116 protein-coding genes (1 of these 116 only partly in view) are annotated in these 114,237 nt (G+C 45.8%); 61 read left to right on the top strand and 55 right to left on the bottom strand.

All coding sequences use genetic code 11. The annotated features are described in order from the left end of the window. The 4 genes from L3C95_RS28760 to L3C95_RS28745 form a co-directional block, all read left to right on the top strand. Positions 1–240 carry the 3' end of a Crp/Fnr family transcriptional regulator gene (locus L3C95_RS28760; RefSeq protein WP_317207722.1) on the top strand. Its footprint begins 345 nt before the window's first position, so only the last 240 of its 585 coding nucleotides appear in the window; its start codon lies off the left edge, out of view; it ends in the stop codon at positions 238–240. A 413-nt stretch (positions 241–653) separates the two neighbouring features. Further along, positions 654–3,170: a YfhO family protein gene (locus tag L3C95_RS28755; protein WP_236393665.1), complete on the top strand. Its 2,517-nt coding sequence runs from the start codon at positions 654–656 to the stop codon at positions 3,168–3,170. Between the two features lie 98 nt (positions 3,171–3,268). Further along, complete coding sequence (locus tag L3C95_RS28750) at positions 3,269–3,865, top strand: GNAT family N-acetyltransferase (protein ID WP_236393664.1); 597 nt, start codon at positions 3,269–3,271, stop codon at positions 3,863–3,865. Between the two features lie 127 nt (positions 3,866–3,992). Then, positions 3,993–5,570, top strand: a complete 1,578-nt coding sequence (locus tag L3C95_RS28745; RefSeq protein ID WP_236393663.1) for a gliding motility-associated C-terminal domain-containing protein — start codon at positions 3,993–3,995, stop codon at positions 5,568–5,570. Between the two features lie 34 nt (positions 5,571–5,604). Here the strand turns inward: L3C95_RS28745 and L3C95_RS28740 are convergent, their stop codons facing one another. Beyond that, entirely contained in the window at positions 5,605–7,653 is a 2,049-nt protein-coding gene (locus tag L3C95_RS28740; RefSeq protein ID WP_236393662.1) for a M3 family metallopeptidase, read from the bottom strand. Between the two features lie 120 nt (positions 7,654–7,773). Here L3C95_RS28740 and L3C95_RS28735 point away from each other — a divergent pair, with 120 nt between their 5' ends. Next, positions 7,774–9,375, top strand: coding sequence for a Na+/H+ antiporter (locus L3C95_RS28735; protein ID WP_236393661.1), 1,602 nt, complete (start codon positions 7,774–7,776; stop codon positions 9,373–9,375). 107 nt (positions 9,376–9,482) lie between these two features. On the opposite strand, the gene L3C95_RS28730 is transcribed toward L3C95_RS28735, so the two are convergent. Then, positions 9,483–10,205 carry a protein phosphatase 2C domain-containing protein gene (locus tag L3C95_RS28730; RefSeq protein WP_236393660.1) on the bottom strand — a complete coding sequence of 241 codons (723 nt, stop codon included), beginning with the start codon at positions 10,203–10,205 and terminating at the stop codon, positions 9,483–9,485. 63 nt (positions 10,206–10,268) lie between these two features. Here L3C95_RS28730 and L3C95_RS28725 point away from each other — a divergent pair, with 63 nt between their 5' ends. The 4 genes from L3C95_RS28725 to L3C95_RS28710 all read left to right on the top strand — a co-directional run bounded on the left by L3C95_RS28725 (position 10,269) and on the right by L3C95_RS28710 (position 12,815). Continuing rightward, positions 10,269–11,174, top strand: coding sequence for an AraC family transcriptional regulator (locus L3C95_RS28725; protein ID WP_236393659.1), 906 nt, complete (start codon positions 10,269–10,271; stop codon positions 11,172–11,174). 66 nt (positions 11,175–11,240) lie between these two features. Next, positions 11,241–11,705 carry a hypothetical protein gene (locus tag L3C95_RS28720; RefSeq protein WP_236393658.1) on the top strand — a complete coding sequence of 155 codons (465 nt, stop codon included), beginning with the start codon at positions 11,241–11,243 and terminating at the stop codon, positions 11,703–11,705. Between the two features lie 2 nt (positions 11,706–11,707). Continuing rightward, a complete protein-coding gene (locus tag L3C95_RS28715) occupies positions 11,708–12,013 on the top strand; it encodes a DUF3817 domain-containing protein (RefSeq protein WP_236393657.1) in 306 nt (101 codons plus the stop codon). Between the two features lie 40 nt (positions 12,014–12,053). Continuing rightward, a complete protein-coding gene (locus L3C95_RS28710) occupies positions 12,054–12,815 on the top strand; it encodes a helix-turn-helix transcriptional regulator (protein ID WP_236393656.1) in 762 nt (253 codons plus the stop codon). Between the two features lies 1 nt (position 12,816). Here the strand turns inward: L3C95_RS28710 and L3C95_RS28705 are convergent, their stop codons facing one another. Together L3C95_RS28705 and L3C95_RS28700 are read right to left on the bottom strand one after the other, a co-directional pair. Then, positions 12,817–13,266, bottom strand: a complete 450-nt coding sequence (locus L3C95_RS28705) for a DinB family protein (protein WP_236393655.1) — start codon at positions 13,264–13,266, stop codon at positions 12,817–12,819. 52 nt (positions 13,267–13,318) lie between these two features. Continuing rightward, positions 13,319–13,624: a hypothetical protein gene (locus L3C95_RS28700; RefSeq protein WP_236393654.1), complete on the bottom strand. Its 306-nt coding sequence runs from the start codon at positions 13,622–13,624 to the stop codon at positions 13,319–13,321. 115 nt (positions 13,625–13,739) lie between these two features. Here L3C95_RS28700 and L3C95_RS28695 point away from each other — a divergent pair, with 115 nt between their 5' ends. Beyond that, positions 13,740–14,231, top strand: coding sequence for a GNAT family N-acetyltransferase (locus tag L3C95_RS28695; RefSeq protein ID WP_236393653.1), 492 nt, complete (start codon positions 13,740–13,742; stop codon positions 14,229–14,231). Positions 14,232–14,429: 198 nt separating this feature from the next. Here the strand turns inward: L3C95_RS28695 and rsgA are convergent, their stop codons facing one another. Both rsgA and L3C95_RS28685 read right to left on the bottom strand, forming a co-directional pair. Next, entirely contained in the window at positions 14,430–15,494 is a 1,065-nt protein-coding gene (rsgA, locus tag L3C95_RS28690; protein WP_236393652.1) for a ribosome small subunit-dependent GTPase A, read from the bottom strand. Positions 15,495–15,718: 224 nt separating this feature from the next. Beyond that, positions 15,719–16,153, bottom strand: coding sequence for an RrF2 family transcriptional regulator (locus L3C95_RS28685; RefSeq protein WP_236393651.1), 435 nt, complete (start codon positions 16,151–16,153; stop codon positions 15,719–15,721). Between the two features lie 155 nt (positions 16,154–16,308). Here L3C95_RS28685 and L3C95_RS28680 point away from each other — a divergent pair, with 155 nt between their 5' ends. Continuing rightward, positions 16,309–16,707 carry a group III truncated hemoglobin gene (locus tag L3C95_RS28680; protein ID WP_236393650.1) on the top strand — a complete coding sequence of 133 codons (399 nt, stop codon included), beginning with the start codon at positions 16,309–16,311 and terminating at the stop codon, positions 16,705–16,707. Between the two features lie 100 nt (positions 16,708–16,807). Here L3C95_RS28680 and L3C95_RS28675 read toward each other — a convergent pair whose 3' ends face one another. Then, positions 16,808–17,221 carry a VOC family protein gene (locus L3C95_RS28675; protein ID WP_236393649.1) on the bottom strand — a complete coding sequence of 138 codons (414 nt, stop codon included), beginning with the start codon at positions 17,219–17,221 and terminating at the stop codon, positions 16,808–16,810. A gap of 29 nt (positions 17,222–17,250) precedes the next feature. Then, on the bottom strand, positions 17,251–17,490 hold the full coding sequence (locus L3C95_RS28670) for a hypothetical protein (protein WP_236393648.1): 240 nt from the start codon (positions 17,488–17,490) through the stop codon (positions 17,251–17,253). Between the two features lie 477 nt (positions 17,491–17,967). On the opposite strand from L3C95_RS28670, the gene L3C95_RS28665 reads away from it, so the two are divergent. Further along, positions 17,968–18,537, top strand: a complete 570-nt coding sequence (locus tag L3C95_RS28665; RefSeq protein ID WP_236393647.1) for a hypothetical protein — start codon at positions 17,968–17,970, stop codon at positions 18,535–18,537. Positions 18,538–18,552: 15 nt separating this feature from the next. Here L3C95_RS28665 and L3C95_RS28660 read toward each other — a convergent pair whose 3' ends face one another. Continuing rightward, positions 18,553–19,146: a phosphatase PAP2 family protein gene (locus L3C95_RS28660; RefSeq protein WP_236393646.1), complete on the bottom strand. Its 594-nt coding sequence runs from the start codon at positions 19,144–19,146 to the stop codon at positions 18,553–18,555. A gap of 122 nt (positions 19,147–19,268) precedes the next feature. On the opposite strand from L3C95_RS28660, the gene L3C95_RS28655 reads away from it, so the two are divergent. The 3 genes from L3C95_RS28655 (at position 19,269) to L3C95_RS28645 (ending at position 20,902) form a co-directional block, all read left to right on the top strand. After that, positions 19,269–19,742 carry a response regulator transcription factor gene (locus L3C95_RS28655; protein WP_236393645.1) on the top strand — a complete coding sequence of 158 codons (474 nt, stop codon included), beginning with the start codon at positions 19,269–19,271 and terminating at the stop codon, positions 19,740–19,742. A 112-nt stretch (positions 19,743–19,854) separates the two neighbouring features. After that, complete coding sequence (locus L3C95_RS28650) at positions 19,855–20,400, top strand: DUF4199 domain-containing protein (RefSeq protein WP_236393644.1); 546 nt, start codon at positions 19,855–19,857, stop codon at positions 20,398–20,400. Positions 20,401–20,503: 103 nt separating this feature from the next. Beyond that, positions 20,504–20,902, top strand: a complete 399-nt coding sequence (locus tag L3C95_RS28645) for a DoxX family protein (RefSeq protein ID WP_236393643.1) — start codon at positions 20,504–20,506, stop codon at positions 20,900–20,902. A 158-nt stretch (positions 20,903–21,060) separates the two neighbouring features. Here the strand turns inward: L3C95_RS28645 and L3C95_RS28640 are convergent, their stop codons facing one another. Beyond that, positions 21,061–21,900 (bottom strand): universal stress protein, encoded by an 840-nt coding sequence (locus tag L3C95_RS28640; RefSeq protein ID WP_236393642.1) that lies wholly within the window; start codon positions 21,898–21,900, stop codon positions 21,061–21,063. Between the two features lie 201 nt (positions 21,901–22,101). Between L3C95_RS28640 and L3C95_RS28635 the strand changes: the two genes are divergently transcribed. From L3C95_RS28635 to L3C95_RS28620, 4 genes are all read left to right on the top strand, one after another. Continuing rightward, on the top strand, positions 22,102–23,025 hold the full coding sequence (locus L3C95_RS28635; RefSeq protein ID WP_236393641.1) for a zeta toxin family protein: 924 nt from the start codon (positions 22,102–22,104) through the stop codon (positions 23,023–23,025). 32 nt (positions 23,026–23,057) lie between these two features. Further along, positions 23,058–23,312, top strand: a complete 255-nt coding sequence (locus L3C95_RS28630; protein WP_236393640.1) for a hypothetical protein — start codon at positions 23,058–23,060, stop codon at positions 23,310–23,312. Between the two features lie 10 nt (positions 23,313–23,322). Continuing rightward, positions 23,323–23,571 carry a hypothetical protein gene (locus L3C95_RS28625; RefSeq protein WP_236393639.1) on the top strand — a complete coding sequence of 83 codons (249 nt, stop codon included), beginning with the start codon at positions 23,323–23,325 and terminating at the stop codon, positions 23,569–23,571. 148 nt (positions 23,572–23,719) lie between these two features. Beyond that, positions 23,720–24,118 (top strand): GNAT family N-acetyltransferase, encoded by a 399-nt coding sequence (locus L3C95_RS28620; protein WP_236393638.1) that lies wholly within the window; start codon positions 23,720–23,722, stop codon positions 24,116–24,118. Between the two features lies 1 nt (position 24,119). On the opposite strand, the gene L3C95_RS28615 is transcribed toward L3C95_RS28620, so the two are convergent. Continuing rightward, positions 24,120–24,545 (bottom strand): hypothetical protein, encoded by a 426-nt coding sequence (locus tag L3C95_RS28615; RefSeq protein WP_236393637.1) that lies wholly within the window; start codon positions 24,543–24,545, stop codon positions 24,120–24,122. 328 nt (positions 24,546–24,873) lie between these two features. Next, the gene (locus tag L3C95_RS28610; RefSeq protein ID WP_236393636.1) at positions 24,874–26,484 is read right to left on the bottom strand and encodes an alpha-amylase family glycosyl hydrolase; all 1,611 of its coding nucleotides are present in this window, start codon (positions 26,482–26,484) and stop codon (positions 24,874–24,876) included. Between the two features lie 364 nt (positions 26,485–26,848). Here L3C95_RS28610 and L3C95_RS28605 point away from each other — a divergent pair, with 364 nt between their 5' ends. The 4 genes from L3C95_RS28605 to L3C95_RS28590 all read left to right on the top strand — a co-directional run bounded on the left by L3C95_RS28605 (position 26,849) and on the right by L3C95_RS28590 (position 31,152). After that, positions 26,849–28,984 carry a glycoside hydrolase family 97 protein gene (locus L3C95_RS28605; protein WP_236393635.1) on the top strand — a complete coding sequence of 712 codons (2,136 nt, stop codon included), beginning with the start codon at positions 26,849–26,851 and terminating at the stop codon, positions 28,982–28,984. 308 nt (positions 28,985–29,292) lie between these two features. Further along, positions 29,293–29,739, top strand: a complete 447-nt coding sequence (locus L3C95_RS28600) for a MauE/DoxX family redox-associated membrane protein (protein WP_236393634.1) — start codon at positions 29,293–29,295, stop codon at positions 29,737–29,739. An 11-nt stretch (positions 29,740–29,750) separates the two neighbouring features. Beyond that, entirely contained in the window at positions 29,751–30,803 is a 1,053-nt protein-coding gene (locus L3C95_RS28595) for a hypothetical protein (RefSeq protein WP_236393633.1), read from the top strand. A gap of 85 nt (positions 30,804–30,888) precedes the next feature. Further along, positions 30,889–31,152 carry a hypothetical protein gene (locus tag L3C95_RS28590; protein WP_236393632.1) on the top strand — a complete coding sequence of 88 codons (264 nt, stop codon included), beginning with the start codon at positions 30,889–30,891 and terminating at the stop codon, positions 31,150–31,152. Between the two features lie 105 nt (positions 31,153–31,257). Here L3C95_RS28590 and L3C95_RS28585 read toward each other — a convergent pair whose 3' ends face one another. From L3C95_RS28585 to L3C95_RS28535, 11 genes are all read right to left on the bottom strand, one after another. Then, positions 31,258–32,328: a saccharopine dehydrogenase family protein gene (locus L3C95_RS28585; RefSeq protein ID WP_236393631.1), complete on the bottom strand. Its 1,071-nt coding sequence runs from the start codon at positions 32,326–32,328 to the stop codon at positions 31,258–31,260. Between the two features lie 161 nt (positions 32,329–32,489). Continuing rightward, a complete protein-coding gene (locus L3C95_RS28580) occupies positions 32,490–33,440 on the bottom strand; it encodes a bifunctional helix-turn-helix transcriptional regulator/GNAT family N-acetyltransferase (RefSeq protein WP_236393630.1) in 951 nt (316 codons plus the stop codon). 276 nt (positions 33,441–33,716) lie between these two features. Further along, positions 33,717–34,151: a DoxX family protein gene (locus L3C95_RS28575; RefSeq protein ID WP_236393629.1), complete on the bottom strand. Its 435-nt coding sequence runs from the start codon at positions 34,149–34,151 to the stop codon at positions 33,717–33,719. A 95-nt stretch (positions 34,152–34,246) separates the two neighbouring features. Then, a complete protein-coding gene (locus L3C95_RS28570) occupies positions 34,247–35,845 on the bottom strand; it encodes an MFS transporter (protein WP_236393628.1) in 1,599 nt (532 codons plus the stop codon). 4 nt (positions 35,846–35,849) lie between these two features. Next, positions 35,850–36,893 (bottom strand): HlyD family secretion protein, encoded by a 1,044-nt coding sequence (locus tag L3C95_RS28565; RefSeq protein WP_236393627.1) that lies wholly within the window; start codon positions 36,891–36,893, stop codon positions 35,850–35,852. A gap of 37 nt (positions 36,894–36,930) precedes the next feature. Then, positions 36,931–38,256, bottom strand: a complete 1,326-nt coding sequence (locus L3C95_RS28560; protein WP_236393626.1) for a TolC family protein — start codon at positions 38,254–38,256, stop codon at positions 36,931–36,933. A 17-nt stretch (positions 38,257–38,273) separates the two neighbouring features. Beyond that, positions 38,274–38,903 carry a TetR/AcrR family transcriptional regulator gene (locus L3C95_RS28555; protein WP_236393625.1) on the bottom strand — a complete coding sequence of 210 codons (630 nt, stop codon included), beginning with the start codon at positions 38,901–38,903 and terminating at the stop codon, positions 38,274–38,276. Positions 38,904–39,044: 141 nt separating this feature from the next. After that, positions 39,045–39,923 carry a helix-turn-helix domain-containing protein gene (locus tag L3C95_RS28550; protein WP_236393624.1) on the bottom strand — a complete coding sequence of 293 codons (879 nt, stop codon included), beginning with the start codon at positions 39,921–39,923 and terminating at the stop codon, positions 39,045–39,047. A 55-nt stretch (positions 39,924–39,978) separates the two neighbouring features. Further along, positions 39,979–40,551 (bottom strand): hypothetical protein, encoded by a 573-nt coding sequence (locus L3C95_RS28545; RefSeq protein ID WP_236393623.1) that lies wholly within the window; start codon positions 40,549–40,551, stop codon positions 39,979–39,981. Positions 40,552–40,565: 14 nt separating this feature from the next. Next, positions 40,566–40,955, bottom strand: coding sequence for a hypothetical protein (locus tag L3C95_RS28540; RefSeq protein WP_236393622.1), 390 nt, complete (start codon positions 40,953–40,955; stop codon positions 40,566–40,568). A 146-nt stretch (positions 40,956–41,101) separates the two neighbouring features. Then, positions 41,102–41,710: a response regulator gene (locus tag L3C95_RS28535; protein ID WP_236393621.1), complete on the bottom strand. Its 609-nt coding sequence runs from the start codon at positions 41,708–41,710 to the stop codon at positions 41,102–41,104. A 483-nt stretch (positions 41,711–42,193) separates the two neighbouring features. Between L3C95_RS28535 and L3C95_RS28530 the strand changes: the two genes are divergently transcribed. Further along, a complete protein-coding gene (locus tag L3C95_RS28530) occupies positions 42,194–42,613 on the top strand; it encodes a DUF1801 domain-containing protein (RefSeq protein WP_236393620.1) in 420 nt (139 codons plus the stop codon). A gap of 160 nt (positions 42,614–42,773) precedes the next feature. Beyond that, positions 42,774–43,913 carry a TlpA disulfide reductase family protein gene (locus tag L3C95_RS28525; RefSeq protein ID WP_236393619.1) on the top strand — a complete coding sequence of 380 codons (1,140 nt, stop codon included), beginning with the start codon at positions 42,774–42,776 and terminating at the stop codon, positions 43,911–43,913. Positions 43,914–44,162: 249 nt separating this feature from the next. Here L3C95_RS28525 and L3C95_RS28520 read toward each other — a convergent pair whose 3' ends face one another. Both L3C95_RS28520 and L3C95_RS28515 read right to left on the bottom strand, forming a co-directional pair. Further along, complete coding sequence (locus L3C95_RS28520; protein WP_236393618.1) at positions 44,163–45,995, bottom strand: glycoside hydrolase family 9 protein; 1,833 nt, start codon at positions 45,993–45,995, stop codon at positions 44,163–44,165. A gap of 199 nt (positions 45,996–46,194) precedes the next feature. Then, complete coding sequence (locus L3C95_RS28515; protein ID WP_236393617.1) at positions 46,195–46,827, bottom strand: tetratricopeptide repeat protein; 633 nt, start codon at positions 46,825–46,827, stop codon at positions 46,195–46,197. Between the two features lie 186 nt (positions 46,828–47,013). On the opposite strand from L3C95_RS28515, the gene L3C95_RS28510 reads away from it, so the two are divergent. The 3 genes from L3C95_RS28510 to L3C95_RS28500 are packed head-to-tail and all read left to right on the top strand — an operon-like array spanning position 47,014 to position 50,670. Then, positions 47,014–49,023 (top strand): TonB-dependent receptor, encoded by a 2,010-nt coding sequence (locus tag L3C95_RS28510; RefSeq protein WP_236393616.1) that lies wholly within the window; start codon positions 47,014–47,016, stop codon positions 49,021–49,023. Then, the gene (pnuC, locus tag L3C95_RS28505; protein WP_236393615.1) at positions 49,023–49,652 is read left to right on the top strand and encodes a nicotinamide riboside transporter PnuC; all 630 of its coding nucleotides are present in this window, start codon (positions 49,023–49,025) and stop codon (positions 49,650–49,652) included. The genes L3C95_RS28510 and pnuC overlap by 1 nt, the downstream gene beginning before the upstream one ends. Next, the gene (locus L3C95_RS28500) at positions 49,645–50,670 is read left to right on the top strand and encodes an AAA family ATPase (RefSeq protein WP_236393614.1); all 1,026 of its coding nucleotides are present in this window, start codon (positions 49,645–49,647) and stop codon (positions 50,668–50,670) included. Before pnuC ends, L3C95_RS28500 begins: the two co-directional genes overlap by 8 nt. 64 nt (positions 50,671–50,734) lie before the next feature. Here L3C95_RS28500 and L3C95_RS28495 read toward each other — a convergent pair whose 3' ends face one another. Next, positions 50,735–51,997: a hypothetical protein gene (locus L3C95_RS28495; protein ID WP_236393613.1), complete on the bottom strand. Its 1,263-nt coding sequence runs from the start codon at positions 51,995–51,997 to the stop codon at positions 50,735–50,737. A gap of 303 nt (positions 51,998–52,300) precedes the next feature. Here L3C95_RS28495 and L3C95_RS28490 point away from each other — a divergent pair, with 303 nt between their 5' ends. Beyond that, complete coding sequence (locus L3C95_RS28490; protein ID WP_236393612.1) at positions 52,301–53,119, top strand: SDR family NAD(P)-dependent oxidoreductase; 819 nt, start codon at positions 52,301–52,303, stop codon at positions 53,117–53,119. Positions 53,120–53,186: 67 nt separating this feature from the next. Beyond that, entirely contained in the window at positions 53,187–54,080 is an 894-nt protein-coding gene (locus L3C95_RS28485) for a helix-turn-helix domain-containing protein (protein ID WP_236393611.1), read from the top strand. Position 54,081: 1 nt separating this feature from the next. On the opposite strand, the gene L3C95_RS28480 is transcribed toward L3C95_RS28485, so the two are convergent. From L3C95_RS28480 to L3C95_RS28465, 4 genes are all read right to left on the bottom strand, one after another. Continuing rightward, positions 54,082–55,425, bottom strand: coding sequence for a glycoside hydrolase family 27 protein (locus L3C95_RS28480; RefSeq protein WP_236393610.1), 1,344 nt, complete (start codon positions 55,423–55,425; stop codon positions 54,082–54,084). 76 nt (positions 55,426–55,501) lie between these two features. Further along, positions 55,502–56,644: a hypothetical protein gene (locus tag L3C95_RS28475; protein WP_236393609.1), complete on the bottom strand. Its 1,143-nt coding sequence runs from the start codon at positions 56,642–56,644 to the stop codon at positions 55,502–55,504. Continuing rightward, the gene (locus L3C95_RS28470) at positions 56,629–57,264 is read right to left on the bottom strand and encodes an ABC transporter ATP-binding protein (RefSeq protein WP_236393608.1); all 636 of its coding nucleotides are present in this window, start codon (positions 57,262–57,264) and stop codon (positions 56,629–56,631) included. Before L3C95_RS28470 ends, L3C95_RS28475 begins: the two co-directional genes overlap by 16 nt. Positions 57,265–57,559: 295 nt before the next feature. Continuing rightward, positions 57,560–58,606, bottom strand: coding sequence for a hypothetical protein (locus tag L3C95_RS28465; RefSeq protein WP_236393607.1), 1,047 nt, complete (start codon positions 58,604–58,606; stop codon positions 57,560–57,562). A gap of 122 nt (positions 58,607–58,728) precedes the next feature. Between L3C95_RS28465 and L3C95_RS28460 the strand changes: the two genes are divergently transcribed. Then, positions 58,729–58,998 carry a hypothetical protein gene (locus L3C95_RS28460; protein ID WP_236393606.1) on the top strand — a complete coding sequence of 90 codons (270 nt, stop codon included), beginning with the start codon at positions 58,729–58,731 and terminating at the stop codon, positions 58,996–58,998. A 49-nt stretch (positions 58,999–59,047) separates the two neighbouring features. Here the strand turns inward: L3C95_RS28460 and L3C95_RS28455 are convergent, their stop codons facing one another. Beyond that, positions 59,048–59,620, bottom strand: coding sequence for a hypothetical protein (locus tag L3C95_RS28455; RefSeq protein ID WP_236393605.1), 573 nt, complete (start codon positions 59,618–59,620; stop codon positions 59,048–59,050). Between the two features lie 181 nt (positions 59,621–59,801). Here L3C95_RS28455 and L3C95_RS28450 point away from each other — a divergent pair, with 181 nt between their 5' ends. After that, complete coding sequence (locus L3C95_RS28450) at positions 59,802–60,350, top strand: DinB family protein (RefSeq protein WP_236393604.1); 549 nt, start codon at positions 59,802–59,804, stop codon at positions 60,348–60,350. 56 nt (positions 60,351–60,406) lie between these two features. Here L3C95_RS28450 and L3C95_RS28445 read toward each other — a convergent pair whose 3' ends face one another. After that, the gene (locus L3C95_RS28445) at positions 60,407–61,237 is read right to left on the bottom strand and encodes an alpha/beta fold hydrolase (RefSeq protein ID WP_236393603.1); all 831 of its coding nucleotides are present in this window, start codon (positions 61,235–61,237) and stop codon (positions 60,407–60,409) included. Between the two features lie 193 nt (positions 61,238–61,430). On the opposite strand from L3C95_RS28445, the gene L3C95_RS28440 reads away from it, so the two are divergent. Continuing rightward, positions 61,431–62,006 (top strand): hypothetical protein, encoded by a 576-nt coding sequence (locus L3C95_RS28440; RefSeq protein WP_236393602.1) that lies wholly within the window; start codon positions 61,431–61,433, stop codon positions 62,004–62,006. Positions 62,007–62,146: 140 nt separating this feature from the next. On the opposite strand, the gene L3C95_RS28435 is transcribed toward L3C95_RS28440, so the two are convergent. From L3C95_RS28435 to L3C95_RS28425, 3 genes are all read right to left on the bottom strand, one after another. After that, entirely contained in the window at positions 62,147–64,297 is a 2,151-nt protein-coding gene (locus L3C95_RS28435) for a GH92 family glycosyl hydrolase (RefSeq protein WP_236393601.1), read from the bottom strand. Positions 64,298–64,446: 149 nt separating this feature from the next. After that, a complete protein-coding gene (locus tag L3C95_RS28430) occupies positions 64,447–64,779 on the bottom strand; it encodes a hypothetical protein (protein ID WP_236393600.1) in 333 nt (110 codons plus the stop codon). A gap of 95 nt (positions 64,780–64,874) precedes the next feature. Continuing rightward, entirely contained in the window at positions 64,875–65,582 is a 708-nt protein-coding gene (locus L3C95_RS28425) for a Crp/Fnr family transcriptional regulator (RefSeq protein ID WP_236393599.1), read from the bottom strand. Positions 65,583–66,134: 552 nt separating this feature from the next. On the opposite strand from L3C95_RS28425, the gene L3C95_RS28420 reads away from it, so the two are divergent. Continuing rightward, on the top strand, positions 66,135–66,716 hold the full coding sequence (locus L3C95_RS28420) for a PhnA domain-containing protein (protein ID WP_236393598.1): 582 nt from the start codon (positions 66,135–66,137) through the stop codon (positions 66,714–66,716). A gap of 184 nt (positions 66,717–66,900) precedes the next feature. On the opposite strand, the gene L3C95_RS28415 is transcribed toward L3C95_RS28420, so the two are convergent. Continuing rightward, positions 66,901–67,323 (bottom strand): DoxX family protein, encoded by a 423-nt coding sequence (locus tag L3C95_RS28415; RefSeq protein WP_236393597.1) that lies wholly within the window; start codon positions 67,321–67,323, stop codon positions 66,901–66,903. A 132-nt stretch (positions 67,324–67,455) separates the two neighbouring features. On the opposite strand from L3C95_RS28415, the gene L3C95_RS28410 reads away from it, so the two are divergent. Beyond that, positions 67,456–67,794, top strand: a complete 339-nt coding sequence (locus L3C95_RS28410) for a winged helix-turn-helix transcriptional regulator (protein WP_236393596.1) — start codon at positions 67,456–67,458, stop codon at positions 67,792–67,794. A 29-nt stretch (positions 67,795–67,823) separates the two neighbouring features. On the opposite strand, the gene L3C95_RS28405 is transcribed toward L3C95_RS28410, so the two are convergent. From L3C95_RS28405 to L3C95_RS28395, 3 genes are all read right to left on the bottom strand, one after another. Continuing rightward, on the bottom strand, positions 67,824–68,438 hold the full coding sequence (locus L3C95_RS28405; RefSeq protein WP_236393595.1) for a class I SAM-dependent methyltransferase: 615 nt from the start codon (positions 68,436–68,438) through the stop codon (positions 67,824–67,826). 206 nt (positions 68,439–68,644) lie between these two features. Beyond that, positions 68,645–69,505 carry an AraC family transcriptional regulator gene (locus L3C95_RS28400; RefSeq protein ID WP_236393594.1) on the bottom strand — a complete coding sequence of 287 codons (861 nt, stop codon included), beginning with the start codon at positions 69,503–69,505 and terminating at the stop codon, positions 68,645–68,647. A gap of 257 nt (positions 69,506–69,762) precedes the next feature. Further along, the gene (locus L3C95_RS28395; protein WP_236393593.1) at positions 69,763–70,674 is read right to left on the bottom strand and encodes an SDR family oxidoreductase; all 912 of its coding nucleotides are present in this window, start codon (positions 70,672–70,674) and stop codon (positions 69,763–69,765) included. A gap of 214 nt (positions 70,675–70,888) precedes the next feature. Between L3C95_RS28395 and L3C95_RS28390 the strand changes: the two genes are divergently transcribed. Beyond that, positions 70,889–71,335 (top strand): Crp/Fnr family transcriptional regulator, encoded by a 447-nt coding sequence (locus L3C95_RS28390; RefSeq protein WP_236393592.1) that lies wholly within the window; start codon positions 70,889–70,891, stop codon positions 71,333–71,335. Beyond that, a complete protein-coding gene (locus L3C95_RS28385) occupies positions 71,310–71,489 on the top strand; it encodes a hypothetical protein (protein ID WP_236393591.1) in 180 nt (59 codons plus the stop codon). The genes L3C95_RS28390 and L3C95_RS28385 overlap by 26 nt, the downstream gene beginning before the upstream one ends. Before the next feature lie 236 nt (positions 71,490–71,725). On the opposite strand, the gene L3C95_RS28380 is transcribed toward L3C95_RS28385, so the two are convergent. Next, entirely contained in the window at positions 71,726–73,729 is a 2,004-nt protein-coding gene (locus tag L3C95_RS28380; protein ID WP_236393590.1) for a GxGYxYP domain-containing protein, read from the bottom strand. A gap of 315 nt (positions 73,730–74,044) precedes the next feature. Here L3C95_RS28380 and L3C95_RS28375 point away from each other — a divergent pair, with 315 nt between their 5' ends. Continuing rightward, on the top strand, positions 74,045–74,335 hold the full coding sequence (locus tag L3C95_RS28375; RefSeq protein WP_236393589.1) for a hypothetical protein: 291 nt from the start codon (positions 74,045–74,047) through the stop codon (positions 74,333–74,335). A gap of 143 nt (positions 74,336–74,478) precedes the next feature. On the opposite strand, the gene L3C95_RS28370 is transcribed toward L3C95_RS28375, so the two are convergent. Beyond that, on the bottom strand, positions 74,479–75,963 hold the full coding sequence (locus L3C95_RS28370; RefSeq protein ID WP_236393588.1) for a PLP-dependent aminotransferase family protein: 1,485 nt from the start codon (positions 75,961–75,963) through the stop codon (positions 74,479–74,481). Positions 75,964–76,034: 71 nt separating this feature from the next. Between L3C95_RS28370 and L3C95_RS28365 the strand changes: the two genes are divergently transcribed. The 3 genes from L3C95_RS28365 (at position 76,035) to msrA (ending at position 77,821) form a co-directional block, all read left to right on the top strand. Then, positions 76,035–76,640 (top strand): FMN-binding negative transcriptional regulator, encoded by a 606-nt coding sequence (locus tag L3C95_RS28365; RefSeq protein ID WP_236393586.1) that lies wholly within the window; start codon positions 76,035–76,037, stop codon positions 76,638–76,640. 34 nt (positions 76,641–76,674) lie between these two features. Beyond that, on the top strand, positions 76,675–77,199 hold the full coding sequence (locus tag L3C95_RS28360) for a GNAT family N-acetyltransferase (protein WP_236393584.1): 525 nt from the start codon (positions 76,675–76,677) through the stop codon (positions 77,197–77,199). 115 nt (positions 77,200–77,314) lie between these two features. Further along, positions 77,315–77,821, top strand: a complete 507-nt coding sequence (msrA, locus tag L3C95_RS28355) for a peptide-methionine (S)-S-oxide reductase MsrA (protein ID WP_236393582.1) — start codon at positions 77,315–77,317, stop codon at positions 77,819–77,821. A 137-nt stretch (positions 77,822–77,958) separates the two neighbouring features. On the opposite strand, the gene L3C95_RS28350 is transcribed toward msrA, so the two are convergent. Next, a complete protein-coding gene (locus L3C95_RS28350) occupies positions 77,959–78,771 on the bottom strand; it encodes a hypothetical protein (RefSeq protein WP_236393575.1) in 813 nt (270 codons plus the stop codon). 318 nt (positions 78,772–79,089) lie between these two features. On the opposite strand from L3C95_RS28350, the gene L3C95_RS28345 reads away from it, so the two are divergent. Next, the gene (locus L3C95_RS28345) at positions 79,090–79,644 is read left to right on the top strand and encodes a hypothetical protein (RefSeq protein WP_236393573.1); all 555 of its coding nucleotides are present in this window, start codon (positions 79,090–79,092) and stop codon (positions 79,642–79,644) included. Between the two features lie 74 nt (positions 79,645–79,718). Here the strand turns inward: L3C95_RS28345 and L3C95_RS28340 are convergent, their stop codons facing one another. Next, the gene (locus tag L3C95_RS28340) at positions 79,719–80,693 is read right to left on the bottom strand and encodes an alpha/beta hydrolase family protein (protein WP_236393572.1); all 975 of its coding nucleotides are present in this window, start codon (positions 80,691–80,693) and stop codon (positions 79,719–79,721) included. 128 nt (positions 80,694–80,821) lie between these two features. After that, positions 80,822–81,706: a helix-turn-helix domain-containing protein gene (locus tag L3C95_RS28335; protein ID WP_236393566.1), complete on the bottom strand. Its 885-nt coding sequence runs from the start codon at positions 81,704–81,706 to the stop codon at positions 80,822–80,824. A 657-nt stretch (positions 81,707–82,363) separates the two neighbouring features. Between L3C95_RS28335 and L3C95_RS28330 the strand changes: the two genes are divergently transcribed. Beyond that, positions 82,364–83,914: a sulfatase-like hydrolase/transferase gene (locus L3C95_RS28330; RefSeq protein WP_236393560.1), complete on the top strand. Its 1,551-nt coding sequence runs from the start codon at positions 82,364–82,366 to the stop codon at positions 83,912–83,914. Positions 83,915–84,019: 105 nt separating this feature from the next. Here L3C95_RS28330 and L3C95_RS28325 read toward each other — a convergent pair whose 3' ends face one another. The 3 genes from L3C95_RS28325 to L3C95_RS28315 form a co-directional block, all read right to left on the bottom strand. Beyond that, positions 84,020–84,781, bottom strand: coding sequence for a nuclear transport factor 2 family protein (locus tag L3C95_RS28325; RefSeq protein ID WP_236393558.1), 762 nt, complete (start codon positions 84,779–84,781; stop codon positions 84,020–84,022). A gap of 178 nt (positions 84,782–84,959) precedes the next feature. Next, positions 84,960–85,823 carry a helix-turn-helix domain-containing protein gene (locus tag L3C95_RS28320; protein WP_236393552.1) on the bottom strand — a complete coding sequence of 288 codons (864 nt, stop codon included), beginning with the start codon at positions 85,821–85,823 and terminating at the stop codon, positions 84,960–84,962. A 29-nt stretch (positions 85,824–85,852) separates the two neighbouring features. Continuing rightward, positions 85,853–86,830 (bottom strand): helix-turn-helix transcriptional regulator, encoded by a 978-nt coding sequence (locus L3C95_RS28315; protein ID WP_236393550.1) that lies wholly within the window; start codon positions 86,828–86,830, stop codon positions 85,853–85,855. 85 nt (positions 86,831–86,915) lie between these two features. On the opposite strand from L3C95_RS28315, the gene L3C95_RS28310 reads away from it, so the two are divergent. The 7 genes from L3C95_RS28310 to L3C95_RS28280 all read left to right on the top strand — a co-directional run bounded on the left by L3C95_RS28310 (position 86,916) and on the right by L3C95_RS28280 (position 96,506). Further along, positions 86,916–87,371, top strand: a complete 456-nt coding sequence (locus tag L3C95_RS28310) for a hypothetical protein (RefSeq protein WP_236393549.1) — start codon at positions 86,916–86,918, stop codon at positions 87,369–87,371. Positions 87,372–87,549: 178 nt separating this feature from the next. Further along, the gene (locus tag L3C95_RS28305; RefSeq protein WP_236393548.1) at positions 87,550–88,128 is read left to right on the top strand and encodes an RNA polymerase sigma-70 factor; all 579 of its coding nucleotides are present in this window, start codon (positions 87,550–87,552) and stop codon (positions 88,126–88,128) included. 51 nt (positions 88,129–88,179) lie between these two features. Continuing rightward, positions 88,180–89,310, top strand: a complete 1,131-nt coding sequence (locus L3C95_RS28300; RefSeq protein ID WP_236393547.1) for a FecR family protein — start codon at positions 88,180–88,182, stop codon at positions 89,308–89,310. Between the two features lie 326 nt (positions 89,311–89,636). Further along, a complete protein-coding gene (locus L3C95_RS28295; protein WP_236393546.1) occupies positions 89,637–92,897 on the top strand; it encodes a SusC/RagA family TonB-linked outer membrane protein in 3,261 nt (1,086 codons plus the stop codon). 20 nt (positions 92,898–92,917) lie between these two features. Continuing rightward, positions 92,918–94,321, top strand: coding sequence for a RagB/SusD family nutrient uptake outer membrane protein (locus tag L3C95_RS28290; protein ID WP_236393545.1), 1,404 nt, complete (start codon positions 92,918–92,920; stop codon positions 94,319–94,321). Positions 94,322–94,323: 2 nt separating this feature from the next. After that, the gene (locus tag L3C95_RS28285) at positions 94,324–95,433 is read left to right on the top strand and encodes a TlpA disulfide reductase family protein (protein ID WP_236393544.1); all 1,110 of its coding nucleotides are present in this window, start codon (positions 94,324–94,326) and stop codon (positions 95,431–95,433) included. Positions 95,434–95,564: 131 nt separating this feature from the next. Then, positions 95,565–96,506, top strand: coding sequence for a hypothetical protein (locus tag L3C95_RS28280; RefSeq protein WP_236393543.1), 942 nt, complete (start codon positions 95,565–95,567; stop codon positions 96,504–96,506). A gap of 183 nt (positions 96,507–96,689) precedes the next feature. On the opposite strand, the gene L3C95_RS28275 is transcribed toward L3C95_RS28280, so the two are convergent. From L3C95_RS28275 to L3C95_RS28265, 3 genes are all read right to left on the bottom strand, one after another. After that, entirely contained in the window at positions 96,690–97,127 is a 438-nt protein-coding gene (locus L3C95_RS28275) for a nuclear transport factor 2 family protein (protein ID WP_236393542.1), read from the bottom strand. Between the two features lie 70 nt (positions 97,128–97,197). Beyond that, positions 97,198–98,238: an NADP-dependent oxidoreductase gene (locus tag L3C95_RS28270; protein WP_236393541.1), complete on the bottom strand. Its 1,041-nt coding sequence runs from the start codon at positions 98,236–98,238 to the stop codon at positions 97,198–97,200. 233 nt (positions 98,239–98,471) lie between these two features. Continuing rightward, complete coding sequence (locus L3C95_RS28265) at positions 98,472–99,377, bottom strand: helix-turn-helix domain-containing protein (protein WP_236393540.1); 906 nt, start codon at positions 99,375–99,377, stop codon at positions 98,472–98,474. A gap of 327 nt (positions 99,378–99,704) precedes the next feature. Between L3C95_RS28265 and L3C95_RS28260 the strand changes: the two genes are divergently transcribed. Further along, positions 99,705–102,371, top strand: a complete 2,667-nt coding sequence (locus L3C95_RS28260) for a WGR domain-containing protein (RefSeq protein WP_236393539.1) — start codon at positions 99,705–99,707, stop codon at positions 102,369–102,371. A 111-nt stretch (positions 102,372–102,482) separates the two neighbouring features. Here L3C95_RS28260 and L3C95_RS28255 read toward each other — a convergent pair whose 3' ends face one another. Next, positions 102,483–103,280, bottom strand: a complete 798-nt coding sequence (locus tag L3C95_RS28255; protein WP_236393538.1) for an SDR family NAD(P)-dependent oxidoreductase — start codon at positions 103,278–103,280, stop codon at positions 102,483–102,485. A 27-nt stretch (positions 103,281–103,307) separates the two neighbouring features. Beyond that, positions 103,308–104,126 (bottom strand): helix-turn-helix domain-containing protein, encoded by an 819-nt coding sequence (locus L3C95_RS28250; protein ID WP_236393537.1) that lies wholly within the window; start codon positions 104,124–104,126, stop codon positions 103,308–103,310. Between the two features lie 228 nt (positions 104,127–104,354). Between L3C95_RS28250 and L3C95_RS28245 the strand changes: the two genes are divergently transcribed. Together L3C95_RS28245 and L3C95_RS28240 are read left to right on the top strand one after the other, a co-directional pair. Continuing rightward, entirely contained in the window at positions 104,355–104,909 is a 555-nt protein-coding gene (locus L3C95_RS28245) for an NIF family HAD-type phosphatase (RefSeq protein ID WP_236393536.1), read from the top strand. A 73-nt stretch (positions 104,910–104,982) separates the two neighbouring features. After that, the gene (locus tag L3C95_RS28240) at positions 104,983–106,032 is read left to right on the top strand and encodes an ankyrin repeat domain-containing protein (protein WP_236393535.1); all 1,050 of its coding nucleotides are present in this window, start codon (positions 104,983–104,985) and stop codon (positions 106,030–106,032) included. Between the two features lie 272 nt (positions 106,033–106,304). On the opposite strand, the gene L3C95_RS28235 is transcribed toward L3C95_RS28240, so the two are convergent. After that, positions 106,305–106,763 (bottom strand): DUF6934 family protein, encoded by a 459-nt coding sequence (locus L3C95_RS28235; protein ID WP_236393534.1) that lies wholly within the window; start codon positions 106,761–106,763, stop codon positions 106,305–106,307. A 185-nt stretch (positions 106,764–106,948) separates the two neighbouring features. On the opposite strand from L3C95_RS28235, the gene L3C95_RS28230 reads away from it, so the two are divergent. Both L3C95_RS28230 and L3C95_RS28225 read left to right on the top strand, forming a co-directional pair. Then, the gene (locus L3C95_RS28230) at positions 106,949–107,158 is read left to right on the top strand and encodes a hypothetical protein (protein ID WP_236393533.1); all 210 of its coding nucleotides are present in this window, start codon (positions 106,949–106,951) and stop codon (positions 107,156–107,158) included. Positions 107,159–107,191: 33 nt separating this feature from the next. Further along, entirely contained in the window at positions 107,192–107,605 is a 414-nt protein-coding gene (locus L3C95_RS28225; RefSeq protein WP_236393532.1) for a hypothetical protein, read from the top strand. An 18-nt stretch (positions 107,606–107,623) separates the two neighbouring features. Here L3C95_RS28225 and L3C95_RS28220 read toward each other — a convergent pair whose 3' ends face one another. Beyond that, positions 107,624–108,025 carry a hypothetical protein gene (locus L3C95_RS28220; RefSeq protein WP_236393531.1) on the bottom strand — a complete coding sequence of 134 codons (402 nt, stop codon included), beginning with the start codon at positions 108,023–108,025 and terminating at the stop codon, positions 107,624–107,626. Positions 108,026–108,092: 67 nt separating this feature from the next. On the opposite strand from L3C95_RS28220, the gene L3C95_RS28215 reads away from it, so the two are divergent. Further along, positions 108,093–108,575, top strand: a complete 483-nt coding sequence (locus tag L3C95_RS28215) for a GNAT family N-acetyltransferase (protein WP_236393530.1) — start codon at positions 108,093–108,095, stop codon at positions 108,573–108,575. Positions 108,576–108,730: 155 nt separating this feature from the next. Here the strand turns inward: L3C95_RS28215 and L3C95_RS28210 are convergent, their stop codons facing one another. After that, positions 108,731–110,284: an alpha-L-arabinofuranosidase C-terminal domain-containing protein gene (locus tag L3C95_RS28210; RefSeq protein WP_236393529.1), complete on the bottom strand. Its 1,554-nt coding sequence runs from the start codon at positions 110,282–110,284 to the stop codon at positions 108,731–108,733. Between the two features lie 446 nt (positions 110,285–110,730). Here L3C95_RS28210 and L3C95_RS28205 point away from each other — a divergent pair, with 446 nt between their 5' ends. The 5 genes from L3C95_RS28205 to tnpC form a co-directional block, all read left to right on the top strand. Next, the gene (locus L3C95_RS28205) at positions 110,731–111,597 is read left to right on the top strand and encodes a hypothetical protein (RefSeq protein ID WP_236393528.1); all 867 of its coding nucleotides are present in this window, start codon (positions 110,731–110,733) and stop codon (positions 111,595–111,597) included. Continuing rightward, positions 111,572–112,189 carry a DNA/RNA non-specific endonuclease gene (locus L3C95_RS28200; RefSeq protein WP_236393527.1) on the top strand — a complete coding sequence of 206 codons (618 nt, stop codon included), beginning with the start codon at positions 111,572–111,574 and terminating at the stop codon, positions 112,187–112,189. The genes L3C95_RS28205 and L3C95_RS28200 overlap by 26 nt, the downstream gene beginning before the upstream one ends. 29 nt (positions 112,190–112,218) lie before the next feature. Then, the gene (gene tnpA / locus L3C95_RS28195) at positions 112,219–112,563 is read left to right on the top strand and encodes an IS66 family insertion sequence element accessory protein TnpA (protein ID WP_236393526.1); all 345 of its coding nucleotides are present in this window, start codon (positions 112,219–112,221) and stop codon (positions 112,561–112,563) included. A gap of 2 nt (positions 112,564–112,565) precedes the next feature. Further along, complete coding sequence (gene tnpB / locus L3C95_RS28190; RefSeq protein WP_236393525.1) at positions 112,566–112,928, top strand: IS66 family insertion sequence element accessory protein TnpB; 363 nt, start codon at positions 112,566–112,568, stop codon at positions 112,926–112,928. 50 nt (positions 112,929–112,978) lie between these two features. Next, positions 112,979–114,237, top strand: a 1,259-nt coding sequence (gene tnpC, locus L3C95_RS28185) for an IS66 family transposase (RefSeq protein ID WP_236393524.1), incomplete at its 3' end; no start/stop codon positions are given.

The raw sequence follows: 114,237 nt of genomic DNA, 5'->3' as shown, positions 1-114,237 counted from the left end.
TTATTAGATACCGTACCTGCCGTTGTAACAATGGTGCGGATCATTGACCAGCGTTATCATATAGCCGCACAACGCCGCCTGCACAGCAGTATCGCCTATACAGCCAGAGAGCGGTATGAAGAGCTGGTAAATACGGAACCTGCGCTCATACAGCGCTTCCCGCAACAAATGATTGCTTCTTACCTGGGTATTTCACCTGAGACATTAAGCCGTATCCGCAGGCAAAGCATTGAGAGATGATGCAGCTGTCTAAAGGAAAAATTGCAGCACTGACAATAATGGAGCGCAGTTAAAATGCGGCAGTAATGACCCACTCAAAATAACGATTGCTCTGTTAAATTTCTCGTTTTTAGTTAATGGGAGGTTAACAAAAAAAGAATACGTAAATCCCCACATATTACACCTGTCCGGCAACCATCCCCGATCTTCGGCACCTACCCGCATACGACTCCCCTTCCGCTGCCAAACCATTTTTCCCCTACATTTTAATTATATCTTATTTTATAACACTTTGAAAGATTAACATTTAAGCATAAATTGCCTCCCATTATTATTTTAAATAATAGTATAAAGAACAGAATTGGATGCCAGTCCGCTGATTTAGAGGCGGTTAGTGTTCATCAGTAACAGTATAGTAAATAACAACAAGATCTATGAACAGTTTTTCCTGGAAGAAGATCATCCCGCACGTGATTGCAATTGCCGTCTTTTTGATAGTTGCGCTGGTATATTGCAGCCCGGCACTGGAGGGCAAAGTCTTACAACAGACCGATATTGTACACTGGAAAGGGATGGCGCAGGATGCTTTTAACTATAAGGCGGCGCACGGCCATTTCCCGTTGTGGAATACCCACTTGTTCAGCGGTATGCCCAACTACCAGGTAGCGATGGAATCAAAGTCTATTCTGCCTGATTTTGGCCGTCTCCTGCAGTTTTACCTGCCTAAACCGGCCAGCTACTTTTTTGTGGCCTGTTTATGTTTCTACATTCTGGGAATGGCCTATGGCATAAACGTTTTGGCCGCCGTACTGGGTAGCCTGGGTTTTGCCTATGCAACTTATGACCCCATCATTATATCTGTGGGGCACGAGACTAAAATGCTGGCTATCGCTTATATGCCGGGATTACTCGCCGGACTGGTACTGATCTACAGGAGGAAATATATACTGGGAGTGGCTGTCGCGGCATTGTTTGCCACATTGGAAATAGGTGCAGGCCACCCACAGGTAACCTATTACCTGCTGATCACCCTGGGTATTATGACCATTGGTTATATCATCATGTGGGTGAGGCAGAAAGAGTTCAAACATATGGCCTTCGCCCTGGGACTTGCACTTATCGCCGGACTGATTGGCGTTGCCAACGTGTCTCAGAGCCTGCTCACCACCTATGAGTATTCAAAATACACCATGCGTGGTGGTAAGACAGTTGATCTTTCCGAAGATGGTAAGCTGACACAAACCAAAACCGAAGGTCTGGACGAAAGTTATGCATTCTCGTATAGCCTGGGTATAAGCGAAACATTTGTGCTGATGATGCCCAGCGCCTTTGGCGGTGGTTCCGGTGAACATCTGGGGCCTGAATCCAATGTAGTCTCAGCACTTGTTCAGCAGAATATTCCGGAAGCACAGGCAAGTCAGGTAGCGGCTTCCTTACCTAAATACTGGGGTGGTATTGCACCATTCACTGCGGGTCCTCCATATAGTGGGGCATTAGTCTGCTTTCTGGCTATTATCGGCCTGGTGGTGCTTGCCGGAAATGGCGGCAACAAGGCAGGTCCGATAACCCGCTGGTGGATACTGGCCGCTGCAGTTTTAATGATCTTCATCTCCTGGGGTAGTTATTTCGCCGGATTTAACAGAATACTGTTTGATCATCTGCCACTGTACAATAAGTTCAGGGCTCCTTCCATGGCACTGATCATCCCTCAGTTATTACTGCCCCTGCTGGCTGTATTAACACTGGATAGGATATTCTTTGCCCCTGATGCGAAGGAATACCTGCAGAAGAACTTCAAACAGATCCTGTATGTCAGCGGGGGAGTGATCGTATTTGCTGGTCTGGTATACGTATTCAACGATTATAAGGGTAGTTATGATAGCCAGATCCTGGATGGCTTCACACAACAGGCTAACTCCACTGTGGCCAACAGCATCCTGCAAGGCATGATCGCTGACAGAAAAGCTATGTTTGCCGGTGGTATCGGGCATATATTATGGATCGGCATGCTGGTTATCCTCGGATTATATTGCTATATGAAGAATATTGCAAAACCGATGGTGATCATCTCCGTATTCATACTGGTAAATACAGTAGACCTGCTGGTAGTAGCCAAAAAATATCTCAACAGTGAGAACTACCAGGATGAATCCAGCTATCAGGCCGGCAACTTCGCACCAACGTCTGCCGATCAGCAGATCCTGCAGGATACTGATCCGCATTACAGGGTATTAAACCTGTCTACCGGCGATCCTTTCAATGACGCTGTTACCTCTTATTATCACCGTTCAGTAGGTGGTTACCACGCTGCCAAGCTGCGTACCTACCAGGATATCATCGAAAACCAGTTCGCAAAACCTGGCGGAGGTCTGAACATGGGTGTACTGAATATGCTGGATACCCGTTATGTGATCACCCGTTCACAGGACCAGCAGCAGCCAGTGCCTGTTGTACAGCGTAATCCGGACGCACTGGGAGCGGCCTGGTTTATCAAACATGTCCAATATGTAAATGGTCCGATCGAAGCTATCAAAGCCCTGGATCACCTGAATCCGAAGGATACGGTGATCGTCGATAATGCGTTCAGAGCAAACGCCAGCCAGCCTGTTTTTGACTCTGCTGCCACTATCAAACTGGTAAGCTATGATAACGATGTTATCAAATATGCAACAAGCGCAAATAGTAATCAGTTCGCAGTACTAAGTGAAGTTTATTATCCGGAAGGCTGGAACGCTTATATAGATGGTAAGGAAACCGCTTACGCGAACGTTAACTACATCCTGCGTGGTATTGCAGTACCGGCCGGTCAGCATACCATCGAGTTCAAATTTGAGCCTGCTTCTTATTATACCGGTCAGAAACTGGTATACATCGCAAATATCCTGCTGTGGTTGACAATCGCAGGCAGCATCTTTGTATTGTGGAAACAGAACAGGGCAACAAAGGCATAAACGGAAGAATTTCAATATGCAGGAGGGCGTCTCATATAACGAGACGCCCTCTTCGTTTATAACTATATTTGTAACTACACATTTGAAAAACACCCACCATGGCATCACTCAATTTTTCTGATAATATCACTTTGCAAGACGAAAGAGTATTACTCCGCCCCCTCACATTAGCTGATGATGAATATCTTATCCCCTTTACACAAACGGAACCTGATATCTGGAAATATGCTGCTATACCCCCCAATACCCCCGGTATTATGCGGGAGTACATTCGTGCAGCAGTAGAAGGCCGCAATGATGGAAAGGAGTATCCTTTCATTGTATATGATAAACAACTGCAAAAGTATGCAGGCAGCACACGCTTTTATGATATCCAGCTTGCAAACAGCATGTTGCAGCTGGGATATACCTGGTATGGTAAAGAATTCCAGGGCACGGGACTGAACAAACATTGTAAGTACCTGCTGCTGCAGTATGCCTTCGAGCGTATGGGAATGGAACGTGTGGAATTCAGGGCTACCCAGACAAATGAAAGGAGTCTGGCGGCCATGAAGAGCATCGGATGTACCGTAGAAGGAACCATGCGGAGCTGTGCCGCTAATCCGGATGGCAGCCGGAGAAGCACCGTCATCTTAAGCATTTTAAAAGATGAATGGTTCACCAGTGTAAAAGAGAATCTGCACAAGCGCCTATAATCATGATAAGTTATTATGAAAAAATATCAATTAAAAGTAACTTTGCAAATTATAAACCTGTGAGAGAATATAAGGGCCCGCCCGACCTTTTATATCTGACTGTATAGCAATTGAAACACAACATCCTATGAAATTAAAGGCTGGGTATAACCGGGCGGTAACGCTGTGTACGTTACTTTTTATATCCTTCATTACTGGTATTTTGGTGCCTGCAACCCTCGCAGCCCAGGACATTGGCCTCCGAAATCCTTCGCTGGAAGGAATACCTTCTCAATACAGAGCACCCGGTCAATGGCTGGTTGTTTCATCTACACCAGACATTCAGCCGGGAGTAACAGGCGTGTATAAACCAGCTTCTCATGGCAAAACCTATTCGGCTTTCAGAGGTGGACCACACTGGCTGGAAGCGATTGCCCAGAAACTGAACACTGACCTGCTGCCAGACAAAACTTACAGGGTTTCTTTTGACCTCTATTTTGCCAGGGGATATGATTCCGCCACCTGTTATGGCGCACTGGCTATCTATGGTGCAACAACCCTTACGGATACACTGGAATTGCTATGGCAGTCAGGCGCTTTCTATAACACAGATTGGCAGCGGTTCACCGCCGAATTTACCCCTCATGGTCAATACAGTTACATTGTATTCGGCGGAGACGTACGTGTTGCCTGCGACAATGCCTATGGCATAGCACTGGCGCTGGATAATCTTTCAGATACGCTTCGCGAGGTGCCTCACATAGCATACGATATTGTACCCAGTTGCAAGGGGGTGAGCACAGGTTCCATTAAGATATCAGTAGAAGGAAACTATCCACCGTTTACCTGCGAATGGGAAGAGAATAATATGATCGCCGATGAAAGGGACAAACTAGCTGCAGGGAATTATATTGTAACTATACATGCCCGCAACGGAGTGACCGTACGGGATACAATTACAGTACCCGAAACGGAGTTTGACGGTCATGCAGCCGTTACGCTTGCTGGTTGTACCGGAGAGAACAGAAACAAGATCCATCTCAATACTACCGGCGGAACAGGCCCCTATGAATATTATCTGAACGGGGATAGACAGGCCAAATTATCACCGGAATTTGATAACCTGTATGCAGGCCAATATGATATTATCATCAAAGATGCGAAAGGATGTCTGGATACCGTTTATGACATCACGGTTGAAGACCCGCCATTGTTTACTTTTTTAAGCAGTTCGCTGCAGCAAATGAGTTGTGCCGTGACGAACGATGCCGTACTGACGCTGAGCGCCACGGGAGGGGTAATTCCTTATACCTACAGTATTCCGGGGTTTGTTTCACAACAGGATAGTGTCATCAGGAATCTGAGCGGTGGTAATTATACTTACCATATAACGGATGCGCAGGACTGCGATATTTCCGGTGATGTTGCTGTTGCAGTGGCCTCCAATAAATGTGCAGTGTTTGTGCCGAATGCATTCAGCCCTGACGGCGATGGTGTGAATGATGTGTTCCGGGTAAAAGTGTTTGACAGGATCAGCGATTTCAGGATGTCTGTTTATAATCGCTGGGGACAATTGCTATATGTAAATACAGACGTGAACAACGGTTGGACGGGGGATCTGAAAGGGCAGCCCTTACCTGCAGGCACTTATCTATGGACCATCACTTACCTTGACAATACGCACCAGGCCATACAACAGCAGGGAAGTGTTATCCTGATAAAATAACCGGCAGCCATAAGACTACCGGTTATTGTTAATATTATTCGAGTCCTCTGTGTTGCAGCAGGTACTTTACATCAGGCTCTCTCTTACGGAAAGCGGTATACAATTGCATAGGTTCTTCCGTACCTCCCTTTTCCAGGATATTCTTTCTGAAAGAAGTAGCTGTTGCAGGATCGAAGATATTGCCCGCTTCCTTGAAAGCAGCAAAGGCATCGCTGTCCAGCACCTCTGACCAGATATAGCTGTAATATCCGGCTGAATAGCCGCCTGCAAAAATGTGCTGGAAGTAGGTGCTGCGGTACCTGGGAGCGATCTGCGGGATCAGCCCTATATTTTCCATTTCCTCTTTTTCAAATACCAGCGGCACGATGGTCCTGCCGGGAGCAAGCGTATGATAACTCATATCCAGCAGTGCTGCTGCCAGGTATTCCACTGTAGCAAACCCCTGGTTGAATTTGAGCGCTGCTTTCATCTTTTCCACCATAGCAGCAGGAATGATCTCTCCTGTTTCATAATGCTTTGCATACTGTTCCAGTACTTCCGGCTCAAAAGCCCAGTGTTCCATTACCTGTGATGGCAGTTCAACGAAATCGCGGGGAACAGAAGTGCCGGAAAGCGTTTCATATGTTACATTGGATAACAGCCCATGCAATGCATGTCCCGCTTCATGGAAGAAGGTCTCCGCTTCATCCGGCGTAAGCAGGGCCGGTTGTGTGCTGGTAGGTCTGGAAAAGTTACAGACGATAGAGATGACAGGCGCTACACGTCCGTTCTCATTCAGCGACTGTTTGCGGTAAGAAGTCATCCATGCACCACCGCGTTTGGAGCTGCGGGGATGGAAGTCAAGGTATAACAAACCCACCAACTGGCTGTTCTCATCTTTTACTTCATAAGCAGATACTTCTTCGTGATATACAGGAATATCTTTCAGCGGATGAAAGGTCAGCCCATACAGCTTCTTCGCTACAAAGAAAAGTCCTTCGCGCACATTGTCCAGTTTGAAATAGGGACGTAAGGCTTCAGCATCGTAGTTATATTTTTCTTTTCTTACTTTGTCTGCATAATAGAACCAGTCCCAGGCTTCCAGTTGTTCGCCCTTGCCTTCCCTGTCCATCAGCGCCTGCATTTCTTTTGCCTCCTGTTTCGCTACGGGCAATGCTGCCGTCCACAGCTGTTGCAGCAGCGCATTGGCTTTTGCAGGCGTTTTAGCCATGTTTTCTTCCAGGATCAGGTCTGCATGAGAGGCATATCCCAGCAGGACTGCTTTTTCTGCTCTTAAAGCCGCCAGCTGTGTTACGATCTCTTTATTGTCCCGTTCATCATCATGATTGCAACGGTTGACATAGGCATTGTAGATCTCTTTCCGCAGATGTCGCTGGTCTGCATACTGCAGGAACGGCATTACACTGGCATTATGTAATGTAAAGCGCCAGCCTTCCTTACCCGCTTCCTTTGCCGACAGCGCTGCTGCTTCAACAAGAGAGGCTGGAAGTCCTGCGAGGTCTTTCTGATCGGTAATAAGCAGTTCATAATGATTGGTCTCTGCCAGCAGGTTCTGTCCAAAGCGAACAGTGAGCAGGGAGAGCTGCTTATTGATCTCCCGGAGCCTTTCCTGTTTGGCGGCATCCAGGTTAGCGCCATTACGTACAAAATCTTTATAGACCTTCTCCAGCAGTTTGCTTTGTTCGCCTGTCAGTTCAAGCGCATCCTGTCTTTCGTATAATGCTTTTATCCTGGCAAACAGTGTTGCATTGAGGTAAATATCGTCCGCATGTCTGGCCAGCACCGGCGCTATCTGCCGGGAGATCTCTTCCAGTTCCGGAGAGGTGTTGGCAGAAGTGAGATTGAAAAACACCGTGCTGATATTGCGGAGCAGTTTACCGCTTTTTTCAAGCGCTTCCATTGTATTTGCAAAAGAAGGCGGTGTCTGCAGGTTGGTGATCAGATCAATATTTTTACTGTGTTCCTTCATGCCCGCCTCAAACGCCGGCAGGTAATGTTCATGCGCGATGCTACCAAAGGGAGGAACATCAAAAGGAGTATTGTATGCCTGAAGTAGTGGATTAAGGGTGGTTGTCTGCTCCATGTCTTCGTTGATTAAAAAGTACTCCGGCAAAAATAACTATTCTTATAAATGTCATCGTATTTATTGTATTAATCCATCCGGTTATGTATAAATAGGCTGGATTGTATTATTTTAGTATCTATGCATGCTACTTTTGTATTGTACATTGGCCTCATACTGGTTATCCTCTTACTGGTAATGCTGGCGCAACGGCTGAAGATCTCTTATCCCATCGTGCTGGTACTGGGTGGGCTGGGCATCAGTTTTATTCCCGGCCTGCCGGTTATCTCCATTGATCCGCAGCTTATCTTCCTCATCTTTCTGCCACCTTTGCTATACGAAGCTGCCTGGTATACTTCCTGGAAGGAGTTCTGGAAATGGCGCAGAGTGATCGGTTCCTTCGCTTTTGGCATTGTGTTGCTTACGTCTTGCGTGATAGCAGTCGTGTCTGACCTGCTCATCCCTGGTTTTACACTGGCGCTGGGCTTTCTGCTGGGCGGTATTATCTCTCCGCCCGACGCCGTTTCTGCCACTACGGTGTTGAAAGGTGTGGACGCGCCAAAACGGCTTTCATCGATCATAGAAGGGGAGAGCCTGATGAACGATGCATCGAGCCTGATCGTGTACCGGTTTGCACTGGCAGCAGTCATTACCGGCTCTTTCTCATTCCATGAAGCTGCCCTGAGTTTTGTAATAGTGATTGTAATGGGTATTGCTACCGGTATTGCTGTAGGGTTTGTCTTTTATGCCCTCCACCGCTGGTTGCCTACAACAGCCAGTATGGATACCGTACTGACATTGATCGCCCCATATGTAATGTATATGACGGCAGAGGCTTTCCATTTTTCCGGCGTACTGGCAGTGGTGAGCGGAGGACTTTTTATGACCAACAGGCGTAATTCCATTCTGAGTCACTTAAGCCGTATACAAGGTATCAATGTGTGGGCTACGGTCGGATTTGTACTGAATGGTATCGTATTTATGCTGATAGGTCTTGAATTACCCGTTGTAGTACATCAGCTGGGAGAAAGCTCGCTGAAGGACGCCATCTGGTATGGACTCATCATTTCAGTAGTAGTGATCGTGACCCGCATTCTCAGTACAATGGGCGCTTCCGTATTTACAGTGTTTATCAGCAGGTTCATTAAGACAGCGGATAGTCGCCCGGGATGGCGTATGCCCTTTGTCTTTGGCTGGGCAGGTATGCGTGGTGTGGTATCCCTGGCGGCAGCTTTGTCTATCCCTATGATGGCGGGCGACAAGCCATTCCCTCAACGTAATATGATCCTTTTTATCACCTTCGTAGTGATATTGGTAACGTTGGTCGTCCAGGGACTTACGTTGCCCTGGCTGATCCGCAAAATGAAACTGGAAGAGCCGGATTACCACATGTCAGAGCTTGAACAGGAGATCCTTGTCAGGAAGAAACTGGCGTATGTAGCCCTGGATACGCTCGATAACAGGTTTAAAACTGATGTGGAGGAGAATGGGTTGTTGCGGCAATTAAGATCCAGCCTGGAGAACGAACATACCTTTTTGCAAAGTTATGCAGAGTCACATGGCACAGATGTAAACCGCCGATATGCCGTCAAACGCTACCGGAACGTTTATTTTGAACTGTTGAAGGAGCAACGGAAGATGCTGAAGCAGATCAATAAGAAAGAGGAATTTAATGAGGAGATCATCCGGAAACATTTCTCACAGCTGGACCTTGCAGAAGAGAAGATAAGGTTACAGTTCTGATAAAAGGTAAGAGGGCTGTCGGATTGCAGCAGCTCCCTCTTGCTTAATGATTGCTTCCATGGTATGGGTGTTCGGGTGCAAAATAAAATAATAAAGGGAAACCGCAATTACCATATCAACCGCACCACGGCCAGATCATCTCCCGGCTTCATGCCATATTGGTGTTCCAGGCTTTTTAATTTCATATTCAACATTTCGTCAGTTTCAGAACGCCCCTGATCAATCAGCAGAAAGTGAAGTGGGTCTATTGTATCTGGCGATGGCTGAAGTGTGATAAATGACGTGACACCATCAGTTGCAAGACTTATGTCCTGTAACGCATCGACCGGAATGCACTGCTGCTTTTCATACCATGTATCAAAGTCCTCAGAGAGATGATAACCAAGATAATCCGGCTTGTTTTCCTGATCAAATACTGTTGTGATGCCGTTTACGTTTATCAAGCCATCGCCTACAACAAGTATGGCGCCCTGACCTTGTTTCATGTCGGCAACCAACAGCAGGAGAGTGGTCAGTAATTCATTCCGTTCCAGTTGGAGCTGATTCCGGAGTATATTCAGTTCGTTAAAAAGCTGGCGCATAATATCTTTTAACTGCGCAGCGGGTGACGCCGATGAAGGTGTATAAAAGTCAGCATAACTTTTTGCCTTGACGATCTTCCGTAATATTTTTCCTGTCAGCGTAGAGATGAAGTAGCTATCTGTTCCCATGGTACAGCCATCCATGACTGCACAAACAATTGTATTTGGGTTAATGTTATCAAGAAACAGGTAGTCTTCACAATGATGTAAATGGTATTCCCCTTTTTGGAGTGTGGTATAGCTCTTCATGTTATTGCTCAAAAATAACAAATAGCTGACAATATTCCCCCGCCTCATTCGTCCACCTCTTATATGAACGAAATCAAGGTATACGACGTCCAGGCATTCACCTCCCGGTTTATGCCTTCACGGGAACTGGAGGCCCTGCTGAAGGGCGACCTGACTAAGTTCCTGATATGCAGGGTAGAAGACATGTACCGGCATGTAAAACAAGCAGTCCCCGCTTCCAGGTCGCTGATGCATGCCTGCCTGTACCTCACGGAAGGACTGGCAAGCATGAAGATAGGTAGTGAGATTTATCGTATCCGGAAAGGGGAAATGTTGTTCGTGCCTGCCGGACAGGTCTTCTCTTTTGATGGACAGGACAAGAACAAAGGGTTTTTCTGCAAGTTCCATGACGATATGTTGCTGGGCAAATACGGTAACAGTGAATTACTGAAAGAGTTTGAGTTCCTGAAAGTGTGGGGTAAACCTCATATTGTACTGGATGAAGGAACTTCCACGTTTGTGTTGCACCTCTTTGAGCGGATATTGTGTGAGTATATGGAATTTGGACTGCAGCATATGAACATCTTACAGCCTTACCTGATAGCTTTATTTTGTGAAGTGAGCAGCGTCTACCAGCCAGTATTACCTAACTCGCAGACAAATGCCGTGAGTATCACCAACAAATTCAGAGAGCTGGTTGTCCAGAATATCCGTAACCGGCATATGGTGAGCGACTACGCCGCTATGCTGAATATATCTCCCAGCCATCTTAATAAATCGGTGAAGACGATCACGCAGAAAGCACCTACGAAATGGATTGATGAAGCGATTGTGCAGGAAGCAAAAGTACTACTGAGCCAGTCCGACTTTCCCATCAGTGAAGTGGCTATACAGGTGGGATTTGAAGACCAGTCCTATTTCACCCGGTTGTTTAAACGTTATGAAGGAATGACACCTACAGAGTTCCGGAGAATGATTAAAATGTCCTAAAGTAGACTTTTTATGTCCTAACAGATTTGTTCATTTCGACAGACCTTTGCGGAACAAAAACCAGAGATGTATTTTTCATTGTTACTATTACATTCCTTCTTCAGATGGATGGTCGTATTAAGCCTGTTATATGCCATATACCGCGGTATCAGAGGGTGGATAGGAAAACGTTCCTTTACTATTGCCGACGATAAGGTGAGGCATATAACAGCCACTATCACTCATATACAGCTGGGCCTCGGATATGTGCTGTACTTCAATAGTCCCCTGGTAACATGGTTCAGGGGCCATTACCACGAAGCCATCAAACAGTTTGATTTCCTTTTCTTCGGATTGCTGCATGTCATCCTGATGACGATCGCCGTGATCGTTGTTACTATCGGCTCTTCTTCCGCCAAAAGATCAGTCACTAACCAGGGCAAGTTCCGGATCATGACCATACTGTTTGCCCTGGGCCTGTTAATAATTTTCATTGCCATACCATGGCCCTTTTCGCCACTGGCGCATAGGCCATACATTAGAACATTTTAGAAATGATGCGTTTACTCAGTACAAAAGTGGGCCGTTTAAGGCTGGTCGGTTTTTTAGAAGGAATCTCCTTATTGGTATTAGTAGGAATAGCAGTGCCTATGAAATATGCTTCCAATGATCCGTCCCTCGTAAAGCTGATGGGACCTATCCACGGTTTTTTCTTTGTGATCTTTGTGATCAATGCATTAAGCGTTGGTATTGAATACAAATGGAAGTTCAGCGAGATCACCTGGAAAGTGCTGCTGGCATGTATGATCCCGTTCGGTACTTTTTATATTGACTACCGGATCTTACGGCGGATGGAATAAGCCGGAATAAGGATTATCTTTGTTCCATACCGTTGCCCTGATGCGTATCGAAAAATACATACCGGTAGCCACTTTACAGCCCTTTATTAAATCTTTCATGATCATTGAAAGCGATTATGCCGTGCAGAACCAGATACTGCCGGATACTGCTGTTGTCATGGCTTTCCGGCTGAGGGGAACGGTGATGGAAAAAGATCAGGGTATATTGCCGGCTACTGTATTAGGAGGCTTGAGAAAGAGCTATAGGTCGCTGGCCTATGCCGCTAACACGGCCAACCTGCTGATCGTTTTCCGGGAGGACGGTGCTGCTGCCTTCTTTAAGGAGCCCTTGCATGAATTGTTCGGGGCCTCTGCTTCATTGGATAATTTCATCCGCAGACAACAGCTGGATGATATTACAGAACAACTGGCTTCCGCTCCTGACAATCAGGCTTGCATAGACATTATACAACGATTTTTACTGACTGCCTGGAAACAGGCAAAACCCGACCTGCTGGTGCAGGAAGCGTTACGCAGTATCAGGCAGGCGAACGGTAACCTGCGGATAAAAGAACTCCTGCAGGAACTGCACATCAGCCAGGATGCTTTTGAGAAACGCTTCAGAAAGATAACAGGCGCCTCTCCCAAACAGTTTGCATCCATTGTTCGCTTAAGAAGCCTGATAGGCCGGGCCGATGGCAGTACGTTCACAGAACTGGCCTATGAGGCAGGCTATTTTGATCAGGCGCATTTCATAAAAGACTTCAAGTCATTCACTGGCAAAACACCCGGTGAATTCTACAGATCAGCCCTTTATTGGTAACTTATTTATCAAGTAGTCTTCTGTGATAATTGATCTGTCCGAGATGATATCCGAGATGGGTAGCAAGATGGATCAGCATAAAAGCTGTTGTTGTTTTACCATCAAAAACAGCAACAGGATATTCCTCCGCTAATTTTTCTTCGGAAAGATTGTTCAGCGTCTTTTCAACCACATTAATGGTATCATCTATCTTTTGCAGTAATTCTGCGCGGGGAACATCTTTCAGTGAAAATTCAAGTTCCCTGTGGCGGACATAACCGGAATTACCCAGGTGTGTACCAATGAAAGTATTCAGATTCCCGACAAGATGTAAACAAAGATTACCGGCCGTGTTCGCAATATTGGCTTCGATCATCCATAAAGCAGGCTCATGCTGATATAAGGATACTTCTGTCTTTAGCTTATTCAGATCCCGGTTGAATAATTCCTTTAACGCTGTAAGTGTCGACATATATGCAAGGTTTCCTTTATGCAAGATACGTCTTTTTCTACGGGGTGTAGCATTAAATGGACAGGCCACGGTAGAAATATGCCCTCACTACGTCATCACTACCTTCCAGTATAGGTTTTTTGGTGGAAAACAGTGCGCCCTCTACGGTCTTTTGCAGATACTTCTGGTTCCAGTGCATGATAGCCTCATCAGCAGTGTCGCCACAGCCATAAATACCGTACTCAGGTCTTTCGCCCAGGAAACAGCAGTATTCATGCCCATCATTCAGCACAATAGGTTTGTAGTTCCTGACAGCATCCGGCATTTCGTTTGAGTTGTAATCAACAGGAATAATTTTAATCTCATGTGTCGTTTCCATAGCACTTCTTTTTGGTAGAAATAACCCAATAAATATGCCATGCCAAGCGCGAAAATGTGTACTTTTATTCCATCCAATTATATTGAGAATTTTATTAAGATAAACTAAGCAGTAAATGAACGGTGCGATTTATGTCCGGCATGTCTCAGTGAAAGATGCGGCCCAGGTAGCCGCTTTATCAGCCGAATTGGGATACCCCTCAACAGTTAAAGACACGATCACTTACATCCAGGCAATCGATAAAAGTATTTGTGACGTAGCCTACGTTGCCGTGAACGGTGAAACTGTTCTCGGGTGGATCCATGTGCTTTATACTATTCGCCTGGAATCAGGGCCGTTCTGCGAGATCGGCGGACTGGTAGTAGCACGCAATGCTCATGGCAAAGGTATTGGGAGATTACTCGTTGACAAAGCAAAGAAGTGGGCTGCGGAGCGAAACATCAGTACACTGCGTGTACGCAGTAACGTGATCAGGGAAGGTGCACATGCCTTCTATATCAAGAATGGTTTTAAAGAGTTTAAACAACAGAAGGTATTTGATTATACAATCGGAGAGGAGAACCTGTCTGAAAAGAGAACTGTTGAAAACACCAAAGTAGGTGAATAAAAGAATGTACACATTCCATTCCTGTCAATCCGCTTTGAGAAAGCGTTTTTTGTAGTTCGTGCGATATAAAAATTATTCCTGAACTATTTTGTATTCAGATCATCTTATCACTATATTAAACTGCTGGCAGTTACCGCAATTAACAACTGAATAGTTACTTACCAGGGATTTTATTACCCCTGGTAAGCAACCTTATTTTTAATACTTCCGTTTTTTACGGAGCGCATTCACTTGTTTAGATAATTTGCCGAACTGTTGTTCCATTCGTTTTTTCTCCATAGCACTTGCCTGGTAGTGATATTGTTCTCTGATCAGTTTCAGATAATTGCGATACACTGCCATAGGTAATGTACCTGCTTCAACCGCATCAGTTACAGCGCAACCGGGTTCCTGCTGATGTGTGCAATCACGGAAACGGCACTTCGCAGAAAGCTCTTCTATCTGCGGATGATGGAAGTTTACACCTTCGTCTGCATCTATGGTAAGACCAAACTCACGCATGCCGGGCGAGTCAATGAGCATACTGCCATTAGGCAATACAGTCAGGTGACGCGCAGTAGTGGTATGCTGACCTTTGTTATTGAATGTGCTGAGGCTCCCTTCTTTTTGTATGGCCTGCCCTGATAAGGCGTTGAACAAAGTACTTTTTCCCACGCCGGAAGAACCCAGTAAAGCAAAGGTCTTCCCTGCCTGAAGATACTGCGAGGTCCAGCTATTCAGTTGCTGATGATCTAAAGCGCTGGTGAGTAGCACCGGGCAATTATATCCCAGATCCACTACCTGTTGACGGTAGGCCTCCGGATCATCGACAAGGTCCTGTTTGTTCAGTACAACAACGGGCTGTATGCCGCACTGATACACCTGCTGCAAGTAGCGTTGCAGTCGTTGCAGGTTAAAGTCGCGGTCGAGGCCCTGGATGATCAGTGCTGCGTCGATATTAGCAGCAATTACCTGTTGCTGGCTGCTTTTGCCGGGCAGTTTCCGGCTGATAGCATTTTGCCTGGGTAGTACGTCTAAGATGATGCATTGATCATCGTAGGGCTTAAACACCACCCAGTCGCCCACCTTCGGTAGCTCCCAGGTCTCTTTGCTGTTCATAAGGGCGCCGGCCAGTATGGCCGCGGAAGATCCGTTATTGCTGATGATTGTATGATTGAAGCCGTTGATGGCAGTTACACGGCCTGCTTCCAGGCCCTGGTTGAAAAAGGATGTATAGTGTTGTTCGAAATGGCTGTTCCAGCCATATTGTGATAATGATGACATTGTTGAATAGATTGCAGCGCTGTGCATGCGGACAATATGCAGTGTCCGGGCAACAGGGCATTGATTCATAAAAAAATATGAAATACGGAGTGGGGAAACGCAGTGGTATCAGGTATTGTTAATTACCAGCTGCGTTACGCTACAATCATTCCGGCGGAAGATAGGCGGTATGTAGAATTGTTAAATGTCATACTTGGGCAAAGGTAGGAATTTTCAGCAAATTTTTAGTCTCTTCGGAGGAATGTCAGTTTCTTGTCCAGCTGTTCCTGGAGGTCGCCGACCTTGGTTTTATTCAGCATGTTGGTAATGTCTTTCCTGATATTGACGAACTCATGATGCAGAGGGCAGGGATGTTTATCTGAACATTGTTTCAGTCCGAGGCCGCAACCGGAAAAGATATCATCTCCGTCTACAGCCTTAACGATGGTAGCGAGGGTTGTTTTCCTTCCGCTGTTGTCAAGATAGAAACCACCGGTAGGGCCTTTTAGCGACTGTACAACACCTTTTCTGCCAAGTTCCTGTAAGATCTTTGCAATGAAGTGTTCAGGGGAATCTATGCCCTTTGCAATATCCTTGATACCCACCCTGCTTCCATCTTTCGTTTGCTGCGCAATAAATATCATTGCCCGGATGGCATATTCACAAGTTTTAGAAAACATCCTTTCAAATTGTGAAGCAAATATAGTATAGATTTTTATTAAAGGACAAAAAAGTCTTTTAATAAGTAAAAAGCTATAACTTTGACATGGGAAAACGGTTGATGAAGAAGTTCATTACATCAACATTCGAATTGTAAAACAGGTAAGATAAAGTTATGACTGACATTGAGTTAAGGCCACCACTGGCGGACATTCAGACAGAAGAGGACGTGGCGAAGCTGGTATATACTTTTTACGATAAGGTAAGGGCAGATGAACTACTGCGGCCTGTATTTGAGCAGGCAATTGCCGACTGGGGGCCGCACCTGGAAATCATGTGTAATTTCTGGAGCACGATGCTTTTGTACTCGGGTAGGTACAAAGGTGATCCTATGAGTAAACATTTATCCCTGCCGATAGCACCCAATCATTTTAGTCGGTGGTTGTCACTTTTCCACGGTACAGTGGATGCATTGTTCCAGGGAGAGATAGCAGATAATGCCAAAGCGCGTGCAAAGAATATCGCCAGGATTATGCAGTCAATGATGGGATTTCCACCGAATAATAATAACTAACCGGAGCAAAGGACAGACCATCTGCAGAAACAGACAGTATCCCGCCTGCTCCGGTGTAGTTTCACATGGCGAAAGGAGAAAAGAGTTGAGGTGCTGCCTGTTAGCCTTCCATTGCTGGCATAGCACTGATATCGGCATGCAACACTTCCCACAGGTGACCATCCAGGTCCTGGAAAGCGCGGGAGTACATCCACCCATAGTCCTGTGGCTCGCTATACGCTGATGCACCGGCTGCGAGTGCTTTGTCGGCCAGCTCGTTCACTTTATCCCTGCTATCCACAGAAAAGGCATTGATCACTTCCGCAAATTTTGAGGAATCAGCAATATCTTTTTTAATGAATGATTTGAAGAAATCTTCTACCAGCAGCATAGCATAGATGTTTTCGCTGATAATGAGACAGGCGCCTTTCTCATTGGTGAACTGCTGATTGAATTCGAACCCGAGTGCACTGAAGAATGCTTTGGATTTTTCCAGGTCTTTAACGGGTAAATTCACGAAAATTTGTGTTGCCATACTTTTATAGGTTTATAGAATTTTTACGGTCACGCATGCGGAATGATCACTTCATCTGTCAGCACTTCTCCTTCAAATCCACATTTTTTCAGCAGGTTGATCACTACTGATGGATTAACGATGCCGGACATACACTCCACACGTAATATCCTGTCGCAGTCTTCCAGATCAAAATTTGCCTTGTAATCGGCGTATATTCTGTGCATCCGTGTAAGGAATGAATGAGCGTGCTGCCGGTTATTAACATTCGTTTTGAATACTTCCACCATATACATAAGAGTTTCAGGTTGCAGGTTTTAATCAGGCTCGGCCGGTACATGATTTCTTTCATGGAACCTTATGGTTGCAAAAATATGTGAAACCTTTCGGTTGCCCGGGTCGTGAAAGCGACATAATAGGGGGGAGAATGGGACATTTTCGGGCGTCAGGTAAGGGTAAGGATTCGGTAGGAATATAGTGGGACGTATAGCTTATAGGCTCTGTACTCCTGCGTTACAACCGCTATTATATAGCCATCGCTATAGAATAGTGGCTGTAACGCAGGAGTAGAAAGCCTGTAAGTTATACCTCCCACTATATTGGTAGTATAGATCAACCCTATATGTATGGGACGAAGAAGCTCTTATGAGCCGAAAAAGGCCTCTTATTTGTTAATTTGGGGCTCTCGTATAGTTTTTTTTGAACGACGTTGATGCTGTGCTTAATATTGCTAATGTAATTTCATTCATCACCAAAACAATCTTATTATGGCAAAAGTAATTGGCAACGTTTTGACGAGTAAGCTGTCAGGAACTATCGGGAATCTGAACTTTTACAACCGTCAGGGAGTACCTCTTGTTAGACGGGCAAGGGGAAAAACTAAACGCAATTCGAAATTTACGGACGAACAGATCGCATTACAGGATAAGTTCTACCGTGCATCCTGTTTTGCGACAGAGGCCGTCGCAGATCCGGATCTGAAAGTTTATTACCACTCGCTCGCGACAGGAGCGCAGAATGCCCACAACATGGCATTAAAAGACGCCATGAGTGCCCCGAAGATCTCCGAAATTGATTTTGAAGCTTACAACGGGCGTCCGGGGCAGAAAATCATTGTACGCGCCAGAAACTTTTTCAGGGTGTATCAGGTCTACGTGAAGATCTTCAATGAAAACGACGTATTGAAAGAAGAAGGTTATGCAACGGAGGACAGAATACCTACGGTCTGGATCTATCAGGCAACGGGGACGCTGGATACCCACCAGGCGAAAGTCGAGATATCTGCCGAGAACATTCCTGGCAATGTGACGACCGTAGCGAAGATGATCAAGGTATGATGCCCCAATTGACGATTATGGCCTCATGAAACCAAGCCCAAACGCAGTTCCTGCTCCCAACAGCGCCCCTGCAGTGACATCAGAAGGATAGTGTACTCCCAGGTACATCCGCGAATAACCTATAGCGCCCGACCACAAGAAAGCCGGCGCAATCACATACCACTTCGGATAGGCCCGTACCAGTGCAGTTGCAGAACTGAAGGCAGAAGACGTATGTCCGGAAGGGAAAGAAGTGGAAGAGGGCTGGTAAACGGCGGTAAGATGAACATTGGATATAAAGGGCCGGGGACGTCTCACCAGTTTCTTGATAAGTGTATTCAGCAGGAAAGTGGTGGCCGTGCTGGTGGCAACATACAGGGCATTCTGGCGCATATCAGGATTGTGATCAATGATCCCGGCTACGAGCAGACCGGCAGGAATCGCCACATTCACATAGTCGTTGGTGTTGGAAATGAACAGCCAGGCTTTGGTCTGTCCTGGTGTGCGGTGGGCTGCCAGGTATTCCAGTGTCCTGTCGTCAAAACGTTGCAGCCCGGATTGGGCAATGGTAAGGGGAGTAGCAGTAGTCAGCAGTACTAATGTCAGATATAGCCGGGTAATACTTTTCATATCCTGTCTTTAAATGAACGCCTGGGCAGAGAGTCCTTGCAGATCAATTTACTAAATAAAGGCGGAAAAGGTGCAGTCAGGAAATGTCTTATTTTTGACAACAGGACCTAAAAGAAGTATCGATGGTGTCAAAGTTCATCACCCGGAACAGGCATACTATTCTGTACGGCATCTGCCTCGCACTGTTACTGTTTTTACTGAAGTGGCTGGAACTGCGTTTCATCATTATCGATCATGCCCACGAAATATATGTCGGATTTATTGCCCTGATCTTTACCGGGCTGGGCATATGGCTGGCCTTGAAGTTATCCCGCCCCAAAGTGGAAACCATCGTCATTGAAAAAGAGGTTATTGTCGAAAAAGGAGCCGATTTCATGCCGGACGCCAAAGCCCTGGAAAAGCTGAACCTGAGCAAACGGGAACTGGAAGTATTGCAATTAATGGCCGATGGACTGAGTAACCAGGAGATCGCGGATAAACTATTCCTGTCGCTGAATACAATCAAGACCCATTCATTGAGGCTGTTCTCCAAAATGGATGTGGAAAGGCGGACGCAGGCGGTCGATAGAGCTAAGAAGTTGAATATCATCAGATAATAAGATCAACCTTTTGGGTGAAAATTTCGTTTTTACTTAAAATCACCCTTAAGTATGAATGGGGACCGGGAGGTTTCCGGCATTTTTGTCCCATTACTAAAACATACGTCAGATGAAAAAGAACGTTCTTATTTTCGGATTGATCTCGGGATTGATCATTACTACCATGATGGTAGCCACCTCTCTTTCCTGTTATAATAATCCCGAGGGTTTTAAGGGAAATGAAGTGGTCGGTTATGCGGGGATGCTGATCGCCTTCGCGTTTATTTTTGTGGGAATAAAAAATTACCGGGACAGGTACAACCAGGGAACGATCACTTTTGGAAAAGCCTTTAAGGTCGGTTTCTATATCGCGCTTGTTGCCTCCACTTTTTACGTGTTGACATGGCTGGTGGAGTACTACCTTTTCGTTCCGGATTTTATGGATAAATACACAGCGCATGTGATGAATGAGGCCAGGACCAGTGGCGCTACCGAGGCCGAACTGGCAGCCAAGGCAAAAAATATGGAGTGGTATCAGTCGATGTATAAGTCGCCCATCTTCGTTATACTGCTCACGTTTGCGGAAGTATTACCGCTCGGTATAGTAGTCGCCCTTATCAGCGCCCTGATATTGAAACGGCGTTCACGCAGGTTGTCCGGGGTACTAAGCAATTAACCGCCTATATCCGGCATGTCCTGAATTCCCCCTTATACTGTCCGAATCGCACATCACATAACTTGAAAAATGCTGATATGTTTGCATCATAAAACACACAATTATGAAAACAAATAAGATCAGAATTTTCTACTGGGTATCAACGGGCATTTTTGTATTACTGATGCTGATGGATAGTATAGGAGGGATCATGCATGAGGCAACCGGTGTGGCTATTATGAAACATCTGGGATATCCGGAGTATGTACTGACCATTTTTGGGGTGGCTAAGTTATTGGGCGCTCTTGCTATTCTGCAGCCTAAATTCAGGACACTTAAAGAATGGGCATTCGCTGGGTTTGCGATCAACTTCATCGGCGCTTTTTGTTCCCGCGCAGCAGTAGGTGACCCTATTGGAGAACTGATCCCGCCAGTAGTGGCCCTGTTGATCATGTTTGTGCCTTATTATGCCTGGAAGCGCTTTGAGGCAGCAAAAGGAACCGCGTCACTGGCTGTAGCCTGAGTAAACGCAATTGTATGAATGTTACATAGACCGGGATATACGTTGGCCATCTGCGCTAAGTATTAAAGATGATGACAGGTATCATGTTTCTGCAGAGAAGGTATATCCCGGAAACTTTGTAACCTTATACAGCTGGCGGCAATCTGAGACCTGTCTTCTCAGGCCGGAAGGATCAGCAGTGGCACATTACTGTTCCAGGCCAGTTGTTTCGAGACGCTTTTCTGAAATATAGTAGCCAGCAGGCTTTTCTTTTCATGAATAGCAATGATCAGTGAAATGTCATGTTGCGCGGCAAATTCATTGATGCTGTTCACCACATTACTATCTTCTATATAGTTGAATGAAGGATGATATCTGTCCAGTAACTGATGAAGGTGTTTAATATCTTCTCTTGTCTCGGAGGAGTAACTTTCATCGCTGGCAACATTGACTACAAACAGTTCGGTGTGTAAAGTGTTGAGCATTCCAACCAGTTCGGGCAAGGCTTTCCCACGGCGGAGTGTATCAAAATCCACAGCCAGCAGTACCTTTTCAAGTGGTGTTATCCGGGCATCTTCAGGCACGATCACCAGCGGATAATGGCAGCTTTCCATTACCCGTATACTATGACTACCTACCAGAAATTTCTCCAGGTTAGATTTATCGGCCAGACCGGCAACTACGAGGTCCACATTTTCTTTACTGATCAACTTTTTGACAGCCTCTTCGAGTATATCATCTTCTGACAGCGTATCAATGGTGATACCGGCAGCAGAAGGCTCCAGCATGCTGCGGAGATTGTCCAGCTGCATGATACTCTCTTTGTACAATTCATTAGGATCGGCCTGTATAACTGGTATTTCCGGTGTGACCGGTACATTGGCGACAGGTTCAAGGCTTTGGAATGCATTGAACAAAATGATGCGTTTGCTATGCAGCTGGCCGGCCAGGTGAATAGCGTATTGAGCAGCCCGTAGCGCTACATCGGAGAAATCTGTAAGTACGAGGATGGTTTGCATGAGAAAGGTGTTTTAATAACAGGCGAAAAAATCAGGCCAGTGTTTTATGATTAGATATTCATTATTATAGGTGAATAATACTTTTGATAAATGTTGAATAAAGTGGGGATGAAAAATTTTTTATATTCAAATTTGTATGTAATTTAATGTTGTCTTGTGATTTGAAAATCGTTTGTTAGCAACAACTATACACCAAAATTTATGGAGGTAAATTATTCCCGGCTTCTACGGGATGATGATTCAGTTGAGCATTTTCTTGTAGATGTTCTTCAGGTTGACCAGAGGATTTCTCCGGCAATCATCAGAAAAATTGTAACCAGTGAAAAAATGCTGATGGATTTCAAAGATGAAGAAAATACACTGGTCAGTACAAAATACCGCGATAGAGATTATGTAAATAATGTTGACAGATGGAAATTGCGCAAGCAAATCATCCATGAGTTATTTACATTAAAAAGAAGGGACAACGAAGATGAAATAAAGTTGGGGACAGGTGGGGCTTTGCCTGCTTCGGGCATAAGAAAAGACAGGAAGGCTTATATCCTGATTGGCCCGCCAGCTTCAGGAAAGTCAACTGTCGCTAACAAGATAGCTGAGAAAGAGGGTGCGATTATTCTGGACAGTGATTATGCAAAAAGAAAATTTCCGGAGTTCGAGTATGAATGTGGCGCAACGCTGGTACAAAAAGAGTCCAACAACATAATCTTTGGATTTAAAAATGATAATCCCTTAAAACTGGAAGGGGTATGTAAGCTGGCTGTCAACGAAGCCTATAATGTTGTGATACCTAAAGTAGGACAGGAGCCGGATAAAATAGTCAAATTGGCGGAGTTCCTGGCAGAGACAAATTACGAGGTGCATCTGACCTTACTATATTTGAAACGAAGAGAAGCAACTATCAGGGCATTGCATAGATTTAATGAAACAAACAGGTATGTTCCATTAGGATATGTATTCGATAATGTCGGGAATGATCCATTGTTGTGTTATTATGTACTGAAAGAAAGGGCAGATACATGTTTCCGTAGTTTTGGTATGATCATGACAGACCCGGATATGCAAAAAAATAAACGAAGAATTGATCTGGATGTTGCAAATCCTGCCTGCTGGTACAATGTAGGATGAAGGTTAATTTTTTTAGAACAAAATATAAAAATATGAAAAGTAAAACGGTAGTTGGTCGCTGGTTCAGCGAAGGAATTCAAAAAGCTTTTTTTAGGATGAGAAAAAAGAATCGCGAGAAGATCCAGTTGGAGCGATACTCAAGGACAATGGCATATATCGCTGGTGAGGACGACTATGAGACTGATTTGATGATTGAAACGCTTAAATCGGTCATAAAGGAAAGGAACGAGGCAATGATGGCGGCTGCGGGCGGAAATAAGATGAATGAGAATTGTCTTGTACTTTAAAAGGTTCAATATGAAAAAGAAGACAATAACAAGCCACCGCTGTACAAAAAGAAAACCCAAAGGCACATTCAGAAAAGAGAGTCGTGAAAAACTCCGAATGGAGCGCTATGCAAGGACAATGGCATATATCGCTGGCGAGGATGACTATGCGACCAGACGAATGATTGAGACTACTAAGGAAATTATAAGAGAAAGAAATGAATCCCTGATGATGGCTGCAGGTGGAAATAAGGGCAATGAGGAGTGCCTTGTACTTTAAAATGTGTCCGTTGGTCATAATGGTTTGCAAGATACAGTGAAGAGGAGAATTAATCACATGCTTAGAGAAGTAATGAAGGAATAAGTAGTAAAAAGGGACGTAACAGATCATATTTAAAAGTAAAATTCTACGCGTAAAAAACTGATACATGGAAATCACTTACAAATGTGATGTAATATCTACAACTGAACAAATAATTGAGCTTTACAACAACGCGGGGCTTCCACGACCGACAGAGGACCGGGAGCGAATAAGAAAGATGTATGAACATTCAAATGTGATCATCACCGCATGGGACGAGGAAAAACTGGTAGGTGTTTCCCGCACGATCACAGATTGGGTGTGGTCAAGTTATCTTGCCGACCTGGCCGTTAGCCCGGATCATCAGAAATGGGGCATAGGTAAAAAGCTGATCGCATTAACCCGGGAAAAGATCGGAGAACAATCTATGATACTATTGCTCTCCGTTCCTACGGCCATGAGCTATTATCCTAAAGTCGGCTTCACAAAGGAGGACAGGGGATTTATTATACATCGCACAAAATAGCTCAGTAACCTTTCCTCAGCCGTTTGGTGATGGTAATGGCGGCAAGCAGAAAGTAGAACGCGCCGAAGGCAGAGTAGCCGGCAAGACTGGCAATGCCTAAAGCCGGCGAATTGGCAAGGATGATAAAGGAAAGACCTCCGATCGTGGACTGACCACCACTGATAATGATCGGCCATTGTCCGCCTAAAGCCTTTTGCCTTTGAAGGCCCATAATAAGCTGAATGACACCTGCTATCATCGCCCAGATGCCGAATACGATCAGTGCCTGTGGCACACCCTGCCTGATGGCAATGTTCACTGCAACCGCCGCAATGCCGCTCATACCCAGGTTCACGTACTGAGGTGTGAGAGAACCAGTGCCGCGGTTGATCAGAATATCAGCGATCGTAGCCACGACATCCCATATGGGATAAATGATGAGTAACATAGTTGTAATATCAGGGGAAGACGATGCATAAATAGATATTAATGTTACCCAAATAACATTAAATGCCGCCCGTACATAATATAAAGTACGTAGGGAGCGCGCAATTTGATAGTTAATTGTCTGAGCGACGGCCATGGTGATGATTTTATGATTAATAAACCGTTTCAGCGTCTAAAGGTTCACTACAGCTTACATGTTCAGCTGCCGTATTCAAATAAATGAGTACTGATACTGCAAAGGGTTCATTGCTGTTTACAGATCTATTTGCAGTATTAAGGCAAACTGGTACTCGTACCGCAAAGGGTTACCTCAATTACCGGTGCGCTTTTTACCTGTCCTCAAGCCTTATCACCAATCCTTCATCCCCATCCAGGCTGAGCGTGTCGCTGACTATAGCACCTTCTGTTTCGGGAAAAGTAGCTATTTCTATACGGCCCCGGAAAGAGAAATTGGCAGGCCTGAAATAACAAGGCAGGTGTGTCAGGTTTAACACGATCAGGAAGCTGGAATGACCTTCCTGTTGACGCATAAAAGCCAGGATCTGATTGTCTGCGAATACCGGCGTATAGTCGCCCGTTGTGAGCGCAGGCTCGCTTCTGCGTAACGCAATAAGTTGCCTGTAGAGCGACAGCATGGAATAAGGGTCCTCGCTTTGCGTACCTACATTTACCCGCTGGTATGTTTTTGACAGGCGCAGCCAGGGTTTGCCTGCTGTAAACCCTGCATTTACAGTGTTATCCCATTGCATGGGCGTACGGGAAGGGTCCCTGCTGAGGTTTTTGTCAGGCATGTTAAGACCCTGCGGGTCCTGTACTTCGTCGAAAGGAATGGCCACATTACGCATGCCGATTTCATCGCCATAATAGATGGTAGGGGTACCGCGAAGGGTAAGCAGCAACATCGCCGCTACCCTGGCTTGCAGTAGTCCCACGCGGCTGGCAATACGATGCTGGTCATGGTTACTCAATACCCAGTTAGGCCATCCCTGGGCCGGAAGGGCGCCTTCATACTGGTCGATAGCCACAGATAGGGAGGAGGCTTCCCATGGCAATGACAACAACTGGAAGTTAAAAGGCAGGTGAGCGCCCTTATTGTCAATTCCATAATAGGCCATCAATTGCTGGATAGGCAGGTATATCTCTCCAATCATCACACGGTCGCCTTCAAACTCTTCCATAACATGCCGCATTTCACGTACCACGTCATGTACCTCCGGCTGATCAGTGGAGAAAACAGGCAGCTGCTGTGAATAGGTGGGCATGTGTTGTGCATAGTCCGGATTGACAGGATTGTTACGCAGCTGCTGGTCTTTGATCATATGCCACATCACGTCCACACGGAAGCCGTCCACACCCTTTCTCAGCCAGTAACGCATAACGTTGAGCATCGCTTCTGCTACAGCGGGATTCCGCCAGTTCAGGTCGGGCTGTTCCTTCAGGAAGGCATGGTAGTAATACTGTTGTGTAGTGGCATCCCATTCCCATGCTTCGCCGCCAAAAACGCTCAGCCAGTTGTTGGGGACACCGCCATCCGGTAGCGGGTCGTGCCAGATGTACCAGTCCCTTTTGGGATTGTCACGCGAAGAACGGGACTCCAGGAACCACGGATGCTGATCTGAAGTATGATTAGGGACGAGGTCAAGCAATAGCTTCATGTCCCTTTTATGCACTTCATCCACCAGCGCATCAAAGTCCTCCATGGAGCCGAACAAGGGATGTATATCCGTGTAGTCGGCAATGTCATAACCAAAATCCGCCATGGGAGATGGATAAATAGGAGAGAGCCAGACGGCGTCTATACCCAGCCATTGCAGATAATCCAGCCTGCTGATGATGCCTCTGAGATCGCCGACACCGTCGCCGTTACTATCCTGGAATGAGCGGGGGTATACCTGATATATGACACCTGTCTGCCACCATTTATCGAAAATCGTTACCATGCTGATGAGTTTTTTAATGATATGCTTTGTGTTCACAACATTTTTGCCAGAATTGACTGGCAGGATCAGCAATAGGGGCGGATAGAAGGTTCCCGGAACTTGTAAAACGGGATGCGAAAAAAACGCGGGGCAAGGTTATCCTGATGCTATTTTAACGCAAAAGCGGGTAGAGAACAAGCAGAGAAGAAGGGGAGAATAAGCAGAGAAGAAGCAGAGAACAAGCGATGGTGGTAATTTCGTGTCAGCCGTCTGCCGCTATGGTCGAAAACATAGAGTTATTGCATACAATCATTATATTGCCGCCTAAATTTACATTTCACGTTATATCACCAGCAGTATATATCGCCACATTAAACTACACAGCATGCGCAAAAAGCTCGTTTTCATCTGTTGCCTTTTCCTGTGGAAAATGGCCGGAGCCCAGGAACTGACATCACCTGATAAAAATCTGCACTTACAGTTTTCCATACAGCAAAACGGGATCCCTACCTACACCCTGACCTATAAAGGAAAGGATGTGATCAGGCCCAGTCATTTGGGTGTGGAACTGAAGGCCGACGCCTCTTTTATTGACAGCTTCGAAGTGGCCGGCAGCAAAACGTCTTCTTTTGACGAAACCTGGCAGCCGGTATGGGGTGAGGTAAAAGACATCCGTAACCAGTACAATGAACTGGAAGTGAATTTACACCAGGTCTCTACAGACCGTACCCTCATTATCCGTTTCAGATTGTTCAATGACGGGTTAGGATTCCGGTATGAGTTCCCGCAACAGCGGCACCTGGCCTATTTTGTGATTAAAGAAGAGCGCACCGAGTTTGCATTGGCAGGCGATCATAAAGCCTTCTGGCTGCCGGGCGACTACGATACCCAGGAATATAGTACTGTTACTTCCAATTTATCCGAAGTAAGAGGAAAAATGAAAGCAGCGGTGACGCCTAATGCTTCACAGACGGTCTTTTCTCCTACCGGATTACAAACGCCGCTGATGATGAAGAGTAAGGACGGCCTGTATATCAATATCCATGAAGCCGCCCTGATAGAGTATTCCGCTTTGTCGCTGGAACTGGATGATAAGAACTTTGTACTCAAGTCCTTCCTGACACCCGATGCGGTAGGTGATAAAGGTTATCTGCAGGCGCCGTGTAAATCGCCCTGGAGAACAGTGATCGTGAGTGATAAGGCGGGAGACATCCTGACCTCTAAACTGATCTACAATCTGAATGAGCCAACGAAATATAAAGATCCCGCTTCCTGGATCAAACCGGTGAAATATGTGGGTGTATGGTGGGAGATGATCACCGGGAAGAGTACCTGGGCTTATACGGATATTGAGAATGTGCAGCTGGGCGTGACAGACTATTCCAAAACAAAGCCGAATGGCAAACATGGCGCGAATACCGCGCATGTGAAGGAATACATTGACTTTGCCGCAGAAAATGGTTTTGATGCTGTGCTGGTGGAAGGATGGAACCAGGGTTGGGAAGACTGGTTCGGTAAAACGAAAGATTATGTATTTGACTTTCTGACGCCATACCCTGATTTCGATGTGCAGGAGCTACACCGTTATGCGGCCGGCAAAGGGGTAAAGATCATCATGCACCATGAGACTTCATCTTCTGTGCGCAACTATGAGCGTCATATGGATACCGCATACCGTTTTATGGTCAAGAACGGTTATAATGCGGTGAAGAGTGGGTATGTGGGTAATATCATCCCCAGGGGAGAACATCACTACGGACAATGGCTGGTGAATCACTATCTGTACGCCGTAACGAAGGCTGCTGAATATCATATTATGGTAGATGCGCATGAATCTGTGCATATGACCGGTCTTTCACGTACCTATCCCAACCTGATAGGGCAGGAGTCTGCCAGGGGCACGGAATATGAGTCCTTCGGCGGTAACAATCCTGATCATACCACCATCCTGCCATTCACCCGTCTGATAGGCGGACCGATGGATTACACACCGGGTATCTTCCAGATGAAGATCAGCGCTTATAACCCCGACAATACTTCGTGGGTACGCAGTACCCTGGCACGTCAACTGGCGCTGTATGTAACAATGTACAGTCCTTTGCAGATGGCGGCTGACTTCCCTGAGACTTACAGAAAATATATGGATGCCTTTCAGTTCATCAAAGACGTAGCTATAGACTGGGACGATACAAAGATACTCGAGGCAGAACCGGGCGATTATATCACCATTGCACGTAAAGCGAAAGGAAAGAGCAGTTGGTTCATCGGTAGTACCTGCGATGAAAACGGGCGTGTATCAAAGATCAGCTTTGATTACCTGGATGCCGGTAAGAAATATATTGCTACTATTTACAGCGATAAAAAAGATGCGCATTATGAGAAGAATCCGCAAGCGTATGAGATCAGGAAAATGGTAGTAACCAATAAGTCGGTATTGTCGCAACAGTGTGCACCCGGTGGCGGATATGCTATTAGTGTTGTACTGGCAGACGATGCAGCTATTAAGGCCTTGAAGAAATAACACATTCCATTATATCAAAAAGGATGAAGCAAAACTGAAGAACATCCCACGGATTACCTGGATAACTATCTGATCCATCAGGTTGGAGGCTGCTCAATACTCTTGGGCAGCCTCTTGCGTTTATTTGAAGAGTGCTTCCGGAATGCCTGCGACAAATGTGTCAAACTGACAAAAAAAATCCCAGGAGGCTATCTAATATTCGGAATATTTTCTTAGATTAGGATGACAAATAGCCAATGAATGCCAGTGTGAACCCGAGGACTTTCCTGAAATTTAATCCGTCACCCCGTTTTGTAAATTAGTATTCCATGTTAAGAAAAGTCGTTACGGAGACGATACGTCTCTCGTTCATTCTATTGTTCGTTTATACAGCTGCGAGTAAGTTCATTGATTACGAAAATTTCCGGGCCGTTATAGGTCAATCTCCTCTTATCACACGCTTTGCGCCTGTACTGGCAATTGTGGTTCCCGTGGCTGAAATAGTGATCGCTTTGCTCCTCGTCATCCCGCGCTACCGGCGTGTTGGCCTCTACGCGTCTTTTGCCGTCATGACACTTTTCACTGTATACATTGTAGTGCTGCTCACTTTATCTGAAAAAATTCCCTGCTCCTGCGGAGGCGTCATCTCCCAAATGAGCTGGACACAGCATCTCTACTTCAATATTGTTTTTATGCTGCTTGCACTGCTGGGCATGTGGCTTTATACAAAGCAGCCGGACGATCATCCGTCTTCATCTGAACTGATCCACGTTTAACTGAACCCACAATGACGCAACACCCCTTTCGATTTGCCGCACTTTGTGTGATGGTCTGTATTGTTCTTGTACTGATCCTGTACGCGTTTGCAGATAAGCCTAATGACAGGAAGAACGGCTTTAGCCGTAAAGTGCTGCCGGCGGCAACACTCAAAAGTTCGCTTGAATTAAAGTACCCCGCCTATTATATCGCGGGTCATACCGATGAACATATTTACCTGGGCAACTATTCTGCTTCCCAGCATTTACTTGCAGCAGACCGGCATTTAAAAGACACACAGCATTTAACGTTGAAGCTCGCGCCAGGTGAACGTTATGCCTGGAAGCTGGCAAGGATAATGGTAGATTCTCCTGTGGTATATATGGCAGAAGGAAGCACGCCTACGCTCTACAGGGGAAGACTGGATGATCTGCATATGAGCAGGTTCCTGCAGCAAAGCTGCTTTTTTAACATGTTGCAAAATGTCTCTGCTACTTCCTTTATCTCGCGTAGCATTCATCTGGATTCCTTGGGCAGCAGCCGGAATATACTGACAAAAATAAAAACAGATTCGCCTTATGTAACCCTGGGAAAGAACATCATCAAAAAGCAGGTCGATGGTATCTTTTGTACAGATGGTACACTGGATTATGATAAACAGACGGGGAAACTGGTGTATGTATACCACTACCGGAATGAGTTTGTTGCACTGGATACCAACCTGCACACACTCTATACCGGTCATACCCTGGATACGAATACAATGGCTAAAATACAGGTGGCCAGGCTGTCTACCGGCGGCAGTAAGTTCTCTGCGCCGCCTGCTTATGTAAACAGCCTGGCAAGGCTGGCAGACAACAGGATCTATGTACTTTCTACCCTGGTGGCTGACAATGAGCACTGGCAGGCGAGGCATGATACAGAGATCATCGACGTGTATTCGCTGCATGATGGCACATACATCTATACGCTACACATTCCGCTTCAGGGGAAAGAACGTATTACTGACTTTGTTGTAAAAGGAGATCAGCTGCTGGCTTTGTGCGACCACACATTAAATGTATACACGATCGCAAGACAATAACATCATTTCTATTGCAATAGAACAGGCGGAGCCGAACACCTGTAGAAAATAGTAGGCATGTATCTGAATTCAAAGTTTTTACTGTATGAATTTTAAGAAAATCGGATTATCAGTAACAGTATTTGCGCTTGCCATTGCAGGTGCTTTTGCAACCAATGGCGGCAGGTTCCCGGGAAACGGGTATACGAATCTGCAACAGGTGCCAAGCCAGGGCTCCCCATGTGTGTACAGGGGTTACTGTGGGGGCGGGTTCAATACCTGCTACGTACTGATTGGGGGGCAGCCAGTACAGCTTTTAAACCTGGAGTCTAACGGAACATGCAGCAGCTTTGTGCTTTCTCAGCCCTGACGAAAATGATATTGTAAAAAGTTGCCGGCCTGGGAAAGGTAATAACTTTCCCGGGCCTTTTCCGGCTCCTGCATGTCATTAAACCTTAAGGGAAGATTTTCTTTTTCATTTACGGATGACCTCCCTTTTCACACCCGGGATTTCCATCACCAGATCAGGGCCATAAGCACTGGCGGGCGTCTGGTAGCCGGGCTTATAATCTCCGTTGATAATTTTCTTTGCAATAATGAGTATGGCGTAGGCAGTCAGGGAATATGCTTCCGGCGTCTCCATATTGGCTTGTACGGAGGCTCCTTTTGCATTTGTGACTTTCCCCCAGATATGACTTACTGCTTTGTCGCGTACGGCCTGATTGGGGCCCGCAGATTGCATTTTGAAGATCCCCATGATAATACTTTTCAGGAAAGCGGTTTTCAACAGCCAGTTGAATAAAGACTGCGCTTTCAGGAAGTACCAGGCCGCTTTATTGACGGCAGTATAAGTGGTGATGTTGGGAATACCTGTGGAGAAGTAAGCGGTGCTGATATCTCCCCAGGGAATGCTCATCACAAAAACCGGATCTTTATGGCCCGGAAATTTGACTGACATTCCTTTTTTCCCCATGGGTTCGTAGGCGATCCGTCCGTTTTTGCGGGTGGCGCCGGGAGTGCCCAGTTTATGTAAGGTGCTGATGGACGTACCTCTTGACAAGGCACTGCCGATGACCGCGAAAGCGATGGTGAGATGATCTGCATCGGGTAACTGCTGTTTTAAAGACAATGCCAGGCAGTCTGTCGGTACGACGTCAAAACCGGCGCCGGGCAATATCATAATATCTTTTGCTTTAGCCTGCTGATCATACTTCTGCAGCAACTCAAATACATCAAGGTCGCCGTTGAGGTCAATATAGTGCGTGTTGGTCGCTATGCAGGCATCTATCATCGGTTGAGCGGTGATATGATAAGGGCCGGCAGCTTGTATGACCAGTGATATATCTTCGAGCGCGGCCGTTAAGCCGGCACTGTCATCCAGTTCGATAATGCGGAAATCCAGTTTGAGTTCTTTGGCAAGGGCCTCAATGGCAGTCTTCTTTCTGCCGGCGAGGATAGGTGTTAAGCCGTATTGACCAGCATACCGGGCTATCAGTTCCCCCGTATAACCATTGGCTCCATAGAGTAGGATTCTGTTACGTTGCATGGAGGAAAAATACAAGATACAAGGGAAACTACAAATTATAGTTTGGTCATTACCCCGCCCCGGGGTTGAAACCCGGGGCTACAAACACAGCGCTCCAGCCGGAGCGCGAATATTTCAGGATGGACCGCGCAGTATTTGCGTTCGACGCCTTAACTCAGGCATTATAGCACACGTTCCATTTGTATGTTACATCTTTCGTAGGGGGAAGGATGTCCTACGATCTTTTCAAATCCTAATTTATGGTACAGATTGATCGCCGGTTTCAGTATTGTATTGCTTTCCAGGTATACTTTCTTTGCACCCAATGATCTCGCTTTCTCCAGGATGGCACTACCCAGCAGCCAGCCGACGCTCTTGCCCTGGGCGGCAGGAGAGACCGCCATTTTAGCCAGCTCGTAGTCGTATTCAGGGTCTTTCATTTTAATGAGGGCGCATACACCCACCGGCACATCGTCATACAAAGCAACAAGGATATGTCCGCCGTTGTCAAGTATGTATCCCTGCGGATTGTCCAGCGCTTTATAATCAGCCTCTTCCATCTTGAAATAAGTAGAGATCCATTCCACGTTCAGGTCTTTGAATGCCTGCTGGTAGGCCGGCTGATAATCAACGATCTTCACTTTCCTGCTCTCTCTTTCTTTTTTCTGTTCCTGCACCCAGCGCAGAAGGCTCTTCTGTTCCAGCAGGAATTCCCATTCCGCAATAGCTTTCCAGAGGTCGTGCGTGGTATTGGCAGAAATGGCTTCTATCGCATTTCTTACATCCGTATACTGGTCTTCTATTTTACCGGTGATCTCTTTGCCTTTGGCAGAAAGGCTCACCATGTTCCTGCGGCCATCTGCCTTATCTTTTTTCTCTTTTACCAGGCCTTTGTCAACCATTTCACTTATGATCTTACTCACAGAAGGGTGGGAGTGCCCGATCTCTTTGGCAATAGCAGTGATGGTCATTGCTTCGCCGCGCGACAGTACATAGAATACGGGAAACCATTTCGGGTTCATATCTACTCCATACATATTGTAGATCTGAGTGGCATCTTCTGTTATTTTTTCCGTTAATAAGCGCAGCCTGCTTCCTACGGCAAACTTGCCCACAGTATCAAAAAAGCTCATACAAGACGGTTTATGTAATTGATTATGTAACTGGTTACGCAAATATATAAATATTCTGATAAAATGCGGGACTATTTTGACTTTTAACAAAAAGAGCAGCTGCTGTTTGGGGTATGACGGGAGGATCAGGGGGTATAAAAAGAAAGGACCGGTCTTATAGAGACCAGTCCCTGTGAAGCAGGCCGTTTTTGTCCAATGTATTCCAGTGTGTTACCCGACTGGCAGTTTAACATTCAACATAAAGGCCGGCTTGTACTAAACAAAAGAAAACTACGGTTATTTCAGATTATCAATGCTCCATTTGTATGTATTGATGGATCCCAGCAATGCTGCCGCTCCTGCCGAGGTCCATACGGAATAGGAAAGTGGTGGTTGAACACCCATTGCAACAGTCATGCTTAATGCAAAGATCACCATCAGCACGCAGGTGCCCCATGCTGCCAGTTTGGTCTTGTAGCCGATCAGTAACAGCACAGCAAAGATCACCTCCAGTGTTGTTGCCACGATCGCCATGATGTTGCCTAACCCGGGAGAAACGTAAAAGTTCAGTTTATTGGAATAGGCCAGGAAATGCTCCCAGTCGCCCCAGGATACATTTTGCGTTCCATGAGGGCCCCATATACCCAGCCTGTCAGCCACGGCAGATAAAAGCGTTACGGCGAAGGCAAGCCTTAAAAACAACTGGGAAAAATGAATGCTATTGGTATTCATATCGTTAATGATTTCGTGCAATAAAGGTCGATGTTATTGCAAGGGAAAATCTTATCCTGGTTTAAGAAATAATTCCCTCCGACATACTTCCGTACTCACTTTAAGGCAGGCACGTTTTTGAAATGGACCAGTGAGCGGAAAACCTTAAGAAGGTATGGCCCGGTTATTACGATCAATAATGCCGCCACGCAAATAATGAACATGAGCTTGAATATGTACATATTTGTCATTAACTGTGACTGTACGATCAGCGCCCTGTTGATATTGGTATACGCCAGGGCATTGGCCTGATCGACACTGAATCCTTTAGAGCGGAACAATTGTACAAACTGACTGAACCTTTGTGAGAAGTTGTCATTCACGTCGGTAATGTAGCGAAGAAATCTTTCCCTGTTCAGCTGATTAAAGTACAATTGCAGTGTATAAAACCCGGCGGCACTATTCAGACCGGTGATAAACCTTGATATTGTAGCAAGGCTGATACCTGTGAAACCTGTAAACGCCGGTAAGCCGGAGACCGTGTAAACAATGACAGGCACAAAAAGGAAACCGGAGGCTGCACCCTGGAAAAAGACCGGCAAAGCAAGATCTGAGAATGCGATATCGGGCGTAAAGGTGAAATACATCCAGATGTGATAAATAGCCAGGGAAGTTAATCCGACGATAAACAGCACCCGGAAAGGCATCTTCCTGCTCAACATCAATATGGCGATAATGGTGGAGATGAGTACAGCTGAAACGTTAAATGATGCCAGCCACATAATTCTGTAAGTGTCCCATTTCAGCACAGCTGCACAATATCCGTAGATGAGGTTAATGCTGTCTTTTGCACCAAAGTACACTATCAGTAGCATCAGGCCCATAATGAACTGTCTGGATTTGAATACTGCCGGATGAAGATAAGGCCTTTTCAGCGTCGTCTGCCGGTAATATAGTATCCCAACGCTTATCAGTGCTGTAAAGGCCGATAATGTTATACGTGAGTCTGTAAACCAGTAATATTTTGGTCCGTAAATAAAGGTATATGCCAGGCTGATACCGGTAGCCAGCATCGCCACAAACCCAAACCAGTCTATCTGGTACAAAGGGTACTTTTTCATACCGGTGACGGGTTTCAGCAGCAGCAGGACAATGAGCAGGGTAAGGACCTGGAAGGCGATCAGGTATTTATAGATGGCAGGCCAGTCGTAATTGTCTGTGACCCAGGCGCTCAATATGCCTATTATGGCCGTATTGGCCAGGATAGTGGTATAGAATATGGTAGAACCGATAGCAGTAGCTTTGGCAGGAGGCAGGCTGGAAAAATACAGTGTTAAAACCGATCCTGCTATACAGGCTACTACTATACCGAGCATCAGCCGCAGGCCCATAAAGACAAAGATGTCTGTTGTATACAAGCTGGCGATACTGAGCAGAATACCTGCAATGATAATGAAGAGCATATAGGACCGTCTTTCAAAGTACCGCAGAAACCTGAACTGGATCGGCAGAATGGCCAGAATGCCTACATAGGTTAGCTGCAGGGACAGGCTGACGTCTTCCGGCTGCGCGCCGAAGTGGCTTACCACATAGTTCTGATTAAGCGCATAGAGCCCGAATTGGACGATGCCGGAGAGGAGTACGAGGAAGAGGCCTATCCAGATAAATCCTTTTCTGTTTTTTGCCCACGGTTTGAAAAAGTCCGGTGCGTTCATGATACTATTTTTTAACAATAATGACTGCATTCATACCAACTCTGACATCAGCAAGGGTGGTATCAGTAAATGCTATTTTTACAGGGACGCGCTGCGTGATCTTTACGAAGTTGCCGGTTGAATTGTCCGGCGGTAACAGTGAGAATTTAGCGCCTGTACTGGGCGAGATCGATGTGATTGTACCTTTGAACACTTTACCGGGAATAGCGTCGATCTTTATATCCACCGGTTTGCCTTCCCGCATGGCCGATAGCTGTGTCTCTTTGAAGTTGGCGGTCACCCACTTGCTGTTTTCATTCACGATAGAAACCAATGGTTGCCCTGCCTGGATCTGCTGTCCTTCCTGGATCACCTTTCTGCCCAGGCGTCCGCTATAAGGGGCGATGATCACGGTATATCCCAGATTGATGCGGGCGAAGGCCAGTTGTGTTTCTTTTCTTTTCTGGTCTGCAGCCAGCAGGCTTTTTCTGCTTTTCAGTTCATCAATTTTCGAATAGCTGGTTTTAAGGGTATTGTTAGCGGCATTGAAATCGCTCACGGCAACATCGTATCGCGCTTTCACCTGTTCGTACTCTTGTCCGGTAGCCGCTTCTTCCTTCAGGAGATTCTCATATCTTTTGATGTCCTGCTGCTGTTGCCACAACCTGGCCTGTGCAGAGGAGATCTGATCTTTGTTGATATAGGTGCCTGACTGCGCTGCGGCAATACTGGCGTCCAGTACCAGCTGTTGCGCGTATGAATCCTGCAGGGCGGCTTCTGCTTCCTGTACTTTATTCCTGTATTCCCTGTCATCCAGTATCACCAGGGTATCGCCTTTGTTTACCCATTGGTTTTCTTCAAATAATATCTGCTGAATATAACCTGCGGCTCTTGCTGATACCGGGTTGATATAGGCCTCAACCTGGGCGTCATTGGTTTCTTCAAAGTGTCGTGTTCTGTTGAACAATTTATAGAAATAGAAAACAGCGATCAGGATAATGATGAGTGCTATGCTGGTCATTATCATCTGGCTGATCCGGGACTTCGTTGTATTGTTTGCTTGTGACATATCGTAAAAGGTTTAAGACTTAAAAAAAGGGCGCCGGTCAGAGCTTACCGCTTGTATACAGCAATCTGTAATAGAAGGCCAGTGCGTCTGTCTGGGATCTGATAAGATTGTATTTTGATTCCAGGTAAAGATTGTCTGCATCCAGCAGGTCGGTCAGCAGTGCGAGCTGATTAAAGTACTTGGCGCTGACGATCCTGTAGTTGGCGCTGGCCTGTTCTATAGATGATTTGGCCACTGTTATCCTGTTAAGGGATTCACTGTATTTGATGTAAAGCGCGGCGGCTTCCTGATCTGCATCGTCCCTGATCGCTGATTGCTGTGTCAGTAATGCATTCAGACGAAGCTTTGCAGCCTTTTCCTTGTTCTTATTATGGTATAGTGAGGAGAGGCTATATTGTGCCTTTACACCAATAAATCCGACTGAGTATGCCTGGTTGACCGGTGGGAACATAAGGTTGTTGGGGTAATTCACACCGTAGGCAGAATACAACTGCAGGGTGGGCAGGTAGGCGCCTTTAATAGCTTTGATCCTGTTTTCCTGCAATTTCAGTTGCTGTTTGAGTCGCTGTACTGCATAGGAAGTTTCCTGCGCATTGTTGACAAGATCTGTGAGTGAAGCAATTCCAGGCTTCTCGCCGTTTACCGTATCTGTTGGAACAATTTGCGTATGCCGGGGCAGATCCAGTAATACGTTCAGCCTGGAGGTTGCTATGGCAAGATCGTTTTCATTCTGTTCACGGCTAAGTTTCTGATTGTCCAGGATGAGCTGTGCTCGTAACAGGTCGCTTCTTGTTACTTTCTGATTGCGGAATAATGCTTCTATGTTTTTAACGCGTGTTTCCGCGCGTCTTATCTGTTCAGTGATCACCGTGTCCTGTTCCTGCAGGCGGATGATGTTGAGATAGGCGGATATGGCCTGGAGGAAGATGTTACCAGACAGGTCGAGTGTGTTCAGGGATGCAATGTCTTTTCTGATCTGTTGTTCCCTGATAGCGGCATTCTGCCTGCCACCGGCAAATATGGTAAGTGCAGATTCCATGCCCAGGGCTGCGCTGTTTGCCGTGGGCGGGCGTTTTATACTATGCCCGTCTGACAGACCACCGTCATAAAGCGTAACTTTACTGAAGCGTTGGTAGCTGCCATTGATGTTTACCTGCGGCAGTTTGCTGCGTTGTGCATCTCTCAGTTCTGCATCGACTGCCTCTTCTTCTGTTTGTGCAATATTGATCTGCCTGTTTTTCTGTCTTGCCAGTTCCAGTACATCCCGCAGAGACATTTTATAGACGGAATCCTGTGCAAACAAAGGTAAAGACAAAAGAACCGCCGGCAGGACTATAAGCACTTGTTTAATTATACTTTTCATGGTAATTGACGCTTTTATTATGGCTGTTGAGTCAGAGAAGTACGGTGCGAACAGAGTTGATGACTGATGAAGCTTTTAATGCGGTCAGCAATCCTTTCTTCTGTTATCTCTTCCAGGTTGAGCAGCTCGCTGGCGAGGGGAGACCTGCCGATGATCTGATGCAACAGATGGAATAATGTCATCAGAAAGAGGTCGGTGTCGATAGCGTGGAATTCATTTTTGGCCACACCTGTCTTTATCACTTCTCTGAACATATTGCTGCTGGCTTTTACTGTGTCCAGTATAGCCGTCTTGAAAGAGTGGTTCCGGAAGGAAAATATCTCACTGTTCAGGATACGGTAGAAATAGAAATTGTCCCTGATACCGGCAATGTAAACTGTTACATAACTCAGCAGCTTTTCATAGCTGCCGGCTGTGTCATCTACCGGCAATGCACTGAGTGAGTCCATCAGCAGCCGAAGTCTCAGTTCAAAGATGGATCTGTACAGGTGCTCTTTCGACTCAAAATGATAATATATAAGGGCGGGATTGATCCCTGCTTTAGCAGCGATATCCCTGACGGTAGTTCCTTCGTAACCATTTTCAGCAAACATCGCTTCTGCTGTAAGGAGAAGTAAGTCTTTAATTCGATTTTTCTGCTCTTTCATGATCTTCGATTGTCAAAACAAAGGTCATACAGAATGAGGCCTGGGGAAAGGGCAGAAACACGGCGTTATTCGTCGTTTTTACTGTTGGGAGGATATATTGGTTGTTTTTTCCGTGGTTGTGGTCTTATGAGGAGGGAATGTTCACGTGAGAGAGTTCCGGTAGTTGAGCGGGGACATGCCGGTATTTACCTTAAAGAATTTGCCGAAGACGGATTGGTCAGAGAAATTGAGCAGGTCGCTGATCTGTGAAATGCTCAGGTCTTTTCGCTGCAGCAATACTTTGGCTTCCAGGATAAGGGTTTGGTCTATCCATTCTCCCGCGGTTTTGCCTGTTTGTTCTTTTATGACCTCAGAGAGGTATTTGGGCGTTACATTCAGACGGGACGCATAGAAACGGACGGAGTGTTGTTGTAAGATCTCTTTGGACAGCAGGTTCTTAAAGTTTGCTAACAAGGGATGTGTTCTGGCGGAGCTTCCCGGATTGGCTGCTTTTAAGCGGGCAGCGGCGACGTCTGTTTCACAGAGCAGGATGTTGAGGTAACTTCTGACAATATTGTCCATGTGTGGATGTGCTTCGTGGATGGTAGCACGCAGCAGCTCATAGATAGCAGAAAACCGCGTCACCTGCTCTGCAGACAGGGGAATGATATGTGAATCTTCATGCTCAAAAAAGCCATACTTTAAAAGATAGAAAATATCGGATTGGTTTTCCAGGAAGAAACTTTCCTTAAAGAAGATGAGGTCCAGCCGGGGGTTATTTTCCACCTTGTGAATGCTGCGTATAACGTATGGACCGATGGTAAGCAGGGAGGGAGCGGTAATGACGCCTGTACTCAATCCGGCTGTGATGCCCAGTTGCCCCTGTTTCAGAAAGGCAATGGCATATGTATCTGTTCTGAAAGGTTCTTCTGTGGAAGGCGTGTAATTTTCTTCCCCGATAAAAAGAAAATCATCACGCCTGTCTGTCAGTGCAAAAATGTTGGACAGCTTCGATATATTATATGTAGATATAGCCTTCATCCCCCCGGTCATATGGTGAATGAGGCAAGTTAACTAAAAATGTTATTGTATACCGCTAATTGCTGGCAATGAGTGCTGCAACGAGCGCTCCGATCACCGCACCGCCGATACCGAATTTCAAGGCCCGGGAGTTCCGTTTCTTACGTTCTTCTTCCAGCATTTTACGGGAGTCTTCCAGTAGTTTTTGCGTTTCTACCAGGCTGGTAGTGGCCTTATCGAGGGAGGATGAGATACCCTGCAGGCTGGTACTGGTTTTATCCATGAAAGCGAGGGAGCTGCCGGACAATGAATCAAACTGTTGTTTCAGCTGCTGATAATAGAATTCTTTCTGCCGCAGCATAGTGTCCTGCTGGCGGATCATATTTTCATAGCTGTCCATGATACCTACGAAGGAGCTGTTGCCCTGGCGGGTTTTATCATAGAATTTCTTATAGATGCCGAAAGTCGTTTTGTTCAGTATAAATGCGGTATCGCAACGAATGAGCAGTGTGTCGCCTCTGTAAATGCTGTAGATGCTGGTGCCTGAACTGTCTTTGAAAGTTTTGAGGCGGTCCTGTGCATGTCCCTGTGTGGCGGCAATGCAGAAAAATATCGCAAGCAAGAGCTTGTGTAAGGTGAATGGTTTCATATGTTAATGTCAGTTTACAGGGGTTTTACGTCAAAGGGAGGAAGACTGTCTGTGGCTTTCAGTTCTTCTTTAAAGTTCTGCACTTTCTCATTCAGCTCTTTAATTGTTTCTTTCAGTTTGGCGTTTGCCTTCGCTTCCTCTATTTCTTTTTTAGTGTTTAAAATAGAGACATTGGCCTGGATGTTCTTGATGTAATACTTGAACTTGTCAACATCTCCCTGCAGGGAGTCCAGTCTGGCACGGGAGGCGTTGATGTAATTAAGCGCCGTGTCAATATTTCTCTGAGAGGCTTCGATATTTTTCTGGATCTGTTTCAGCTGGCTTTTCTCAAAGAAGGTAATGAGGGCGTTGATACACGTCAGTGCAAGTACGATGTAGATAATGATACGGAATGACTTGTCCATGTGGAAACCGGGTGTTTGGGGCTATTAATAATAGTATATATACACAGCTGGCAGGATAGCTGGCTCATAAAGTTAAAAATAATATTCAAATGATAAAAATTTAATTTATCAACCGGAAAGGCCCGCCAGCTGTGTTATTGAATGGTCTATACTGCTCTCCGGGCGCCGTAGATATTGATCTTTTCCAGTAGTTCCACTATGGAGCTGATTTCCAGTTTCTTAAAAATGCGGGTCTTGTAAGTACTTACGGTTGTCAGCTGCAATTCCATTTTTGCTGCAATTTTTAACAGGGGCAAACCTTTTATCAAAAGGTTCATGACCTCTATTTCACGGGAAGAAAGTTGAGACAGCGGATTCGAAGATGAGGGTACATATAAGGGTACATCCTTTTCTTCTTTCAGCAGGGAGGAAAGGGTCAGCGCTATTTCCTCTTCTGAAGAACTTTTGGAGAGATAGGCATCCGCCTCCTGGTATAATGAATCTATGATCGTTGCTTTCTCACTACGGGAGGAAAAGAGCAATATCCTGGTGGCAGGAGATTGTTTTCTGATCGTATCCATCATTGACAGGGTATCGATACCCGGAAAATATCTACTTAGGATAAGCAGGTTAAATGACTGTTTTTTCATAGCTGCCATGACATCATCTGCGGTTTGCACCATTAGTACGGTAACGGGTGCGGGCAACATGGTAATGATCTGAGAAAGGCCATCACGCATGATGGAGGAATCATGGGCAATAAGGATATAGTTCATTCATTAACGGATAAAATAGGTATATGGTTACTGGCCCTTTAAGGCATATAAAGCAAAGTTATAATATTTTATAATGTAATGTCAAGCGACAGGTTGTAGTAATTGTACTACAAGTATGTCAAATATTTACTATGCATGGATGAGGGATGCCGGGCTACTTTTGTGGCGCAAAATTAACCTGTATTCGTATAGGTGTTTTGTATGGTATCACACGTTGCTACAATCACCCGTTTCCCCGGGGTTGAAAACCCCGCGCTACAAACACACGGCACCTACGGAGCCGATTGATGTTTTGTTGCCCGGTTTTATCACGCCCGGTGGTATCACACGTCGCTACAAACACACGTTCCCCGTGGTTGAAACCACACTACAAACGCACGGCATTTACGGAGCCGATTGTAGCGAATGATCAGATTGGAAGTGCCTTTATTTTGCCCTAATTTTATATCTAACCTTAAACATGTATTCATTAAAAACCCCTATATGGCAGAACAAAAAACCAAACCAACTGAACACACAGTTACCAGCTTCCTGGACCATGTAACTGATGAAAACGTGAGGAGGGATTGTTTTGATCTTGTACAACTGATGGAAAGAGCCACCGGTTTCCCGCCGGTAATGTGGGGCGCCAGCATAGTAGGTTTCGGACAATATCACTATAAATATGAAAGCGGGCATGAAGGCGATGCCTGTCTGGTTGGTTTTTCTCCGCGTAAACAGAATATCTCACTTTATATTATGGGCTTTGACAATCGCCCGGCGCTGCTTGACAAGCTTGGAAAGTACAAGGCCGGTAAGGGATGTCTTTATATAAAAAAGCTGTCGGATGTAGACGGACAGGTGCTGGAACAGCTGGTAAAAGAATCCGCAGCCTATCTGCAAAAGAAATATCCGGGTAAGTAACATAGTCATTTACTATACTTTATTGGTAGACTGGTGTGCTCCTTCTTTGTTTGTAAAGTCAAGAGCATGAAGGTGTTCGCAGCTTTAATATTTATTAACAATCTTTGTTGTTTTCATTTATTAGTTTAGAGGCAAACCAACCAACTTACCAAAATCAACCATGAAAAAACAAGTTTTGCTCTTTGCAGCACTTTTACCCATGCTTGCAAAGGCCCAATCAAACACCTTTACCATTACAGGGAAAATAGGTCATCTTAACGCACCTGCCAGAGTTTATTTCGACTACACTGATTTCCTGAATGCCGGAGGAGGCAAGGAAGATTCAGCAGACGTAGTGGACGGCACCTTCAAATTTACTGGTGAGTTATCCGGTATCGCTACCTGCCGTATGGCGTTGGCGCATAACGGCGACGGGAAAATGAAGGCGGTGTACACAGGAGATGTGATCTATTTCCAGTTTGGTAAGGAGAACATTGTCATCAGCTCGAAAGATTCGCTGAGCAACGCTGTATTTACCGGTTCTAAAGTACATGAGGAGGAAGATGCGTACAACAAAGCGATCGGCGGCACCATCATGTCTATTACCAAAAATGCGAATTACGATTATGCTTCAGGTACAGAAGTACAGCGGGCGGATTCCAACTTTGTAAAGGCTGTTGACCAGCGGTTCCGTCAGCGGGTGGCCGACAGGACAGAGAAACAGTTACAGTTTGCAAAAGAGCATCCGAATTCTGTTTTTGCATTAGTGGCCTTGTCTGAGGCGCTGACTTTTAAAAAAGATATGACGGAGATCACGCCTGTCTTCAATGCGCTGAATGCGAAATACCGCAATTCCAAAAAAGGGAAAGAGGTAGATCAGCGTATCAAGTCGGTGCAGCTGACCACTAAAGGAGCAGTGGCGCCTGTCTTTACCATGAAAGATGTGAATGGACATCCCGTTTCACTGAAAGACCTGAGAGGGAAAACGGTGTTGCTGGAGTTCTGGGCAAGCTGGTGCGGCCCTTGTCGCGCAGAGAATCCAAATCTGAAAGAGCAGTACAAACTGTATAAGGACAAAGGCTTTGAGATTCTGGCAGTATCACTGGATAGCGATAAAAAGAAATGGGAAGAGGCGATCGAGAAAGATGGCGTTCCCTGGATCCATGTATCTGACCTGAAAGGATGGTCTAACCAAGCGGGTATACTCTACGGTGTAACAGCTGTGCCGGCGGGTTTCCTGATCGGTCCTGACGGAAAGGTCATCGGAAACAACCTGAGGGGAGAATCGCTGAACAAGAAATTGGCAGAACTACTGAATTAATAGTGAAGGAAGCTTAACTTAAAAGAGGTTATATCAAATTGAAGTGCCCCAGAAAGTGTCTAACTTTCTGGGGCACTTCAATTTGATATAACCTCTTTACATTCAGATACCAGATCAGGAAGAATAGTCGTTTAAATGATCCTCAATCCCTGTTCCTTTTTGATATTTTCTCCTTTTTATCCGCGTACCTGCCCAGCTTTTAAGCGATGCTCAGAAAGCTCATTATTTTTGACATACCCCTGGTTTGTTTTATTCATTCACTGCAACCGCCAGCAGATACCAGGCTGCATGCGGCAGCCATTGTTCTGCCCAGCGCCAGTCGTAGTCTTTCTTTGTTACCGCATAAGACAGGTTGAAGTCGATATCATCCTCATTTTCCAATCCCGAAGTAATTCCGTTCACGATGCCTCCCGGCGCATTAGTATATTCAAAAGTGCCAAAGAAGCCATAGGCTGGATTATTATGCCCTGTTCCCTGCAGCATGCAGGCGTCATAAGGGTTCAGGCCCAGTATCCAGTTCAGCTGGTTGATGGCAAAGTTTTCCAGGCTGTCATGGAATGGCTTGTCGTCTTTAAAGAAGTGGGCAGCCATTCTGGCGGCGGTTGCTACGGAACCAAGTCGTGCGTTTTCGCCCTGCCACCAGGGAGATGCTTCACTGCCATGGGGGAAGAAGAACGTTGTTTTCCTGATACCGGCAGTGTCTTCGGTATATTGCCGGCTGTATCCGAAGGGGTTGTTCACTTCCGCTGTCAGTACCAGTTCGTATTGCATGTATTTACGGATAGTCGTTTTCAGCGATGCCTGTAGGTCTGCGGCAGCCAGTGGGTAGAAGTTCAACAGGCTCACAACGGGCAGTCCGGCGTCAGAAGGATGGAAGAAGGGCCTGTCTTTTTCGTCAGCCCTGAAGTAGTTGTATTTGCCATTGCTGATCAATCGCTTTATAAGCTGATTTGCGCGCTTATTGGCAGCCTCGAGGTAGATAGGCTTCCTGGTGGCTTTATAGAGCTCTGTGGCGGCGCTAAGGGCACAATAATCATCTACGATATTCTCCCTGCCATCGTTGGTCATTAGTGGATTCTCTTTTTCCAGGAAGGCGAAGGCATCTTCTGCCGCTTTCAGATAATCCTTATTGGTGAATTCACCGGAGGTATCATAGGTAGCCGCTATTGCCAATGCGGCAATAGAGAGGCCGGCGCCGGAACGGTAACTCGATTGATAACTGCGCCAGTTGTTGGTTGCAGTGGGAATGCCGGCGCCAAAGCTTTGATCTTTGGATTGTTTGATCCTGTAGCCCTTGTCTTCGGCCCGGATGGTACGGTCTTTCGCCAGTTTGCCGGGACCTGGTGATGACACGGAGCGGTAGAAGGAACCGTTGGGGGCTTTCAGTCGCACGAGATAATCTGCACCGTACATCGCTTCATCCAGCACCCTTCGGATGTATTGCCTATAGTCGGTGCCCGGTTTCTTTTTCAGCAGCTCATAGGTCTTCAGCAGGCTCCAGACGGTAAGTGATACCTGCTGTGGATTAAAGTAGCTGGAAAAGGAAAGATGGGAGAGATGTTTGCCGTAGTCGCCGGTAGCGTCGTACCAGCCGCCATGCGCGTCGATCGTATCGGTGGTTTGCCCCGACAGCAGCAGGTGATGGTCTGCCTGGTCCAGCAGGCCGGAACTTCGCTGACCTTTGAAGTAATAGATCACATCGGAGATGGTGGCCTGTTCCAACACGTTTTTACCAATCGTGAAAGGGTAAGACTGAACGGGCTGACCGGCGGCAGTTGTCTTTAAAATGTAATTGCCGGGCGTCTTATAGTCACTGAAGTCGACGGTCCAGAACTGCCAGTTTTTCCATTTACCGACCGGACCACTGTAAAAGGGTTTCCCGGTGTATACTTTCCGGCCTGTGGCCACATCCACCAGTTCAAAATTTCCTACAGCGATTTTGGTATCTGCCATGAGGATGGCGCGTTTGGATTTGCTGTACTCGTATCCAACGTGGTTTGTAATGAGTTTTGTGAACTGGGCTGTTAATATTCCCGGCCATAGCAGGAATAGAAAGAGCACGAGCGTGTTGAAAGGTCTCATGGTCATAATTTATGGAGAGGTGATGATATAAGCGAACGATGCAATAACGTACCCTAATATAAGTCATGGGCAGCGTAGATTTTGCTTTTTTTACACAGGTGGGTTGTCGGATCATTAAGGGGGATGGGGGGACTGTACGTTACCTGGCTCCTGCCGGAAGACAGGGGAGGAATAGGGTAGGAGCCGGTGATGGGCGCTTTCAGGACAACTGACCGGTGGTCATGATTTCCCGCAATTGCATGGAGGCGGCGCTGTTTCCCAGTCTGGCTGCACGTTCGAAATAATATTTCGCCCAGCGCTGGGACTTTTTGACACCATCGCCGTGTTTATAACACAGGCCCAGGTTGTAGAGCGCCTTGGGATCGTCTTTGGCCGCAGCTTTCTTATACCAGAACACAGCTTTCTGCTCATCTTTCTGTACGCCATAGCCATAGAAGTAACAATAACCGAGGTCCCTTTCCGCTTCCGTGTCACCCTGGGCAGCTGCAAGCTGGTACCAGTAAACGGCTTTCCGGTCGTTTTGTTTTACAACTTCGCCTTCCCTGTGGAAGAATCCGACATTGTACTGTGATTCCATGTGGCCCTTCAGTGCAGCCTTTAAATACCATTTGTACGCAATAACAGGATCTTTCTCAACACCACGGCCATAATCATAGCAGGTGCCAAGGTAGAACTGCGCCCTCAGGTGACCAGCCGAGGCGGCGGAAAACCATAGCAGCACAATTTGTCGCCAGTTCTTTCTCTGTGTGTTCGTTTCAAAAGCCAGATGATATCCCAACAGGAATCGTCTGTTTTGTTCCAGCTTGTTAAGAAGTGGTGCATCGCTTTTCATATCGCAATATATTGGGATAAAATGCATTCTAAGGTAGAGATTGATAGTATGGCATAGCTTGCGCCGGACGATAAATATAAACATTATTTTCACCCGCAGTGTCATTTATCCAAACAACTAACACGAACATGTTAATCGATCTCTCAGCTGACTTAATAAATTTGTGTAATTATTACAATTTTACCTATGCCCATTTTTAGTCATGTGAGAGCTATCACTGTTTCAGCCCTGTTATTGCCTTTGTTTGCCAATGCCCAGGATACTTTAACGAACAGAAAAGACAGCAGTCAGCATTTAAAGGAGATCGTAGTTACCTACCAGGCGGGTAGTACCACCCCTGTAACTTATCAGAACCTCAATATGAAGGTGCTGGATGAAAAGAATACCGGCCAGGAACCATCCTTCCTGTTATCAGAAACGCCTTCCATTACCGTATATTCCGATGCCGGCAATATGCAGGGGTATTCCTATTATCGCCTGAGAGGAATGGACCAGACCCGCATCAATACTACCCTCGATGGTATGCCACTGAATGAGCCGGAAGACCAGGGCGCCTACTTTTCCAACTACCCGGATATCCTGAATTCGGTGAGCCGCCTGCAGGTACAACGGGGTGTGGGCACCTCCAAGAACGGCGCTGCCAGTTATGCCGGCAGTGTACAGCTGTTCTCCCCTGAGGCAGGGAATACAGCCAGCACGAACCTGGGCATCGGATATGGCTCTTACAACAGCTTCCGGGCATTCGCTGAACACCAGAGCGCAGTGAAGAACAGAAAATCATTGTATGTACGCGCTTCCCAGGTATACACCGATGGATATAAATATCACTCGTCCAACAACTCGCAGTCGGTATTTGTCAACGGAGGTCTGTATTACGATAAAAGTACCTGGAAGCTCAATATAGTAGCCGGCCATCAGCAGAATGGTATGGCCTGGCTGGCAGTAGCTGATTCCATCATTGCGAAAGACAGGAGGTCTAACGCCAACACGAAGGAAGAGAAGGACCGCTTTTTCCAGGGACTGGTGCAATTACAGAACGTGTGGCAACCTCGCAGCCATGTGACGGTCAGCTCCAGCCTGTATTACACTTACCTGAAGGGAGGTTATGATTTTGACCTGAACAACTATCTTGGTCTGGAAAGTGATGGAAACCTGTTCAATTACGGTTTCCGCTCACATTTCGCAGGTTTCTTCAGTAACTACACACTGACTTACGACCGTTTCAAGTGGACAAGCGGTGTACATGGCAACCTGTATACCCGGCAGCATAAGGGGACAGATAACTGGCTGGGCGAGCTGTATAAGAATGATGGTTACAAGAACGAGATCAGCGCCTTCAGTAAAATTGAATACTCGGTGCACCGCTTTACACTGTATGCAGACCTGCAATACCGATATACCACTTTTGATTATAAAGGCAGCGTAGTTTTTGATAAAATGGACTGGCATTTCCTGAATCCCAAAGCGGGTGTGAGTTTCGCGGTGAATGACCATGCCAGTATTTACTACAGTGCCGGAAGAACAGGGAGGGAACCGACACGTAATGACATCTTTGGCGGCAATGACGACCTGACGGCAGATAGTAGCGGTAAGGCCATTATCTACAACCGTGATGCGGAATCAGTCGTAGACCATGAACTGGGCATCCGTTTTCAGCAGTCGAACTTCACCCTGCACCTGAACGGTTATTATATGGACTTCAATAATGAGATCGTTTTAAACGGACAGGTAGGTCCCAATGGACTACTGCTGACCAATAAAGTAAAAAGCAGTTACCGCACAGGCATTGAGTTGTATGCTGCCTGGCAGTTGAATGCTTTCACTTTTACAAACAACTCGTCATTCAATCATAGCCGTATTAAAGAGCAGGAAACTTCCTTCAGCCCGATACTAACGCCCGCCCTGATCATTAACCAGGAAGTGGCTTATCATCGCCAGCGCCTGGGACTGGCCGTGTCAGGCAGGTACCAGCATCGTGCGTATATCGACTTTGCGAATGAAGCGGCTGTGAAAGGATATGTATTGCTGAATGCAAGAGCACAGTATACGCTTGGGCGCTGCACACTGTCCCTGTTTGTCAATAATATTACAGGTGCGAAGTATTACAATGACGGATATGTGGAAGCCGATGGCATCCGTAAGTATTTTGTACAGGCGCCACGGAATATGTATGTTGCATTTAAATACAGCTTCTGATGAATTTCTTTGACGTTACCAATGTTGCCATTCATGTGCCGGGGTACCCTATCAGTTATATTGAACTGACAGGAACCGTCTTTGGGTTGATCTCTGTATACTACGCGTCAAAAGCAAATGTGCTGACCTGGCCCACAGGTATTATCAACGAGATTGCGTTGTTTGGTCTATTCTTCCAGATACAACTGTATGCCGACATGTTGTTGCAGGTTTTCTTCCTGGTGGTAACTGTTTTCGGTTGGTATAAGTGGCAAAATAAAACGAAAGAAGTGCCCATCAGCCGTATGTCTCCCCGGATGGTAGCAGTGTATGGTATTGTGTTGCTGACGGGCACTATATTGACCGGATTAACTATTCAACAGTTCCACCATTGGATGCCGGCCTATTTCCCATTGCCTGCTACTTATCCTTTTCCGGACTCCTTTGTAATGGTGGCAAGCATGCTGGCAACTTTCCTGCTGGCAAAGAAACGGGTAGAGACCTGGATACTTTGGATTGTGGTGGATATAGTGAGTGTAGTATTATATCTCATAAAAGGAGTTTACTTTTTATCATTGGAATATGTGGTGTTTTTAGGACTGGCTACCTACGGATTATTACAATGGCGTAAAAAGATGGCGTATGTGTAAAGGCTTTGTTTTCGGAAAATTTATGCCCTTTCATAAGGGACATGAGGCCATGATCCGGTTTGCCTTGTCTCATTGCGATACTGTGTCTGTACTGGTTTGCTGCAGCAACCGGGAAACATTGCCGGCGGCCGTACGTCAATCCTGGGTGGAAACTACCTTCCGGGATGAGCCACGGGTAGAAGTGCTGTTATATCAATATGATGAGCGTTCATTGCCCAATACTTCCGAAACATCTGCTGCCGTATCCGCTGTTTGGGCGGAGCAGTTTAAACTCCTTTTCCCTGATCACAATATCGTTGTTACTTCAGAACCTTATGGGGAACTGGTAGCTGAGTATATGGGCATCACACATATACCCTTTGATATGGAGAAAAGCCGGTATCCGGTGTCGGCCACTAAAATAAGAGCGAATCTGCCTGCTACCTGGGCATACCTGCCGGAAGCTGTAAAGGTATCCCTGATCACAAAAGTGGTGTTGCTGGGGACTGAGTCGACGGGAAAGACAACACTGACCGGCAGACTGGCGGCTCACTTTAACTGTAGCGCCGTGATGGAAGCCGGCAGAGATATCGTAGCTGACTCCAATGATTTCGGGATCGGCGATTTATACCTCATAGCTCAGGAACATGCCCGGCGTATCAATGAACAGGCAATAGGACAGAGCCCTCTGCTGGTCATCGATACAGATATTCATATCACCATGTCTTATGGTGAACATGCATTCGGAACAGTGCTGGATATTGACCAATCCATTTTGAATACCAATAAAGCCGACCTGTATCTCTACCTGAATAATGACGCGCCTTACATACAGGACGGAACACGACTGGCAGAGGAGGAGCGGAATCTGCTCGACCTGTCACATCGCCGTGTGCTGGATAGGTATGGTATTAACTATGAAGAGATCCGGGGAGACTGGGATGAACGTTTTGAACAGGCAGTTACACTGATAGAACAACTCATGCAGCGCAGGCTTGAGAACTGGCTTTCTTTTACCGGTCGTCTGCAACAAGTATAAGAAAGAGCCCGTTCTGCTTCGGCGAACGGGCTCTTAAGATGATAGCTGGTTTCCGTTAATTTTATCAATCGTAGTCAGTCAGTCTCACTGCAAATACGCACCTGTTGTCCTGCCCATATTTCTCCGTTTCATATTCCGTCAGGCACCAGAGATAACCGGTAGCGGCATCGCGGTACAAATCTTCCGCACCATGTGGCCAGCGGTAACGCGTACCGGCGGCTGCACCGTCGTTGTAGCGTGTCAGACGGGCAGTAGAGCCTTCATAAGAGCTATTGCCGGTGGTAGACATAAATGTTTTGTTAGCCATTCTGAATACCCCCTGAATGCCATGTACAGGTGTGTTGTCATTATCAATAGGTGTGATGATAGTGGGTTGCACAGTGGTGCTTACCTGGCCGGCATCATTTACAGAGAAACCGAACACCTGTGGTGTGGTGGTGGCTGAAGGCTCGATATATTGGGCCGTCCACAGATATTTGCTGGCAGCAGTAGCGCCTTCTCCCAGCTCTATGCAGGAGTAAGGGTTGGCATTGGTGATCTTATAATAACCGGTTTGTGGAAGGATGTAACCATAGTTAAAGGCTTTAAGGTCGCCATTGGTTTCTTTACCACAACGTGTTTCGGTGTCATCGCCCTGTGCAACGATGAATTTTGTCAGGTCAAATACACGCATCCCCAGCTTTGTATCAGCAACAAAGAGTTTACCTGCATGACAGGTCACGCCGCCTGCATGGATAGTAACAGGGCAGAAGGCGCCTAATTGTGTATAGGGGTTGGACGCTTTGTACAGGGAAGAATTGGACATATTAGCAGCATTCTGTACCAACAGAATATGACGGTAAGTGATGTTGCTCATGCTGGTGATATCTGCCAGTGAGATACGCACTCCTTTGTGCTGGTTGGCAACACCGGCAATGGTGCCGGGATCAACGCCGTACCAGGTAACTACCAGGAATTTCCTGCTACCCCAGGTGAACCCTCCAATACCTTGCGGACGCCATTCATTGGTCTGTTCGTCTCCGCTGTTCCACTTAAAGCCAGTCACCTGGTTGGCGGCGGGAATATTGAATCCGTAAACGGCAGTGTAACCGCTGGTAGAACCATCGCGGTTGAGTGTCACCTGGTCAGGTGTTTTAAAGCCGTAGGAAGAAAGGCTGTTCACGAAATCGCTCTCATCCGTATAAGTAATGGTACTGGCGGCAGTAGCGCTTATTGCATCAGCAGAAGCCAGTTTGTCGGCAGCGGGGGCCATATCCCCTGAATTTTTGCTACAGGCGGCAAAGGCCAAAGTCGCGGAGAGGGCAAGCAGGTGTGCTTTTGTTTTCATAGAATCTATATTAGGCTTTGTGTACGGGTGGTGTGCCCGATGGTTATCAAGGCGCGCAAAGTAGAGATTCTGATAATGTTTCAGGCGTATCCTGTATTAACTGATTCTTATCATATTGTTACGTGGAGGCTAGCTATGCCTGGCAGTCGTTTCAGCGGACCGATGCCGCGGGTTAAGGGTCCGCCGGGTCGTGATGGATACCTCCACGTCCCCCTTACGTGAAAATGTATCTTTATTCCCTACTTTTGTATAAAATAAACCAAATGGTCGGAAATAACTTTGTGTCATTAAATATGATAAACAATGGCAAAGACAATTTTTATTACCGGTGCGTCCCGCGGATTTGGTAAGTTATGGGCAGAAGCCTTCCTGAAAAGAGGAGATAAAGTAGTTGCTACGGCAAGGAATCCTGATACATTAAATGATCTCGTAAAGCAATATGGCAACAATATTTTAGCCCTGGAACTGGACGTAACCAGCAGAGAGGCGAGTTTTGCTGCTGTAGCAAAAGCAAAAGCGCATTTTGGCAGGATTGACGTATTGATCAACAACGCCGGTTACGGCTTATTTGGGGCGGTGGAAGAAACAAGCGAACAGGAAGCAAGGGCCCAGATGGAAACAAACTTTTTTGGCCTTCTATGGCTCAGTCAGGCGGTATTGCCGGTGATGAGGGAACAGAAAAGCGGTCATATCATCCAGGTGTCCAGTTTCCTCGGACTGGTAACATTACCGGTGCTGGGTTTATATAATGCCTCAAAATTCGCGGTAGAAGGACTGAGTGAAACACTGGCTACAGAGGTAAAACAATTTGGTATCAATGTTACCCTGGTAGAACCTAACGGATATTCCACAGACTGGTCTGGTGCTTCCGCATTCCAGACACAGGGACTGGAAATTTATGGTCCGCTGAAACAGGCTTTCTCAGAAGGTACTACGCCCGATGTGTGGGGCAAACCGGAAGCCACTGTGGATCCCATCCTGAAAGTGGTAGACAGTTCTAATCCTCCCCTCCGTTTGTTGTTCGGCAAGGTGGCTTATAGCGTGGTAAAAGATGTATATGCGCAACGCCTGGCCAGCATAGAGGAATGGAAGGACGTTTCCCTGGCCGCCCATGGTCATTAGTGAATTAACGTAAACATATTTGCCGGAACTGTGTTCTACACATGGTTCCGGCCTTAAATCAGATCATATGATACACTTTAGCAACCTGAGTGCGCTGCACCGTGAGAATGGGTTTCCTCCACCTGAAAATCCGTTATTCAGCATTTACCGGTGTGATAAAACCTGTACGATAGGCGATCGCGCATTCACCAGCGACTTCTATATGATCGGGTTCAAGAAACTGAAGGCAGGTGTCATTAAGTACGGCAGAACGGCGTATGACCATCAGAATGGTTCCATGTCCTTTATGAGTCCAAGACAGATCATACAGATGAAGGGACTGGAATTTGAAGAAGACGGCTTTCTGATGTTCATTCATGAGGATTTTATCAACGGACACGTCCTCCATTCGGATATTAAAAGATATACCTTCTTTGACTATGAAGTGGATGAGGCGTTACACCTGTCTCCTAAAGAAGAAGAGATCATCTGGGACCTCTATAAGAAGATTGAAATAGAGTATTACAACAACCAGGACGAATACAGCCGGAACATTATACTGGCACATATCGGTTCCATCCTGCAATATGCGCAGCGCTTCTATAAACGGCAATTCATCCACCGTACCAATATTGCCGGTAAGACCGTTTCGAAATTCAATGCTATCCTGGCGGAGTATTTTAACGGCGGTCTCTTACATGATAAAGGTCTGCCCTCAGTAAATTATATGGCGGAGCAGTTACATCTCTCTCCCCGTTATTTAAGCGACCTGCTGAAGCAGGAAACAGGCAAGACTGCCATAGAACTGATACATATTTCCCTCATCTCGGAGGCGAAAAACCTGCTCAAATCAGCTGATCAGAGTGTGGCGGAAATAGCTTATAACCTGGGTTTCGAAAACCCTCCCTACTTCTCCCGTTTGTTCAGGAAAGAAGTAGGGATGAGTCCCAATCAGTTTAAACGGCAGGCCTCCGGCATCTAGCTTATTTTCCGGAAACGAGGTACAGTCCTGCGCCATGGGCATTGATGTCAGGGGCAAAAGTACCGGAGAATTTACCTACTACTTTACCTGTCCAGAGATCAGTAACAGTACAGGAGGATGGCAAGCCGTAGGCTGAGAGATCAACTGTAACCGGCATCTTCTGCGCTGTTCTGTTGAATACGGCCAGGTACTTACCAGGTTTGTCGGTAGGCTCAGCTGTCCAGATAGCCTTAGTGGAGTCATTAAGGACCGGTGTGTTGTTCCTGCTCTTATTCAGTACTGACAATACGTTTTTATTCGTTATCAGGGAAAGCGTGAAAGGATCATTGTCCGGCAGGTTACCACCAAACATCAGGGGGGATCTGAAAATAGACCAGAGGGTAATCAGGGTATACTGTTCGTCACGTGTAAAAGCAGTCAGGCGCGGATTGCCCACTTCTGCACGGATACCGATACGTCCCAGCGGCAACATATCGCCATCAGGCCATGCACCTGGCGCACGCCATTGATTCCAGCGTTCAAACACTTCAAAGTGCTCGTTCAATGGTTTCCAGTTATCCCAGAAATCATTCACTGTACGCCACATATTAGCGTGTTGTTGTACATGCGCTCCATTCGCGATCGGCGTTTCTCCGGGAGACGTGCTCAATACGATCTTACGACCGGTACGGGCAATAGCTTTCCGGATCATTTCTATTTCGGCTGCGAAATAAACAGGGGCGGAGAGGTCGTCCACTTTAACGAAGTCCAGTCCCCAGGAGGCATATAACTCAAAGATCGAATTGTAATATTCCTGCGAACCTTCTTTGCCAGGTACGATGGTGTACATATCATGCAGCCATTTGCACTGGTCCTTTTCGGAGTAAATGTCTTTAGCCGTCGCTTTACTTCCTTTAATAGGCAGTCCCTGTTTCACCGCTATGACCGGGATGCCCCGCATAATATGGATACCGAATTTCAGTCCCTTGCTGTGCAGATAATCAGCCAGGGGCTTAAACCCTTTACCTCCTGCGGCAGAAGGAAAGCGGGTAACGGAGGGTATGAACCTGCCGTATGCATCAATATTATAGTCCGGATTGGTTTCATTATAACCGTGGGCTTTGTCGTTGGTCACATACCAGCGGATGTCCACGACAATATATTCCCAGCCGTATTTTTTCAGGTAACGCGACATGTAGTCCGCATTGGCTTTTACTTCGGTCTCTGTAACGGTAGGACCATAACAATCCCAGCTGTTCCAGCCCATTGGAGGTGTGGCAGCCCAGGTGTGGAAGTCATTCTTTTGTTGTGCAAAGGCGGTACAACCCAAAAGAGCAAAGACGATGATAAGTATCGAGTTTTTCATTGCTCCAAAATAATAATAAAAAGTGTTGAAAGGACATTTAAAAGATATTTTTTACAGCACCGGTCAGGGTTGGTGTTTATTCAACAGGCGCCAATTTATAATATCTGGTGTAAAAAAGTCCATATGCGAGGGGAAGCATCACGGCGGCGGATTGCCACAGGTATCCATACATGATGAGCCAGAACAAGCCAATATATATCGCGAAAACGATTGGCAGGTAGACGTTCATATTCAGTCCCACCCAATACAATAAACCCCGGAAGCACAACAGGGCACTGAGGGCATAGGCCAGCAGGAGGATGGCCATCAGTGGGGGAGCGGTAGCAGCCAGGAAAACGATCTCCGGTAACAATAACAACAAATAGCGTAGCGTCATGTACCCGAAATGCCTGTTACGGCTATAAGGGAAGGTCCTGGAAAACGCCAGTGTCATCACTTCAAAACGATGTTCCTGGTAGATCAGGTAAAGATGCCCGGTTATGGCCGTCAGCACCAGTAGTCCGGACACACGGCTATCATGGCGGTTGCCGGAGAACAGCGAGTACGCGCCGCTGGCCAGACAGAATAGAGAGAATATTTTCGTCAGGACAGCGCCCAGTTTTATCTTATGCAGGATGTGGTAAAGATAGAGGCTGAAGAAGGGTTTCTTCCAGCGTATTGACAGGCGCAGGCTAATAGCTGCTGGCGTGCCGGCAGATAGGCGGTTTGCCAGCCAGACATAGAGCCCTGCGCTGACAGTAATGAGCAGGAACAGGTATGTCAGGGTAATAAACGGCAGCAGGTAATGGTGATAAACGATGCCAAATACTACAGACAGCAGTCCATAAGCTGTAATGGGTAAAGCGATCACAAACTGCATCCACCACCAGCTGCGGAGTTGCCTGAACTTACTGAGGGCAGTGCTGCTATAGTACAGAAAGCCGTTCTCAGCAGCGGTCAGTTGCCCTGTTACATATTGCCAGCTTTTGACAGTATACAGCAACCAGGCAATGAAGATCACCGTCATGGCCACCGGGTTGTTGATAAACGTCATCATCACGATCAGCTCGTACAATGCGAAAGTGTCGTGCGACATGGTACCGGCAGGCGTCATGAAGATGGCATAACTGGCCACCACCACAAAGAAGAACAGTAATGTGCTGGCGTTTGCCCGGTAAAAACCACGGGAGAATATTTTGGTCAGTACAATTGCGAGGGGAGAGATCATCCGGGAATCCATTTTACTGTTTTATCTGCTACATGCAGCGTACCGCTGATGTGCAGGGTATTTTGTTCCAATGGCTGATGCGACGATAACAGGAAGGACGCGCCCTGTGTCTGTTGCCTTTCCCTGATCCAGTCGTAGAGAACAGCCAGCGAGGCCGTGTCTAAAGTGATCAGTGGTTCATCCAGCAGGATCAGGCTGGGATTACCCATAAATGCCAGCAGCAGGGAGAGCTTTTTAAGCATACCACTGGAATAAGCGCCTAAAGGCTGGTCAAGATACGCCTGCATCTGCATGCTGTCCAAGTATGGCGTCTCTTGCCCTGTGGGCGCCTGCCTGGCAGTCATAAAGAGCGCGATCATTTCTCTGCCGGTCAGGAACTCCGGAAATACCGGTTCTGCTTCTGCGAAGCTGATACGCCTGCGGTAATCGACCGGTTGCTTTTTGATGCTGGTATTATCCAGCAGGATATTTCCGGAGAAATCAATAATACCGGCAATCGCTTTCAGCAATGTGCTCTTCCCGGAACCATTGGCTCCTTTGATCCAGTAAATGCCCGGCCCCATTTCAAGTTGCGGGATATGAAGGACGGGAGTGTGATGATAAGCCTTTTCAAAATCTGCCAGCTGCAGCATATATGGGGAGTTCAGTTATAACCTAAATATAATATGATCTATTTGCCGGTAATAATACGCCAGGCGATAAACGCCGTTTTTAAGAAATATTTAACCATAGGTCCATGATCTCAGGGGCTCAATATTACGGCTGCTGAGTGAACTAACTGCAAACATCTTCCATAAACAGGTTAACAAACATCGCAGCCGGCGAACAAATTGTATATGACTGGTGATGTAAAAAGAAAAGCCCTGTGTCCGTCGAACACAAGGCCTTCTAACAATACGCTTGCCCGTATTAAAGCGTTAAAGAACATTATTCACTAAGACCTTCCTTCAGACTATCGCGGAGATCGAGAATATATTGACTTAATGTTGTAGCGGTGCCAGACTCGGGAGTCTGCACTGCACAATTATTCCTGATGTAGTTTTTTACATCCGCCATCTGCCATATAGCGCCGCCGGCCATTTCAGGGTAGTCCTTTCTGAACCTGATCATTTCAGCCTTTATTTCTGCCGGTGTTTTACTATTGTGTACCGGATTGCAGGTACTGAAGGCGCCGCGGCAAAGGAAGATAGGATATACGGGCAGAGTGGTCTGCAGTTTATTCTTCCACATACCAGGCATATTGAACCTGCCGCCATCATAACATTGCAGGTAGATAGCATCTATCAGGCCCGGTTGGGAGCGGCAGATAATATCTTTCCAGTACTCCGTTTTCCTAAAAGGGCAGAGTGTCATATGCAGATCCAGATGCGCTGCCAGTTCTCCCAGTTTCGCGATGGATTCGCTGTTATAAACGGATTCGTCATCGATACAGATAGCATCTACACCAATGTCTTCCTTCATCACTTTGATGATCTTGTATAAGGTGCTGTTAGGACCGATGCCGGTTACAATGCCGGGCACTGTCCGGGAGGAATCATACCAATCCTGTATGTAGTCGTAGGTATTAGGCGGCTGATTATACCATCTGCCTTCCAGCAGGATCTCAATACGTGTCACTGAGGAAGATTTTTGTTTCAGCGATGCCACATATTTAAGCCACTCTTTGCTACCAACATACTGACCATCATGTATGATAGGATTTTTGTGATCATCACCGGAATAAACGTCTCCGTTGGCGTGAATGTAGAAGCTGGAGAGGATCACGGTATTGAAACCGGATTTTCTTAAGTGCTCATAGGTAGAATCATCTCCGGGATACATACCACGTCCGAACATGGTGAGATTAGTGTCGGCGGGAGAAGCGGGTAATGGTCCGCTTACAGATGAATAGCTGACCTTTTCCGGCTGAGCAGCGAAGGCCGGTGTAAGGAAACCGGCAGCCAGCAGGTACAGCGATAGAAACAATGTCTTCATAGTATAGCCTTTATTGTTGGAGTTTCCAAAATAGTAAACTTGTCTGTGGAGGGATAGTTACCCTTTATGAACGGTCGCCATTGGATAATTGTTGGAAAAATAAGCGGGCAAAAGGTAACTTTATGGTGAGTAAATTTAAGGACATGCCAGATATGCCATATCAGCCAATTGATTGCAACTACTATGACCGACTGGAGGCATGGGCAACCATGCACACTATCTGCAGGATCGTATTCAGAGACGAAACGGGCAATGAACAGGACGTAACCGCCCGCATTGCAGACGTATACGCCCTGAACAAAGTGGAATATATGCGGATGGACAATGGTCTGGTGATCAGACTGGATAGCCTTGTTGCTGTCAACAATATCCCCTTGCCGGACCGTTGTTAATACCAACAGGCCGGCTGATGCAGGTAGTTGTCCATGCGGAGCAATTGCTTTAAGGTTCGCGGATGGCCAATGCTTCGACACTCGTTTTCTTCAACTTGTCATAATCCTCGTTCCGCACAGTTTTGAACTCGGCGTAGGTTTTGCCATTCCACCTCCAGACGGGAAACTGCAGACCAGGCCCACCGATAAGGAGGTCAGGATATCCCTTGTTGATCGTAGCAAGTACGTCGGGTGTCATTCCCGGAATACCCAGATTGTCCACGTAAGTACCGGCAGAATTTTTAATGAACAGGGAGACACTTGAACCGGTAGCGCCTGACGTGTAGGAGTTGCCAAACCAGACAAATATTTCCTGTTTGCCATCTTTATTTAAGTCGGTCGGATAAACAATAGCATTGAATGGATACCCCCTGCTCTCCATATCCTGCGCAAAGGGCAGGTCATTATGGCCGGAGGAAATAAAACCAAGTTGCGTGGCGATCTGGTTTTTTTCTGCTGTTGTTAAATTCGTTTTTGCATTTTTGAAAAGGAGAGTGGCCACCTCACTGAGCGTATTGTTCTGCTGGCCATATGACAATGTTGCGCACAATAGTGCTACCGTTGGCAATAGGTATTTTTTCATCGTTCAGCGTTTAGTTGGTAATAGTGCAATAAAGGTAGCAAGTATTTACCTGGGGTGTCGTTAACTGATTGTTATTCAATATGTATTGCGGGTGCTTCTGTCTTTGTTCATGAGCGCGCCGTTTTTTATATTTACGATAAATTATGTGGGAACAGTCAGAGATGTAAACCCGTTATGAATTATGGAAAGCAGTAAAACAGTAACACTACTTCATCAGTTTAACCAGACCATTCAGCAGTGGATAGATCAACTCGATAGTTACTCTATCGAAATGCTTCGTCAAAGACCGCAGGCCGATGCCTGGTCGCTGGGACAGGTGTATGTGCATATTATCGAAGATACGGGCTTCTATGTGGAACAGATAAAAGCGGCGCTGGCAGCAAAGAACAGTAATGCCGAAAGAAGTATGCGCACCCAAGCAAGGATCATGTTTGAGAAGAATGATTTCCCCGACCTCGCGCTTGAAAATCCTTTTAACGATATCAATATGCAACAGCCGCAAAGGAAGGAAGAGCTGTTGCATGCGCTGATACGCATTAAAGATGAAGTGAACAGCGTGTTTGATAAGATCGATCCTTCAACTGCAAATGGAAAAACAGAGCATCCCGGATTTGCATTCTTTAATGCGTTTGAATGGCTGCAGTTTGGTGAAATGCATATGCGGCATCACCTGCGACAAAAGAAAAGGATTGATGAAAGATTGTTTCCGCATCTGGCCATCCATAAATAAATGGTTGCAGGCATTTCAACAAAGCTACTTATCGCTCTATACAGCAGGAGCCGGCATTATTTGCCGGCTCCTGTATATTGCAGAAAACGTTCAAGAATGGGATTGAATTGATCCGGACCTTCCCAGAAAGACGCATGTCCTAAACCTGGCAGGCGATAACAATGACCTTCCCATAAATTAGCATAGTCGACAGTGTCAATGTAATCGAGATTGACAATATTGTCTTCCGCACCATTGACCACAGCAAGTGGCACCTTACTGTTTTCAACAGTGCGCCGCTGATCGGCACCCAGGCCTTCACGTGCACCTTCAAAAAGCCGCTTGCGGAAACGGCCGTCTGCTCTTCTTACAACATCCAGCAGGAATGGTTCTGCCGTCTTGCCAAAAATGCCCGTAACAAAGGCCGCTATTTCTGTCTCAGTTATTATTTCCTTTCCGGCCATTTTGGTATGTGGTGCGCCCGTGAAACCCTGCGACATGTTATTGCGTCCGACAGGAGAAGTACCGGTGACCATCACACCCCGTATGCCGGAAAAACGGGAAAGCATCTCGATAGCAATATGACCACCTAAAGACCAGCCAAGTATGACTGTTTCGGTGATGTTCATGTGTTCCAGCACTTCGCCGACTGCGCCTGCCAGGCCAGGTAGTGTATAGGAACGCATGGGATCAGTGGCATCGTCTGACTGGCCCTGACCGGGTAAATCAAGTGCAATCAGACGGTAATTTTCAGCCAGTGCTCCCTGCAACTGGTAACGGAATACATCATGGGAAAAAGAATTGCCATGGATCAGCAACAGGGGAATGCCACTGTCTTTTCCACTTTCTTCCAGGGCAATACGGCCGTGTGATGTAGGGACTGTATGGAGACGGGTTGTAATATTCATGCTAAATGTGATTTTGTTGCAAATTGCAGGCGCTAAGTTCCCAAAAAATATACGGTAGTTGACTCCCCAATAGTGGGGAATTACTGGGGAGACAGTATCCCTGCATAAACGGCAACGGTAAAAATCCTGAATTGGTATGGCTGCGGTTCGGTAAAAATTGTTTAAGTTAGGCACCGATTTTAAAAATATTCCTATGCGTCTCCGACTCAGACATCTCCTGTTCCTGTTCATCGGTTTACCGGCATTTGCCCAGAAACCTGTGGACGAACTACACTTTACAAGCAGCAAACAACAAAAAATTGCGGTGTACAAGGGCTCAATCATTGTGAATGGCAACAAGACCTTCAAATTTGCTTACGACGAAATTGTTTACAAAAGCAAACGTAACCGCCTGGTAGAAGATGGCGGTAACGTATTCCTGTTTTTAGAGGTAACTGACCATCCGAATAAGAACAAGCTGATCATATTTGGCATTAACAATTCGGTGGCTGATTCATTGATGACAGCCGTAGCTTCTGATATCAAAGATTTTGACCATGATGAACTGCTGGAGTTTGGCGGAAGTGATCAGACCGAGGCGTACCCTGCTGCAGATTCCATGTACTACGTTCCTTCTAAATTTTATGAAATCAAAAAGGGACGCATTGTATTTGATGCTGCTTACACAGAAAAGATAGATAAGAAAGTAAATGGTGTATATCTTCCTGCACCACAGGATAAACATGGGACTTGCTGTAAAGTGATCCCTAAGCCTAAGGGCCGTCCCTGATGGCCGTGCGATAAATGATTAAAGGGATGTAGCAGAAATAAGCGAACCGCCTTATACGCGCGTAACAATTACCTGATGCTGTCAGATACCCGGATAAAAAGAGCCCGTGTCTTACTTAGTATTATACGGGCTCTTTTCTTTTATTTTGTAACGATCTCAATCTTTCCGCCATCCCGGAACAGATCATGCGGTACGAAGTAGCCTTTCTGTTCTTTCCCATTCACTTTTATGGAAGTAAGGGCTCTGCCTTTTCCCTTTTTCGTCAAGGTCAGCAACTTGCCGGTGCTGGTCCTCCACTTCACTTCATCGAAAAGCGGAACGGTAACCAGGTATTCGGGATCGGTAGCCGAATAGGTATATAGTCCGGAGGCACTGAACACATACCATGCTGACATCTCACCGGCATCATCCATGCCGCACAGAGCAATGCCATCTTCTCCGATACCATACAGGCTGTTCAGAATAGTATCGATCATCTTTTGTGATTTTTCCGGCTTGCCTATGAAATAATATGCAAAGGGAGCTTCATGGTCTGGCTGATTGCCATGGCAATACTGGCCTATCATGGTTTCCACATTCCTGGCAATGTAATGCGGGTTCCAGGGAACCGTAAAGAGGGAGTCCAGTTTGGATTCAAATCCGCGTTCTCCACCATACAGTTCGATCAGGCCTTTCATATCGTGCGGCGCAAAGAAGGATACCTGCCAGGCATTGGCTTCCCTGTACATGTATTCATAGTATGGGTACTGCGGATTGAAGTTTTTGATCCATGATCCATCAGCCAATCTTCCTCTCATAAACCGTGTACCGGGATCGAACATATTCCTGTAGTTTTTAGAACGTGCCATTAGTATCCTGTAGTTGGCAGTATCACCCAGTTTTTTGGCGATCTGGGCCAGGGAATAGTCGTCATAAGCATATTCCAGCGTTTTGGATACGCCTGCTGCAGCCTTTGTTTCCACGTGCGGGTCTGCGATATCCGGATCGGAGATATAACCTTTTGCTATGTACTCATTCAGATGCGGACGTGCGCCTTCTACATTGGCATTCCTTAGCAGTATCTGATAAGTGCCTTTCACGTCAAAGTCATCAATGCCCCGGAGATAGGCGCCTGCGATAGAAGACGCGCCATGGTCGCCGTGGAAGAAGGTAGGGATGAATCCTGTTTTATCGCCCACCTCTTTCATGGATTTGATGACGTCGAGTGTCACCTGTGGAGAGATCAGGCCCAGAAGCACATCTTTATTGCGATATGTGTCCCAGAGGGAGGGCTCGGTATAGTAGTTAAAATCCCCTTTGACTACATTGCCTTTTGCGTCTCTGAATTCCCCGTTTACATCGCTGCGTAAGGCTGGCCAGAGGAAAGACCTGTACAGGCAGGAATAGAACATGCGCCTTTGTTTTTCGGTGCCGCCTTTTACCTGTACGGATGATAACAGGGTCTCCCATGTACGGTTAGCTTCACTGCGGATGTCGGCGAATGATTTATTGCCAATCTCCTGTTCCAGGTTTTGCTTTGCATTCTCTGTACTTACAAACGATAGTCCGATTTTCAGTTCAACGGGACCTTTGCCATCAGCCAGATGGACAACCGCATAACCGCTACGCTGGCCTTCCTGTGTCTTTTCCAGCTTTTCGATGCCGGTGTTCAGTACGGCATAGAAATAGACATTGCCGCCTGCCCGCTGATAGCCTTGCAGGGCAGATGGACCCACCTGTTCAATGTGCCAGTCGGAGATCCTGTTGTTGGCTTTCGCCAGGTCAAACAGTATTTGTCTGTCTGTATTGTTTTTGTAGGTATACTGATGATATCCGCATCTTAGTGTGGAGGTCAGATTGACGTTCACATTATAATCGTCCAGGTAAACCTGGTAGAAACCGGGAGATGCGCTCTCTTTTTTGTGAGAGAACCTGGAACCGAATTTGGCGCCCGGATTGGAAAGCGGCAGAACAGGAATGTTACAGAGGTTCCAGTGACCTTTATTGGTGTGTGTGAAACCCAGGATAACGGTATCCTCGTATTCATATCCGGCGCCGGAACCGTATTCTGTCATCGGACTTAACTGCACCATCGCGTTTGGTAAAGAGCTGCCCGGAAATGTAAGCCCTGCCCATGAACGCCAGCCTTCCGGTAGCTGGTAGCCCAGGATCTTAGGATCTGTAAGCGGCGCGGTGCCCACGAAAGTATTGACATATTTCGTGTAGCTGGTTGGTGACTGGCTTTTACCTGACGAGGCAGCAAATAGCATGGCAAGCCCTAGCATGAAAGGACTTGCGGTGGAATTCCTCATAATTTGAAAAGTTTATTGACCTGAGTAAGGCAATATTTGCCTATTGGGGGTTAAATATAAAAATCAGGGGGACTATAACAAAGCGTGTGTCAGAAAAAAGTGATGAACTTATCCTGACACACGTTTACTTACAACAGGGATCTGATGCGTTAAACGCGGATGACAGCAATAGATGCAGCCAGCAGGGTAATGGCTATCAATGCATAGTAGGCCTGCTTTGTATAAGTTTTTCCGCCGAAGCGAACATTGATAATGGTCACTAATGCAAACAATCCGGTTTTAGGAACAACTTTATAGTAATTCACATGCGGATATTTCAGCGCCACCAGTACTATACCGGTGATTAACAGGATGATACCGAGGATCAGGCCGGATGCATTGCGCACACGTGTGTCGTAATCCTGCCATTGCGCCAGCAGCACACATAAATAGATGGCAAAACACAGGAAGTGGATCAGAAGTATGGCATTAAAGAGCAACATGCGAAGCGGATTTTTTTATTTTTTGATACATTTTTTTATTGATGTATCAAAGGTAAATCCGCCTTCAGACCTGTTCGTTCACCCAGGTTAATAAATCATAGGGCCAGTCTTTTTCTTATCCGGCTAAGGGATGGCGGCTTCACACCGACAAAAGAAGAAATATAATACTGAGGAACACGCTGTTGCAGGTCCGGATAGGTATTTACAAAATTGAGATAGCGCTGTTCGGGACCGTCAATGTACATCGACCTTAACTGACTGCCTGCCTGGAGATAAAGGTATTCGCAGGCAAGGCGGCCGAATTTCTGTCCTTCCCTGACTTCTTCATACAATTGCTGCAGGTTATCGTAAGATATGACCAGTATCTCGCTGGGCTCCAGGCATTGGATAGCGGTCAGCGATGGGGAGTGGTCGAGGAAACTTTGGTAATTGCAGGTGAATTCGTTTTCTCTTCCGAAATGCTGGGTGATCTCTTCGCCATCGTCATTGGTCTGGTAGTAGCGGATCAATCCTTTTTCAATAAAGCCTGCTTCCCGGCAAACCTGGCCTTCGCGCAGCAGATAATCACCTTTTGCAAAGGTTTTTGGAATGAAAAGGGAAGATATAAATTCCTTTTCCGTATCGTCAATACGGATGAAATTTTCGATGGCTGAGATCAGGTTTGCGTACATGCGGGTAAGATAAGCAAAAAAGGCAGAAATATGCCTGCTTCTGGCTGTCTGAGGCATATCGTTATCCTGGCTGACAAGCTTACAATCTAACAGTAAAATCACTAAAAAAAATAACAAATAGATCAGGTTCATTTCGATCGATTTTGAGGTTAAAGAATGCCATTCCACTTCTATTTCTGTTTTCACCATGCAATGTTAGTGAAGAATCCAAAGTGATTTCGGAGAATGTCCCCGAACTGCAAAATGGTGTGCATGAAATGCAAAAATGAGGGGACGAAATGCAGGAATGTGGGTTCCGGGATGATGAAAAAAGCTTAGTTATACGTTATAAAATCCTGGTATATTCCGCTTTAAACATGGCTTGAATACACTTGAGATATAGTAGAGATGCTGTTTTTTGAGTACCTGAAATCCGGTTTTGGTGTAATTAATTGCAATATCCGGGTCGGTCACGTTGTATGTTCCCGGGATGTATCCAGGATCAAACTTGCATATGACCAGCATTTACTTCCGATAATCTTCCGATCAAATCGGAGGATAATCGGAGGTTGATGCTGGTCATATGCTACTTTGATCCTGTTCAGGTCCTGAGGGCAGGTCCCCTGGTAGGTGACAACAGCTGCATTATATCACTTTTTTGGCCGTCCAAAAGCTCTACATTCGCGGCACATTATAAAATTAGCAATGAAACTGGACGAACTACTACAAAAAAGGAGCGGAAATCAATGTGAGCTGTGCAAATCGACGGAGGCTTTAAAGATCTATGAAGTGCCGCCTGCCGCGGGTGCAGACCAGGACAACAGTATCCTGATCTGTAATACCTGCAGGATGCAGATAGAAAAGAAAGCCGAGCTGGACAGCAATCACTGGCGCTTTCTGTCGGAAACCATGTGGAGCGAGGTGCCGGGTATTCAGGTGGTTTCCTGGCGTATGCTGCACCGTTTAAAGCAGGAAAGCTGGGCAATGGAGAGCCTGGACATGATGTACCTGGACGACGAGCGGCTGGCCTGGGCGAAAGCGACCGGCGACCATGAGAATGATAGTGCGGTTGAACTACACAAGGATTGTAACGGCCAGGTGCTGCAGGACGGAGACGCGGTAGTGCTGATCAAGTCATTGGACGTTAAAGGCAGTACACTGAATGCTAAAATGGGTACTGTTGTCAAGAATATCCGTTTAGTGGAGAATAATACAGCGCAGATAGAGGGTAAAATAGAAGGGCAGGTGATCGTCATCCTGACGCAATATGTAAGAAAGCAAAGTTAGCGGTATAGGGTAGCGCCTGCAGTCAAAACTTTCGACCATGAGAAAATAGTTGCAGTCTTTCAAACTGAGGCACTACCAATTTAATTGCTGTTTTTGCACTATTTTTTTGCAGTCCTTAATTAGTTTAGTAACGTCAGCGGAATTGCACTGCCGTTTACTAAACCAATTAAGGACTTTTCCTTTGTTAATGTACTCCGCTGGATCGTTCCGAACGATCCTCTGTCAGTCTTCCCCATGCAATGAACGCTGCAATCAACGCAAAAAATATATTGACGCCTATCACAGCAGCTTCTCCCCGTACAATATGAAAGACACTTGCGCATAGCATGAGTACAATAATGGCGACGGCGGTGATTGCGGTAAGCCCTGGCCGGATACGAAGCAGGGTAGGGAGTATAAGCCCAAGAGCACCTAATAGATCAATTACCCCGAGCAGTCTTACTATCAGGGAAGATACCTGACCAGTCCAGGGCCACATCGCTGCCAGTTTTTCGATAGGCTGGAATAATTTCATAGCGGCTGCCCAGAGAAAACCGGCCGCCAGGATGATTTGTGCTATCCAAAGGATAATATGCATCGCCCCGGAAGATTTCTGTTGATTTGTCATACAAATAAGGATTTTTCGTTAGCGGCTCAAAAGTATTTATGTTTGCTGTTCATAGGAAAACACTATCCCGCCGGATAGCGCTTTCCGATAGTATAGTAATGTGAACACTGCAAACCGCTAAAGAAATAATAAATGCTGACACGGGAAGGATGTCCTGCAACGATGCTTTCTATCAAAGATGCTTTGGAAGTGCTCGAAGGAAGATGGAAACTGCTCATTTTATTTTCATTGTCCTCGGGCCCGAAGCGATTCAAACAGATCTCAAAGGAAGTCGGTGGTATCACCGACAAGATGCTGTCTAAAGAGTTAAAGAGCCTGGAGGCCAATCAGCTGGTAAAAAGAGAGACACACGATACCTTTCCACCTTCGGTGGAATACTCCATCACCGAGCATGGCATGTCGCTGGAAAAGGTGCTGGATGAACTGCATTACTGGGGACTGGCACACCGTAAAAAGATCATCGGAAAGTAATGGCGGCTTGCCGGCGAATGTCTCGATGATCAACTGATCTTTCTTCCTACGAATCTGATCACAGCGCCTTTGCCAATATGGTACTTACCTTCGTTTAGCTGGATTTCTTCTTCCGCCAGCATCAACATTTCATAGTTTGGAAAATCGGTTCTTATTTCTTCGGTGGAATACAGCATATCAAGTTCCTTTGGTCCGCCAACCTTCGGATCGAGCCCGTTGAAATACAGGTGTTTCTTACTGAATGCTTCCAGGATGATAATACCACCAGGTTTGACATAGTCATTTAATTTCCTGTGGAAGACGGACTTCTTTTCTGCTGCAAAATGCGCGTATATAAGTCCGATGGCGTCGAAGGCTTCTTTCTCAAAGCTGAGATCATCTAAATCACCCACAATGTAGTTAAGTGTTACCTGATTTTCTGCTGCCAGTTGCAAGGCTTTCGACTGACCTTCTATGCTGAAGTCGAAACTTGTCACATCCCATCCCAGCCGTGCTGCGAAAACGCCGTTACGTCCTTCTCCATCAGCGGGCATCAGTATGGCGCCGGGTTTGAATTGTGGCAGCCATTCTTTGAAGAAGAGATTAGGTTCTTTACCGAAAGCAAATGCTGATTCTTTATAACGTTCGTCCCATTTCTGTTGCATAGCGTAATTGTTATTTACCTGCAAAGCTAGGTGCTGTGAGCGTTTGGGGAATAGGACAGAAATGTGGTTGAATGGAACTTATGTGAAGTTGTGAGTAAGAGAAATATTTGTCCAGCGGAGATATTTCCTGCATCATGGGAAGATGAGCATAAGCAATTAAGACTATATTTCGTAGCAGGCGCAGATGAAGAAAATACAACTGATCATTACACAGACCTGAATTGTTGCCTGAACACCTCCGGTGTAGACCCTGTATGTTTTTTGAAGAACCGGATAAAATAAGACACATCTTCATAACCCAAAGAATCTGCTATTTGATTAACCTGGCTGGAAGTAGCCAGCAGGTATCTTTTTGCTTCGAGGATGATGTGTTCATTGATCATTTCTGAACACGTTTTGTTCAGTGTTGCCTTTATGACGGCATTCAGCTGATAAAGGGAAAGATGCATCATATCGGCGTATTCAGACGCCTGCTTGACGTTCGTGATATGTGTTTCCAACAACGACAAAAATTCTTCCAATCGCTCCTGTGTATACAGGTTCATGTTACCAGAGGATGCCTTGTTGTACTGTCTGGCCAGTTCAACGAAGAAGATATGCAGATTGGCTTTGATGACCTCCTGGTATTGTTCCTGTTTAGCATTGTATTCCCGGTAGATGTTATCTAATGGAGTGGTCAGCTTATTGCATCCATCGTTATCTGACCGGTAATGATTCATTGAGCTTGCCTTGCGTAATAGCTGATGCCCGGTGGTATTTTGTGTGGAATAAAAGTCTGTTGTAAATGACATCAGGTAGCCGGTACTTCCTGCTTTCAATGTGAGCTGATGCACCTGGCCTGGTCGCATAAAGAAAATGGTATTATCAGCAACATCGTAGGATGTAAAGTCTATCTCATGTGTGCCTTTGCCTTTTTTTAATGCGAGTACATAAAAGAAGTTATGGCGGTGAAGCTCCTGTACCATGTCTTTCCCGGCGAGCAGTTCGCGCAGGTCGCGGATGCTAAAGTTGTTGAAAGGTTCTCCTTGTTCGGCTGTAATAATATTCCTTACGGGAATGTTCTCCATGAGGCCAGATTGCTGATGACGCGCTAAGATAGTGATTTTAGCGGAAGGGCTGTGATGCGCCTTAGCAATTGGTGCATCATGTTTCACTAACGTAATACTTACTGGAAGATGCCAATAGAAAAACACCCTCCCGGGTTGCGGGACCTGAGAGGGTGTTTTTACATGTAGCTATCAATAAACTCGCGGAGTGCCTATTTATTGGTGAGCGCCAGTTTAGTCCCGCTACTGAATAGCCTCGTTAACTGAACGCGCCAGCCTTACTTTCCTGCAGCAAAATAGCTGCCGTTGCCGAGATCTTCGATCAGCCCGGGGTGAGTGGGACGCCATCCCAGCCATTCCTGCGTTAGTGTGCCGGAAGCGGGACAATCAACTGCAAAGAAATGTCCCAGCCAGCCAAAATGCTCCTGCGCTTCGGCTGCTGATTTAGATACTACCGGCAGATTCAGCTGTTTACCGATTGCTGCGGCGATATCCCTGCTAGGAATGCCTTCGTCGCCAATTGCATGGAACCTGGTACCGGCAGCTCCTTTCTCAAGCGCCAGCCTGTATACACGGGCAGCATCCAGGCGGTGTACCGCCGGCCAGCGATTGACGCCTTCGCCAATATAGGCGGAAACACCCTTCTGACGGGCAATGTTGATCAGCATTGGAACGAAGCCATGATCATCCTTGTCATGTACAGATGTCGGGAGCCGCACTACGGAAGCACGCACTCCTTTGGCTGCTGCTGCCAGTGTGATCTCTTCGGAGGGAACGCGGTGCCTTCCGGGGGTGTTGGGATTTGGCGCATCATTTTCCGTACCGATACGGCCGCCATCCAGGGCTGCAATGGTTGCAATACCGGAGGTCACCACCAGGGGTTTACCTGATCCTGCAAGCGCTTCAATGAAGGTTTCAATGGCAGTCCTGTCAACGACAGCAGAAGCGGCCATGTTTGAGAAGTCATGGATGAAGGCGGTGTGGATGATCCCATCTGAAGCAAGTGCCGCCTGTCTGAGGCTGTCCAGATCTTCCAAAGTACCCCGGTGCACTTCAGCGCCCGCGGCTGTGAGTGTTGCTGCAGCTGCCTCTGAACGGGCAAGGCCCAGTACCTGATGGCCTGCGCTGAGTAACTCCTGAACAATGGCTGTGCCGACAAATCCGGTGGCGCCAGTGACAAAAACACGCATAGTTTGTGGTTTTAATGAATAAATCGATTCGTAAGCCAGTCTGTTGTGACTATTTACGGCACAAAATTGCGATGGAACTGCCCCGGGAAACAAGGAGATTTGACCTGATTTTTTGAGGTCATTTGACCTAAATTTGCAGTATTAGGAGTCCCGGACAACACAGGAAAAGGAGTGGAACAGGGGCTTAGAGATCCGTTAAAACGCCTTATAATCAATGTTTGAGTGTTTTGAAGCTTATATAACGTCCTATGCTGAGTTCACTAAAGAGGAGCTCAAATACATGCGTTCACTGGCCACAGAGAAAAAACTACGCAGACGACAAATGCTGCTGAAGGAAGGAGAAGTGTGCCGGCATAAGGTATTTGTGGCGAAAGGCTTGTTGAGAACGTATAGCCTGAAGGATGATGGCACGGAATACATCCTGCGCTTTACACCGGAGAACAACTGCACTATTGTACATCACAGTTATAATAACCAGGTCCCGTCAAAATATAACATTGACGCTCTGGAAGAGACAGTGATCGTCATGTGGACCCGCGAAGATTTTGAAGAGATCATGACAGCTATTCCCAACCTCCGGCTTTTCGCTGAGCGATTGAAAGAAAGTAACATGGACGCCAAGCCAGGAAAGGATCATGATGAATATCAGCTATACTGCTGAAGAGAAGTATGAGGACTTCGTCACTTCTTTTCCTGATGTATTCAGACGTGTACCGTTGCATATGGTCGCGTCTTATCTTGGCGTATCAAGAGAAACGCTGACACGTGTGAGACAGTCGCGTTTAAGGCAGCAAAAGGATAAGAGTATCGGCTAATGCATTCTCAGTACATAGATGTGTCTTATCCTGGCGTTTGAGAAGAAACGCTGCCCTGTGTGAGACAGGCTGCTTCGGGCGGTAGAAAGATAAGCAGCACCGGGTAATTCCATCAGATATCCGAAGGATAAGAGATGGCATATCAACAAATGAAGTGCCCCCCAAAAGTTAGACGCTTTTGGGGGCACTTCATTTGTTGAACGCCATTTTTCGTGTAGGCGGACAATGCCTATATCTTATTGCGGATTAACCGGAAGGCCATTGGCTTCGCGGATAAGCTGAAAAATATGATCGGGACGCACTACTACGTAGTTGGTATTAAGTGAATTGGCGACGTTTTTAAAACTTGTAGGCGTTACATTTTGCCAGGGTTGAGCCTGTATAATGATGAACCGTGGTGAAGTACCATTCCATCCCGCGGCAGCGGAAGCAATATGATCTTTCATGGCCTGTTCATTGGTGCAGTAGTTGCAGGACAGCGCCATACCAGGGAGACTGTTGTTGTATATACTCAATCCGCCGCCGGTATTCTGAGCAGTCAGGCCAAGTGTGAAAGGTGCATTGGCAGCAAAGGACTGTCCTACGTTCTGGTTAATGCCGCCTGTGATCGTATTCCAGATGGTGATGACCCTAAATCCTGCACGGCGGTTATATTCATCGGTTTTGGCAGCAAACTGGTTCAAACGGGCCTGATCGGGCCAGCTGTTTGGATAAGCGTAACCGTAGCCGGAGGGACCGGATATCAGGTTGTCATTGTTGGTAGAACTCTGCCAGTAATAGTTTAAAGCTCCGGGCATCGCATCAAGCATTGCTGGTGAAAGTGTCCACCCGATTGGAACAGATCCGCGGTCAGGGTTATCCCACAGCTTGCGCATGAGATGTTCAACATACTGCAGATTGTCTCCGTCACTCAGTATGAACGCCACATACAATTTGTTCTGCAAGGCCGGTTTCGCCGGCATTGGTTTCGTATTGACCGTTCTGGGCATGCCACTGTGAACGGTCAGATTGGTAGCCCAGTCGCTGGCAACCGTAGCGATACCATACCTCGATGCCCTTTCTACGCCAGGGGCTTCCTCCGGCCACCATCCCATGTAATTGGCGCCGGCAGGCATGGATGCTAAAAAGCTGTTGAGCAATTCACTTTCACCGGCTACCTCAGGATCCAGCCAGATGGTGGCTGCTCCCAGTGCTACCGCATATTCGCGGAGGGCTGCTTTATGTATATCGGGGTTCAGGCCTATTAACAGACGATGGTCAAGCGATGGCCAGTAATTGTTGTATATCGACTGATATACCTGTAGTTTACTGCTGAACTGACCCCGCAGATCGAGTAGTATGGGCAGGTTGTATGGTGCAGCCGTTAAGCGGGATAATAACAGGGGCGAGGCAATCAACGCTTTCCTGTCTTTCGCGAGCATAGTGGCCAGGTTGACGGTATGTATCTGGGCCGGGTCGTACACGATCAATCCTGATATTTCGCTCCGGTATTTACTAATGAGCCCCCATTTGTCGGAAGTTTCAGACCAGCTCAATCCCAGGGAGCGCAGCCAGGTATATTGTCCTTCTGCGAATGCATCTCCTTCGTAAGAAAAGAGACGGGGTTGGGTCCTGTTGACGATCCCTTTCAGGGAAGCAAACAAATACATTTCGGCAGTGGAGCCATTCTGCTGTACGCCGACCCAGTCCACTTTTGTATAAGAGGTACCTCTCCAGTAAACGCGTAACTCGATGGACTGATTATCGGCCGGCAGTGTAAAGGGCAGCGTAAAATTTACATATTGGCTGGCAACAGAAAATTGCCTGCGGGTGATGGTTCTTGAGGCCAGGATCGCGCCGTTAGTGGCATTCCTGACGTCTACATCCACGACAGGATCGTCGTTGGCTGTGTTGTTGTCCACCTTCATGCGGAACTCGGCTACATTCGGACCTGCGGGAATGCCCGTGTAGTAAGGGCCGTAGATCATATGTTCATCTGCGGCGTCGATACCGGTCTGGCATAACCAGCCATCGGTTTCTAATCTTCCTGTTTTGTGGCTTAACGCCGCTCCTTCTCCTTCCCATCGGGAGGAAGACTCCCGCAGGATAAAAAGGTCCTGCGTCTGGGCCGTGGAAGGAAAAGAGGGAAGGAGTTGTGCCGCGGGCCAGGTGATCTGTGCCATGGCCGGCGTAGTGAACAACTGGACAAGCAATAAAAGTGCTGTTACCGGGCGAATGGCCCCGTTAAATAGTGTGATCATAGGCTAACGTTTTTACAATCAGTAATTTGGTTTAAGTGGCTTAAAGTGATTCATATCAGGACCTGTTTTCTGAGACCATAATATAACGTGAATAAAAATTGACAAGTTTTAACCGGAATGGAGATGGGTTCACAATAAGGATATATCCTGTTAAATATACGAAAAAAAGAAGTAATAAGGCAAAGTATCCGTCGCAACATGTATCAGTGATGTGATAAAATATTTCCGTATATTGGAGTACGTAATAGGTCTATCCTTCATTAAAAAGACAAATCGATATACCCCTTTTTGTTAATCATTAAAACCCAATTTCACATGAAAGAAATGAAGGCCCTTTTGTCGATCTCACTATTTACCATGGTGTTATTGTTCAGTTCATTTGCTCCCAGGCAGGAGCAAAAGGTAAGTCCCGCTATTGTCAACTATGCCTGGTATAGTCCATCGGGGCAGTTTGTTGCCTGGAGTACACTGGGAAATGCCGAAGTTGTAAGCGACGCAGATACCAATCCGGAGAACGGAACGTTGGTACTGCTGGGTTACACTGATGGCGGTTTCGGATTACCACCTTCAGGAACGCTGGTATACAAACTGTATACGCATCCCTGATTATTGAAGAGAGGATGTTGTCAGAAAAAACGAACATCCTGAGAATTCCTTAGATGACTACAAGTACTTAAATGACTGCAAGTACTAAAATGAAAGGAGGCTGCGCACATTTGTGGCAGCCTCTTTTTGTTTTATACACCATATTATTTTTTTAGTAGCAGCTTCAATATTCCCACGCTTTTTTCCAGCTCATCTCTGGAAGAAGAAGCGAAACCAAGACGGGCGGCATTTGCATTAAACGTTGGATATACATGGTTTCTGCCGTTGGAGATGTATAAGCCCTTTTTTAACGCATTATTTGCCAGCTTTTCCAGATCGATGGAAGCCGCAAACTTTGTCCATACCGTCATTCCACCTTCCGGGATATTAAAGCTGACAGCATGTTTTAATTCATTGCTTAATAAGTCACAGAAAAAATCCCTTCTTTCTTTATATACCGGCAATGTTTTTCTAAGGTATCGCTGCATGGTACCGTCATGTAGCAGTTCTGCGATGGCGTTGTCCAGGATATGATCGCCCTGCCTGTCCAGCAGGATGCGGACGCGGCTCAGGTGTTCAATCACATTCTGTGAAGCCGCCAGATAACCGATACGGAAAGCAGGAGAGAAGCTCTTACTGAAAGATCCGCAATAGATGACCATACCATTTTCATCAGCGCTTGCCAGTGGCAATAAGGGACGGTGTTTGTAATGAAAGTCAAAGTCATAATCATCTTCGAAGATGATGAAGCCGTATTCACCTGCCAGCCGTAATAATTCGAGCCTTCTGTCGATCCGTAGTGAAACGGTGGTCGGGTAGTGATGATGCGGCGTAACATATACCATCCTTACTTTCTTCCGGCGGCAGATCTTTCTTAGTTCGTCTACTACCAGGCCATGTTCATCTACCGGAATACCGATATGTTTTGCACCGGCATGAATGAAATTCTGTTCAGCCCTTCGCCAGCCGGGAATGCCGGAAACAACGATATCGCCGGGACTGATCAGGCCATTGCACACCAGGTTGATGCCCATTACAGTTCCTTTCACTGAAAGAATATTCTGAGCAGTAGTTCTCAAGCCCCGCGTTTCGTTGAGGTATTTTGACAGGGCATCCTTGTAAAATTCGGAGCCGTCTGGCTGGCCGTATTTGCCGAACTTATTGTATAAGCCACTTCTGGTTAACTGGCTGCGATATGCCCTGTATAGCTCCTTTAAGGGAGCCAGTTTAGGGTCCGGGAACCCATCATCCAGATGCAGTTCGCTATTGATAACAGACGGCATGACTTCCAGGTACTTCATTCCCGGGATAACAAAACCTGCTGTTTGGGAGGTGTTGTTTTTTGTTCCGGTCCGCAACGTTCCGGGTGCAGATTCCGGTATGTGTGACGTAACGAATGTACCCCTGCCTACAGCACTTTCCAGCCATCCCTGCATCTGTAATTCCTCATATGCTTTGGATACAGTGATCCTGTTGATCTGCAGCAGGCTGGCCACATCCCGGGAGCCGGGCAGTTTAACGCCGGGACGCAGTATTCCTTTTTTGATAAGCGCCAGCATAGCATCTGCCAGCTGGAGGTATACCGCTCTTTCTACAGCGTGCTCAAGATGAATATCATGAAAGACCCGGGTTAAAATTGGACTATCCATTTTATTGAAATTGGACTACAAATATAATCCAATCAACAGATACATTTGTATCAGTTTAATGCCATCCGTTTATGTACGTTCCGCAGTCATTTCAGTTCAGGGATAATAAAGAGATGATAGATTTTATGAAGCAGTACAGCTTTGCTACTATCATTACGACGGGAGATAATATTCCTTTGGCGACTCATCTGCCATTCTTTATTCATGAGGAGGCAGGGAAGCTGGTACTGCGCGCGCATTTTGCAGCTGTTAATCCGCAGACAAAATATATCGAAGCCAATACATCGCTGGTTATATTCTCTGAGCCGCATGCTTATATTTCGCCCACACACTATGACAAAAGGGAAAGTGTGCCGACCTGGGATTATATGAGTGTGCATGCCTACGGAAAGGCCAGGGTACTGGAAGATGACGCTTCGAAAGCGCGGATACTGGAGCAGATGATCACTTTTTATGAGCCGGATTATCTGGCACAATGGCAGGAGCTTTCCGAAAAGTATAAAACCGGTATGATGCGGGGAATTGTAGCTTTTGAACTGGAAGTAACAGATCTGCAGGGGCAGAAGAAATTAAGCCAGAATAAAACGGGGGCTGAACGGGAGCGGATTGTCAGGCAGCTGGAGAAGAGCGGTAATACAGTGGAAAGGGACCTGGCGAATCATATCAAGGCACTGTAGGGATTCCATATTGTAGTGATATAAAACATGACATATGACATTCGATATTCAGCCTGTGTTGGAAAATGAACAGGCCATCCTTTATCCTTTGCGTGAGGAAGATTTTGACGATGTGTATGCAGTAGCAAGAGATCCGAAGATATGGGAACAGCATCCCAACAGGGAGCGATGGAAGGAAGAGGTATTCCGTACCTTCTTTGAAGGAGCTATCCAGAGTAAGGGGGCATTTAAGATCGTAGATAAGGCGACAGGGCATGTAGCAGGAAGCACCCGTTTTTATGATTATGATGAAGCGGAAAGCAGCATTTGTATCGGATATACTTTTTATGCTACAGCGTATTGGGGAACAGGGTTCAATCATGGTGTTAAGAGAATGATGCTGGATTATATTTTTCAATTCGTGTCGCAGGTGTATTTCCATATCGGCGTGAATAATATCCGTTCCCAGATATCTATTGGTCGCCTGGGTGCGGAGAAAGTGCGTGAGATGGAAGTGGCATATTTCGGGGAAGCATCTAAGCAGAATTTTTTATATAAGATCGGTAAGGATGGGTATTGAGGGTTTATTCCTTGACATCCTGACAGAACAGTCCTCATTCCCCTCTTTATCTGCTAAAATGACTGCCGTTTCACGCCTGGCATAAAAGTGGGGCTTACAGGCTAAAATAAGTTATATGTCAACACAGACTGCCATACTCGCGGGAGGTTGCTTTTGGGGCGTAGAAGAGCTCATCCGGGCGCTCCCTGGTGTAAAGAAGACGGTTGTCGGTTATACCGGCGGTGATGTCCGCAATGCTACTTACCGTAACCATGGAACACATGCAGAAGGCATTAAAATAGAGTTCGATCCAAATGAGCTTTCTTACCGCAAGCTGCTTGAGTTCTTTTTCCAGATACATGATCCTACCACACGTAACCGGCAGGGAAATGATATAGGTACATCTTACCGCTCAGCTATCTTCTACCTGGACGAAGAGCAGCAAAAGACGGCTGTTGAATTGGTGAAGGAGCTGACAGCAGCAGGGATCTATCGTAACCCGATCGTTACGGAGATAGTACCGGCATCAGATTTCTGGGATGCTGAGGAAGAACACCAGGATTATCTGCAGAAACATCCTTTTGGGTATACCTGCCATTTTATCCGGCCGGAGTGGAAGTTAGCAGAGACGGAAGGGAAATAGATAGATAGTTATTTAAACAATAGCACCACGGGATAGCTTATCAGTGAGGAGGATAGTGAGGGGGGACATCCTGTGGTAACTGAAGAAAAAAATCAGGTGTTTCCTCTATCGGAGAAAACACCTGATATAATTGTCGTTTATTTTTTGATATAACGGTATCTGAAGGCATCTTCATAAGTGTGTACTACTGTACCGTTCAGTGTTTCAGTCTCCACTTCTTTTCTTGTAACAGGATATCCGTCTTCGTCGTAAGTGAATTGTTCGGTTACAGTTAACACATAACCCGGATTAGTGTTAGACGTTTCTATAGATTTAACTACATTATTAACAGACAATCCGAAAGCAGGATCCTCAACTTCCAGCGCGAAAAACTCCGGTTGTCTGGATGCAAAGTTTACTTTGTCATCATAGGTATAGTCAGTAATAGAGCTATCCTTTGATTCAACACCATCAGTTACAGCCAGCAGCACTGTTCTGGTAACATTTCCCTTGCTGTCCCAGATGTAGGCATATTTATGCCGTATCTTGTAAGTCCCACCGATCTCAGAGCCAAGTTCATATAAAGCAGTTACACGACCATTAGCATCGTAAGCCAGACTATCGTAGCGGGATCTGGCGCCACTTGAAACAAAGAAGTTTGTCCTCAGCAGTTTACCTGCGCTGTTGTAATCAAACGTCTCAATCAGTTTCATTTCACCTCCGTCATAACTACCGCTCTTCTTTGTAAGTTTACCATTTTCATAGGTCAACTCAGTAATTTCTGTTGAAGTAGAATAGTTGCCTATTTTTTTCATGTTGTAGGCAGCATCATATGTTATCTCGAGGCTGTCTTCTTCAGAAAGTATGTGCAGCAGGTATTTCTTTCCGGATTGAGGTGTATTGTCGTCATCTTTGCTGCAGGCAGCAAACAATACCACAAGTGCGGCGGCACTGAATAACAGTTTCTTCATAGGTTTTTTTGTATAGATTTCTGATTTAAATATTAAAGGGCAATGTATTATAATGGGTTATGTTAACTGAAAAGGTTAAACATTCTCATGATGCCGGCGCAAATATATAGTATTTTAATTATTTGTAATGCGTGAAATAAAAACTCCTGTGTAAAATATTATAAAAGCGCTGGGCGTTAATGGGCTGTATATTCCTAAACTGTGCTTGACAATGGCCGGGACAGGGAGGCGGCCGAACCGGCAGTCCTCTCGGGGAACGAACAACATATTTTATAAATTGCTTATTTTCAGTAAAAAATGATCTTTCGCCGCATTTTAATGCTCGCTATCGTCTTGTTATTCGCCACCACGACTTTTGCTCAAACGCTACCGGTGGTAGATGTTTCCATGAGTCTGCTGAACTGGACCAAACATCTCGATAATGATGTAGACAAATACTTTACTAAGGAAAAGGGAGAGGAGCTGAGCCGCAGTTTTGAAGCGCTCAAAAGGGATCTCACTATTTACATGAAGACAAGGAAAAATCTTTCTGATAATATCTTCCGCAACAACACGGCCCCGGGTAAGAAGGATCCGGAAAACCTGGAGGTGCTGAAGACGCAGATGGGGGATGTGATCAGGCAGATGCGCAATGTTACGGACCTTACCAACAATGAATTACGGGCAGAAGGTGACCGTTTGAACGACAAGATATTTAATGTGCTGAACAGTGATGGCACCCAGTTCCTGTCCAATCTTGAGGCTTTCCTGGCTGGTCTGGATGTAAGTAAACGTGACTTAGCCCTTGATGCAAGTGTAGCGTACGATCGTCTGCAGCAGTCTATCAACCTGCTTGGGTCCACGCAGGGAAAGATCAATCAAAGAATGAAATAACAGGTACAAAATATTTTTAAGGCAGCTGGTGGGAATACCACCAGCTGTTTGTATTTAGTGCTGTTAGTTTTGTATCATGCTTTCTCTTCAACGCGGCCTATCGGATCCGGACTTTCCATCAACTCAGTACGCGCTATAGACCAGGCGCGATCTTCAGGATAGAGCTGGCTGCGGAGGTATGCCCAGGTAAGGCGTTGAACTGCTGCAACACGTGCAGGATTTTCATCTGTTGTTTCGGTTACCAGGTATCCGGAAATTCCACCGAGCAAATGTTCGCCTCCAAACAGGGTAAGCAATGATTTAGGCCCTGTACTCAGCGTATACGGGTCCATGAACCACTCCGGTCCCCGGACGGTGAGGAAAGAATCATCTTTGTCGCCCCACACTACGAGCGTCGGTGTAGTCATCTCTGCATAACTGGGATTCATAAACGGAAAGTGTGCCGCTGCAAAGGGGGTGAGGTCTGCGCCACCGCGGCCCGCCGCGCAAAGTAACACGCCGGCCTTGATGCGTGGGTCAGACATATCTTGTCCCGGTTTGCCATCAGCACCAATAATCCGTGCGCCTAACAGCATGCCTGTTGTTTGCGCACCAAACGAATGACCGACGGCGGCAATGCGGCTATGGTCAACGCGTCCCTTAAGTCCCGGAAGAGCGTCTTCAAAAACGTCAAGATGATCCAGGATGCGCTTCATATCCTCCACACGAAACCGCCAGATAACGGGTGTTCTCGGATCTTCAGGGCTGAGGCCAAGTGTTCTCGAGTCAAGGAAAGTGGGTTGTATCACAACGAAGCCGTGAGACGCCCAGAAATTAACGAGCGGCGCATAGCCGTCTAATGAGGAGCCGTAACCATGCGCAAAGACAATGACCGGTAGCTTATTGCCTGTAACGGGTGCAGAAACGCGTACCTGCAGGTCCACGCCACGTCCGGGCGCAGACAGTACGACGGGACTTACAGATACGACCTGTGTAGCTGTACTGATAATTCCATTTCCGTGTACAGTCGTCGCCGATGCTTCTAATCCAATTGATGCTTCTTTTTCCATGATGCCTGTGTTATAAGTTTAATCTGCAATCAGACGTAGTGGCTGATTGCTGCATTTGTTTTATGAACACAAAGCTCCGCTTAACCAACGGTCAATTTTAAAGAGAATCAAACGAAAAATTATGATTTTCATACTTTCCCCTTATTCTTCCGGAAAGCGTTGGGGGTAATGCCGCTTACACGTTTGAAATAGTTGTTAAAGTAGCTGGGGTATTCAAAACCCAGGGCATAGGCAATGTCGGCTACGCTCCAGTTGGTATGCTGTAAAAGCGCTTTTGCTTCTGCCGCAATGCGCTCAGCGATATGTACAGAAATGGGTTTGCCGGTAATTTCCTTTACGGAACGATTGAGATAGTTAACGTGAACGGCCAGACTTTCTGCAAAGTCCTGGGCTGTTCTCAACCGGAGTGGGTCTGCCATAGTTTCTATGGGGAATTGCTTTTCGAGTAATTCGGTAAATAAGCCGGTGATCCTCGCGGCAGCGTTTCTTTGCTTCAGTTCCTGTTGTGGCTGAATGCTCAATGCTTCGTGAATAATCAGGTCTATGCAGCTTCTGAGCATTTCGTCCTTCCGGTCATAATCACCGCTGTATACAGACAACATCCTTTGATAAAGTCCTTCAATAAACGTTGCCTGTTCGCTGTTTATGGGAATCACCGGTATCCCGTCAAAACGGAATATAGTGGCATTCAGTAAACTTTCCTTCCTGTCCCTGCTTCCGATAAATTCTTCCGTAAACAGGCAGGCATAACCTTTTTGTTCAGGTGAGCGGTGCTCAGTGGAATAGGGGATATGGGGATTGCCGAAAAACAGGAAAGTGTCATTTATGTCGATTGTCTTATCGCCATAACAGATGTTCATGTCGCCGGTAGCCAGTACTATTTTATAGAAATCGCGCCTGCCATATGAAAGAGAAGCATATGCAGGGCCTGTGATCTCATGGACTTTAAAGCCTTTCAATTTCAAATCAGCCGCCTGGAATGCGGCAGCTGTACATACAGGATGACTTTTCATCCGACAAAATTAACAAAATCAAACCTATGTCTGTAAACAAGCATTCGATTCCAATAGTAATTCCAGTAGGAGTGGGCAGGTATAAGCATTAAAAAACTATAATGCTATTTTATACTTCTGACCGGATTTGAGTGATAACAGGTTAAAAATGAACGCATTAGCTTGTGGTGGCATCCGGACGCAGGCGCCGCCATCCTGCTTACGGCGATTGGCTTTGTGTTGACTTTGATTGCGGGATTCCTGGGTTGGACATTGGTGCAGAAGCATTATGTAGGTGTTGATATAGACGTTCCAGCTCAAAGACTTTGAAATATGGAGATAGCAACGGTGATTGAACAAAAAGAATACTATTTGGTTAGTAAAAGGGGATCGAATATTTAATGCAGAGATCAAAGCATTTGGGAATACTATGAAATATAGGAGAGACGGGGGATTCCCGGACAGGCGCATCCTGAAATTACGCCTGGGGCCTTCATCTGATTTGACTTAATCCCTTAAGCCTGGAACAGGTCGAAATGTCGTAACGTCGTTAATATTCTTCATGCATAGATGTTTTAACGTTGGTGTTGAAACTATTCAATTGCTCGCCCCACAGTGAACAGTGCCCCGATATAGCTTTACGTTATTCCATATTTCCTAATAAAAACACAATACACCATGGACTTCAAAAAAAAGTTAGCGCAACTTGGCGAGCAGCCAGACATTATCCTGATCATTACTGATGAACAGCGTGCAACACAACATTTTCCACCGGGATGGGAGGAGCAGCATCTCCCAACACTTACCTTCCTTAAAAAGAACGGATTCAGTTTCGACAGGGCTTTCTGTAACACCTGTATGTGTTCACCCAGCAGGGCTACATTATTCACCGGTCTTTACCCGGCCAAACATATGGTTTCCCAGACACTGACCATAGGAGGACCTTTATCGCCTGCGGAACCAACCCTTAGTCCATCTTTGCCAAACATCATGAATGTACTCTGGAATGAAGGTTATGATGTACAGTATCGTGGTAAGTGGCATATGAGTAAAGGTGTGGCCGGCAACGGTGCGGTGACCAATTACGACAATTTAACACCTGCGGATATAGCTTTATTCGGCGCCATGGGCTGGATATCGCCAGATGCAGGAGAAGACGTGAACCCATTAAATTTTGGCGGTGGATTTGCCAATCATGATGCCCGGTATGTGGCAGAAGCGATCAAATATCTGCAGGAGGTAAAAGCCAGAAGGGCGGCAGGTCATCACAAGCCATATTGCCTGATCGTATCGCTGGTGAATCCGCACGATGTATTGGCTTATCCGAATACAGCCGGCACCTCAGGATATCACTCCGATTCCTGGTCCGGAAGGGAAATCGGGTTACCTGATACCGTGAATGAGCACTTGCTGGCCAATAAAAAACCAATGGCCCAGGAACAGATCCTGATAGGAATGGCAGGTTTATTAGGGCCTTTGGCTACAACGGAGCAAAAGTTGAATTACATAAATTTTTATGGCTATCTGTTAAGCTGGGTCGATAAAGAGATCGGTCACCTGATCAAAGAATTGTATGCCAAAGATAGTAACGGGAAAAGCCTGGCAGATGCAGCTATCGTTACCTTTACTTCAGACCATGGAGAAATGGGGCTTGCACATGGTGGATTGCGTCAGAAGACCTTTGTGGCTTACGAAGAAGCATTGAGGATTCCGCTGGTCATCTCCAATCCTGTTTTGTTTTCCGGCGACCAGGCGCAGCACTCAATGGCGCTGGCGACACTGGCAGATATAATGCCTACGTTCCTGGAGATTGCCAATGTGTCGAACCCTCCTACAGGACTGGCAGGCACCAGCCTGTTGCCAATTATAGAGGAAGGCATTCCTGTACAGGATAGCATATTGTTTACTTATGATGATACAAAGGCAGGATCCAACAGCCAATGGTCGGCCGTAAATGCCGCAAATCGTATCCGCTGCATTCGTACGGAGAAATGGAAGTTTAGTTATTATTTTGATGCAGCAGGTGCTTATTACAACCAGTTTGAGCTGTATGATCTGGTGAACGATCCTTCTGAATATACTAACCTTGCATATGATCCGGCATACCGGGAAATCCGGGACGATCTCGCAAAACAACTGCATCAGCTGATTATAGATAAGCTGAGAGTGAGGGCTCCGCAGGAAACGGAGCAGGTACAGGAATCTCAGCTGGATAGTATTTCAGCTTAGTGGTAATAAATCTTTTTAAAAGTGAAAGCGCTTTCCTGAAATTTGAAAGCCCACTTCAAATTGAGTGGGCTTTCTTCTATAACATACAATCACAAAAGAATACTGTTAGAATTTGCCATTATTGTTCTTCCATTGGTCTTTTGCTGGTATTTCTTCAATCGTATCCCAATGTTCTGCTATTTTACCATTCTCTACCCTGAAAAGGTCATAGAATGATGAATGCTTGCCGCCAAGATGTCCTTCGCTTACTACTAAAACAAAATTGCCTTCTCCCAGTACTTTGTGAATCTTGTCGTATTTCATCGTGATGCCCTGCTTCGCCATCTCGCTCAATGCAGCACCTAATCCGGAGAGCTGGTCAGGTATCTGTGGATTGTGTTGGATATAATTGTCGCCATTGAAGTATCCGGTCAGCTTCTCCATTTTACCATTTACAAGAATATCTTCAACGAAATTTTTGACCAGTTGTTTGTTAACAGCCGTCTTATCCGGATCTTTTGCCTCCGTTGATCCGTCTGTCATTGTATGGCCGCTGGGATTCGGTGTAGATGGCTTTTCCTGCAGGTTGTCCCAGTGCTCCACAATTTTGCCGTCCTCGAAACGGAAGATGTCAAATCCGATCTTTGGACCGAAGAAGTTGTAGTCAGTGTGCGCAAACACATAATCGCCATCCTGGAATACTCTTACGGTATTCACTTTCGCTGATTTTGGCGGCAGTTGTTGCAGTAGCTTTCCGAAACCCGCTAATCCATCTTCAGCGCCGAGGTTATGCTGGATGTATTTATTGGGATTAATTACGGCAACAGGTTCACTGGCGCCTGTTTCAATAGCTTTTAAAAGCGCTATAACTTTTTCTTTTTTTTCCATATGCCTGGGTTTTGTCGCGTAAATAAATAGTGCTGGTATTATCAGTGCAGATACTGCCAGATAAGTGATCGCTTTAAATTTCATTCAGTTTCGTTTTGACATAGCAAAGGTCTTCCAATACCCTGGGCCGGGAAAGGTCAAAATCGGACGATGTATGATACTTTTGGGAACGGGGGGATTAGTGGCTTTCGCGGAACTCTATGGGCGTCTTTTCCGCGTGTTTTTTAAAGAATTTGATAAAGTTGGTGGGTTCGTCGAAACCCAGTTCATAGCCGATTTCCTTGATTGAATAAAGCGTATGCACAAGGAGCCGCTTCGCTTCCAGCATTACACGTTCATCTATCAGTTCTTTCGGTGTTTTGCCAAGTGTCTTTGTAGTGGCGTTGGTAAGGCGCTTTTCGGAAACATTCATTTGACCGGCATATCCGTTAACGGACCGCAGCCCTTTATATTGATTATTTAAAAGGTCTTTAAATAAGGTGGTATAGTCAAGATCGGCGCCTTTTTTTATTTCATGATGCCCCAGTCGTCTATACTCACGTTCGCAACGCAATAGAAGGGTATGAAGGAGGTTCCGGAGAATGTCATATGTATAAGCATCTTCCTTTTCAGGAAGTTCGTTTTCTATTTCAGTGAAACAGGCAATGAGCGGCTTTGACCTTGCAGACAGTTTAAGCGTGGCGGTATCCAGAAAATCATTGAACAGAATGGAATTTTTGAGGAACAGGAGATCATCGTTTGATTTGGCAAAAAAGTCATCCGTGAATAACAACACCTTTCCTGTAACTTTCTGACTTTGCTGAAAGGTTTGTACCTGATGCTTGTTGACAAACAGCAGGGTGTTATTCAGGTTGCGGACAGGCTTGAAATCGACCACGTGTACCTGTGGCGCCTGCTGAAACCAGAAGATGTGATAGAAATCAGCGCGATGTGGCTGGACAAGGATATCCCGGTGCTCGGTATATAATTTCTTTAACGGCTGCACCTCTATCTCGTGCCGGAATCCTGCTTTGAATCTGTATGACTTTATATCTGTCGCCATAATAAAAAATATACGGGCCTGAATTGTGGCTACATCTTTTCTTCTCTGGGCGGGTGCCCGAACTTTTTCTTAAACGCAGCGCTGAAATGTTGTACAGACGAGTACCCTAACAGGTTTGCAATTTCGGTCACGGATTTATTAGGATCGGATAAATAATCCCGCGATAACTCCAGGCGCTTTTCCGCAAGATAGCCGAACACGGTGATCTGAAACATTTCTTTAAATCCGCGTTTCAGTTTGTATTCATTCAGACCTGCTATGCGGGCAAGCTCTGACAGACCGGGCGGGTTGTCTATGTGTTGCAGCACGTACTCCCTCGCATAATGGATGCGGTCTTTATCATAATCAGTACGGGCAACGGCCTTTTTAGGGGGGCGGTTAAACGCTTCTGCCTGCAATACCAGTAGTTCAATGGCCTTGGACAGGAGGAACATTTTCTTGAGCCCCTGTTGATATTTGCAGTTAAGAATAGCGTCGATCGTTTGTTGCATTGGCAGATCTATCGGCAGATGCTGGTCAGCGATCAATACCGGCTTTCCGGATACGATATTTTCAGAAAAGCGCTTCAGGGTATCGTTGGCGTTTTCTGTTAATTTCAGGAAGCGCTCGCGGGGAAACTGGATCTGGAACTGAGAGGCATGCAAATGTTCATTGCTGATGGTACCGGCATTGCTATTGCCGTAGAGTATGTTATGCTGATTATGTTCAAAGGAGAGCAGATTCCCGTGTTGAACGGAATTAAGCAGCAATTTGCCACGGAGATTGAAATGCATTTGCACAACATCTTCGTCAAAGCGGAAGGCCATATCTGAACGGGTCTTATAATGCCAGTTGGTATGTATCATACGAATACCGTCAAATTGCCAATGCGACAGCACAGCATCAGCGAACGGCAACGCGATGCGGTTGGTGTGTTCTATGAGGTCGGAGCTATTGGCATCACTATCGGGTGCGTCACTGTGACGGACTATCTGGTTGCTGGCAATATGCTTGATCTCAAATGGCATGTGTTCCTCAGATATAAATTTAACTCCCTTAAATGTAAATAAAATTTTGGGAACCGGCCCACCTTCGCATCAAAACAAGAACGCTATGAATCTGTTCCTTCTGAGTTTACTGGTACACATTACAGGATTGACATTAGCCGCCGGAACGACTTTTATCAGTTATCTGATGAACCGCCGTTTCTGGAAATTTTATGTAACTGACAAAGCCAAGGCATTAACGGTGATGGAACTGGGTGCCAGGCTTCCTATGATCATTGGCATCGGCATGGGCTTACTATTACTTTCCGGCTTCTCGCTCATGTACCTGACAAAAGGTGTTTTTGCAGAACAGCTTTGGTTCAGGATAAAGATCGTACTGGTACTAATTGGCATTGGTGCTGGTTTTGTGGGGAAATCACTGGGCAACAGGATGAATGCAATGGTTGCTGCAGATAGTGGTGCAGGTGTTGGCAGCCTGAAGCAGAAAATGATGCTGTTCTATCTGGCGCAGCTGCTTTTGCTGTTCAGCATTTTTGTGCTGGGTGTGTTTAAGTTTAATTGATCGTGGTTGTTACAGGACAAGTTTAGCTGGACACCCTTCAGATTTAACGATTTGAAGGGTGTTCGTTATTTACAATCGCCGGCTAATGCCAGTATCCCACAATCAATGAGCGTATAATCGGGGAAGGTGTCTTCCCACTAGCTATTAAAATACCCCGCTTTTTTCTATTTTTGACCAAATGGGGTTCTTAACACATGCCAATGACCGGGAGCTGGTTGTCATGCTGCAGGCAGGCGACAATGCTGCTTTTACTGAACTTTACAACAGGTATAAGAAACCCCTGATCATTCATGGCTATAAGAAGACAGGTGATCTTGAGGATGCGAAAGAAATCGTGCAGGAGGTCTTTTCTACGCTATGGAGCCAACGTGAGCAGCTTCCCCCCATTCAGCAGGTATCTGCTTATCTGTACACCATGGTCCGCAATAAAGTATTGAATTATATAGAACATAAGCAGGTGGAAGCCCGGTATGCACTTAATTTTCAAAACTTTATTGATGAAGGGCACAATGCGTCCGACATTCAGATGAGGGAAAAGGAGCTACAGCAGATGATCGATAAGGAGATCGCTGCACTTCCACCAAAAATGCGGGAAGTATTCATACTGAGCCGTAAGGAACATCTAAGTCATAAAGAGATTGCTGAGCGACTCAATATCTCTGAGTTTACTGTGAAAAACCATATCAAAGCGGCCCTAAAAATCCTGCGCCTGAAGATCGGGTTATGCACCCTGATCGCTTTCCATTATTTTTTCTAAAAAGTTTCATTTCCACTAGCCCTTCCCCCTTTTTCTCCTGTCATACATTATATGGGGGTATCATTTAAAGAACTGCTACATAAATATAATGCCGGAGAATGCACTCCGGATGAGAGAGCGATCATTGAATCATGGTATGATCAGCTGGAATTACCGGAACTGAATGAGCTTACAGAAGAACAGTTACTTGAAATAGAACTACTTATCCCTCGTTTACCAGCCAAACAGCGGAACCGCCTGCCATGGATATCTGTGGCGGCGGCTGTAGCTGTACTGGTGATAGCGTGCGGATATTTTTTATACCGTACCCCAAATACCCCGAAACAGCCACCAGTAGCGGTGATGGAGCATGATGCCCGTCCCGGGTCCAACAAGGCGGTGCTGACACTGGCTAATGGCCAGCGCATTGTACTGGAGGATGCGAAGGAAGGACAATTGGCACAGCAAGGGGGGATGATCATTAAAAAGAAGGCGGATGGGGAGCTGAATTATACCAGCGGAGCGGTGCAGGAAGAAGATGGTACTCCATTGATCAATGCCGTGAGTACCCCACGAGGCGGAAAACATCACCTGGTACTGGCAGATGGTACGCAGGTGTGGCTGAATGCTGCGTCTTCTATTACCTACCCGGTGACTTTTAAAGGTGAGGAACGGAAAGTGGAAATTAACGGGGAGGCTTATTTTGAAGTAGCGCAACGTGCCGGCCAACCGTTCAGGGTGGTTTGTAAGGGGCAAATAATTGATGTACTGGGCACGCATTTTAACGTAAACGCTTATGGGGACGAACCGGTAATTAAAACAACCTTATTGCAGGGAGCTGTTCGTGTAACAGCTGATGGTGGCGAAAGTGCGGTCTTAAAGCCTGGACAGCAGGCAATTTTGAACAGTCTGCAACATGTAAAGGTAAGTACGGTAGACCCTGAAGTGGCTATTGACTGGAAAGAGGGGGATTTCATATTCAGGAATGAGACCCTGCCGGATATTATGCGGAAGGTGTCCCGTTGGTATGATGTGGATGTGGATTACGGGCATTATAGCCATAGCACGCTGACTTTTAGCGGAGAGGTATCGCGGTCGCGGAATCTGTCGGTGGTACTAAAAATGCTGGAAACAACCGCCGCGGTAAAATTTACTGTGAAGAATAATCATATTACTATAGCTGACAAACAGGAGCGTAATTAATTCAGAAACCAACCAGACATTATTTTATCAACCAACATACTAAATACGATGACGACAATGCAATAATCACCTACGCCTTTATAGAACGGCTAAGCATAAATGAATAATCGGAAGCGGTGGAACACTTCCGGTTAAGGATTTGTGCTTAGCTACTGGTACCGGTGTGGCCGGTCTCAGACTAAACATTATTCATTAAAAATTAATCGCGTAGCAAGCACCGCTTCGTGGGCAAGGCTGCTTTGCGAATTAACTCAACCAAAATTATGAATTTTTGTCCTGAAAAATCAGGCAGGTGGACAACCTGCGCATTAATGTCCTTGCGCATTATGAAATTGATCGTACTCATCCTTACTACAATCGGCATTGTACAGGCAAGTGCCAGCAGCTATGCCCAGAAGGTCACGCTTGATGTGGAGAAGACACCACTATCGAAGGTATTTAAAGAGATCAGGAAACAGACAGGCTATGATTTTTTTTATACCGATGATATGCTGAATACCAGTAAACCGGTGACTATCCATGTGAAAGATCTTGATCTGCCGGCAGTACTGAATAAATGCCTGGCGAATCAACCGCTTACTTATAGCATTGAGAATAATATTATTCTGATCCGTGCTAAACCTGCAATGAGTGAGCCTGCAGCTCCCCGGATGGTAACAGGTACTGTGATGGACGAGCACAATAATTACCTTCCGGGGGTAACTGTAAAGGTGAAAGGTGATCTTCAGCGGGTAACGGTGACCAATGAAAAAGGGAATTTTACCATCATCGTTCCTGAGGAGAAAGCCGTGCTGCAGTTTTCTTCTGTGGGATTTGTAAGCAGGGAAGTGGTTGTAACCGGGAACACCGGGCCTTTGAAAATAGTTTTGCAGGTGGATGTAGGCGATCTGGACCAGGTGCAGGTTATTGCTTATGGCTCGACCACCAAGCGGTTTAATACCGGCGATGTAACGACCATTACGGCTAAAGATATTGCGAAGAATCCTGTCAACAATGTACTGGAAGCATTACAGGGAAAGGTGCCCGGCTTATTCATTCAGCAGGTGACCGGCCAGCCTGGAGGTGCATTTTCGCTCCGCCTGAGAAACGCAGCCAACTTTAGTTCGACGGCGCCCCCTCCGCTGGTGGTAGTGGATGGTGTGACCTATCCGGGTGCAAAATTGCCGATGGAAACAAATACGCTTTATGGTACCGGCAACTTTTTACAGGGAGGTAATGGTTTGAACTACTTAAACCCTAACGACATTGAGAGCATCAGTGTGCTAAAGGATGCAGATGCGACTTCGCTGTATGGTGCAGAAGGTGCTTATGGCGTAATCCTCATTACCACAAAAAAGGCAAAGGCTGGATCACCCACATTAAATCTCAATGTGTATGACGGTATTTCTATGCTGGGGCAGCATGTGAAGCCGATGAATACAGCACAGTATCTCATGCTGCGCCGGGAGGCACTGAAGAATGATGGTGCCACTGTGGGTGACGGCGACCTGGATCTGAACGGAACTTACCCGGTGGACAGAGATAATGATTATCAGAAACAGCTGCTGGGCAGTCTGGCGCAGACGGCTAACGTAAACGTTACTTATGGTGGTGGCACACAAACCAGCAGCTATATGGTAAGCGGTAGTCTTCGTAAGACAGGTAACATCCAGTTACATAAAGGTTCCATGTTGGATGGCTCTTTGCACTTTTCTATCAACACTAATACGAAAGATAACAAATTCAGTTATGCGATTTCAGGTACTTATCTTTCCAGTGTGAATAAGATGGTGCCGGTAGATTTTTCAACAGTAGCAGCGTTCATGCCACCCAATGCACCAGCTCCTTTTCTCCCCGATGGAAGTGTGAACTGGGAGAATCCGAATAGTGCTATTGCAGCAGATATAAACCGTACCTACCGTAATGTGACCAATAACTTACTCGGCAATACAAACCTCATCTACCGGCCTTTCAACCATGTTGCATTACGGGTAAACCTGGGTTACAGCAATATTAACGGTCAACAGTTAATGGGATTTCCTACTACTGCCATGCCACCAACAAAAGTGGATGCTGCAGCTGAGACATATAGCAGCTTTCATCATTTTCAGACCCGTAATGTGACCCTTGAGCCTTATGCAGAGTATAACAATAGCTTCTGGCAAAAAGGCGATTTCAGCTTTAAGATCGGCGGTAAGCTGGATAACAACCTCAGTACTGTCGATGAGATCTCTGGTAAAGGTTTTCCTTCTGACGCATTGCTCAGCAATCCTTCTGTAGCTACGCTGGTGACGACTAACTATCGTCAGACGCCCTACCGGGATATTGGTATGTATGCCATTATGAAATTCATCTGGGACCAGAAATACATTATTAACCTCAATGGAAGAAGAGATGGTTCTACCCGTTTTGGGCCTGGTAAGAAGTTCGGCACTTTCGGTTCTGTGGCTGCCGCCTGGATTTTCAGTGAGGAGCCTTTTATTAAAAACAAACTGTTATTCCTGAGTTATGGAAAGGTTCGTGCCAGTACAGGTATTATAGGAGGAGACGCTGTGGGCGACTTTGCGTATCTAAGTAAGTATGTAGCCGGATCAGGCACTTACGCAGGAAGTACGACCCTGAGTCCGGGTAGTCTTGCAAACCCTAACCTCAGCTGGGAACATAACAGGAATACCGAAGTAGGGCTCGAACTGGGCTTCTTTAAAGACAGGGTACATGTAGAAGGAAATTATTACCGGAATATAGCTTCGAATCAATTGATCAATATTCCATTGTCTACAGTGACCGGTTTCGGTTCCTTTCCAGTGAATACAGATGCAGTGATCCGTACCAGCGGATGGGAGATGAGCCTCAGCACCAACAATATCAGGAGAAAGCATTTTAACTGGACCACGCGGTTCAATCTGTCTATCCCTACCAGTAAGCTGGTGAAGCTCCCTACTTACCGGAACCTGGGAATGAACTATGTGCTTGATAAGCCGGTTACTGGTATCAAATTGTTCAACTATGCCGGTGTAAACCCGGAAACGGGATATTTCAGTTATGTCAATGCCAAGGGTGAAAAGGCAGATTATCAGGCCATGGAATTAACAGATGCGGATAAAACCGCGTTTGTTGATCTGGCGCCTAAATATTACGGAGGGCTTGAGAATACAATTACCTACAAACAGCTGTCATTAGATTTTTCTTTCGTTTTTACCAGGCGGATGGCGATGAATGGATTGGCGCAGAATGGATTTTCGGTGGGCTATTATGGGTTGAACGGCCCCACGTACTGGCTGGATCGCTGGCAAAAGCCAGGGGATGTTACTGACGTCCCGCGTATGAGTGCCTCTATAATGAACCTGATCAACTTTTCGCAACTATATGTGAATAGCACCGGCGCCTATAGTAATGCGGCTTATGCCCGGTTACAAAACGTGAGTGTCCGGTATAATGTCACTGGCGCGATAATTTCAAAATTACATGTGAAGGACCTCTCGGTGTATGTGCAGGGACAAAACCTCTTAACCATTTCCAGCCTGGGTGGTCTTGATCCTGAAAACCTTAGTCTGTCGGTGATACCACCGATGAGAGTGATCACCGGAGGTTTAAATGTATCCTTCTAAACTAATTAACTGAGATGAAAATGAAAATCAGCATCATAAAATTATTGGCTTTATCTCTGCTGTTCACCGGCTGTAAAAAGTACCTGGATAATGGCCAGTTGCCTGCAGGCACGATTGGTGGTTCAGACGCATATATATCAGACAATTCAATATCGGCAATTGTGACCGGCTCCCTGGCGGCATTAAACGGCGCCGGACCTGATGCTTTTCCGGCGCTCACCGGACTGTATGCCGACGAGTTAGCACCCATGCCTAATACTTCAGCAAACAATACTATCAAGATGTGTTATGCCGATGCTATTTCGCCTGCTACCGTAAATTACTGGTCATCGACCTACAGCAAGATCTATGCATTAAATCTGGCGATAGAAGGGATCAACGCTACAAACGCCCGGCTGTATTTTAAAAACCAGTGGTTGGGAGAATGTTATTTTTTACGGGCATTTAATTATTATTATCTGACCAATTTGTATGGTGATGTAGCGCTGGCCTTAACTTCCGATTTCAACGTAACCAATAAACTGTCGCGTGCACCACAACGCGATGTATACCAGCAGATCATTAGTGATCTGAAGACAGCGACGTCCTTGTTGTCAGCTACGTATAAGAATGGTTATGGCGCTGTCACTTCCGACAGGGCCCGTCCGAACCTTCGTGCCGCTCAGGCCTTGCTGGCAAAAATGTATCTGGCTACAGGGGAGTGGCAGCAAGCGGCAGATATGGCGGATGCTGTGATTGCCGACAATAGTACCTACAAGCTGGTACAACTGGCGGATGTATTCTTAAAGAACAGTCAGGAGACTATCTGGTCAATGGCTAAGATAAACGATGAGAAGACAACTGAATTCGAGACCTATAACAACTCGATGCCGGCCACAGTGACGACTGATCCTGTGTCTACTTACCTGGTACAGGTACAATTAACACCTGATCTGCTGAACAGCTTTGAACCTGGTGATGCACGGTATACGAACTGGGTGAGGTCCACTACGTATACGGGTATAACGCCTGCTGCCACTTATTATTTTCCTGACAAATACAAGTCAATTGCCAATGGTGTGGAGCGGTCTATGATCCTGCGGTTGGCAGACGTCTATCTGGTAAGAGCAGAGGCAAGGGTTGCGATGAAGGATCTGAATGGAGCAAAGGAAGATATCAATGTAATAAGGAATCGCGCAGGATTACCCAATACCACCGCTTCTACTGAGACAGGCCTGCTGGCTGCCATAGCGCAGGAGCGCCGGGTAGAACTGTTCACTGAAATGGGAAACCGCTTTTTTGACCTCAGACGCACGGGCAAGCTGGATGCTACCATGCTTGCTGCGAAAGGTAGTAATGTATGGGCCGCATATAAACAATTCTGGCCGATACCACCAACGGAAATCACCTATAATCCTAACCTTACTCAAACTTTCGGATACTAATCATGAGAAAAATTATTATCGCGGGCCTGGGGCTTTTATTTACAGCTCGTACAACCGCACAGAACCAATACACAATACAAGGTCAGCTCAGTAAAATGCAGCAGCCGGCAAAGGTATATCTGATCTATTCAATGGGCTGGTCGAACGAGCGGGTACTGGATTCTACAAAGTTGTCGGCTGGCAGATTTACTTTCAGGGGAGTTGTCGCAGATCCGGAGAAGGTAAGTGTTGCGATCGCGAACAGCGAGGATGCGATCACTTTTTACCTGGAACAGGGAGTGATCAGTATAAAAGGTACAAATTCACTAAAGCATGCGGTGGTGAAAGGAGGTAAGATCAATGCACAATATGCCGGCTATTACAAGGAGGTACTGGCATTGGGAGACGCCCTTTCATTGCAGCTGGACGAAAGTTATAGGAAAGCTGTTTCCGCGCAGCCGGTCGATAGTGCATTTATTCTGAGTTTGTATGATAAGGCAAAGCAGATGATGAAGCGGCGGGATACTTTGAAATATGCTTACATCGTGCATCATCCCGACTCCTACCTAAGCCTTGAAACCCTGATAGAGCTGGCCGGCGAGCTGCCTGTTACACAAACGCAATCCTTATTTAAACAACTTTCCCCAGCCGTCAGGAACACCGCGGCAGGGAAAAAACTGGGAAATGAATTGTTTGATACTGGTCCGACGTCAGTCGGTTCTATAGCGCCTGATTTTACACAAAATGATGTGAATGGACAACCGGTACGGTTATCCGATTTCAGGGGGAAATACGTACTGTTAGATTTCTGGGCATCCTGGTGTGGGCCTTGCCGGGCGGAAAATCCCAATGTGGTTAAAGTGTATAATAAGTATAAGGACCGGAACTTTACTGTGTTGGGGGTATCATTAGACCAGGCGGGTAAAAAGGATGCCTGGCTGGCAGCGATACAGCATGACGGACTAACCTGGACGCAGGTTTCGGATCTGAATTACTGGAATAATGCGGCGGCTGAACTGTATAACGTACGGGGAATACCTCAGAATTTCCTGATCGATCCTACGGGAAGGATAGTAGGGAAGAACCTGAGGGGAGAGGCGTTGGAAGCTGAAGTAGCGAGGCTTATTCAATAGTTATTGTTTAAAAAGGTGTAGCCGGTTTGGTTCTATTTTTCCTGGGTTATCGGCAGAGATATTTTTGAGTATATTGTGCAGTCCTGAAGGAAACAGGTAAAAATAGCCAGCAACTTTAGAAATCAAATAGCATGGAGAACCCAAAGAAACAATTTACCTGGTATGGAAGCGCCAGCAGTGAAGCCGGACCATTTATGATTGCTGGTGTTGAAGATTTTGCGCAATGGAGAGGCAGCGATGAAACGCTACCCGCAGGCTTTCGTGTTAGTTACTATGGAACGTTTATCAGAGAACTTTCATCCCATTTTCAAACAATAGACCCAGTACGTTTTAATGATGAAGCCGGGTTGCTGCAATTCACACAAACTCTGATTAACGAGATCTATACGTTACAACCGGAAATCGTAATGCGGGAGCAGAAAAAAATGACCACCGCAGAGATCATAGCAAATGTAATGGGTACAGCAGCGGTTGACGCTGACATCGTTACACCCGATGCCAGGCAAAACTGGCTGAACATCTGGCAGGAACGTAGGCAGTGTGCATATGATTTCTTTGTAGAAGAGAAGCATTTATTCCACCTGGAGATGGATATTGATACGGACTACACCCGTATTTGTGAAACGGCGCTGTCGCAGGACGAAATAGCCATTGCATCCTTTGGAACAAATGCGCAGGCGTTGTTTTGGGATGTGCGACCGAACACGGTTACCTTGGCACTTGATCAAACGAAAACGGCCGTCTTTTTTGTTACTGCACTTACCGATGTGCAGAGAAAAAAGGCTCTTGAAGTGGCGACGACTGGTGAAGCATTTTATGAAGTGGGACAATTGTTATTGCCAACCGGCCGCGGAATATTGGCATGGTCGCCTATGACGCAGGATGATCTCGGTGCGCCGGAAGGATTGAGCCGGGTCGCTGATCTAAACCCGCCGGTGCAACTGAATAGTTTAAACATTCTGAAAGTGGGGACGCTATTTAAAGTGCAGCCTGGAATGTACAACGTTACGTGTGGTTGGAGTAGGATAGAGGAGGATGATTTCGCCTGGGTGAGGCTGGATGTACAGGTATAAAAAGTATCACGCTCTTTTATAACCAGGAAAGTATGTTATTTCCTAACTATACTTTTATCCAATGACGACCGAACCATGAACAGGAACCGACAGTACCAAACCTATATATTTATAACGGTGCTCATGGTTTCAATGAAAATGCCTCATGAAAGTGAGGCATTTTTTAGTTTAGTATTGTGAATATTATTGGAGCTCCCGTTTTTCCTGCCAGCTAAAATTCCCTACTCTCCTCGCGATCAGCCAACGATTACTCTCACGGATATAATCATCGTGGTAAATTGCCCCGATAGTAGTCTTCATTTTTTTACCATTCTCGGTACCGATCAATGTCACCAGGCAATAAGACGTACCAGTAGCACTATCTCCATTTATCGTTACGGTCTGCTGGCCATTTAAATGGTAAACGGTTTCAAAGTCGTTTAGAAAATTCCCAAACGCTTCTTCCATTTCTTTCCTGCCTTTCAGTCTTAACACTGACATGCTTCCGGCAAAGGTCTCTGATATTGCATTTTCGGTAAATAATTGCACCTCGGCGTGTACCTCCTTCTTATCCGCCAGAATGGAAACGGTATCAACCAGTTCTTTGAGAGCGGCTCTATCGGCTAATTCTGTAATGTCCATGTTGGTGATTTTATAATAGTTGTTGAGGGAAAGAACACGCGCTGGAAGAGCGTGCTCCTTTATTTCACTCTCACGCGACAGTGAGCACGATCTTTCCCTGAATATGTCCCTGAGCGGCCCGTTCATGTGCCTTTTGTGCTTCAGCAAGCGGAAACGTGCTGTCGATAGCCACACGAACTGTTCCGGTATCGAGCAGGCGTCCGAACTCCTCCAGCTGCGGACCGTTTGAGCGCACCTGGGTCATGGAAACTGTTATACCCAGTCTCGCAGCTTCCTCAGCGTCGGAGAAGCCTAAGAACACGGGGAACAATGCGCCGCCACGCTTGAGCGTACGCAGGAAACGACCGGTAGTCGGACCGCCAAGGGTATCTACAACGAGATCTACATCATGCGCGACGTCTTCCGGAGCGTTCTTTTTATAGTCGATGAATTCATCTGCACCGAGTTGGCGTAAGAACGATTCATGTTTGCCTGATGCCACTGCTATCACGTGCGCGCCCTTCCATTTTGCCAGCTGCAGGGCTAAGTGTCCCACACCACCCGCTGCACCATTGACGAGCACCGTTTTGCCTTCGAGTGGTACCGGCTGATGCCTTTCTGCCTGAAGCGGGTTCTGTACATCATGGCCCAATTCAATCAGGAACTGCCAGGCAGTGAGACCGGCCATCGGTGCTGCCGCAGCCTGCACATGATCAATGCCTGCTGGCTTGTGTGCGAGGTCGGATGCAGGCGCAGCTACGTATTCCGCATAAGCAGCGCTGTCTCCGAAGCTGGGAAAGCGAATCATGCCGAAAACTTCGTCACCGGAAGCAAAGCCCTGCACATCCGGTGCAACGGCCTCGACTACACCTGATATATCCGTTCCCGGAATGATAGGGAAGGAGAGTTGTGGCCTCCACTCAGGCGGAAGCGTTCTATATCCGTCACGCAGATACCAGTCAGGAGGGTTGATACCTACTGCGTGAACACGAACGAGCACTTCACCCGGCTTCAACGCCGGGATAGGTGCTTCTTCATAACGTAATACCTCAGGGCCTCCGAATTCATGCAACCGGATGGCCTTCATCACTGCGTTTTCACTTTTATCTATTTTGTCTTCAAACTGTTTCATTATGTCGTAGTTTTTATTTTATAGATTTTAAACAAGCCCTGGATTTCTATTGATAACAGAAAAACATTCGGGCAACGGGCATACAGCTCCTTGAGGCTGCTGTAATAGTAACCCTGATTTTATTTCAGATCTGTAATAGGAAAAGGCTTCCTTATTTCAATGTATAGGCTACATCAAATTCACTTCTTGTCAACGCAAATAATCTGTTCTTAACTCATTTAATCAGAAGGCTGTCAATTAAAAGACTTTCTAAAAACGTTCGGTGAAAGGTTGGTCTGGCGCTTAAATAGTTTATTGAAAGACTGTGGGTGCTCAAAGCCCAGCTGGTAAGCAATTTCGGCAACGGTTAACCGGGTGCTGCTTAAGATCATTTTAGCCTTTTCAATTAAGCGGTCATGGATATGCTGTTGCGCACTTTGACCGGTCAATGATTTGAGCATATCTGTCAGGTATCTCGGTGAAACCTGAAGATGCTTAGCCACTTCGGGAACAGTTGGTATACCCCCTGATTGGTTCGCAAAACGTGCCTCGAGGTAGGTATCCATCTGACTGATCAGGTCATGATGAATTGCTTTGCGGGTAAGGAATTGGCGGTTGTAAAAACGATTGCTGTAGTTAAGCAGCAATTCAATCTGCGAAACCAGCACATCCTGGCTGAAAGCGTCTGTATTATTGTTCAATTCGTCCGCAATGTTTTCAAACAGGCCGGCGATTACCTTTTTTTCTTTGTCCGACAGGAATAAGGCCTCATTCACTGCATAAGTGAAGAAACCATACTGTTGAATGTTCTTCCCCAGTGGATAGTTCCGGATCAGGTCAGCATGAAAAAACAGGGTGTAGCCCTCCAGGCAGTTTTCATCGGTGGACATTGTTATCAGTTGATTTGGCGCTAAAAAAGCCATGCCCCCCTCCTCGAAGTCATAATAGCCTTGTCCATATTTTATCTGGCCGCTGAATTCCTTCTTAAAGGAAATTTTATAAAAATCGATCAGGAACTTTTGTCCGGCGAGCTCACGGCCACCTTTCTCCCTTTCGTAGTTTACCAAAGCGACCAGTGGATGCAGCGGTTTAGGCATATCCATATCCCGCATCAACTCAGAGATACTTTTATAAACGATGGGTGAAGGTATTTCTTTCATGGCTTAGATCAAATTAAGATGAATCACGTACTCCTGGAACGAAGGATGGTATCCTTACATCCACATAACAAAGGTCAGCAAAAACGGTAATTAAAAAGTAGCCTATATTGTAAAAAGTGTAGCCTGTAATCCGGTAGGCATAGTCTTATCAATAAAATTAGATATTCATATTACTTTTATTATCTTTATTGCAAGGCACTGTGAACTATGAAATATATTGTTGACAACGGTACCCCTTAACATATCAAACAGGCCATAACAAATATCGTCCGCCGGCCGCGGCGCCCTGATTGAATATAACATATGCCATTATTAAACCTAAAAAGAATGCTCCAGTACTTCGAACTGCAGGAAGGGACATCCTCAAAATTCTGGGAGATATCATTGAATGCGAACATTGTTAAAACCCGGTACGGAAAGATCGGTACTCAGGGTAAAACCACAGAGAAGGATTTTCAAGACCCCGTAAAAGCCCAACAGGAATACGACAAGCTGGTAAAAGAAAAGACCGGAAAAGGTTATCAGGAAGTTATAAGGGATGGCAAAACTTTATTGCCTGGCGATTACACCATTATCTCCGAAAAAGAGGCAGTCAAGCGGTATAAACTTAATAAGTATATCAATGGCCTGTATGACGATGGAAGCAAATACATGTTGTATCAGGGGAATGTTGTATTTAACGGCGCACTCGATACTTATAAACATTGCACTGCTGTTAAAGATGACATATATGGCATTATCGTAGAAGGTAATCTTACCGTAAAAGGGGTGATATTCCAACCGGATATGGACAACGGAGAGCATCTGCTGGTTACCGGTAACCTTCATGCTCAGAGTATTAATAAAGGCGGTGGCGAATTCTATATAAAAGGAGACCTGACGGCGGAACAGACCATCTATGGTTACTATAACCATGGCCAGCTGACTGTAGAAGGAAAGACGCAGGCTGTGGCAATCTTTGCAGACGATCATTCCTTCAAATTCATGGGAGATGTATCCGGTACTATTGTCGGTGATCAGGAAATAGAAGGCGTAGAAGATGATTACAATGAAATAACCGTATTACGCCCTGAGCTGATTAAAGAAAAGGAATACGCCAACAGCGATAAAATATCCGATTACATCAATAAAGGTAAACACATCCTGAGAGATGAATTTTTACCTGCAGTTAATGATATACAGGTAGCCACAGTACCTAAAGAAACCGTCGCTTCGGCTAAACTAAAGGTACTCAGATTGGAAGAGGCCAATGCGAAAGTTGTGCAACAGGCACTGGATAAAGTGAAAGACTCTCCCAAAGACGTGCAGGTACTTGATCTCAGTGATCAGGAGCTGGATAGATTTCCAATGCAGCTTATAAGACTCAAGTCTCTCAAGCAATTGAAATTGAATGGCAATAATATAAAAACATTGCCGGCGGAAATTGCACAACTGGCGAATCTGGAAGAACTATATCTTTCCGGATGTGAATTGAAAACACTGCCGGCAGAACTGGCGCAGCTAAAGTATTTACGTGTACTTGACGTTTCTCAGAATAATGATTTAGAGTTGCCGGAAAGTATCAATCAATTAGCTGCTTTGCGCGTATTGGATGTTACTGATTGCAAAGGTTTGGGATTGACTGCTGGCATTCCCGGACTGGAGGAATTACGTTGTAGTGCATGCACAGGAGCCAGCCCGGTTGATTTTCCGAAAGCAATCCTTGAATGTACCGGGCTGAAACGTCTGTTCAGCAACATGAACTCATTCAAACAAATTCCGCCGACCCTGACGGCATTGAAAGAACTGGAAGAACTGTACCTGGATAGTAGCCTGTGTTATGTAAATGAACTTCCAGACCTTTCAGGTCTGAAGAAATTGAAGATATTGCACGCTTCAGGTATCTATAATTATCCGGAAAGTCCGCTGCCTAAACACAGTTTGTTGAAAGGATTCTTCAGCATTACCTCTCTCGAAGAACTGAAGATCGATTTATATCGCAGGTGGCTGGAAAAGCTGAGTAAGGAAACGTTTATAGAGATTGCAGGTAATTTGCAGCATGATCCTGAAAGATTAAAGGAACTGTCTGATATGCAGGCTGAAAAGGTTGACGGGGGGAATGGGAAAAAGGTAGGTTATTTACGAAAGTCGTTGACTGCAGCGCAGCTGGAGGGGATCAGTGCATTGCGGCAACTAAGAATACTCGACCTTAGCGAGAATATGTTGTCAGACCTGCCGGAAGAAATCTACAGTCTTCCGAAGCTACGCTCATTGAACTTAAAAGGGAACTCTTTCAAGATATCCGATCGTCTGAGAATAGCAGAGCGATTGCCAGAGGTAGAGCTGGACTTGCGCGAAAACTCGGCAGAAAAGGAGATCATTGATACAGAGGCCGCCAGACTATGGAAGGAGACAGCCGACCTTCTTGAAAAAGGCGATGAGTTGTGGTTTAATGATGCAGGAAAGCCAATAAAAGCCATAGCAATATATGACAAGGTATTGGCCAATTTCAATAATGGTAAGGTGGTAGATAAATATCTGCTACTGTATACTTACTACGTGAAGACAAACGCATGCAGCAATTTGCCAATGGATGCTGCATATGAGAAGATGTCTAAAGAAGAAAAACGCCGATATAAACTGCTTTGTATTGAAACAGGTCTGACTGCGCTGTCGCTGTTGCCTGAGCAAATACTCCATAACACCAGTATGGGGGCTTTCTACAGGGAAGTGATCCGTATAGTGGCCAATGCAGTAGCATGGGCGATGTATGAAGTCTATGAAGATAAAGAAAAAACGGAGGAGGCACTCGCTATCGTCAACAAGGCTGTAGCATGTATCGAAAACGAAAGTGAATATTACATCTATGATTCACAGGTCCGTATCCTTTTACGACTTGGCCGGCAGGAAGAAGCCTGGCAGGTTGTGAAGCGAACATTGGAGTTGGATGAATATTTCGGGAACTTTAATGATATAACCGAAACTAAGGAATATAAAAAGTGGCTGAAGAAATAGTCGTATTCAAACGAAAGCGCCTTCAAGTTATTTGGCCTGAAAGCGTTTTCGTTTGGTATTTGTATCCCGCTACAATTTTTGAAATGATTAGGATTGATTTAGAATGATAACCTAAATGCTACGCACAGTGCCGGCATCAACGCGTAGCAGCGCACCACTCACATAGTCTGCGTAAGGACTGGCAAGATAGACTACTGCAGCGGCAACTTCTTCCTGTCTTCCGAACCGCTGGGCATCATTAGGTACAAGCTCCTTTACTGCACTGCGTTCCATCTCTTCAAGATCAGTTCCCCAGCCCTTCTGCGGTGCCGCATTGCGGAGCCACTGCTCAACCCCGGGGTTCATGATGGCGCCGGGCGCTACTACATTAGAGGTGATACCCGTACCACTCAGCTGTCTTGCCAGTGATACACTCATGTTATGACGCGCCGCCAGACTGGCATTGTAATGCGGAAGATCACTGATCGGTTGTATGCCAAGTCCGCCGCCAATATTAATGACCCTGCCCCAACCCTGCAGTTTCATTGTGGGTACTATACGCTGGATCATCCGTACATAAGAGATCACGTTCACATTATACACGTCCAGCCAGTCCTGGCAGGAAGTATTTGACCAGGATGTATGTGCATAAAAGCCGGCATTATTTACCAGTATGTCTATCGGTCCACCAGCTAATGCAATCCTGGCAACGTTATCGGCTCCCTCATCAGTTGCCAGGTCACCGAGCGCCGCTTCTGCCGTGCCCCCTGCTTGAATGATCCGCTGTACTACAGTCCTGGTTCGATCTTCATTACGACCATGCACAATCACATGTACGCCCTCGTTTGCCAGCATAATGGCAATAGCTTCTCCCAGGCCAGCGCTGGAACCTGTTACCAGTGCGCGCTTGCCCGCTAATTTGTAATCCATGATATATGATTTATTTAAACTTGAATATTACAGTCTTCCTTGTTGAGATGGGGCTTTTCCAAAGGCATTCTTATATGCGTAGGAAAAATGAGACAAGTCTTCAAATCCGAGATCCAGATAAATCTCTGATGCCGTTTTACCTTTTTGTGTAATCAGATAGTTAGCTTCTTCCAGCCGTCTCCTTGTAAGCCATCGACCAGCAGTGGTATTGAATGTTCTTTTGAAATCTCTTTTGAAAGTAGATAAACTGCGTCCGGTAAGGTACGCCATCCGGTCTAAGCCGACATTATACCTGTAGTGTGTATTCATAAAGGCAACCAGGTCGATTTTGCCGGGGACATCAAAATCAAACAAAGCATGCCTGATCTCCGGATTTGTTTGTAGCAACAGCAGCACGAGCTCTTTAGCTTTCAATACGATAAGCGCCTCCTTAAAGGCACACGACGCATCCAGATAGGGAGGCAGGCTGTTGATATAGTTTTCCAAATAGGAGTTTGGTGTAAGCAGTTCTACGTCTTTTCCCTGGTATGGCTTTTTATCATAATCGCCATACAGTTCCGCCATTTCCTGAAGTGTTCCCTGATCAATGTGCACTGCTATTGATTTAAAGCCATGTTGACCGGGACGTTTTGAATACTTGGTGAGTTGATTTCTCCGGAAGAAGCGATAGTCACCCGCGTTGAAAACATACTCCTGATTGCCAGACCAGATCTCTTGTGTGCCTGAGATGATATAACTGAATATATGATCTGTAACGAATGCCTCACCTTCTCTGGGACCACTACCGTAATTGTTGAAGAGAATAGATGGTTTTTGCAATTCCTTGATGTCACCAGTATTAACCATAGCTCCCTGTTTAGAACACAAAGTTCGTTCATCCAAAGATGGCGTCATTGGTTTAAAGGGTCAATCTGGTTTGTTGAAAAGGCCAGTTAGCAGGGGAGGAAACAATTACTTGTCATCGGGCGACGTCAGTACGGCTAATGCGGTGCATACTTAAATGATCATTTAAGTATATTTGTAACAAGAGAATGCAGGTTCATTTAATGAATGCATTGAAAATCCTTTAACGCTATGCCCGAAAAGTCAGATAAACTTTTATTGCTTGATCTCGATGAAACATTGATACATGCTACCACTGTTCCGTTGGCATTTACCCCTGATTTTAAATTCGATCCATATTATGTTTATATGCGTCCTGGGCTTGATCAATTTCTTGCAAATATATCTACGCATTTTACATTGGGTGTTTGGAGCTCCGCAAGCGACAAATATGTGGAGGAGATTGTGAAGATGATTACGCCAGATGCGATGGAATGGTTCATGATATGGGGGAAAAGCAGGTGCACTATAAAACGGGATTACAACCTGGATACTTATTACTTTGAAAAGCGGCTGGACAAGGTGAAAAAAAAGGGTTTCAAGCTGGAGCAAATAATTATTGTCGATGATTCGCCGGAAAAATCAAGGAGTAATTATGGAAACGCCGTGTACATCGAACCATTTGAAGGAGATAGAAATGACGATGAACTGAGATATTTGTATGATTACCTTTTAACTTTGAAGGAAGTAAGCAATATCCGAACAATTGAGAAGAGAGGGTGGAGGTACCAGATGTTGGGTAAATGAATTATTGCATAGACTTTTGTCGTATCGGTTGTCGCTTACCGTCATCGTATATTGTATACATTTTTAATGCAACATGGCAAAGAAAAGAAAGACACTACCTAAAGATTTTGAAGAACTGTTGAAAGAAGGGAGCCTTCAGGGGCTTAAAGAAGTATTTGATAAATGTGAACTTGATGCTCGTGGAGGATATGGTAAGCAAACGGCCCTGGCATATGATAATTGCCCTCATGAATTAGCTATATGGCTAATTGAGCAAGGTGCAGATTTGCAGGCTACTGACACATGGGGAAATACGCCTCTTCATAGTCGCTCCAGAAGTATATTTGGCAATATAAAAAGCTTATTAGAATTAGGTGCTGATGTTCACTATCAAAACAAATCTATCGGTACACCTCTTCACGCAGCAGCAGATTCGCATAATGTTGAGAATACAACGCTTTTGTTGGAGCATGGCGCACAGATTGACATATTAAATTCAATGGGTTATACACCATTAGAACAGGCACTTATGTCATGTAGTAACATAGATATAACTAAAACTGCCAGAATTTCAAAAATATATCTGAACGCTGGAGTTCAAATCACCTCAGCAATGAGGGCGTTCGTTATTGAAATTGGTAAGCGATTCGAATTTCAAAGAGCCAATTTCAATAAGGATGCTGTCGTTGAGGTAAGTAATGCATTGGATGAGTTATACAGCATGTTCGGGGTTGATCCTGTGGCAAAACGCATTTTGCACGATGGTAAATCTCAAATAACCGCTAACGCTTCGAGTTGGCAAGACCAACATCAGGAACTTTGGGATCTTTTGGTTCCAGCAAGTGGTCCGGCGGAAACCATCCAGGGCGAAGTGATCCGAATTGTCGGACGAATTGGATATGAATTGGAGGACAATGGGGGAATAAACTGGGATGAGGATTATAAGAAGATGGCTGATGCATTCCTGTCATTTGTAAAACAAGGTGAGCAGCTTTCATCATCTGAACTGACAGAAGCAGAGGAGATCGTTAAGGAAGTAAAACGAAAATCAGGAGACACTGCCCGAATGTGCGAGCTAGGAGTAAAATGGGTGATTGACAATCCCTTGCCCTTAAAGCTGCCGCCAGTGACATATAAACGGTAAATCTGAAGGTATTTCCCGGATAAAGCAACGCCTCGCAAAAAGCGAGGCGTTGGAAATTATATTGTAATGTGATGTTACCTTGATCTTAACAACTCAATCGGAACCGGATGCAGCTTTAAGCTTTGTTTGGCTTGTTCTATTTTCTTATTAAGAAAGGTGCTCCTACGTAAGTCTTCTTCGGAAAAGCTTAGCTTTCCTATCACTGGTTTCTGCCTTTCAATTAACAGTTTAGAAAACTTTGGTGACATATTTTTTCCCTTTTTCATTCGAATTTATGATTTTTTCTTTGTAACTAAAAATTCTGTATAGTTGACCCCTTGCTGAAGTTTTTCCCAGCCAGAGGCAGTCAATCCCAGTATATCAAAAATCGTCTCGATTTCTTTTATATTTGCATTCAGCCCCATCTGATACAGTCTTGTTCTGGCAGGCGTACTTCCCTTTGCATAGATAGCCACATTTCCAAAATGATCTGTAACGTCCAAAGCAGAACTTGCAACTGTTGCTAAAACTTTGTCGCGATCAGCATTATTTGAAATTGTCAAATCACCAACTGTTTCCAAAGTATCGTCCCAATCGCCGAAACCTAAATTAAGAATCGCTGTTCCATCAGGCATTTTTCCTATTTCATAGTATTCAATGACTTTCTTTATTGTGCCATTCGGGCCATGACTTTCGAATTCAAAGTTAGCGTGGCAAATGTTGGTCTTCAATGGATATCTCTCTTTATTCATAACGCCAACGAAAGTATGTGTTCTTCAGTAGTTGTTTTTTGTTCATCTTGTTCATTTTTTATACGACGATCAATCATCATTCAAATTGTCATACAAGTGCACAGGATGTGAAGAATTAAGAAAGATCATTTAAATTATCATTTTGATTTTTCGGCTCAGGTTGTAAAATGAATTAACTTCATGTAATGCGACTAATTAATACAATTGAGATAGACCCATATGATTTCTTAGCCAAGGACGAGCAGGAATCCAATAGTGACATAATTGAATTGCCTGAAGACCGGAATCAATTTTGGAAAAAATGTATGTCTGCCCGAAACTTAGGACGTTTGGAAGCTGTTAGAAAGGGAAGTTATTTGGTAGATATATCTACAATCAATGATGATGAACTGTAAGAAGTCATAAAAAACGAACTTAGAGATGTCGACTTGTCAGATTTTGAGGAACAAGTTGGGATAATAAGTGGAGGAATCGTGCTGGAAGAAAATCATCGAATTTACATTGAGCCCACTTGTTGTGGTGATATCGGTAACATTGTAGAATGGGAAGATATTCATACAAAGCTGCCTGGTGAGTGGAACCAGCTATGGATAGGACATCCATGGATTTATTATAGAACGGACCAACAAGTAATTGAGTTTTCTGGTTACAGCGAGTCAACTCGGGAGGAATTAAAAAATACTCCATTGCTGATTAGTGTGTCTCAACAGGATCTACAAGGGGAACTTCAGAAAATCAGGTTACAGCAAGACCATTTTGAACTGCGAATTCAAAAAACACTTGCAAAAATGGGAATAGACAATTGTGAGCGGATCGCGAATTTGATGACAGGTAACGTTTAACATGACTGCAAAACTCCGTTACCAGGTCCCTCCAGGTGAAAACAGCAGGTCAATTGGGGTATCTATCTCATAAAGCCATTGATATCCATCGGTTCCCTCTTCACAGAAGGGCTCAATTAGCAGTACCATTTCCTGGTATGACGAAAGCGTCAGCGCACACATAAAATTAAAATTATCATCAGTCTTTAATCCTTCATCTTTGTCTGAAATTACAAACATCAAATTGCAATTAATTGGCTCAATGAAATCAAGTGATGAGAGATCAAGCATCTGATTGGTCTTCAGGATCTTCTCTGTAATATTCTCTTTTAATTTTGTGGCCTGGATGGTGTTGAAATCGTATAAACGGACAAGCTGGTTTGAAACCACTTGTGTAAACTTGCCGCCCGCGCTGATATCATCGAGAAATTCTATCTTCATATCATAAATATACAGGATAATTGAAATGGTGTATAATGGCTTACTAATCGAAAAATAATATAGAGAAATGATAAACGATAGTGAAATAATATTGCGAAAGACAGTAATCACTGATTTAGAGCTCTTCTTCACGTTTCAGCTTGATAGTGAAGCAAACTATTTAGCTGCATTCACATCAAAAGACCCTACAGACAAAGCTGCATATCTTGAGAAATATACAAAACTGTTGAATGACCCGACTATAAATATGCGGACAATAATTGTGAATGATACTATCGCGGGAAGTATTGCAGCATTTGAAATAGAAGGTGATGCAGAAGTAACCTATTGGATTGACAAGAATTTTTGGGGTAAAGGTATTGCGACAAAAGCACTTCGGGAGTTGCTGAAAACAGAAAGCAGGCGGCCTGTTTTCGGCCGGGTTGCATTCGACAATTTTGGCTCACAGAAAGTTTTAGAGAAATGCAGTTTTGTGAAAGTTGGTACAGACAAAGGTTTTGCCAATGCGCGACAAGCAGAAATAGAAGAGTTTATTTATAAGCTGATTTGAAATAGTCGAAAAATGAAAGAGTTGTAAGGCAGATGTAATGCCTTGTTTGTAAGTATCCGGACGAACTGAAATGTTACCGGACCTTTTTTATCGGCAATATGAAAGTTTGCCCTGTTGAAAGTTATATGCTCTAAAAAATCCTACAGAAAAATCTATCACAGGCCGTTCAGCACGATAACGACAAACGATGCTGGTGATAGCACGATCTTGAAATCAGTCGGGTCCACGTTTTTCTTAATTTGCGTTTTTATTACCGTGTTTTCATGTGTTGCAGAGTTAACGCCGTACAGACTTTTCCCTGTATAGGAAATTTGTTTTAAGGTTACCCGCTGTCCGTTTTGTTGGTGATTTTTAACGTGGACAACTGTTTCAATGGAGTGATCAACATCCCTGTTCACCAACGTAAGTATAATTTGATGGCCGTCGGCAGACCTGCTTGATGCAGCATCGATTGCTTTAATTCCGGGACTTGATTGATGTGTTGTAGCTTGTGTCGGCAAGTTGTATTTCCCTGTATAGTCTCTAAACGCTTGAAGAGGTGCAAATATCGTTTGACGGTATGAACCAGCTGAATCAGACATGATCGGGGCAAGTACATTGACAGTCTGGGCCCAGGTAGCCATGCCTATAGAACCGCTATGACGTTGAAAGAGATTTAAAAACGTGGCCACACCCAAAGCGTGCATCCAATTGTATTGGTATTCCAACCTATAGGCGCCTTTGCCTTTGCCGGAATTAATGTCCCAGATGCCCCATTCGTCTACCGCAATTTTTACTTGCTCTGATCTTGGGGGAAATCTATACCACGGACTAAAGTTTTCGACTTTGACGGGTGTTGCCGCCAATAGGGAATCTACCTGGGTAAGCGGTTGTTCAATGCGGTCGATTGATTGAATGAGTGAACTAAAAGTCGTATCGGCCGGGATGGAATAAAGATGAATTGATAAATAATCGCATATCGGTCCTAACCTGGCGAGCACCGTACGGCTCCAGGAAAGGTCGTCTGAGTTTCCAACCAGGATGAGTTTCAAACTGCTGTCCTGAAGTTTCATCATTTTGACAAATTGCCACGTGTCTTTGATATACTGGTCAACATTCTGGTGTCGCCCCATATCAGGTTCTGCTCCTTCCTCATTACCAATCCCCCAATATTTTACGTTAAAGGGCTTTTCAAATCCATCTTTCCTTCGCAAATTGGCGTAATACGTGTCAGTTGTGCCGTTGCAATATTCCACCCAGTTGGCAGCTTCCTCGGGTGTTCCCGTTGCCATATTGACAACCAGAAAAGGTTCGGCCCCAATTTTACGGCAGTAAGCGATGAATTCTGCTGTACCAAAATGGTTATCGTCCACACCTCCCCATATAAGATTTTTCCGTTTTTTACGAAATGCTTTCGGACCAACGCCATCCTCCCAGTGGTATATTTTTGTAAAAGTTCCGCCGGGATACCGTAATAGAGGAGTGCGCAATTCCTTAACCTTTTCCAGTACATCCATTCTAAAACCATTTGAGTCTGATAATTTAGAATGTTCATCATAAATGCCTCCAGTGATAGCCCTCCCTAAATGCTCAATGAATTGACCATATTGAAGCGGACTAATTTCTTCTCCTTTTTGTGTTGCGTCAATGGTTATTTCTGATTTGAAAGGCGTTTGCGAAAATGCGGTGATTGAAAGGAGACACGCTAAACAAAATAGAGAACACTTCATAAAAGGAACGTTTAAATCAACTGATAACCAAAATGAACAAGACCGCCAATTTATCATTTTTTTTCGATCAAGTTGAAAAACGGGGCAAGGTTACGCCTACCCGCTTGTAAGGAGGGAACAACACCTATCAAAAATAATTCGCGCTGGCCGGCAAATTGGGGAATATTCCAGCTATGCAGTCAAAACTCTCCAATCAGAGGGAAGCCATTCGTAAACAGTGAAGACGTTTTTTATGTAAGCAGCAGTTCCTTCACCGTATACCTCCCTGGCAAATTTTCCGCTTCCACAATGACTTTACCGCCTGCAGGCAGCGCTGTTGCTTTATAATGCCAATCAACGCCGTTCCAGCCCAAACTTAGCAAGGCTAATGTCCGTCATGCGGGGTATCCATATCAGCAGCAAAGAGGAAAGGTTAAAAAGTATAATATTTCCCCTATATTACAAGTATGCTAACTGAACATCTGCAGGCAAGGACCAGTGATATAAACGGACGGTCCGTTGCCGGTAACAATTTCTCCCAAGGCAGATCTATGCCCGCTGTAGTGCCTATACACAAACAACCCGTGCAGCGAACACTAGTACCATTAACAGAGGCCAGGATCAAACGCGTACTGGAGCAGGCGCAAGCCAATGGGGACCAATACGATGCGGAAGAACTGGAGGTGATGTTGGAATCGGAGGCGGAGCAGCAAGCCAATGCCAATACACCTACTTTATATGTACGCCTGGGAGAGGTCTCGGACTGGGTATTTTCCGGGGTTCCTAACATAGAGCGGGTTAACAAGGTTGACCTGTATGTAAAGGTTTCGGACCTTGCCTTATTGGATAAGGAGTCAGAACATACCAAAGCTGCCTATGCCCAGCAACATTTACCTGTTTATACTTCAGAAAACGCTGCTACTGCTACCACCATTAACGCGCTCGTAGGTAAACTGAGGGGCGCATCCCCAGGGTATGCCGGACAGGCAGAATCCTTATGGCACGAATTAACCGGCAATGCCATGGCAGGGGGAGCACATAGGGAAACCAGTAGTGAGGGTGAGTATGGGAATATAGAGTTTAGGTTTGCGGCTGCAAAGGAAGGAGAGTTTTACCTATTGAAAACAGCCGGTGACAAAAAGGAAGAAATAGAGAAAGCCATTCCCGGTGTACGTATTCGTTCGGAAGATGCATATGGGCTGGCAAAAGTAAAAACGGCCTATAAAAATGCAAAACTACCTTACTACCAGGAACGAAGCAGTGATATTTCCTTATATGTAGCCGAAGAATATATTGAAGCGCATGCCAATGGCACTCCTTGCATCTATCATTAATGAACCTGTAATAGATGGATCCGCGCGACAAGTCACCAGGGCGCCGGGGGCTCCTCCCGCAAGAGTGCTGGCGCCCGTGACCATTCCAAAAACGAGGGAAAAAGAATATGACCGAAAAGCAGTACGCGGTGGCCGTGGTAAGGGGCAGAAAGATGCGATGTTCGGATATTCTGCAAGAGATTATGTACATATTTATAACCCCCGTGCAGCTGCCGCTAAAAGCTGGGAATGGCTTCATATACAGGGCTCAAGACTCGGAGGACTGAACCGGCCCGAAAACCTGGTGGCTGGCACAGCGCAAGCCAATACGCAGATGATCCCATATGAACGAGCTATTTTTAGCCTGAGCAAATTATCACGGGCGAATAAAAAAGTTAAAGTCAACTGGTCTGCCACTTTACAGAACGATAGTGATGGCGGCGCTACGCATATAGGTAATAAGATCACCATCAACGTAACCCTGCCGCCAGAAACAGGGGCAGTTGCAGATCCTAACACGCCGGCACGCAGGCAGCTGGCTTCCATCTTCCCGGTAGAGATCAATGCTGTAGAAGGAGCTTGTATCCCTACGAGCAACAGCATCTTCTCCTAATCATCGAAAGTGATTAGTTTGCGCTCATTATGATCGAGGATTTATCACAACCAAGAGAAGAGGCAGCGGTACGTATGTCTGTCACTGAAAAGAAGCGGTTACTTTCTGAATGGCAGCAAAGTAACCTGAAGATGAAGGTATTCTGTGAACAAAAACAAATATCAGTAAATGCGTTGAAGAACTGGATAAAGCAGTTCGATATAGGGCGTAAGAGAAAATCCAAAGTAAATCAGCCTGGTTCTTTTGTTGCCCTGATCCCAGAAAGAACGAACCCGATAATTCCTTTTGCTGAATACTTGTTGCCTGATAATAGGAAACTCATACTTAACCATCCTGTTCCGGTGTCTTTCTTAAAAGAACTATTATCCGCATAAAGATGATTGCTTTAAACCCAGAATGCAGGTATTTTCTTTACAGATCCCCTATTAACATCAACAAGAGCTTTTATAGCCTGGCATCTATCGCTAGAGAGCAGATGAAGGTAGACCCGTTGTCGCTGGCTGTATTTATTTTCCTGAACAATAATCGTAACCAGCTGAAATTACTCGTTTGGCAGGGCGATGGCTTTGCCATCTTTCATAAACGATTGGAGGAAGGTACGTTTGAATTACCACCATTCCTGCACGATCAAACACATGTGGTGATTAACTATAGCCAGCTGATATTGATCTTGCAGGGGATTAGTCTGGAAAAGGTGCACTATCGAAAACGATATAATCAAAGAATGCCAGCACGTTAACATCGCGCTAACAATATTTACAGAATGATTGGCTAACATTGCACCTAACGATGCAACACCCCAACATTGATTATAAGGAACGTTATGAACAGGCTGAACAAACCATCAGCCAGTTAAAGCACGAGCTGGCCGTATTGAAGAAGATGATCTTTGGTAGCCGTCACGAGAAGTTTGTTTCCACAGAGGCATCAGTACAGCAATTATCACTGGATATGAAAGCTGACCAAACGGCCACCAGCAGTATTATAAGTGCCCAGAAAATCTCCTATACCCGTAACAAAATCAATACGGATCCGGTTCAGCACCCAGGTAGAAATAAATTACCCGATCACTTACGCAGAGAGGAAATTATTATAGACCCGATAGATCTTCCACAAGGAAGCAAGAGGATTGGGCAACTGGAAACAGAAGTTTTGGAATACAAGGCTGCAGAACTATATGTTAAACGATACATCCGGCCCAAGTATCTGGCACCGGAATCTAATGCAGATTCCTCCCAGATAATAACAGCACCATTGCCAGACATGCCATTGCCGAAATGCATTGCAGGACCGGGGCTGTTAACTCAAATGATCATCGATAAATTTGTTGATCACTTGCCCCTGCATCGTCAAATGCAACGTTTTGAGCGTTCCGGAGTAAAACTTCCGTATTCGACGTTGACGGATTGGGTTGGTGCTGCGGCTAACCTGATAACCCCTCTTTATGGAGCTCTCGTCGATCAGGTACTTAATGCTGACTACATACAGTGCGACGAGAGTCCCATGCCAGTACTGGACAAGGATAAGAAAGGAAAAACTCATCGAGGCTTCTTTTGGGCCTATCAGGACAGTATAAACAAGCTGGTAGTCTTCGACTACCAGGAGGGGCGCAATAAAGATGGCCCCACACAAATGTTACAAAAATTTAAAGGTACAATCCAGACGGATGGTTACCAGATCTACGATACGATTGCCGAAAGCAGTGGAATAAATCTCATCCATTGCATGGCTCATGCGCGTAGATATTTTGTAGATGCGCTGGAACATGATCGCACCCGTGCGGAGCATGTTCTTCAGCAAATACAGCTACTCTATGAAATAGAGCGGGAATGCAATGCTCAGGCATATGATATAGCAGATCGTAAATCTCACCGTTTTGAGAAGGCTGTTCCTATCCTCGCTGAGTTAGGGGTATGGATGATTAACCAGTATCCACAAGTCCTTCCTAAGAGCCCAATTGGACAAGCACTGGCTTATAGCATAAAAAGATGGAATAAACTATGCGCATATGCTCAAACAGGACATCTGTTACCAGATAACAACCCGAT

Origin of the sequence: Chitinophaga filiformis, assembly GCF_021646545.1 — a bacterium.
Classification (GTDB): domain Bacteria; phylum Bacteroidota; class Bacteroidia; order Chitinophagales; family Chitinophagaceae; genus Chitinophaga; species Chitinophaga filiformis_A.
Note: the sequence above shows the minus strand (reverse complement) of the source record. Positions and strands in the feature narration are given on the sequence as shown.

Excerpts from the sequence above, each read along its gene's own strand:
- tnpA (WP_236393526.1), top strand. The coding sequence starts at position 112,219 with ATGATCGAGGATTTATCACAACCAAGAGAAGAGGCAGCGGTACGTATG.
- L3C95_RS28285 (WP_236393544.1), top strand. The coding sequence starts at position 94,324 with ATGAGAAAAATTATTATCGCGGGCCTGGGGCTTTTATTTACAGCTCGT.
- L3C95_RS28700 (WP_236393654.1), bottom strand. The coding sequence starts at position 13,624 with ATGGAAACGACACATGAGATTAAAATTATTCCTGTTGATTACAACTCA.
- L3C95_RS28470 (WP_236393608.1), bottom strand. The coding sequence starts at position 57,264 with ATGCTGCAGCTGGCAGATTTTGAAAAGGCTTATCATCACACTCCCGTC.
- L3C95_RS28585 (WP_236393631.1), bottom strand. The coding sequence starts at position 32,328 with ATGCAACGTAACAGAATCCTACTCTATGGAGCCAATGGTTATACGGGG.
- L3C95_RS28750 (WP_236393664.1), top strand. The coding sequence starts at position 3,269 with ATGGCATCACTCAATTTTTCTGATAATATCACTTTGCAAGACGAAAGA.
- L3C95_RS28300 (WP_236393547.1), top strand. The coding sequence starts at position 88,180 with ATGGGGGTATCATTTAAAGAACTGCTACATAAATATAATGCCGGAGAA.
- L3C95_RS28320 (WP_236393552.1), bottom strand. The coding sequence starts at position 85,823 with ATGGCGACAGATATAAAGTCATACAGATTCAAAGCAGGATTCCGGCAC.
- L3C95_RS28270 (WP_236393541.1), bottom strand. The coding sequence starts at position 98,238 with ATGAAACAGTTTGAAGACAAAATAGATAAAAGTGAAAACGCAGTGATG.
- L3C95_RS28315 (WP_236393550.1), bottom strand. The coding sequence starts at position 86,830 with ATGCCATTTGAGATCAAGCATATTGCCAGCAACCAGATAGTCCGTCAC.
- L3C95_RS28410 (WP_236393596.1), top strand. The coding sequence starts at position 67,456 with ATGCTGACACGGGAAGGATGTCCTGCAACGATGCTTTCTATCAAAGAT.
- L3C95_RS28510 (WP_236393616.1), top strand. The coding sequence starts at position 47,014 with ATGCCCATTTTTAGTCATGTGAGAGCTATCACTGTTTCAGCCCTGTTA.
- L3C95_RS28480 (WP_236393610.1), bottom strand. The coding sequence starts at position 55,425 with ATGAAAAACTCGATACTTATCATCGTCTTTGCTCTTTTGGGTTGTACC.
- L3C95_RS28460 (WP_236393606.1), top strand. The coding sequence starts at position 58,729 with ATGGTGAGTAAATTTAAGGACATGCCAGATATGCCATATCAGCCAATT.
- L3C95_RS28435 (WP_236393601.1), bottom strand. The coding sequence starts at position 64,297 with ATGAGGAATTCCACCGCAAGTCCTTTCATGCTAGGGCTTGCCATGCTA.
- L3C95_RS28640 (WP_236393642.1), bottom strand. The coding sequence starts at position 21,900 with ATGCAAACCATCCTCGTACTTACAGATTTCTCCGATGTAGCGCTACGG.
- L3C95_RS28295 (WP_236393546.1), top strand. The coding sequence starts at position 89,637 with ATGAAATTGATCGTACTCATCCTTACTACAATCGGCATTGTACAGGCA.
- L3C95_RS28440 (WP_236393602.1), top strand. The coding sequence starts at position 61,431 with ATGCGTCTCCGACTCAGACATCTCCTGTTCCTGTTCATCGGTTTACCG.
- L3C95_RS28485 (WP_236393611.1), top strand. The coding sequence starts at position 53,187 with ATGATACACTTTAGCAACCTGAGTGCGCTGCACCGTGAGAATGGGTTT.
- L3C95_RS28620 (WP_236393638.1), top strand. The coding sequence starts at position 23,720 with ATGGAAATCACTTACAAATGTGATGTAATATCTACAACTGAACAAATA.
- L3C95_RS28305 (WP_236393548.1), top strand. The coding sequence starts at position 87,550 with ATGGGGTTCTTAACACATGCCAATGACCGGGAGCTGGTTGTCATGCTG.
- L3C95_RS28565 (WP_236393627.1), bottom strand. The coding sequence starts at position 36,893 with ATGTCACAAGCAAACAATACAACGAAGTCCCGGATCAGCCAGATGATA.
- L3C95_RS28615 (WP_236393637.1), bottom strand. The coding sequence starts at position 24,545 with ATGTTACTCATCATTTATCCCATATGGGATGTCGTGGCTACGATCGCT.
- L3C95_RS28580 (WP_236393630.1), bottom strand. The coding sequence starts at position 33,440 with ATGAGCTTTTTTGATACTGTGGGCAAGTTTGCCGTAGGAAGCAGGCTG.
- L3C95_RS28405 (WP_236393595.1), bottom strand. The coding sequence starts at position 68,438 with ATGCAACAGAAATGGGACGAACGTTATAAAGAATCAGCATTTGCTTTC.
- L3C95_RS28645 (WP_236393643.1), top strand. The coding sequence starts at position 20,504 with ATGAAAACAAATAAGATCAGAATTTTCTACTGGGTATCAACGGGCATT.
- L3C95_RS28655 (WP_236393645.1), top strand. The coding sequence starts at position 19,269 with ATGGTGTCAAAGTTCATCACCCGGAACAGGCATACTATTCTGTACGGC.
- L3C95_RS28415 (WP_236393597.1), bottom strand. The coding sequence starts at position 67,323 with ATGACAAATCAACAGAAATCTTCCGGGGCGATGCATATTATCCTTTGG.
- L3C95_RS28590 (WP_236393632.1), top strand. The coding sequence starts at position 30,889 with ATGAATTTTAAGAAAATCGGATTATCAGTAACAGTATTTGCGCTTGCC.
- L3C95_RS28495 (WP_236393613.1), bottom strand. The coding sequence starts at position 51,997 with ATGAAAACAAAAGCACACCTGCTTGCCCTCTCCGCGACTTTGGCCTTT.
- L3C95_RS28385 (WP_236393591.1), top strand. The coding sequence starts at position 71,310 with ATGATGAATATCAGCTATACTGCTGAAGAGAAGTATGAGGACTTCGTC.
- msrA (WP_236393582.1), top strand. The coding sequence starts at position 77,315 with ATGTCAACACAGACTGCCATACTCGCGGGAGGTTGCTTTTGGGGCGTA.
- L3C95_RS28740 (WP_236393662.1), bottom strand. The coding sequence starts at position 7,653 with ATGGAGCAGACAACCACCCTTAATCCACTACTTCAGGCATACAATACT.
- L3C95_RS28215 (WP_236393530.1), top strand. The coding sequence starts at position 108,093 with ATGATAAACGATAGTGAAATAATATTGCGAAAGACAGTAATCACTGAT.
- L3C95_RS28395 (WP_236393593.1), bottom strand. The coding sequence starts at position 70,674 with ATGCGTGTTTTTGTCACTGGCGCCACCGGATTTGTCGGCACAGCCATT.
- L3C95_RS28250 (WP_236393537.1), bottom strand. The coding sequence starts at position 104,126 with ATGGTTAATACTGGTGACATCAAGGAATTGCAAAAACCATCTATTCTC.
- L3C95_RS28340 (WP_236393572.1), bottom strand. The coding sequence starts at position 80,693 with ATGGAAAAAGAAGCATCAATTGGATTAGAAGCATCGGCGACGACTGTA.
- L3C95_RS28715 (WP_236393657.1), top strand. The coding sequence starts at position 11,708 with ATGATGCGTTTACTCAGTACAAAAGTGGGCCGTTTAAGGCTGGTCGGT.
- L3C95_RS28595 (WP_236393633.1), top strand. The coding sequence starts at position 29,751 with ATGACGCAACACCCCTTTCGATTTGCCGCACTTTGTGTGATGGTCTGT.
- L3C95_RS28290 (WP_236393545.1), top strand. The coding sequence starts at position 92,918 with ATGAAAATCAGCATCATAAAATTATTGGCTTTATCTCTGCTGTTCACC.
- L3C95_RS28200 (WP_236393527.1), top strand. The coding sequence starts at position 111,572 with ATGGCACTCCTTGCATCTATCATTAATGAACCTGTAATAGATGGATCC.
- L3C95_RS28445 (WP_236393603.1), bottom strand. The coding sequence starts at position 61,237 with ATGAATATTACAACCCGTCTCCATACAGTCCCTACATCACACGGCCGT.
- L3C95_RS28450 (WP_236393604.1), top strand. The coding sequence starts at position 59,802 with ATGGAAAGCAGTAAAACAGTAACACTACTTCATCAGTTTAACCAGACC.
- L3C95_RS28735 (WP_236393661.1), top strand. The coding sequence starts at position 7,774 with ATGCATGCTACTTTTGTATTGTACATTGGCCTCATACTGGTTATCCTC.
- L3C95_RS28635 (WP_236393641.1), top strand. The coding sequence starts at position 22,102 with ATGGAGGTAAATTATTCCCGGCTTCTACGGGATGATGATTCAGTTGAG.
- L3C95_RS28540 (WP_236393622.1), bottom strand. The coding sequence starts at position 40,955 with ATGGACAAGTCATTCCGTATCATTATCTACATCGTACTTGCACTGACG.
- L3C95_RS28210 (WP_236393529.1), bottom strand. The coding sequence starts at position 110,284 with ATGAAGTGTTCTCTATTTTGTTTAGCGTGTCTCCTTTCAATCACCGCA.
- L3C95_RS28730 (WP_236393660.1), bottom strand. The coding sequence starts at position 10,205 with ATGAAGAGCTATACCACACTCCAAAAAGGGGAATACCATTTACATCAT.
- L3C95_RS28535 (WP_236393621.1), bottom strand. The coding sequence starts at position 41,710 with ATGAACTATATCCTTATTGCCCATGATTCCTCCATCATGCGTGATGGC.
- L3C95_RS28390 (WP_236393592.1), top strand. The coding sequence starts at position 70,889 with ATGTTTGAGTGTTTTGAAGCTTATATAACGTCCTATGCTGAGTTCACT.
- L3C95_RS28695 (WP_236393653.1), top strand. The coding sequence starts at position 13,740 with ATGAACGGTGCGATTTATGTCCGGCATGTCTCAGTGAAAGATGCGGCC.
- L3C95_RS28625 (WP_236393639.1), top strand. The coding sequence starts at position 23,323 with ATGAAAAAGAAGACAATAACAAGCCACCGCTGTACAAAAAGAAAACCC.
- L3C95_RS28525 (WP_236393619.1), top strand. The coding sequence starts at position 42,774 with ATGAAAAAACAAGTTTTGCTCTTTGCAGCACTTTTACCCATGCTTGCA.
- L3C95_RS28725 (WP_236393659.1), top strand. The coding sequence starts at position 10,269 with ATGAACGAAATCAAGGTATACGACGTCCAGGCATTCACCTCCCGGTTT.
- L3C95_RS28605 (WP_236393635.1), top strand. The coding sequence starts at position 26,849 with ATGCGCAAAAAGCTCGTTTTCATCTGTTGCCTTTTCCTGTGGAAAATG.
- L3C95_RS28365 (WP_236393586.1), top strand. The coding sequence starts at position 76,035 with ATGTACGTTCCGCAGTCATTTCAGTTCAGGGATAATAAAGAGATGATA.
- L3C95_RS28515 (WP_236393617.1), bottom strand. The coding sequence starts at position 46,827 with ATGAAAAGCGATGCACCACTTCTTAACAAGCTGGAACAAAACAGACGA.
- L3C95_RS28465 (WP_236393607.1), bottom strand. The coding sequence starts at position 58,606 with ATGAAGACATTGTTTCTATCGCTGTACCTGCTGGCTGCCGGTTTCCTT.
- L3C95_RS28235 (WP_236393534.1), bottom strand. The coding sequence starts at position 106,763 with ATGAATAAAGAGAGATATCCATTGAAGACCAACATTTGCCACGCTAAC.
- L3C95_RS28335 (WP_236393566.1), bottom strand. The coding sequence starts at position 81,706 with ATGAAAAGTCATCCTGTATGTACAGCTGCCGCATTCCAGGCGGCTGAT.
- L3C95_RS28500 (WP_236393614.1), top strand. The coding sequence starts at position 49,645 with ATGTGTAAAGGCTTTGTTTTCGGAAAATTTATGCCCTTTCATAAGGGA.
- L3C95_RS28420 (WP_236393598.1), top strand. The coding sequence starts at position 66,135 with ATGAAACTGGACGAACTACTACAAAAAAGGAGCGGAAATCAATGTGAG.
- L3C95_RS28280 (WP_236393543.1), top strand. The coding sequence starts at position 95,565 with ATGGAGAACCCAAAGAAACAATTTACCTGGTATGGAAGCGCCAGCAGT.
- L3C95_RS28260 (WP_236393539.1), top strand. The coding sequence starts at position 99,705 with ATGCTCCAGTACTTCGAACTGCAGGAAGGGACATCCTCAAAATTCTGG.
- L3C95_RS28610 (WP_236393636.1), bottom strand. The coding sequence starts at position 26,484 with ATGGTAACGATTTTCGATAAATGGTGGCAGACAGGTGTCATATATCAG.
- L3C95_RS28560 (WP_236393626.1), bottom strand. The coding sequence starts at position 38,256 with ATGAAAAGTATAATTAAACAAGTGCTTATAGTCCTGCCGGCGGTTCTT.
- L3C95_RS28550 (WP_236393624.1), bottom strand. The coding sequence starts at position 39,923 with ATGAAGGCTATATCTACATATAATATATCGAAGCTGTCCAACATTTTT.
- L3C95_RS28330 (WP_236393560.1), top strand. The coding sequence starts at position 82,364 with ATGGACTTCAAAAAAAAGTTAGCGCAACTTGGCGAGCAGCCAGACATT.
- L3C95_RS28650 (WP_236393644.1), top strand. The coding sequence starts at position 19,855 with ATGAAAAAGAACGTTCTTATTTTCGGATTGATCTCGGGATTGATCATT.
- L3C95_RS28370 (WP_236393588.1), bottom strand. The coding sequence starts at position 75,963 with ATGGATAGTCCAATTTTAACCCGGGTCTTTCATGATATTCATCTTGAG.
- L3C95_RS28630 (WP_236393640.1), top strand. The coding sequence starts at position 23,058 with ATGAAAAGTAAAACGGTAGTTGGTCGCTGGTTCAGCGAAGGAATTCAA.
- L3C95_RS28275 (WP_236393542.1), bottom strand. The coding sequence starts at position 97,127 with ATGGACATTACAGAATTAGCCGATAGAGCCGCTCTCAAAGAACTGGTT.
- L3C95_RS28245 (WP_236393536.1), top strand. The coding sequence starts at position 104,355 with ATGCCCGAAAAGTCAGATAAACTTTTATTGCTTGATCTCGATGAAACA.
- L3C95_RS28520 (WP_236393618.1), bottom strand. The coding sequence starts at position 45,995 with ATGAGACCTTTCAACACGCTCGTGCTCTTTCTATTCCTGCTATGGCCG.
- L3C95_RS28680 (WP_236393650.1), top strand. The coding sequence starts at position 16,309 with ATGACTGACATTGAGTTAAGGCCACCACTGGCGGACATTCAGACAGAA.
- L3C95_RS28660 (WP_236393646.1), bottom strand. The coding sequence starts at position 19,146 with ATGAAAAGTATTACCCGGCTATATCTGACATTAGTACTGCTGACTACT.
- L3C95_RS28310 (WP_236393549.1), top strand. The coding sequence starts at position 86,916 with ATGAATCTGTTCCTTCTGAGTTTACTGGTACACATTACAGGATTGACA.
- tnpB (WP_236393525.1), top strand. The coding sequence starts at position 112,566 with ATGATTGCTTTAAACCCAGAATGCAGGTATTTTCTTTACAGATCCCCT.
- L3C95_RS28345 (WP_236393573.1), top strand. The coding sequence starts at position 79,090 with ATGCTCGCTATCGTCTTGTTATTCGCCACCACGACTTTTGCTCAAACG.
- L3C95_RS28240 (WP_236393535.1), top strand. The coding sequence starts at position 104,983 with ATGGCAAAGAAAAGAAAGACACTACCTAAAGATTTTGAAGAACTGTTG.
- L3C95_RS28230 (WP_236393533.1), top strand. The coding sequence starts at position 106,949 with ATGCGACTAATTAATACAATTGAGATAGACCCATATGATTTCTTAGCC.
- L3C95_RS28220 (WP_236393531.1), bottom strand. The coding sequence starts at position 108,025 with ATGAAGATAGAATTTCTCGATGATATCAGCGCGGGCGGCAAGTTTACA.
- L3C95_RS28205 (WP_236393528.1), top strand. The coding sequence starts at position 110,731 with ATGCTAACTGAACATCTGCAGGCAAGGACCAGTGATATAAACGGACGG.
- L3C95_RS28670 (WP_236393648.1), bottom strand. The coding sequence starts at position 17,490 with ATGGTGGAAGTATTCAAAACGAATGTTAATAACCGGCAGCACGCTCAT.
- L3C95_RS28665 (WP_236393647.1), top strand. The coding sequence starts at position 17,968 with ATGGCAAAAGTAATTGGCAACGTTTTGACGAGTAAGCTGTCAGGAACT.
- L3C95_RS28720 (WP_236393658.1), top strand. The coding sequence starts at position 11,241 with ATGTATTTTTCATTGTTACTATTACATTCCTTCTTCAGATGGATGGTC.
- pnuC (WP_236393615.1), top strand. The coding sequence starts at position 49,023 with ATGAATTTCTTTGACGTTACCAATGTTGCCATTCATGTGCCGGGGTAC.
- L3C95_RS28375 (WP_236393589.1), top strand. The coding sequence starts at position 74,045 with ATGAAAGAAATGAAGGCCCTTTTGTCGATCTCACTATTTACCATGGTG.
- L3C95_RS28265 (WP_236393540.1), bottom strand. The coding sequence starts at position 99,377 with ATGAAAGAAATACCTTCACCCATCGTTTATAAAAGTATCTCTGAGTTG.
- L3C95_RS28255 (WP_236393538.1), bottom strand. The coding sequence starts at position 103,280 with ATGGATTACAAATTAGCGGGCAAGCGCGCACTGGTAACAGGTTCCAGC.
- L3C95_RS28490 (WP_236393612.1), top strand. The coding sequence starts at position 52,301 with ATGGCAAAGACAATTTTTATTACCGGTGCGTCCCGCGGATTTGGTAAG.
- L3C95_RS28530 (WP_236393620.1), top strand. The coding sequence starts at position 42,194 with ATGGCAGAACAAAAAACCAAACCAACTGAACACACAGTTACCAGCTTC.
- L3C95_RS28575 (WP_236393629.1), bottom strand. The coding sequence starts at position 34,151 with ATGAATACCAATAGCATTCATTTTTCCCAGTTGTTTTTAAGGCTTGCC.
- rsgA (WP_236393652.1), bottom strand. The coding sequence starts at position 15,494 with ATGTCATCATTATCACAATATGGCTGGAACAGCCATTTCGAACAACAC.
- L3C95_RS28555 (WP_236393625.1), bottom strand. The coding sequence starts at position 38,903 with ATGAAAGAGCAGAAAAATCGAATTAAAGACTTACTTCTCCTTACAGCA.
- L3C95_RS28360 (WP_236393584.1), top strand. The coding sequence starts at position 76,675 with ATGACATTCGATATTCAGCCTGTGTTGGAAAATGAACAGGCCATCCTT.
- L3C95_RS28545 (WP_236393623.1), bottom strand. The coding sequence starts at position 40,551 with ATGAAACCATTCACCTTACACAAGCTCTTGCTTGCGATATTTTTCTGC.
- L3C95_RS28350 (WP_236393575.1), bottom strand. The coding sequence starts at position 78,771 with ATGAAGAAACTGTTATTCAGTGCCGCCGCACTTGTGGTATTGTTTGCT.
- L3C95_RS28570 (WP_236393628.1), bottom strand. The coding sequence starts at position 35,845 with ATGAACGCACCGGACTTTTTCAAACCGTGGGCAAAAAACAGAAAAGGA.
- L3C95_RS28325 (WP_236393558.1), bottom strand. The coding sequence starts at position 84,781 with ATGGAAAAAAAAGAAAAAGTTATAGCGCTTTTAAAAGCTATTGAAACA.
- L3C95_RS28430 (WP_236393600.1), bottom strand. The coding sequence starts at position 64,779 with ATGTTGCTCTTTAATGCCATACTTCTGATCCACTTCCTGTGTTTTGCC.
- L3C95_RS28675 (WP_236393649.1), bottom strand. The coding sequence starts at position 17,221 with ATGGCAACACAAATTTTCGTGAATTTACCCGTTAAAGACCTGGAAAAA.
- L3C95_RS28400 (WP_236393594.1), bottom strand. The coding sequence starts at position 69,505 with ATGGAGAACATTCCCGTAAGGAATATTATTACAGCCGAACAAGGAGAA.
- L3C95_RS28475 (WP_236393609.1), bottom strand. The coding sequence starts at position 56,644 with ATGGATTCCCGGATGATCTCTCCCCTCGCAATTGTACTGACCAAAATA.
- L3C95_RS28425 (WP_236393599.1), bottom strand. The coding sequence starts at position 65,582 with ATGAACCTGATCTATTTGTTATTTTTTTTAGTGATTTTACTGTTAGAT.
- L3C95_RS28705 (WP_236393655.1), bottom strand. The coding sequence starts at position 13,266 with ATGTCGACACTTACAGCGTTAAAGGAATTATTCAACCGGGATCTGAAT.
- L3C95_RS28710 (WP_236393656.1), top strand. The coding sequence starts at position 12,054 with ATGCGTATCGAAAAATACATACCGGTAGCCACTTTACAGCCCTTTATT.
- L3C95_RS28455 (WP_236393605.1), bottom strand. The coding sequence starts at position 59,620 with ATGAAAAAATACCTATTGCCAACGGTAGCACTATTGTGCGCAACATTG.
- L3C95_RS28755 (WP_236393665.1), top strand. The coding sequence starts at position 654 with ATGAACAGTTTTTCCTGGAAGAAGATCATCCCGCACGTGATTGCAATT.
- L3C95_RS28600 (WP_236393634.1), top strand. The coding sequence starts at position 29,293 with ATGTTAAGAAAAGTCGTTACGGAGACGATACGTCTCTCGTTCATTCTA.
- L3C95_RS28685 (WP_236393651.1), bottom strand. The coding sequence starts at position 16,153 with ATGTTTTCTAAAACTTGTGAATATGCCATCCGGGCAATGATATTTATT.
- L3C95_RS28380 (WP_236393590.1), bottom strand. The coding sequence starts at position 73,729 with ATGATCACACTATTTAACGGGGCCATTCGCCCGGTAACAGCACTTTTA.
- L3C95_RS28745 (WP_236393663.1), top strand. The coding sequence starts at position 3,993 with ATGAAATTAAAGGCTGGGTATAACCGGGCGGTAACGCTGTGTACGTTA.